This window comes from Methylophilus sp. 3sh_L (assembly GCF_046766015.1).
Taxonomy (GTDB): Bacteria; Pseudomonadota; Gammaproteobacteria; order Burkholderiales; family Methylophilaceae; genus Methylophilus.
Window position 1 is genome coordinate 115,343 of the sequence record NZ_JBKOUF010000003.1, and the last position, 115,343, is coordinate 230,685.

The window sequence follows — 115,343 nt, forward strand, 5'->3', positions numbered from 1 at the left end:
AAACTCGGCCCGAGGATTGTCGTGATTAAACTGCGCAACATGCATTCATGATTTTCATGAGTATGGCCTGATGGCCGCTTTAATCCGCCCGTGGCTTGATCTGGCGCAACAACTTGCTAAGGCCCTTGCGGCCGATGGTGCGTTTAAGTTTAACCTTGAAGTCATAGACGTAAAACGGCCATAAATATTGCCAGCTCAGGCGACGACCGCTCATGCCCAGGTAAATTTGCAAGAACTGCTTGCGGCCCTCCCAATGCAGTTTGTTCAAGGCGCGCGTCAAGTCGGCCAGGCGATGCGACATCGGCGTCGCTCTCGGCGTGGCATGCAAGCGTGCAGTGTCGATCAGCACAAATTGCAGCTGCTCCCCTTCGCGCTGCACCAGGATGTTACCCCCAGAAAAATCACGGAAGTAAATACCGGAATGATGCATGTGCAGGCAAAACCGCGCAAACGACTGGTACACATGCTCTGCAGACAAGCCCTCATATTCTGTTGCACCTTCGCGAAAAGCCAGGAATGCCTTGGAAATCGCAAACTGGTGCGGCACAAAATCACAAATGTAAAAATTGCGGCGCAAGCTGGTGTCATGCGTATGCTCAATATAAGCCACTGGTATGGCCGTGCCCACGCCGCGGCGCAACAGCTCCATCGCCCCGTTCCAGCTACGCTTGGCTTTGCTGGGTTTAAATCTGTCGAGCAAGGTTTTGTGCCAGTACATGCGCACGGGTTTTTTCACGGTGACTTGCTGGCCAGGATTTCTCGGGTCGGGTAAAGACCAGATGGCGTTTCTAGCGTGGCGTAAAGCCTGTTTCTTCGCCGGTGGATTTAAGGTTTCCGGATGCCAGGCTTGCCACAACTGCTTGGCCTCTTCGGCATTTGTTGCCAGGATCATGCCGCGCCAGTCGCCTTCATGCACTGGGAAATATTGCTTGCCAGTGATATGCGCATGAATCACCGTTCCGCTTAAAGCAGGTTGAGCGGTGCGCAACAACATTTGGTCCGGCTCTGGCCACACCAGATACACTGGTGACTCGGTCACTAATTGCAGGTCTGGCACTAACTGGCCATCCCGGTTAAAGAGTTGCGCGAGTTGCAAGCAATGCGGCGAATACACCTGGTCCAGCACGGCGCACTGGCCATTCACGGTCCAGGCAATATGCACGGTTTTCCCATGCTGTTGCAAGGCATGAATTTCAAGGCCATTGCCGGTACTCACAGGCGCAATATACTGTGCGCCATTGAGCCAGTTGCGTATCATTTTAAACGCCGCAAAACTCGGGCTATGCTGATAGTGCTCACGCAGGCCATCTGCGGATTTGTAATAAGCGACACGCTCTAACGCCGGATAATCGGCATCTTTGAGGCCATCATCAATCAAGCCTTCGCGGTGACAGATGAAGGCGCCCCAATTGGCCTGCTGCAATGCGCCGGAGGCGGCGAGCAAAGTGAAATAGCGTGCAACATAATCAGCCTGTTTTTGCGCACCATCCGGCAAGTGGCGCTTAATACGGTAAATGGCCCAAAAAGCCACCGGTGACACCAGCGCAGGCACACCAAAATCTTCGCCCACTTTTTGCAGCAACCTGGCTTTTTTAATCAAGTTGAACTTGAAGAGGCGGGTCCATTTGTATTTAAAAATCCGCTCGTCTGCCAACTCAGGCTCGATCACGCGCTCTACAAACAGGTTATTACTATGCACATCGGGCAAGCGCCGGGTCTGACCCAGGGTTTTAAGCAGGCTGACGTTGTACAGCGGCTCAAAATCCTGCACATTAGGCCCCACCACCAGCACTTGATATTGCCTGGCCAGGTCATAGGCAATCTGCCACGCCTGCATAAACCCCGGCATGTCATAGCCTGCCCATTTTTTGCGGTTAACCGTGTTACCGATTTCCAAGGCAGCGATGCGGCCTGCATAGGCTTGCAATAAGTCGGTCACAAACTGTGCCCACGCCTGTTGAGCGGCGATGTCACGCATGTTTCTGGCTGCGGCAAAGGGCTGCACGACATGCAGGGTCACCGTCAGCCCTGCGTCCAGCAAGCGCCGCAAAAAACGCTCCTGATCAGCCCGGGCATCGTCATCGCTGATATCCAGCCGCACCCTGTTTACACCCAGCGTCTGTAATTGCGCTAACACATAATCATCAGTCGCCGGATCGTGGTTACTGGCCACGCAAACGCCGACAAAGTCGTCTGGAATACGGTGGTTCAGTCGTGGCAAATGACTATTTTTGAGCCAGAAACCGCCTGTGGTCAGATACTTCAAACCATCAAGCATGACTTGGCGGGTCAACATGGAGGGTTGTTTTTTCAAAGCCATCCCTTACTCTGGCAAGCGGTACCGCTGCTCTTGATACAACAAAGCCGGTAACAGGCTGTTTGCCAGCGCGCGCTCCGCTAAAGCTGACGCATCCACGGGTGGCGCAGTATTCTGCAATTGCTTGTTCAGCGGATCATAATGGCCAAAAGCAGGGGCTTTGCCCTCGCGCAACACCACGACTTCATTCTCTGCGGCAGCGGGGCCGGTTTGTTGCATCCAGCCAAAGTTGTAGTTGTATTGCATCATGGCGCGGCCACGATAGTCAGCGCTCACATTGGACAGATCATGCCCAGTCATTGGATGGTTGGCCTCTATGCCCATCAGCGACAACACCGTCACCGGCAGGTCAATCTGGCTGGCAATCGCGTCCACTGTTTTAGGCTGCACCGCCCCACCCAGAATCAGCGCCGGAATATGAAAATGCTCAATTGGCACCAGTGAATCGCCACGTACCCGAATGTCATGATCAGCCACAATCAAAAATACCGTATCGTTCCAGTAGGGGCTGGCCTTAGCCTTTTTAATAAATTCGCCGATGGCATAGTCCGCATATTTCACTGCATTGTTGTCAGTGGCCTTGGGCTGCTCATACAGGTCAATGCGCCCATCCGGGAATTCAAAGGGCGCGTGGTTAGACGAGCTGAACGCAAGCGTAAAAAACGGCTTGCCGCTGGCGTGGTGCGCCAATAGCTGCTCATGGGTTTTATTCAGCAAATCTTCGTCAGAAGCCCCCCAGCTGGCAACAAACACTGGATTTTTAAAATCCGGCTGGTCCGTGATCTGCTGGAAACCATTACCCATGAAGAAGCTGCGCATATTGTCGAAATGCGATTCGCCGCCATAGATAAATTCAGTCAGGTAACCCCGTTTGGATAATAGCGAGGCTAGCGTAAAAAAATTCTTCTGGCTCAAATCCAGCTTAACGGTACTGTCTGACGGCGTTGGCTGAAAACCCGTCACCACGGCTTCAATGCCCCGTACCGAGCGCGTCCCAGTAGCATACAAATGCGTAAACCAGATGCCTTCGGATTTGAGCTTTTCCAAATTCGGAGTCACTGGTTTGCCACCCAGCGACTCGACAAACCCCGCGCCCAGGCTTTCTTGCAGCAAAATCACCAGATTAAATGGTTTGTCCCGTTTGACACTAGGGATCAGCGTGGTCAGGGTCGGGATCTCCGCGTCTTTTGCACCAGTCAAGGCAAAGATTTTTTCGCGTGGCAGCTTACCGTAAATGGCGCTGGATTTTGCCTCATGCTGCAAACTGTAAGCGGCATAAAATACCGAATAGGTGGAATTCAAAATCAGACTGTTGACCATACTATCCTGCGTGATGGCAAACAAGGCCGGGTTGGCTGGCCGGTGACCCAGACTGGAGCGGATCGCAAATACAGTCAACACCAGCACTAAAGGCCAGACGAGCCATACCGCCAGGGGATGCCATTTAGGCTCGGCTTGGCGCCAGGGTTTCAGTAAGCGTGACACCAGCGCAAGCGCCACCACGGTCATGACCAAGCCAAAGAACAACTCGGTTTTGAAGCCTTGCCACAACATGCCAAACACTTCATGCGGATATTTGAGATATTCGACAAAAATGCGGTTAGGCCTGACATCGTACTCAAGAATAAACCCTGGCGTGGCCGCCTCTAAAAACACCAGCAAGACCAGGGACAGCAACACCCACCAAAAAGTGAATCGCCGCCACACCTTGAACAGGCGGCGAGTCGCCAACAGCGGTGACAGTAACACGGGGATCAAGGCCAGCAAGCCAAGCTGTATCACATCAACACGGACACCCTGCAATAAAATCTGCCCAAGCTCCCCTGTCGCCAGCACACGCTCCCACTTCCAGATCACCAATCCCAGCCGTGTCAGCGAAAGCAAAAGAAGACCGCTGATAAACATCACGATCAGCGGAGCATAAGGTCCAAACCCGTGGGCAAATCTCCACAGTTTTGACGTAGGGCGCGGCGTACCGAAATAGATAGGTTGCATAGAAGCTTAATCTGTTTGAATCAAGCTTGGGATTATAACGGGTTATATCGTTTATAGCCCAGCCGACAGGTACCCTTTAAATCCAGTCTCAAAAAGACTTTTTTCGTAAATCGAGGTAGGCGATGGACAGTAAACCCACCGGAATCACAAATCCCACTAGCAAGGGCACCAAATCGACCAGCATATCGACGATGCCGGTCTGACTGGTAAACAGACTCCAACCTTTGGCCAATAACGGGATGACGGTAAATAACAGCGTGGGAATTAAAAACCAGACGGTACTGCTCGCCCCGCGTTTGGCCAAACGCGCACAAAAAAATGTGACCAGCGCCACAATAATGGCCGCCCCGGCACCCCAGATGGCGCCAGCGACGATTGTGATCCAGGTGCCGACTTGATACAGCAATAAACAAATAATGGCCGTCAGGATCAGTTTACGGTTAGTTGTGAGGGACATAAGACGATTCTTTTTATTAGAGAAATATGTGACACCTTTAAAGAAAAAAGGTGCATTTCATCTTAATTTTCAAGAAAAATTTGGATGAAGATTATAGGCAAAAGCGAAGTTCCCAGACTATCCCAGAGGCCATCATTGATTTGTTGTCGTCGGTGGCGCAGACTCATGCTCTGTCGGTTGTACGGGATTGCCTTGCATGGTACCCGCTTTTTCATCCTTATTTCTCAATACCTTGTTTTTGTGTCTCTTGAAGGGCCGGTCTGCCGAACCTTTATCCGTACGTTGGCTTTGGTCTTTGACTTGCGGACTCTCTGCATTACCCAGATTGCTAGCATCATGATTGGCGCTATCCTGGTAACCGCCGATAGGGCCTTTGTCAGTACGGCTTTGCTGCCTATCCACTTGAGGACTTTTAGAAGTCCCTAACGTGGCGGTGTCATCTTTACTTTCAGCCGCATAAGAAGACGCTGTTGAAATGATAGAGACGAGTAATGCAATCAATAATTTGTTCATATTTTGCATCCTTAAATAAACAACGAGTGCATCAAGCGTTATGCCCAATGTAGTGGTTTTATTTAATAATGCTTAAGCGGTTATCGCCTATCGGACTGCGCTTATTTTCTTGTAGGAGGCGGCTTAGCTATAGATTTAACAATTCATCTTCATAAAATAAAAAATCAATAAAACTAGGCACGTTTGATTTAAATCCCCAGTGACGTCAAACGATCTTGAAGCACTTTGAAAGACTTAAACTTTTTATCATCATGCATAGTAATAATTAATTCTTGTGCGCAGGTTTTAATTCTACGCACAACGGTAGCGATATCGGTTTTAGCACCCTCAGAAAAAAGTGGTAAAAAGCGTAGCTCGTCCAAAATCATTCCTGCAAAACAAATAGAGTAAAAAACTGCCTCTAGTCTTAGTTCGTTGGATAGTGGATTAAGTGATCCATTAACATCCAATACAAGAGCTGCACTTGTAAACGATGGATGTGTATATTCAGATAAAAAACTATATACATAATCGAAGAGTTCAACATCTTCTGGATGTGGGCTACTTTCTGCCATTTTATGATACGAAATATGCCCTATATATTCAGCACCATCACTTTTTCTTATTATCCTGCGAGGGTCTACTCGTCCATTTTCAGTTCTAGCAAACTCATGGGTTCCAAGTTTTAAGCCAATTTGGGCATCTACAACGTGTTTAAGCATCTCGGGCTTCGAAATAGCGTAGATAATGTGCAAGTAATTCTCAAGTAAATGCCTAGCTAAGGACAGAGCATCTGCACCAATATCCTCGGCTATGAGTACTTTTATAGCTCGAAGAGTCTTCATGCTTTTGGTAGCACAAATAAGGGCATAGTCATCCGCTCTGAAATATTCACTAGAAGATGAAATCCGAACAGCGTTTGAAATCAATCCTGACTCTAAAACGTAACCAAGACATATAATGCACGAGTCAAGCTCTCTTTCTATAGCTTCCAGCAAGACTGATACAGGATTTGGATGGGGCGGATTTTTTTCAAGCCAGTAATATTCATCGATAGCTTCATTCCACTCTTGAATATCCTTTTCCGTCGCAAACTTTTTGTTCTCTCTGCTGAGCATTAGCCCACCAGTTTTTTGATAAGCGTATATAAGTTGAGGCTGCCAACCTGCTTGCTCCATTAACTCTATAGTTCGTTTCTCCAACTCTTCATCACCAATCAAATACTTATCAATGAAAATAGGATCATTATCGTGAGGTTCTCTTTCAAATATGAGAAAGAATTTTTCAGATACTTCCTCTAAAACTTCATGAATCTGAGGTGAGATAGGAATGCTTTTGTAAATATCGCCTTCTTCGTTAATCATCCATTTAAATCCTTTACGCTTGCAACACCTAGCATAAGTTTTTCCACTTTTACATGGACATTTTGTGTTATCTGGTATGACTCGCATATTTAACTCTGGCAGTCAAAATCTGATACATTTTTGAAAATAGCCATAGCATTAATGCTACGGCTAAAACCACGCTGATTAAAAACAATATGGCAGTGAGAGGCACGAGACCGGGGACTTGGGGTTTAAGTGCTAAGTCATCTTTTAATTGTTCAGGTAGCGGATTAGGCGTGACCGGAATAATTTTCCACTGGCTTCTGTCGGCGGGTGCCTGTTGCAGGTATTGTGCAAAACTGTACACCGGTGCCAGCCCAAACGCCCGGCTGGAAGGGATCTGTGGGATACGCACAAAATAAAGCGCCTCTAATTGCTGTGGCATGGCGCGCATAGTGGCGGAAGCCAATGTGCGATGATCTCCCGAGTAAGCAATATTGAGCAAATCATTGCCTATCGCATCAAACGCCACCGCCGGAAACAGCCGGGTCATTTCAGTATTCAGGTAATCGTAAATCGCCCGTCCCTTTTGCAGGCTGCGCTCTGTGGCAGCAACATACCAGTATGCCGCGCTTGCCTTGAGGACACTTTCCACGCCTCGCTCAGGCACTTGCCAGCCAAGATGACGCAAGGTGTCTATGCTGATCCCGGCGCAGTTTTCCAGCGCGTGGTCATACAGCAGGTCGTTACGGTAAAAATGCTGCATAACACGATTATTCAGCGCCTGTATCTGCTTCGGAATATCCGGCTGGCTGAACACTGCCACCAGCATATAAGAAGGCCGGTAAAATGCCTGCCCGCTGTTGAGGTCAGCCATGTATTTATCAAATGGCGTGACCCCGGCAATGATTCCTTTTTCGCTGTTGGTAGCCAGATTGTAGTAATTATTGACCAGCCAAGTTCCGTACTCACCTTCCTCGCCTACCACGCCGGTAGCCAATGCAAAGTGGCCACCATGCGCTTCATCATCATCGCCCTGGGCGCCATTGAGCAAAATACCTAACGCTGTTTTTCCTGAAGACTGTTGCCCAACACCAGGCGATTTCTCCCATAACAATCTGCTTTGGTAGGGGCTGCGTGCGCCACCATTGGCAAACTGTACTAGGGATTGCAAGCTTTCGCCGCTTTGCAGTGGTTGCACACTGGCCGTTAAATCGAGCTTAAACGTGTGAGGCCACATGGTGCGTGCAACCAGTGTTTGACCTTCTGACTCGCCGCGAATGGAAACCGTAGATTGGCTGAAGTAATGACTGGTATCGGCGTTCCAGTATGAACGGTTACTGGGAATCTTGGGCACCAGTTGAATATCGAAACGCTCATCTTGTGCAGTCTTGACCTCGGTGGCCGCGTCATTGAGTACCGCCCGCGGCCAATACTGGCTTGACCCTGTCCAGATCAATTCAGGCAATGCCTCCAGGTTGAGTGCCTCTATATCTTCAGCACCGCGCTTGCTGGTATCAAAGCGGGAAACCGGCAATCCATTTGTGGGCACGGCATACGTTTCATGGCGAAAATACCACAAGGTTTGTGGTAAGGCCGTGCATTGCGGGCAATCTCCTTGGACCGTCCGAAATTGCGCTTGCGCATACATACCCAAGGTATCTGTAGATGCTTGCCCCTGTGCAAAAGACGACATCAAGCCTAAACCCACGCCAAGCAGTCGTCGCATCATCAATGCCTCAACCCTGTCAGGTAATCACGCACGCTATGCCAGTATTCCGGCTGACGGAAGCACAGATAAATGGCCACCAGCACATTCAGTGAGGCCGTGATGCCAAATAATTGCGGGATACTGACGCCCATGCCAAACAGCATCACCGAAAAGCCTGCTGAGAGCACCATAAACAGGGCATTCATGATGTTGTTAGACGCAATGACACGCGATTGGTAGCCCGGTTGCGCCCGGCTTTGCAACAATACATACAAGGGCACGATATACAAGCCGCCACTGATACCAAGCATGGCCACATCCAGCAACATGCGGAAAACACTCCAGCCAGGCAAGGTATGTAAAGTCAGGCCTGGATGCGCGAATAACTGTTGCTGGATATCGCCCGTCACACTGGCAAAATCCCAGGCAAATACTGACATGCCCGCTGCACCAATCATGACTAGGCCCAGCTCCTGCTTGCCTTTGGAAAGCTTTTCGCACCAGACCGAACCTACCCCCACGCCCACTGAAAAAATCGAGAGCAAACTGATAAAGTCACGCTCACTGCCATGCAATACATGCTTGGCGAGATTGGGAAACTGCGCGAGTATGGTGGCGCCAAAAAACCAGAACCATGAGATGGCGACAATCGCGACCCACAAGGTTTGCTGTGCCCAAAAAGTACGCACATTCTTGATGGTTTCGGTGATGGGATTCCAGTTAATTTGGATTTCTGGGACAGGCGCCGGTGATAGCGGAATGCTACGGCTCAAGTGATAGCCGGAAATGGCGATCAATAGCACGCTCAAACTGGTAAACAAGGCATGTTGCTCCAGACTGCCTAACCACGCCCCCAACACTTGCCCTAATAAAATAGCAACAAAACTACCCATCTCTACCAGACCGTTACCTGCCGTCAACTCGTTGACCTGCAGATGTTGGGGCAAGTAAGAGTATTTGACCGGGCCGAACAAGGTCGAATGCACCCCCATTAAAAATAGGGCCAATGCCAGCATGAAAAGACTGTTGCTTAAAAAGCCTATGCTGGCGAATAGCATAATGCCTATCTCCAGTATTTTCACCCAGCGGATCAGTTGTGATTTTTCATACTTATCCGCCAATTGCCCTGCCGACGCCGAAAACAGGAAAAACGGCAGAATAAACAAGCCAGGCAGCAAGGTCGCCAGCATTTTGCCATCCAGCGTGGTCAAACTGGCCGTGTTAAACGCCACTTGCGTAATCAATGCAGTTTTAAAAACATTGTCATTAAATGCCCCCAACCCCTGCGTCCAGAAAAATGGACCAAAACGTTGCTGGCGTAACAGCTGAAAAGGATTATTCATGTGCGCTCAAAAATATGTCGAGTTTCGAAAACTACCGGCGAGAAGGACTGACCATGGATGACCAACAACCTCTTTAAGGCAAAGTCATATAACAATGGATGATGGTTTTTTAGTGCAATCAAGAAAGATTTATGCGTATCGCTCAACCATCCATTTGCGATCAAGGTATTCAGGTTTGTGAGCGGCATAATGCCAGGCAAGGGATAATCCGAACCATTGAGCAACCTTGGGTGCCAATCCTGTCGTTGAATTAATTCTGGTAAAACCCAGGCATGGTTAATTAAAGTGGTCGCAGAGATGTCACCATACAATCGACCTTCATAATCGGCGCTCTCCATCAAGCGGCTAAACAAATCAAAACTCCGCACTTCGCGTCCGCCTCTATCGAGATCTTTATCTGTGCCATCACTGGCGCAATGCGCAAGAATGACCTTGACGCCGCGATCAAGCGCGCGTCGCATTCTGAGCGGGTTGCCAAAGGCCTGGTCGCCGCCTGGCACGGCACTCTCTTTACCGGTGTGGCTAATAATAGGAATGCCGAGATTAGCCGCTTTGGCATAAAACGCATCACATTTGGCTGAAGCAGGATCGATACCCATCCCAGAAGGTAACCATTTGATGGCCTTCGCCCCATGGGCATGGGCATGTGTCAACGCATCGACGGCATCTTCGCGGTAAGGGTGTATGCTGGCCACCCACTCATAGCGGTCTGGCCGCCGATGAGCAATGCTGGCGGCATAGTGGTTTGAGATGTAAAAAATAGAGTCCTGTTTAGAAACTTTGCCTTGTCCATCATGGTGCCAATCAAAGGCAAATAACATCAACTTCATCCCTGCAGGCAATGATTGAGCTAAGGCGTCCATCCGGCTCACAGAAGTCTCATCAATCCGGGCTGGATCCGCACAGGTAGCGTTGATATAAAACGATTTTTGTATTTTTAGCTGGGGATGCAACCACTCATCCATGGCAGGATTGAACCAGGTCTGCTTGGAACCATCACCCACCCCAACCAAATGCACATGCGCATCCCAAACCTGCTCTGGCCGGATATCCTGCCATAGAAGTTGCCAAGATGGATGTTCACGTAAAGACTCGGGAAATCCAGTATGGCAAGGATGCGTTAAGCCAGTATCCGGTAGATACTTCCATGCCGCCTGCGTTAAGCCTGCGCAGAAAAAGGCACCGCCAGCCAACAAGAACTGCCTGCGATTCATGCCGCTTTTTCCGCCATTTGCTTCAGGGTAACGTAGTCGGTTTTACCGGTGCCTAATACCGGGATTTGTTCCACCACCACCAATTTACGGGCAATGGCAATTTCCGGTGAGCCCAGATTTTTGGCCACAATTTGCAAATCCTCACGTTTAAGTTTGGCGTCGGTGGTGAACAGCACAATATTCTCGCCACGGCTGGCATCGGCGACCGTCGTCGCGGCATGCTGATGCTCAGGGGCAGCAGTATGGGCAATTTTCTCGACCACTTCGAGTGAGACCATTTCACCCGCCACCTTGGCAAAGCGTTTGACTCGGCCTTTGATATGGATAAAGCCTTCAGTATCTACCTCAACCACATCGCCGGTTTCATACCAGCCATCCTTGGGAGAAACCAATACGCCAGGCTGATCGTATAAATAATAGCCCTGCATGATGTTGTCGCCTTTTACATAGAGCAAGCCGCCGTTTTCAATGCCTGGTACCGGCTCCAAGCGATATTCGATGCCCGGAAAAAACTGGCCCACCGTCCCATGGCGGTTCGCCATCGGCGTATTTGCAGCGAGTACTGGCGCACATTCAGTCGTGCCATAGCCTTCGAGGATGCGGATACCAAATTTTTCGTGGTAGATTTTGCGCACTTCTTCATTGAGTTTCTCCGCTCCGGCAAACACCACCCGCAGTTTGTAAAAATCATAGGGGTGCGCAAACTTCGCATAATTGCCCAGAAAGGTGCTGGTAGAGAAAAATACCGTGCAACCCTTGTCATAGATGACTTCGGGGATCAATTTGTATTGCAATGGCGATGGGAACAGCAAGATCGGGATGCCGTTGAGGAAAGGCAGCAAGGCGCCAGTGAAGCCAAAGGCATGAAACAGCGGCAATGCCATCATAAATTTATCAGACGGATTAAAGTCCAGCATGGCCAGAATCTGGTGCGTATTTGCCACAATACTTTTGTGACTATGTACCACACCTTTGGGCTTGCCCTCGGAACCTGAAGTAAACAGGATGACTGCGGTATCGTTTTCGGTCGCAGGTTCCATGGCGGCGCGTGGATAATGCAGTGCATAGCCCATTAGCCAGGCCCGGTCCAGCATGCCAAACTGGGCACGCAAGTCTTCCAGGTACACAATATTTAGATCACGCATCTTGGCGATGGTGTCTTCAAGCTTGGCGGCTTCAATGAATTTGCGCGAGCTGATAATAGTGCGGATATTGGCAGCAATACAGGCGTTACGCATGCCTTCTGCCCCTGCGGTGTAATTGAGCATGGCCGGGATCCGTCTAAAAGCGGTCATGCCCAACACCAAGGCGAGCGTATTGGTGAGGTTTGGCATCAGCACCCCCACGGCCTCATCGCGCTGACTGACTTTGGTGACAATGCGGCCCAGTGCCAGGCTGCGTTTGAGCACTTCCTGGTAAGTTTCTTCCACCTGATTCATGTCTTCGATGATGCGGCTTTTGGCACCATATTTATCCATGGCATCCAGCATGGCCTCAAACAATGTGGTACTGCGCTGTGTCTTGAACAGCATGTGCTGCATGATGTTGCGCATGGCTTCACCGGCAATACGACGGCGCTGCTTGGCCGTGAGTGGCGCGTGATGCCCATGCGGCTCAATTTGAATCTGCGTAGGCGGCAATATGGTCAAAGTGACTTTAGGCAACAGTTTGCGAGGATGTGCATCCGACAAGCGGCCAAAATAAGACTGCGCCGCGCCCTCTACGCGCACTGGCAAAATCTTGACGCCGGTTTTTGCCGCGACAAATCCTGGACCGTCGTACACCTTCATCAAGGCCCCCGTCAACGTGATGCGGCCTTCAGGAAAAATTACCACATTTTCGCCGGCGTTGAGGCGCTGGATCACTTTTTTCATGGCCAATGGGCTGGCGGGGTCCACCGATAAATGCGGCGTCATTTTGAGCCACAACCGGAAAAAGAAGTGCTTCAACACACCGGTATGTACGACAAAGGTTGCTCGCTTGGGCAGAAACAGGCCAAGCAACAAGCCATCCAGAAAAGACTCATGGTTGGCAATAATCAACAACCGGTCTTCAGATGGAATATTCTCCAGGCCTGTCACACGCACCCTGAACAATAAACGACAGACACCCCTTAACAAACTCACTAGCATAACGGTTCCCTACCCTTTTATATTTCGTTTTTTATATAGTCCAGCACATTTTCCAGGGCTTGTAGCATGAATGCTTTATTGACCCAGAAAAACACCTCGCGTCCGACTTTTTCACTCTGCAAAGCACCGCCGCGCTCCAACACCTTGAGATGATGGGTGACGGCCGTGCGGCTTAATTGCGAACTTTCCACAATCTGCAGGATGGTCAAACGCTCGTTTTTTTCAAACGATAGCAAAATACGCTGCCTGTGCGCATCCCCCAGCGCCTCAAAGAGGGCTGAGATCTCTGTCCAGGCTTCTGGAATGTGAGAGACTGTTTTCATATAACTAAATAATTAGTTATTTAGTTTGTTTTGTCAAGTGCTGACCTCAAAATATTAAGCCCCGGCCTAATCCGGGTTTCATTAAATCATCATTCACCGCAAAACAGCGGCCGTTACACTATGTTAAAACATTTAAACATAAATAATTCAGGGAATAAAAATGGGACGATACGCCGCACTTTTTTCATTGATGGCAGCACTACCTGTGGCGGCGCATGCCAATGCAGTGATCAACATTGCCAGCACTAGCTGCAGTGGTGCGTTATCGATTTCATCACTCACGGGCGCCTCGCTCAGCTGTGCAGGCAATCTCACTTTAAATGGCGGCTGGATAAACTCTGACGACAGTATCTTTATTCGCGCAGCCGGGGATTTGCTGCTTGAAAACCTGAATCTGAACGCGCCAGAAATTTCGTTTTCGACGATCCAAGGTGGCATCCAGATCGCGAATACCGTGAATATTAACGCCGTTCAAAACGTTGGCAGCGGTGGTGGGCAAGTGGTGATCAATGCAGGGAACAACAGTCTCTTCCCGACACACCCCATCATTCGTTGGCAAGCTTTTGACCCGTCATTCAATGCCGGCGGCACCGTGCATTTCAATATGCCATCCACACACATTAATGCGCCCTCAGGCGTGATTGCAGTTGGAGGGCAAGTCGTGATCAAACCAGGCGGCGCTATCCAAATCTCATCGAGTCAAATTTCGTCACCCCTGATCAACATCCCGCTCACTGCTTCTGTTTCGGCTGTGCCAGAGGCAAATCGAGCAGCGATGCTATGGCTGGGTTTGGGTTTGCTGGCGTTTAGACGCAGGCTGCTTTGACGACTACGAAAGCTGATGTTGCAATAAACTCAGCATGGCGCTATCCCCGGAAACGCCACTGCAGTAAACCGTCAAACCAGCCGCACTTGCCTGCTCGGCAATACGGGCATGGTTAACAAACACTGGCGTGGCCCGCAGCCAGGCGGCATCATGCGCGAGATCGAGCAAAAAGCGCAAAGCTTCACTGCTTGTCACCACGATACCCTGCAATTTGTCTTCATGATAAGCCTGCGCCAGCACTTGTGCACTGCTTTGCGGATTGACGCGGCGGTAACATTCACCAAACACGACCTCCGCCCCGCGCTGTTTCAAGGTCTCGGCCAGTACTTCGCGTCCGCCCACCCCGCGCACAATCAACACACGTTGCCCTTGCATTGCCTGCAATGGCTCAAGTGCCAATAGAGACTCACTATCAAACCGGTCTTGCGGGGTCAGTACTTGCGTAATCCCAAATGCCTGCAAACTGGCTGCAGTCGTCGGGCCAATCGCGGCAAATTTGAGGCCGGGGGGGATGCCTGCCAGCTGCAGCAAAGGCATGCCATGTTGCACGGCATTGCTACTGATAAAAACAACCCAGTCAAACTGGGTCAAGGGCGTGACGGCTTGATTAAAATGGCTAAGATCGGGCAATGCCTGAATATCCAGCAGCGGGAAAGAGATCACGGCACCGCCTGCGGCCTGGATGGCGGCGGTTAGCTTGGTCGCTTGCTCGGCGGGGCGCGTGACGGCAATCCAGCGTCCGGCCAAAGGCAAGATCATTTCACGCCGTCCAAGCTTGCCAGAATCTTGTCGGCACCACGCGCCACCAGTTGCAAGGCCAGTTGCTGACCGAGTTTTTCAGCGTCTGCCGCGGATCCCGTGACGGTCTCTTTCAGCATTTGCTGACCATCAACACTCGCCACAAAGCCCTGCATGGTAATGGTATCCCCCTGCTTGGTAGCATAAGCGCCCAGCGGCACCGTGCAACTCCCCGCCAACGCCCGGCTAAAGCCACGCTCTGCCAGCACACATTGCTCGGTATCACCGTGATTAAGCGGCGCCAGAATTGTTTTCAAGTCGGTCCGCGCGGCATTGATCTCAATGCCCAATGCGCCCTGGCCCACCGCCGGGATACTTTCTTGTGGAGAAATAAATTGGCGGATGCGATGACCAAGCTCCAAACGGATCAAGCCCGCAGCCGCCAGGATAATCGCTGCATACTGGCCTTCATCCAGCTTGCGCAACCGGGTTTGCAGGTTTCCGCGCAGAGATTCAATCTTGAGTGAGGGAAAGCGCGCCTGCAACTGGCTCTGTCTACGCAAACTCGAGGTCCCCACCACACTGCCCGCCGGCAGGTCTTCAAGCCGGGCATAGTCATTAGAAACGAAAGCATCGCGCGGATCCTCGCGTTCACCAGTCGCCACCAGCACAAACCCTTCCGGCAGGTGCATGGGCACATCTTTCATACTGTGCACCGCCAAATCAGCGCGGCCATCTGCCAACGCATTTTCAAGTTCCTTCACAAACAGGCCTTTACCGCCTATCCTTGATAACGGCGAGTCCAAAATCTGGTCGCCCATGGTCGTCATGCCCAAAATACTGACGTCGCATTGTGGATACAAAGCCTGTAACCTGGCCTGGATATGCTTAGCCTGCCACATGGCAAGGGCGCTTTCGCGGGAAGCAATGACCAACTTGGCGGGAGAGTTCAGTGTGCTCAAAATAAATAACCTGTGATGAAGTTAGCTGGATTAAGCTGCGCATTTTAACACGGCCCAAGCAGATGACTGCGCAAGCGATGTGGATGAACCTTTGACCCACATCAGAGTCGGATTGAGTTATGCTGAGGACTGCTCAGCAATGCCTAAGGGCTGAGCAAGTGGCAATAAAAGTCACGTTTTTCAAGACAAAGAGGAGGACTACTCATGCAGTACCAAATCGAAATTTTCCTTTCTTCTCTCAATCAATTCTGGGTCGAACTGGTGCATTTTGTGCCCAAATTACTGGCTGCAATGGTTATCCTGTTTTTTGGCTGGCTGGTGGCAAAAGCAGTCAGGATAGGCGTTAAACGCATCCTTGAACTAACGCATTTTGATACCTTTGCGCAAAAATCTGGCCTGGAAACGTTTATGCGTAGCGCCAATTATAAAGTCACCCTCAGTGGCATTATCAGCCAGGTGGTTTACTGGCTGGTGATTCTACTGTTCGTCATCACTGGCGCCAATTCATTGGGGCTTTACGAAGTAGCCGCCTTGCTAAAAGAGCTCGCCAGCTATTTGCCTCACATCATTGTGGCTATTTTGGTGGTGATCTTTGGGACGCTGTTTGCCCGCTTTATCAACCGCTTGGTGTTTGCCTGGCTGCACAGCATCAAATTTGACCAGGCGTTGGTGATCAGTACTTCGGCGGAATATTGCATCCAGATCCTGGCCATTTTCATCGCACTGGAACAGCTTGGCATCGGCATGCAGTTGATTCACTCACTCTTTGTGATTGTATTTGGTGCCGTATTTTTAGCGCTGGCGATTGCTTTTGGCCTGGGCGGGCGTGACTGGGCGGCAAAGGTGATAGACCAGGCGCAACAAAAGAAAAAATAGCTACTTTGAATTAAGTGGCTTTAATAAGGTGCTGGTGACGGCGGCTGACCACCAGGGTTTCGGGAATGCCCTTAAGCAAAACCACCCAGGCTGCCTCCCCCGCCTCTTCACCTTCAGCCATACGTTGTTTTTCAAAGCCGCTGATGGCTGCGCGCGCCACCAGGGCATTGCGATGTATACGGACAAACAGATCGGGATAAGCCTGCTCTAGCTGCGTGAGTGAGTCTTCGAGTAAGTAACTTTTTTCACGGGTACGCACGGTCACGTATTTCAGCTCCGCGCGCAAATAAAGCACCTCGGCAATCGGCACCAACAGCACTTTGCCCCGCTCATGAATACTCAAATGGTCACGGGTTTGCTGCAATGGCTGCAATGCTTGCGATTGTGCAGCCTGCAATGGTTGCGCTTTGGCCAATGCCGTGGCCAGGCGCTCGCTGCGGATAGGCTTGAGCAAATAATCGATTGCGTTCAACTCAAAAGCCTGCACGGCATAATGATCGTAAGCGGTCGTAAAAATCAGCTTGGGAGGCGTTGCCAGGCCGCGCAAATGCTGCGCCAGTTCTATACCATCCATCACAGGCATGCGGATATCCACCAGCACAATGTCCACGGCTTGTTGTTGCACCAGCGACAACGCCTCCACGCCATTGGCCGCTTCACCGGCGACTTCATACCCGCCGATATCCCCGACCAGATCGCGCAGGCGCTGCCGGGCTAAGGGTTCGTCGTCCACAATCAACAGTCGCAGGCTAGCCATGCATCACCTCGGACAAAGGCCGTGTCGGGATAACGATTTCAACAATATAGCGCTGATCCGCCTCGTACTGGCGTAATTGCGCCTCGAGGTCATAATGCAAGCGCAAGCGTTCACGAATATTCTTGAGTGCCATTTTATTGCCACTCGCGCGGTTGCTTGGAGGTGGTAGCGGGTTGCTGAGCCGTAACAGCAAGCTTTTACCGCTTGGCTTGATCTCTATATGCACCACCCCACCATGCGGCTGCGGCTCAATGCCGTGATAAATGGCATTCTCCAGCAAGGGCTGCAAAATCAACGGCGGGATCATCATCTCAGGCGGAATGTCAGACAGCTGCCAGTCACATTGCAGCCGTTCATCCAGCCGCAGTTTTTCGATATTGAGGTATTGCTGGCACAAGGCAATTTCTTGCGATAACGGCACCAGGTCGCGGTTGTCTGCCATCAGTACACGGAACAATTCCGCCATATCCTCCAGCGCCGTTTCAGCACGCTGTGGCTGGCTGCGGATCAAAGACAACGCCGCATTGAGGCTATTAAACAAAAAATGCGGGCGGATGCGCGCCTGCAAGGCCTGTAAACGGGCCTCAGCGATGGCCGGGGAGTATGCCCGTTGCAGCAGATCAAGGTAATACAGGCAAATCAACACATCTGCGAGACATAAGGCCAGGACTTGCGCCCACTGCGGCAAACTCAACGGTGTGATCCAGGCATGATACCCATACGTTGCGCAGGCGGTCAGACTCAGCGCCAGCAACAAGATCCCAGCAATCGCCGGACGATACATCCAGCGACTCATCCACGGGTACGCCAGCGTCAGCGCCCCCATCACCAGCAACAACGGTGGTAACCACTGGCTACTCAACTGTGCCAGAGCATTCAACCAAGCCGACACCGTCCACTCTGGCTGGCTATCGTAGACCACCAGCAAGCCAAGCATGCATACATGTAGCAATAGCACACGTAAGTGTATGCCCAGATTGCGGAAATTGGGAATGCGGCTAGTTTTACGCACAGCGTGATGTTCATTTATAATGTGGCTCCAGCATCATAAGTATTCAGCGCCAGTCGCGCAAGCCAGCCTTTTTGGCAGAAAGAATTTTGTTTTGACCGCATCCAAACCGACAACCCAGTCTTCTTTGCATCAAAAGGACCAAGCCTGGTCCGGCCGCTTTAATGAGCCGGTAGCAGAACTGGTCAAGCGCTATACCGCCTCGGTCGATTTTGATAAACGCCTGGCCAAGTTCGATATTCAGGGTTCAATCGCACACGCCACCATGCTAGGCACGCAAGGCATTATCTCGGCGCAGGATGTAGAAGAGATTAAACGCGGCCTCGGTGAAATTTTGGCTGAAATTGAAGCTGGGCAGTTTGAGTGGCTGCTGGATTTGGAAGATGTCCACCTTAATATTGAAAAACGCCTGACCGAGAAAATCGGCGATGCAGGCAAACGCCTACACACCGGCCGTTCACGTAATGACCAGGTGGCCACCGATGTGCGTTTGTGGCTGCGCAGCGTCGTCGATGACACCATTGCGGGTATCCGTGCCTTGCAAACTTCACTGCTGGACTTGGCCGAAAAGAATACCGACACTATCATGCCAGGCTTTACCCATCTGCAAGTCGCCCAGCCAGTGACGTTTGGTCATCATTTAATGGCTTATTTCGAAATGCTTAACCGTGACGCCGAGCGCTTTGCCGATGCGCGTAAACGTATCAACCGCTTGCCTTTGGGCGCAGCCGCCCTGGCCGGCACTAGTTATCCAATTAAACGCGAAATGGTGGCCGAATTGCTCGGCTTTGATAGCGTCTGCCAGAACTCGCTGGATGCCGTCTCTGACCGCGACTTTGCCATTGAATTTAATGCCGCAGCCTCATTGCTCATGATGCATTTGTCGCGCTTCTCTGAAGAGCTGATTTTATGGATGAGCCCTCGCTTTGGCTTTATTGATATTGCCGACCGCTTCTGTACCGGCTCCTCCATCATGCCGCAAAAGAAAAATCCGGACGTACCGGAACTGGTCCGCGGTAAAACCGGCCGTGTGTATGGGCATTTAATCGGCCTGCTGACCCTGATGAAAGGCCAGCCACTGGCTTACAACAAAGATAACCAGGAAGACAAAGAACCACTGTTTGATGTCGCTGACACCATGCTGGTGACCTTGCAGATTTACGCTGACATGCTGCGCGGCATCACCGTCAAAGCCGACAACATGCGTCAGGCTGCGCTGGAAGGTTTTGCCACGGCGACCGACCTCGCCGACTACCTGGTGAAAAAGGGCATGCCGTTCCGTGATGCACACGAAGTGGTTGCCCACGCCGTCAAAGCAGGCGTGGAATCCGGCCGTGACCTGGCCGAATTCAGTTTGGCAGAGCTACAAGCATTTAGCGCAACGATTGCGGAAGATGTATTTGAAGTGCTTACCCTGGAAGGCTCCGTCGCCAGCCGCAACCATACCGGCGGCACCGCACCAGAACAAGTGCGCCGTGCCATCGCACAAGCCAGAGTACAGTTAGGGCAGTGATGATTCCCCGCCATGCTCACCAATGGAATCTCAGATCATCGTTGGTGATGATGGCAGGCCTGATGATCGTCATCGGCGTGATGCTCCGGCTATTTAATCATCCCGTGCAAGCCGCGTTTGGTATCGCTAATCCCAAACAAGAGCAATCCATGCTCTGGCCACTGCTCCCCGGTGAAAGCGTCAACAGCCTTGCCGCCAAACTCTACCCGCAAAGCCCGGTGCTCCAGCAACGCTTTGTACAACAATCACTCACCCTGAGCCGCAGCCGCGGCATCCTGCTCAAAGCAGACCAAACGGCCAAGTCTGCACAATTAATCGCCGTACCCAATGCGCAAACCCTGCATACCATCACCCACCGCATTAAAAAAGCCGATGAAGTCGATCCGCAAACCTTTGTCACACCCGGCCTGGTGATGAGTGTACAACTCACACAAGGGGCCCAGCAAAGCGCGGGGTGGCATTTGCCAAAGCTGTCGCTGCCAAGCGTGCGCCTGCCAGAATTACCTGCATTTAAAGGCTATTCATTCTCGGTGGATCATTTAACGCGCCGTGTCATGGCCGTGAGAACGCATGTGGTGGATACCTATCAAGCTAATGCAAAAGCTATTGCTAACACCCCGCTGAACAAGCTTTATCAAGCACCGCAATTGGCGGTGATTGTGGTGAGTGCGCTATTGTTGCTGGTGTTGAGTTTGGTTTGGGGTGTTTTGGAGGAGCGGCGGCCCGAGCGTTAAGCTTTGTACATTCTTTTTCGCCTCTCGGCGAGTTACTTTCTGTTGCTTGCCCCACAGAAAGTAACCACAACTAACGCAGTGTTTCGGCGTAGGCTAACCTTTAGGTTAAGTCACGCGGTGGCGGCCGTAGCCAAAGAGAAGGGCACCCAGCCATCACGGCCTTCGGCTGCCTTGCGTTGTTGGCTACGGCCGCTACGCTTAAAATTGCTGCGCAAGTTAGCCTCCGCCGTAACAGACTGGTGCGCAGTCTTAGTTATCAACAAAGTGGGCGGTCACGAAACCCGCCCCAGCAGCTTGCACACCCCGCAAGCTGCCGCGGAGCTTAGACAGTCGCTCCCTTCTCCCTTACTTTGTCTCCGCTACTCAGCGTGATGGAATGGGATTTGTCTCGCCAAACTACGAGCGTAGAAGTTTGGGGCCGTTCAAAAAAATAATTCTTTTATTCAATCCGCCAACGGTGGCAGTCGCATGGTGTTCCGGGGCCCCTATCTGACGCGCCGAGTAGCGCAGGCAAAATAAGATCAAGCGAGCGGCTGTTCGAATCCCGCGGTGGCCTGCGTTTTGTGCAGGCCGCTAGGATGAGTTCTGCGAGCGCTTATTTTGACGAGCAACGCAGGATAAAAGCGGAAGCTAGGGTGCACTTTCTTTTGGTTACTTTATCTTTGTGCAAGCAAAGAAAAGTGACTCGCCGAAGGGCGACAGAGAGCGTGACAATCAATCACCGATCACAAGCGTGGGCATATATGCCCACCCTACCACTTTAAAACTCCTGCTTGCGTCAAGTATTACGGTAAAAACATCCCCAATAACTCATTCAAAAACCGCTGCCCTTTCAATGTCGGTGCAATCACTCCACTCTGCTCAGCCAACAACCCCTGTTGCTGCGCCGCCTGCAAGGTTGACTGAATCGTCCTTAATGGCAATCCCGTCCGTTGCTGAAACAACCCAGCCTCAACGCCATCCACTAAGCGCAACGCATTCATCATAAACTCAAACGCCAGGTCCTCACGCCCAATCTGCCATTCACTATCCACCACCTGCCCGGTAGTAACTGCTTCAAGATAACGCTTCGGATGCTTATGCCGGCTCTGGCGAATGATCTTGTCGTGAAAACTCAACTTAGAATGCGCACCCGCGCCTATGCCTAAATAGTCGCCAAAGGTCCAATAGTTGAGGTTGTGCTGACACTGCTGGCCTGGCTGGGCAAACGCTGAGGTTTCGTAGTGCTGGTAACCATTCGCGGCCAAAATTTTCTCGATTTCTTCCTGCATGGTAGCGCTGGTATCGTCATCCGGCAGGCTGGGTGGTGTGCGGTGAAATGGCGTGTTGGGTTCCAGCGTCAGGTGGTAGAACGACAGATGCGCAGGCTTGATCTGGCAGGCGGTTTCAGCATCTTTTAAGGCATCTTCCAGGCTTTGCTCTGGCAAGGCATACATCACATCCAGATTCACCTTATCAAAGGTGTTCAATGCCAACTCTGCCGCCGCGAGCGCCTGTTCACGGTCATGAATACGGCCTAGGGATTTGAGATATTGTGGCTGGAAACTTTGTATGCCCAGCGAAACACGGTTTACGCCTGCGTCGCGATAACCCTTGAAGTTAGCGATATCTACCGTGCCGGGGTTGGCTTCCAAGGTGACTTCCGCGCCATATTCCAGCGGGGTCAGCATGCGCACATGGCTCAGTATCTTATCAATCGATTCGGCAGAGAAAATGCTGGGCGTACCCCCGCCAAAAAACACACTGCGGATTTTGCGTCCCCATACCAGTGGTGTGGCTTGTTCCAGGTCGGCAATCAGCGCATCGACATACGCGGCTTCTGGAATCTCTTGCCGCGCTTCATGCGAATTAAAGTCGCAGTACGGACATTTGCGCACGCACCACGGAATATGGATATAGAGCGACAACGGTGGCGGATTGGTCAGGCCGCTCAGCGTGACATCGCCTTGCAGGGGCGCGTCACTTAAACTGTTGGCAGGGTAAATAGGGATCATGCGCGCATTTTAACTCGGAACACTCACACCTGACTGACCTATATGCTTTGCAACAATGCCCTGGGCGGTTGATTAAACTGGTGTCGCGCCACCAACCAAGCCGCCAATGGCACCAGCACAACCGCCGCGATCACGGCCTCGACAGTGAGCCAGGCATTGAACTGGTAATCCACTTTCAGTACGAGATTCGCCAGGTAATAAGCAGCGATATTAGTAAAAATAATCGCGACCACGCTGGCGAGCAAACCGACACTGACAAACTCCACCAGCATGGCGGAGATCACTTGCCGCCTTGAAGCCCCCAGTACTCGCATCAACGTGCTTTCACGCACCCGTTCCTCACGTGTCGCCATCAGTGCTGCATAAAGTACAGCCAAGCCCGCCAGCAAACTAAAACCAAACACAAACTCAATGGCATAACTCATTTTGCTGATCAGGGTTTGAATCTGCTCCATCAGCGCAGACACATTGATAATGGTCAGGTTGGGAAACTGTTTGACCAGGCGATTAATGGTTTCTTCCTGATCCGCAGGCAGGTGAAAGCTGGTGAGATAACTGGCGGCATAATTATCCAGCACCTTTGGCGGCGTCACGGCGAAGAAATTCACATGCATGCTGCTCCACTCCACCTTACGCAGGTTGGAAATGGTCAGGTTAAGCTTGGTGCCCGCCACGTCATAAGTGAGTTGATCGCCCAATTTCAGTTTGAGCGTCTTCGCCAGTTCCTGCTCTAAAGACAACAGATGTTTACCTGCGTCTTCAGCTTGCCACCACTGCCCGGCCACAGATGTATTATCCGCTTGCATGTCTACCGCCCATGACAGGTTAAACTCACGCTCTGCCATGCGTTTAGCTTTGTCATCGCTGTAATCCGCTGCACTGATGGGTTTGCCATTCACTGATTCCAAGCGTGCGCGCACCATGGGGAAAATATCCGCATGGCTAATACCTTGCTCAGTCAGTAATGCATTGATGCCTGGAATCTGCTCTGCCTGGATATTAATCACAAAGCGGTTAGGCGCATCTGCCGGTAATGAGGTTTGCCAGTTTTTCAGCAGATCATTACGCACAAAGGCCAGCAATAAAATCGCCATTAGGCCCATGCTCAAACCGACCACTTGCGCCACGGTTAAGGCCGGGCGGCGACGGAATCCCATCAAGCCGAGTTGAATCACGCCAAAGCGTTGCGAAGCCCCAACCTCTTGTTTGGATAATGCGCGTATCAGCCGCATACCGGCCAAAGCCAAAACACTGGCCACTACGACCAAAGCCACCAGCGCAGCCAATACAATGCCTGCCAGTTTAAGATCGCCGGAATGCCAGAATACCAAGCCGGCCAATACCAGAAATGCCGGTAAAAATACGAGGCCATTGTTGCGCACATTGCCCTCCAGATCCTGGCGCAAAATGCGTAAGGCAGGCACCGCTTGCAAGCGCATCAACTGCGGCCAGACGACGGTGAGTAAAGTGGCAAACCCTGTGACAAACCCCAAAATCACTGGCATCCAGCCAGGGCTAGGCAACGTCTCCAAAAACAGACGTTCAGCGAATATGGCTAATCCATATTGCGCGGCAAAGCCCAGTACACAACCTATGACGCTGCCAACCAAGGCCAGCAACAATGTCTGGTACAGCAAAATCTGCGTAATCAGTTGTTTGGTCGCGCCAAAGCAACGCATCAGTGCATAGGTATCAAGGCTTTTTTGCACATAGGGTATGCTCGCCAGCAACATGGCGACCATGGCCAGAATCACGCCAACGGTGGAAGCAATACCAAGGAACTGTTGCGCCTTATCTAGCGCATTGCGCATTTCTGGCCGCGCACTACGCACATCTTCTACCCGCTCGCCTCTACCTAATTGTGGTTTCAGCCAGTCAGCATAAGCCTGCATTGCATCTTGTTCATTCGCTTGGCTGGCAACCAGTAACTGGTATTTCACTCGGCTACCAAACTGGATTAAGCCAGTCGCCGCCACATCGGCGCTATTCATAAACACCCTTGGCGCAATACTGAACATATCACCGCCACGCGAAGGCTCCAGCAACAACAAGGCCGACACCTTAAACTGACTATCGCCGACACTGATGTTATCGCCAATATTCAATGCGAGTTTTTTTGCCAGGCTAGGCTCTATCCAGACAGTGCCCTTGGCAGGAACGTCCGTCGCCAGTTGTTGGCGTGATGCAGATTTGCTAATGGTTAAATGACCGCGCAATGGAAAACCGGACTCCACGGCCTTGATTTCGGCGAGCTGGCTGCTCTCGCCATTCAGCACCATGCTTGGAAACTCCATGGTCTGCGTGGTCTGGAATTGCCGCCGTTGCGCTTCTACCAAATAGCTTGCCGGGATGGCATGATCTGACATCACCACCAGATCGCCGCCAAGCAGCACGTTGCCCTGTGTTTGCATGCCGGATTTGATGCGGTCAGTGAAAAAACTGACTGAGGTGGTTGCCGTCACTGCCAGAATCAACGCAAACAGCAAGACACGGATTTCACCTGATGACCACAGGCTACGACACTGGCGCCAGGCAATAGAAAGCGCCAGCATTAATGCGCCCCTGCTTTGTTGTCTGCAATATCAATTTCTTTGAGTTGACCATTCTGCAAATTCAACACGCGCTGGCAACGCCGTGCCAGATTCATATCATGTGTCACTAGCACCAACGTCGTGCCGCTTTTCACATTCAGGTCAAATAGCAACTCAATGATAGATTCACCAGTTGCGGCATCCAGGTTACCAGTCGGCTCATCGGCAAATAAAATCGAAGGCTTGGCCGCAAATGCCCTGGCAATCGCCACTCGTTGCTGTTCACCGCCAGATAACTGTTTTGGATAGTGCGTTGAGCGCGCTGCAAGGCCGACACTTTCGAGCGCAGCCATCGCGATAGACGACGCATCACTGCGACTCGCCAACTGCAAAGGCAACATCACATTTTCAAATGCCGTTAGTGAGCCCAATAATTGGAACGACTGAAAGACAAACCCCATATGCTTGGCACGAATGGCGGCGCGGCCATCTTCATCCAACGGACCAATATCGCTGCCATCAATCAACACCTTGCCACTACTGGCAATATCCAGCCCCGCCAGCAAACCCAGCAAGGTAGATTTACCAGAACCTGAACTCCCGATGATCGCAAGCCTCTCACCCTTGGGTACGGCAAGATTCAAATTAGTCAAAATGGGGATTGTTGTATCATTGGAAACAACCGTTTTACTTAAAGACACTGCTTCAACCGCATAAGGGGCTTGCATTAATGATGTTCCGTTTTCTCAAAATATTAAGCGTATGCACTACTCTGTTTTTTTCCCATGCTGCCCTGGCTGAGACAACATCCAAACCGGTGATTCTGGTATTTGGAGACAGTTTATCCGCCGCCTATGGCATTCCCAAAGAAAAAGGCTGGGTCAATTTATTAGCGCAACGAGTGAAAGACAAGCAATTGCCCTACGAAGTTGCCAACGCCAGTGTCAGTGGTGAAACAACCGCTGGCGGACTCAGCAGATTACCTGCAGCACTCAAGCAGTTTAAACCCCGTATCGTCGTGCTGGAACTAGGCGCCAACGACGGCCTGCGCGGCTTGCCAGTAGACGCGATGAAAAATAACCTGGAGAAAATGATTCAAGCCAGCAAACAGGCGAATGCACAGGTTGTATTACTTGGCATGCTGATCCCGCCTAACTATGGCCCTAAATATACCAATGGTTTTAAAGCGGCGTTTCTTGATTTATCAGAAAAATACAAAACACCCTTTATCCCGTTTTTTCTGGATGGGATTAGCGGACACGCAGATTTAGTGATTGAAGATGGCCTACACCCGAATGTGAATGCACAGTCTAAGTTACTCGAAAATGTTTGGCCGACACTCAAACCCTTACTCAAAAATCTTCGCTAATTCACTTGCGCGTCTATGAACGCGCTGCCAATACACCACCACAAACAAATAAGTTGTGTTTGCCCCATTACGCGCCTATTATATCTATTCAATTATTTATTCAAACATCTATTCAAACCATGGCTGACTACACCCAAGCACTGCGCTTACATTTGGCCAATGGCCCGATAAAAGCAAAGCAACTGGCTGATTTAATTGGAATTAGTCAGCCTACCGTATCACGTGCTTTATCTCAATTAAATCATGAACTGGTGCGCGTGGGTGCTGCCGCCTCTATTCAATATTGCCTGCGTGACCCTTCCCGTGGCTTTGATGACATTCCGGTTTATCGTGTGGATAGCGACGGTAAAATCAGCGAGTTAGGCACGCTGATCCCTGTGAGACCACAAGGATTTGTAATGCAGCAAAGTGATGGTATCACCAGCCACTTTGATAGCTTACCCTGGTGGTTATATGACATGCGCCCGCAAGGCTTTCTTGGTCGCGCCTATGCCGTCCGCCATGCGGCAGCGCTGGGCTTACCAGAGAAACTGAGTGATTGGACTGACACGCACAGCCTACGTGCATTGCTCGCACATGGACAAGACGTGGCAGGCAACCTGCTACTGGGTGAAGTGGCTCGTGCGCACTTTATAAACGCTACGACACTGGCACCCATCGCCCAAACTGATCGCCCACAGCACTTTTTACGTCTTGCCGAAGAAGCCGCTCGCGGCGACACGCCAGGCTCTTCTGCAGGAGGTGAGCAACCCAAATTCACTGCCTATGTGCAAACAGCGCAGGACCCACAACATGTGCTGGTCAAATTCAGTTTGCCCGCACAAAACCCAGTCACCCAACGTTGGGCAGATTTGCTCTTGGCAGAACATCTTGCATTAGAAACGCTACTCCAAGCAGGCATGTCAGCATCAGCCTCAGAGATTATTGACACCGACACACAACGCTTTTTGCAAGTGCAACGCTTTGACCGCATTGGCGAACATGGCCGCCGCGCCTTATTTTCATTAGCTGCGCTTGATGCCGAGTTTGTGGGTAAAGCAAACGCAAGCTGGCCAGTGATTACACAACAACTGGCCGCACAAAAAGTGATCACCGCAGAGGCAGCACATGGTGCGCAACTGCTCTATGCGTTTGGCAAATTGATAGGCAACACCGATATGCACAACGGAAATGTATCGTTTATGAGCGAACACGGCCGACCATACGAACTCGCCCCCGCTTATGACATGCTACCAATGGCATTTGCACCGACGACCGGTGGACAACTCCCACAATCGTTTACCACCGCAGAAATCAGTGGCGAAATTGGCGCACCAACCTGGAAACAAGCACTGAGTCTTGCTCAAGCCTACCTGCAACAGCTTGGCCAACATCACGGCTTCAGTGTGGAGTTTGCGCCTTGTATGGAGACTTTAAGAAATGCGATTTTTGAAGCAGGTTTGAGAATCGGGAAATTAGCTTAGCGATGATGGGCCGATGATTGAACGCGTGGCCAACAAACTAACAATACTTGCATCTAAACTTTAGATTGAATTGTGATCTGAACTAATAATTTTCAGACAATGAAATTATGTTTTTAGTAATCTTTCATACTGCACTGGCAATAGGGAAAACTCCCCCCACGCTGGACGCTCAATGCACAAACCGATCCCATTCCATGTAATTTTCCCCCAGAATAAAACTATTCGCCCAATCGATTTATCATTAATTCCTTTCTCTGCTTGGCTTGAATCAACAGCCTTCAAGTAAAAATCTTTAATCGCTTTGCCCGACTTTAATTCTGTCATTCGAAGATTCGTAGGTTTTGGATTTTGTCCAGCATTGAAAGATTGGATTATTTCTCCCCAATATAATCTTGGTGTATCCTCAGGGCCATCAATGTCCTGAACACTTAATAAACTATCTATTAATCTGGTTGCTGTAAGTTGACCTGGTAAAACATAGTACTTATAAAGATTTTCATCAAATTTTCGACAAATGCCCGTGACAGTTGAAATTCTACTGGGCAACTTAAATACATCTTTTTGATAGCGAGCAATGGGAATTTCTGAAACTGGTCCGTTTATATCCTCAACTGCACTCTGATCATAAGGCTCTCCTGGACCTTTATTAGGCTCAGGTAATGTTTTTATAAACCCATTAACGATTACAAGTTGATCATCGGCGATCGCTTGAAGTGCCAACTCCTCAGTAAGATATTTCATACCTTCTGGCTTCGGCGTTCTTAAATCACACTCTACATCGCTATATGATGGTAAGTGAACGAAGCAAGCTTTACGTTGATTGGAAAAAATTGGTTTGTTTTTAGGCGAACGAGTGAGTCGTGTCTTACATCCTGGACAAAAAATGTGACCAAGCATACTTTCCTGAAACTCATTAGGAGGAATCTTTTGGGCGTTTAAAGTCAAAAAGCTTACGTCGCCCCCTTCATATGACCATCCCTTAAGATATAAAGCATATTTTATTCTGATGTTATCTTGAGCCATAAAATGTTCTGACAAGTTATGAAGTGAAATGAATTAGAACACTTTTTAGATATTCAATCTATTGATACAAATATTACAGAAAAAAATTGGTCAGTCACTATCATAATATTAAAATTAATCACTCAAATCTCTAAACAAGATCACTTAATACTAATAAAAACGCATCCCCGTATTTCTGCAATTTTGCTTGCCCTATCCCGCTAATCTGCCCCATGTCATTCAAGGTCTGCGGTTTGCGATTATGAATTTCGAGCAGAGTACTATCGTGAAAAATCACATACGGTGGTACGCCCTGCTCTCTTGCCAGTTCCAGCCGCTTGGCTTTAAGTGCTTGCCAAAGCGGATCATCATTCGCACCTTCAAAAGCTTCTTTGGCGCGGGCGCTGCGCTCAGCTTTGCTCATGCGTTTTTCGGGTTCGGCATCGCGGCGTAACCAGACTTCCTGCTCGCCTTTTAACACTGGTCGCGCTGCTTCAGTGAGATGCAAACCGCCATAGCCTGATAAATCAGTTTCTAAAAATCCCGCTGCAATCAATTGGCGATACACGCCGCTCCATTGCGCTTGATTTATGGTTTTACCGATGCCAAAGGTGCTGACTTTTTCATGACCAAAACGCTCTACTTGTGGTGTGACTTTGCCGGTGAGTACGTCAATTAAATGCCCGACACCGAATCTTTGCCCGGTGCGGTAGACACAGGAAAGCGCCATTTGCGCGACCTGGGTGGCTTGCCAGGTTTCTACCGGGTGCAGGCAGTTATCGCATTGCTCGCAGGCGCCGGGATGACTTTCGCCAAAGTAGCGCAAAATGGTCTGGTGGCGGCAGGCGGTGGACTCGCAGTAGCCGAGCAAGGCATCCAGCTTCAGGCGTTCCAGCCGTTTGCGTTCTTCGGAGGCTTCGCCGCTATCGAGCATTTGCCGCATGGAGACGACATCGCCCATGCCGTAGACCATCCAGGCATTGGCTTGCAGGCCATCACGCCCGGCACGGCCGGTTTCCTGGTAATAGCCTTCCATGCTTTTTGGCAGGTCTAGATGCGCGACAAATCGCACGTTGGGTTTATCGATGCCCATGCCGAATGCGATGGTTGCCACCATGATGATGCCTTCTTCACGCAGGAAGCGCCGCTGGTGATGTTCGCGTAACTGCGCAGGCAACCCGGCGTGGTATGGCAAGGCAGACCAGCCTTTTTCAACCAGCCAGGCGGCGGTTTCTTCGACTTTTCTGCGGGAGAGGCAATAAATAATGCCAGCGTCGTTAGGATGTTCGCGCTCCAGAAAGGCCTGTAATTGCTGGCGGGCATTATTTTTAATGCCGACGTGGTAGCGGATATTCGGGCGGTCAAAACTGGAGACAAACTGGCGGGCGTTTTCGAGGTTGAGCTGGCTGATAATTTCGGCACGTGTAGGTGCATCTGCCGTAGCCGTGAGCGCAATACGCGGCACATCTGGGAAGCGATTATGCAACACGGTGAGCTGGCGATATTCCGGCCGGAAATCATGTCCCCATTGCGAGACGCAATGCGCCTCATCGATCGCAAACAGAGCGAGGCCAACATGCTGCTGCACTTCATCGAGCAGGCTTAAAAAGCTGCCGACCATGAGCCGCTCGGGCGCCACATACAGTATTTTGATTTCACCACTCACTACCTGGCGGGTGATACGGGAATTATCTTCTGCGCTTAAACTGGAATTTAAAAAAGCGGCATTCACACCTAATTGTTGCAAGGCTTCAACCTGGTCTTGCATCAGGGCAATCAAGGGCGAAACCACAATCGCCAACCCATCGCGGGCCAAGGCGGGAATCTGGTAACAAAGGGATTTTCCGCCGCCGGTTGGCATCAGCACCAGCGCATCGTCGCCTGCAATCACATGCTCAACGATGGCTTGTTGCTGGTGGCGGAACTGGTTGTAACCGAAAACGGTTTGGAGGATGTGTTGGGGTGAGAGGGTTGCCATTTGGCAAGCCTAAGGAAGCACTGAATAATTGACTGCGCGGGCAAATTGCTGCGTTGCGCGGTGCTCGCAGCCGAGCCGTACACCACGTACTGTCTCGGTTCCTGTGCTCCGTGCGCCTTGCACTTTATCCCGCTCGCTCAATTATTCAGCACTTCCCTAAATCTTGTTATAAGGATTGATTAAGGTATCGACAAGCTCGTGCAAGGCTTTGCGCATTTGCGCTTCGCTGACTTCCATCAGCAAGCCATCTTCCAGCGCATCTTGTGCAATCTGTTTCAGTTCATCAAAATTTTCGGCCATGACTTTGACCTTTTCGGTGCAGGAAACCACCGAACCGTCATCGCGTACCCATTTTGGCCATTCATTACTCATTTACTTATTTACTCACCTGATTAATTGCTTAGTGTGTGTAGCTGTTGCAGCAGTTTTGCCATCGCTTGGCCGCGGTGACTCAACTGGCTTTTGATCTCAAGCGGTAATTCTGCCACGGTTTTGCCTGTCTGCGTATCCAGAAACAGTGGATCGTAACCAAAGCCTTCGGTGCCGCGGAACTCACGCAGGATTTCACCGCGCCACATGCCATCAGCAATCAAAGGCTGCGGGTCTTGTGGATGACGCACTAGCACGACCACGCTATAGAAATAGGCACGGCGGTCGGCAATACGTTCCATGGCCGCGAGCAATTTATCGTTGTTGCGCTCGTCTTGCGTGAGCAGGCTTTTGGTCGGTTGTGGCCCGGCGTAGCGAGCTGAGATCACGCCAGGCGCGCCATGCAAGGCATCAACACATAAACCGGAATCATCCGCCAGTGCGGGCAAGCCGGTATGCTGGCTGGCGTGGCGCGCCTTGGCCAGCGCGTTTTCAATAAAAGTGCCATACGGCTCGGGGCACTCTAGTACATGCAACTCGGATTGCGGCACCGCCTCGATATTCAAGGGGGCCAGCAAATGCGCAATTTCACGGATTTTGCCTTTGTTACCGGAGGCAATGACCAGTTTATTGAAGGGCAAGGCCATGCTTAAGCGGCCAGTGCGGTTTTTTGAATCACGGAAATTTCGCTGATGCCTTTAGCGGCCAGGTCTAGCATCTGGTTCATGGTTTCACGCGCAAACGGTTCACCTTCGGCAGTGCCCTGAATTTCTACAAAACCACCTTTGCCGGTCATGACCACGTTCATGTCAGTATCGCAGTCGGAGTCTTCAATATAGTCCAGGTCTAACACTGGCGTACCTTGATAGACACCCACGGAAATAGCAGCCACAGAATCTTTGATCGGGCTTTCAGTCAGCAGGCCTTTTTGCAGCAAAGTGCTCACGGCATCCACCATGGCGACATAGGCGCCGGTAATACTGGCGGTGCGTGTGCCACCATCAGCCTGGATCACGTCACAGTCAAAGTGAATAGTGCGTTCACCGAGTTTTTCGAGGTCAATAATGGCGCGCAAGCTACGGCCGATCAGGCGCTGGATTTCTTGCGTACGGCCAGTTTGTTTACCGCGCGCGGCTTCGCGGTCCATGCGTGAACCTGTTGAACGTGGCAGCATGCCATATTCTGCCGTCACCCAGCCCTGGCCTTTGCCTTTTAAAAAGCCAGGCACTTTTTCTTCTACGCTGGCGGTGCAAATCACTTGCGTATCGCCAAATTTAACCAGCACAGAGCCTTCAGCATGCTTGGTGTAATGGCGGATGATTTCGATGGCACGCAACTGGTCGTTGGCGCGCTGGCTGGGTCTGGTCATGGTTACTTTCTCTTATTTAATCAATTGCCGGGTTCTGCCCAGCGCTTCTTGTATCTCGGCAATCGCCTTTTCAATTTCTTCGTCCGTCAGGTCTAAGGCATAAGGACTGGGCGTGGCCGGACTTTCATTCATCATGGTGGTGGTGACGTCTAGCGGTAAATCCAGCGTTGAGATCGTCAGCGGGGTAACTATGCGTTCGCCCCACTGCAACGCAATGGCGCTCATGTTATCACCAACGGTAAGACTGGCGGCATCAGCATCGTCAAGCAAGCGCGTGACGCCATCATGAATATCCGCCGCCAGCATATGTTGCGCCATGCTGATCTCGGACACCACATTCCAGACGCCATCCGAACACAGCAGCACCACATCGCCCTCGCGCAATGGAATCGGCGCGGTCAGTTCAACCTGTGGCTCGCGATCCCCGCCGACGCAATTATAAATTTTATTGCGGTGCGGATGATGGTTGACCTCGTCGGCGCGGATTTTACCCTCGCGCAACAAGGATTGCACCACGGAATGATCTTCGGTTTGAAACTCGACCAGGCCGTTGCGGTAAAGGTAAGCACGGGAATCGCCGACATGGGCGCAAAACAGTTTGTTGTGTTGGATCAACGCCACAACGATGGTGGTGCGCGGCGACTCTTGCAGGCGTTTTTGCAGGCGGACGCTTTCGATCACCTCATGCGCCTGCGCAATCTGCTCGCGCAAAAATTGGGCTGGTTGCGCAATCATGGGTTGTGACTCGCGCTGAAAGGCATCGATCATGGTTTTGACCGCGATTTCGGCCGCCACATCGCCATGCTGGTGACCGCCCATGCCATCTGCCAACACCATAAAAATGGCATGGCGGTGGTAAGAGTACGCCAGCCGGTCTTGGTTATAAGGTCGCGGCCCCTGGCGACTGCCTTGTGCAATGGTGAATTTCATAGGATGAATTTCATAGTGGCTTATAGTGGCTTGGTCAACACTTTAATAATTTTATCCACCAGCGAGCCACGCGGATCTTCAGCCACATGGATGCCGATCATTTTTTTCTGCAATGAAAATACACTTTGCGGCCTGAGCATGTAGTCGAGCTGCATACACTCATCAATAATCGCCAGCAATTTTTCAGAGTATATCTGTTTGCCAAGCTCGATGGCTGGCACCAAGGAGTCATTCTTGAGCCGCAGATTGGCAGCCACAGGCGAGGCGCGCTGCAAACAGGCATACATGCTGGCGCCTATGCTGTATATGTCGCTCCACGGGCCCAGGTGTTTGCGGTCTATGTATTGCTCCGGGGGCGCATAGCCGGGGGTGTAAGTCGGTGCTAACGACACCTCGGACAACGCCTGGCGCGCCGATCCGAAGTCCAGCAGCACCGGCGAGCCATCCAGGCGGATATAAATATTGGCCGGCTTGATATCCAGATGCAGCAATTTGCGCGAATGGACTTCGCGCAAACCATTGAGCAGCTCGACAAACATGCGGATCAGAAAACTCTCGGGCACAGGCTGCGCTAAGGCCATGATGTAGTCTTGCAGCGATTTGCCGCGCTCATATTTCATCACCATATAGACGGTGCTGTTGGCGCGGAAGAAGTTTTTCACACGCACGATATTTTTGTGCTCAATATTGGCCAGCGCCAGGCCTTCTTCAAAAAAGCACTTCATGCCATGTTTATAGGCGGCTTCATTTTTACCATTCGAGCGGATATGCGTGTCGCCTTCACGCTCGGCCAAGGTCACCGGCATGTATTCTTTGATGGCAACCGTGGTTTTTTGCGCATCTTGCGCCAGATAGACGAAACTAAACCCGCCCAGACTCAACACCTTAGTAATGGTGTAGTCATGCAGCAAGGTGCCTACCGGCAAGGCAAAATCGTATTTATGAGCGAGCTTCACTAGCGCTTTAACGTCACAATCATGGCTTTTATTAAGGGCGGCGCGTCAGTGAAAGCTGTGATTTGCGCAACGTGCCGCCTTGTTTGTAGCATTTTCGCATAACGATACCGCATTTGATACAATCAGCGGGTTTGCCAGGAGCCCAATGATGACGATAAAAAATTCCCCCACTAGCCAACCGATGTTAAGTATGACCGGCTTTGCGGCCACTGAAAGCCGTTTTACAGGTGGGCTGCTGCTGATTGAGCTACGGGCGGTTAACCACCGCTACCTGGAACTGAATGTCAAAATGGATGAGGCGCTACGCCAGTTTGAGGCGCAAGTGCGTGAATTGCTGCAATCGCGCCTGGGACGTGGCAAGGTGGAATGCCGGATCAGCCTCAAGAGCGATGCGGCAGTCGCCAATTTGACACTCAATGCGGAGATGGTGGGGCAAATCGCGCAAACCCTGACTGCACTGCAACAACATTTTCCGCAGGCACAACCCGTCAATCTGGTTGAAGTGCTCAAACTCCCAGGCGTTTGCCAAACCGAAAGCACGGATACCGAAGCCCTGGCGCAGAGCCTGCTGGATGGCTTGTCGCAGGCAATTGATGAATTGATTGCCGCACGCCAACGCGAAGGTGAAAAACTCAAACAAGTATTGCTTGACCGCCTGCAAGGCGTGCGTGAACAAATCAGTATCGTCAAACCGTTGTTACCTGCCCTGATCAATCAATATCAGGAAAAATTGACCGCTAAATTGCGTGAAGCGATGCAGTCAGAAGATGACCGTGTGCGCCAGGAAATCGTGCTGTATGCACAACGCATTGATGTCGATGAAGAACTGGCGCGGCTCAACTCGCATATTGTAGAAATGGACCGCATCCTCACTGCTGGCGGCACCATGGGTAAAAAGCTGGATTTTTTGATGCAGGAAATGAACCGTGAAGCCAACACCCTGGGCTCCAAATCGGTGGCGATTGAAACGACACAAGTCTCTATGCAATTGAAAGTGCTGATTGAGCAGATGCGCGAGCAGATTCAAAATATTGAATAACCCTATTTAAAACCTGGTCTGCACCAAAACCGTGATTCCAAAACGCACCAAAATGGTGCGTTTTGTTTTTTAACTCCCCTCACCAAAACCATAAGCAACTGATTTAAATAGATTTTATAGGCTGGCACACGGCTTGCTCTTGTTTAAATGAATTTTACAAGTAAGGCAAAGGTCCAGCACGATGACGCAAACGGCCAAACAGTTTTTTGATGAAATGCAGGGCTATGGGGGCAATATAAGGGCCATTTACCAGGCTTATAACCGCTGGTTGGCAAATGTGCCTACGCAGCAACTGGCGGCTAAGCGCGCGGAAGCAGAAGTCCTGTTCCGTCGTGTCGGGATTACTTTTAACGTTTATGGTGAAGAAGATGGCGCCGAGCGCCTGATTCCGTTTGATGTGATTCCGCGCATGATTTCGGCCAGTGAATGGGCGCATTTGTCCAAAGGCGCTGTACAGCGCGTACGTGCGCTCAACATGTTTTTGCATGATATCTACCACGATCAGGAAATCATCAAGGCGGGCATCGTCCCGCACAGTATTCTGACCAACGCGCAATACCGCCCGGAAATGGTGGGCGTGAATGTACCGAATCAGGTATATGCACATGTGGCCGGCATTGACCTGGTCCGCACCAGCGAATCCCAGTTTTACGTGCTCGAAGATAACCTGCGTACGCCTTCTGGCGTGTCTTATATGCTGGAAGACCGCAAGATGATGATGCGGCTATTCCCGGACTTGTTTAAAAAATACCCGATTGCACCCGTCGAACACTACCCCAGTGTGCTGTTGAATAATCTACGCTCTGTCGCCCAGACCGGGGTCACTGATCCGACCGTGGTGTTGCTGTCACCGGGCGCTTACAACAGTGCCTACTTTGAACATGCCTTCCTCGCCCAGCAAATGGGCATAGAACTGGTGGAAGGCCAGGATTTGTTTGTCCGTAATAACGCCGTCTATATGCGCACTACGCAAGGCCCGCAAAGGGTGGACGTGATTTACCGCCGCATTGACGACGACTTCCTCGACCCTCTGGTGTTCAAGCCCGATTCCCTGTTGGGCGTGCCAGGTCTGCTCTCCGTTTACCGCAATGGTGGCGTCACATTGGCCAACGCTGTAGGCACCGGCGTGGCCGATGACAAGGCGACGTATATTTACGTGCCGGAGATGATCAAGTTCTATCTGGGTGAGTCCCCCATCCTGCAGAACGTGCCTACGTATCAACTCAGCAAGGAAGATGATCTGGCCTATGTGCTGGATCATCTGCCCGAGCTGGTCGTCAAGGAAGTGCAGGGCTCCGGCGGCTACGGCATGCTGGTCGGCCCCACTGCCAGCAAGCAGGAAATTGAAGAATTCCGTTTACGCATTGTCTCCAAACCCGCCAACTATATTGCCCAACCGACGCTGGCGTTATCTACCTGCCCGACCCTGGTTGACCAGGGGATTGCGCCACGCCATGTGGATTTACGGCCTTTTGTCCTGTCTGGCAAAACGGTCAGCGTGGTGCCAGGCGGTTTGTCACGCGTGGCGCTCAAAGAAGGGTCATTGGTGGTCAACTCCTCGCAAGGGGGCGGCACCAAAGATACCTGGGTGCTGGAGCGGGACGATGTATGTGTAGAAACCGTGCAGTCACAAATGGCTGCCCAACAAGTAACGCAAGAGGCCGTCATATGTTAAGCCGTACCGCAGATCACTTATATTGGATGGCACGTTACATCGAGCGCGCTGAAAACGTCGCCCGTGTGCTGGACGTGACTTATAACATGTCCTTATTGCCTTCAGACAGCAGCAACGAAGCCGAACTATGGGATGCCGTGCTTGAAATTGCCGGCATCCGCGATATTTACGATGGCCTCTATAAAGAGCTGTCGGCCGCCAATGTCATCAAACATCTGGTGATGGATAGCCAGAATCCATCAAGCATTTACAGCTCGTTACGTAGTGCGCGTGAAAACGCCCGTGCCGTGCGCGTTGCCATGACCACCGAAACCTGGGAAAACATGAACACGCTGTGGATCGAGTTTGGGCAGTACATCAAACAGGACCTGACCCAATCCGGTTTAAGCGAGTTTTGCGAATGGGTAAAAAGCCGTTCGCACCTGTTCCGCGGCGTCTGTTTTGGCACCATGCTGCGTGACGAAGCCTTTAGTTTTGTGCGCCTGGGAACCTTCATGGAACGTGCTGACAATACGGCGCGCCTGCTGGATGTGAAATATGAATACCTGATCCCCATGCAGGAAGCCAATGATGGCGCGGTCGACTACTATGAATGGAGCGCAGTATTACGCTCGGTGTCAGCGTTTCAGGCATATCAAAAAGTCTACCGCGATGCGATTGAGCCGACCAAAGTGTCTGAATTACTGATTCTGCGTGAAGACATGCCGCGTTCGCTGCATGCCTGCTATGCAGAGATCATGCCTATCTTGCGCCAGGTTGCTGGTAGCCGCAACACCGAAGCTGAACGGCTGGCTGGGCAGATGCATGCCAGACTGCATTACGGCCGCATGCTGGATATCTTAAAAGATGGCGTCCATCATTTTCTGGATGAATTTATCCTGGCCAACCGCAAACTGGGCGAGGAAATACAACGTAATTTTTTAAGCGCCACTACCTGACGCCGGATACCCGATTGCCATGATCCCCTCATGCGCAGGTTGCTAACAGCACTGCGCTTTTTTATTTGGGAAGCGCCATGCAGTTAACCATCGAACATCAAACCCAATACGTGTATAGCGAAAGTGTGCCATACACCATACAGCAGCTACGGCTGACGCCGCGTAGCGACCCACGCCAGCAAGTCAAACAGTGGGAGATCAAAGTGGCGGGACAGCTGACGCCATTTGAAGATGCATTTGGCAACCAGGCACATACGCTGGTCATCGACCACCCTCACCAGGCGTTATTGATCACGGTCAGCGGTGAGGTCGATACCCGGCAGGCACAAAGCAGCCCCGCCGACGCATTACCGCTAGCGCTTTTTTTGCGTGAGACCCCGCTGACCCAGCCAGATGACGCTATCGCTGGCTTTGTCCAAGCATTTGCGCATGCCCCGGCGCTGGAAATGATGCAGGCCCTGCGCGAACGCATGCAATACAGCAAAGGCGCTACGCAAGTGACCACGCCAGCGGCGCTGGCGTTCCAATTGGGCAAAGGGGTCTGCCAGGACCATGCACATGCTTTTATTGCCTGCTGCCGCAGCCTGGGCTGGCCTGCACGTTATGTGAGCGGCTACCTGTTTACCGAAGATGGCAGCCTGATGCAAACCCATGCCTGGGTGGAGGTCTGGCAGCACGACGCCTGGCTAGGACTGGATGTTTCCAATGGGAAGGTTGTCGACGAAACCCATATCAAACTGGCCGTGGGCCTGGATTACCGCAGTGCCAGCCCAGTGACGGGCTCACGCATGGGGGGCGGCCTGGAAGGCATGGCTAGTGTGGTGAGCGTCAACCGCCAGGCGGCCCTGAGTGAAGCCGAGCGGCACGCCCGTTTGCAGCAATTGCACGCGCAGGCACAAGCTGCCCAGCAATAGCAGCACTCGCATGCTATGATGATTTTTTAACCGGATAAATGACTGACTTGCAATGACTTACTGTGTAGGAATCCTGCTGGAACAAGGCCTGGTCCTGGCCTCTGACACGCGTACCAATGCCGGCGTGGACCAGGTGGCGATTGCGCCCAAAATGCATGTCTTCGAGGTGCCAGGGGAACGCATGATTGTGCTGCTGACCGCTGGCAATCTGGCAATCACGCAATCGGTAGTCAACTTGTGCCGTGAGCAACTCAAATCGGCAGAAAGCCATGCCCACTTGCACAACGTGCACTCGATGTTTGAAGCCGCCAGCGTTGTTGGCGCCGCCATGCGCAGCGTGCATCAGCGCGATGGCAAAGCACTGAAAGAACACGGCATAGACTTTAGTGCCAGCGTGCTGGTCGCCGGGCAAATCAAGGGCGAAAAGCCACGCCTGTTTAATGTGTATGCCGCCGGTAACTTTATCGAAGCCACGCCGGATACACCTTATCTGCAAATCGGTGAAACCAAATATGGCAAACCGATCATTGATCGTGTGATCAAACATCAAACCAACCTGACAGATGCGGTAAAATGCGTGCTGATTTCTTTTGATTCCACCATCCGCAGCAATATTTCTGTGGCTTTACCGATTGATTTGATGATATACCGAACTGACACTTTAAGCGCCGGCTGCCGGCAACGCCTGACCGAAGATGACCCTTGTTACGCCAGCATCCGCAAAGGCTGGGGTGAAGGCCTGAAAGCCGTATTTTCTTCACTGCCTGACCCGGAATGGTGTGCTTCATGAGTCACGGCCATTTGTTTATTATCTCGGCGGCGTCTGGCGCTGGCAAAACCAGCCTGGTGCGAGCCATGCTCGCGCAAGATCCTATCCTGAAACTCTCTGTTTCGCACACCACGCGGGCGCCGCGGCCAGGTGAAGAAGACGGCATCCACTATCACTTTGTATCAGAGCCGGAATTTCTGCAGATCCTAGACAGTGGTGGCTTTCTGGAAAGCGCGCATGTCCATAGCGCCCGCTATGGCACGGCGCAAAGCGAAGTAGAAGGTGCACTGGCGGCCGGGCGCGATGTGATTCTTGAAATCGACTGGCAAGGCGCGCAACAGATCAGAACCTTATTCCCCAATGCCACCTCTATCTTTATTCTGCCGCCTTCTATCGAAGCGCTCGCACACCGCCTGAACAGCCGTGGCCAGGACAGTGAAGCTGTGATTGCACAACGGCTGTCCGCCGCGCGCGCGGAGATGCGTCACGTGCATGAGTTTGATTATGTTACAATTAATGATAATTTTGACGTGGCCTTGCAGGATCTGATGGCGATTGTTCGCGCCCAGCGCTTGCAGTTAAACCGCCAGGTAGCCTGCCACGCGTCATTGATTCAATCACTTACCTAAGCTGGCTCCCGCCAGGCTGATGGTTCAAACAGATAGAGGTTTTTATGGCACGTATTACTGTCGACGATTGCTTGGACAACATCCCTAACCGTTTTCAATTGACCCTGGTGGCTGCTTACCGCGCCAGACAATTGGCCAATGGGTCTGATCCGCTGGTGAATGGTTACTCACAAAAAGACAAAGCGACCGTGATTGCCTTGCGCGAAATCGCCGCTGGCAAAGTTGGCGTTGAGCTGTTAGCGAAAAAGGGCCACGCTTAAGCAGCCATGCCCCAGACATCAGGCGACCACGCCCACCGCAAGTCCAAAGCCCACTTTGAAGAAGCGGACTTGCTCCCGGCTGACCGTGAGGATTCCCCCCTTACCCAGCTCATCCGCAAATATCTCACTGAAGAAGAAGTGCAACTGGTCTGGCAAGCGTATCGCTATGCCGACCAGGCGCATGCGGGCCAAATCCGTAAAACCGGTGAGCCCTATATCACCCACCCGATTTCCGTAGCCTGCATCCTGGCCAAGCTGCACCTGGATTTACCCACCCTACTCGCGGCATTGCTACATGATGTAGTGGAAGACACAGAGGTGGACACTGCCGCCATTGCCGAACGCTTTGGCAAACAGGTGGCGGATCTGGTTGATGGCCTGACTAAGTTGGACAAGGTCGAGCTACAAACGGCCACCCAGGCCCAGGCCGAAAACTTCCGCAAAATGCTACTGGCGATGAGCCAGGATGTGCGCGTGATTCTGGTCAAACTGGCCGACCGCCTGCATAACATGCAAACATTGGACGCGATGCGTCCTGAAAAACAGAAACGCATTGCGCGCGAAACGCTGGATATTTATGCGCCAATTGCCAACCGGCTGGGCCTGAACCCGATCTACCACGAGCTGGAAGACCTGAGCCTTAAGTATCTGTACCCCAACCGCTACCGCGTTATTGATAAAGCGATCCGGCTAGCGCGCGGCAACCGTAAAGAAGTCATCAGCAAAATCCTGGAAGCGATCCAGAATCAGCTGTCGCAATATGGCATTGAATACGACGTACAGGGCCGCGAAAAGCACCTGTTCAGTATTTATAAAAAGATGAGCGAAAAATCGATGAAATTGTCGCAAATTAACGACATTTACGGTTTTCGGGTGATCGTCAAGGACAATGCCGCCTGTTATCTGGCATTAGGTGCCTTGCATGCCTTGTATAAACCCATCCCTGGCCGCTTCAAGGATTACATCGCCATCCCGAAGGCCAATGGTTACCAGTCTTTGCATACCACACTGTTTGGCCCGTTTGGCACGCCAATTGAAGTGCAAATCCGTAGCCAGGAAATGCACAATATTGCCGATGCGGGCGTGGCGGCGCACTGGCTGTATAAAACTACCGATGCCCACCTGACCAAGCTTCAACAACAAACTCACCAGTGGCTGCAACGGTTGGTGGAAATCCAGACCGAGAGTGACGATAGTCATGAATTCCTGGAGAACTTCAAGGTCGACCTGTTCCCGGATGAGGTGTATGTGTTTACGCCCAAAGGCAACATCATGGCTTTGCCGCGCGGCTCGACGGCGGTTGATTTTGCTTATGCCGTGCACTCGGATGTCGGCAACAGTTGCGTTGCGGTCAAAATTAATAACGAACTGGCGCCATTACGCAGTGAAATGCGCAATGGTGACCATGTGGAGATCATTACTGCGCCGCTGGCCAAACCTAACCCGGCCTGGCTCAACTATGTGGTCACCGGCAAGGCGCGCTCACATATCCGCCATTACCTGAAAACCGTTAAGGTTGAAGAATCGGCGCAACTGGGCGAACGTATGTTGAATGTCGCCTTGCGCGCCATGCATATCGAGCCGGCCGAGATTAGCGACAAGCAATGGCAAAAAGTCATGAATGACTACGGCAGCAAAACCCGCCAGGCCATTTTGACCGATATCGGCCTAGGTAAACGTAACAGCCTGATGGTAGCGCACCAGCTGCTGGCGCATCCGACTGAGGCCGAAGAGAAGGCCGGCAAGGTACTTGATACCATTACCATCCGTGGCTCTGAGGGCATGGCTGTTCAATTTGCGCCTTGCTGCCGCCCGATTCCAGGCGACCCCATCCTAGGCTTTATCAACAAAGACAAAGGCTTAGTTATTCACACGCATGATTGCCCGGCCATCCGCAAATTCCGCCTAGATCCTGAAAAATGGCTGGATGTGGAATGGGATGCCGATCCGAAAAAACTGTTTAGCGTCAACCTGCGCATCACGGTGGTGGATGAGCGCGGCATGCTGGCCAAGATTGCGGCCACCATTTCCAATGCAGAAGCCAATATTGACAATGTCAGCGTAGAGACCAGCGATGGCAGCCAATACTCCAACGTCAACTTTACCTTACAGGTCCATAACCGCGTGCATCTGGCAACCTTGATCCGCAACCTGCGCAAGATTCAGCAAATCGTGCGCATTAACCGCGTCAAAGGCAACCAGGTGGAGCAGCGTATCCAGTAAGCCTGGCCAAATTGCATGCGTGCCTTGAGCGAAATCAAAGGTTTGTCGCCTGCCCTACGTAGCCAATTAGACAAGCTAGGCATTGCCTCAGTGGAGGCCTTGCTCCTTCATCTGCCGCTGCGCTATCTGGATGAAACCCGCATTACCGCCATCCGCGATTTACGCTTGGGTGAACAAACACAGGTCGAAGGCGTGGTAGTGCATCAAGAGGTCAGCTACAAACCCCGCAAGGCGCTCAACGTCAGCCTGCAAGATGACACGGGCATCCTGCATTTACGTTTTTTGCATTTTTATCCCAGCCAGGTGGCAGCCATGCAAACAGGCCAGCGCTTGCGCGTCTTCGGAGAAGTCCGCAGCGGCTTATTTGGCTATGAAATGGTGCATCCCACCCAACGCAAAGTCACAGAAGAGACGCCGGTGAACCAGGCGCTGACCCCGGTCTACCCGACCACTGCCGGACTCAGCCAGAATAATCTGCGCAAAGCCGTCAACCTGGTATTACACCCTGAGTTTTTAGCCGAAACACTGCCAGACTGGGTATATTACCCGCTGGCCTTACCTGACTTTGCCAGCAGCATTCACCTGTTGCACCAGCCGTCGCCAGACAGTCCGCTCGCCAGCCTGGAAGACCGCAGCCATCCCGCCTGGCAACGCTTGGCTTATGACGAGTTGCTGGCCCAACAGCTCTCCATGCGCCAGCATTATGCGCGGCGCCAACGCGCCAGCGCTCCCGCCATTGCCGACAGCCATGCACTCGCAGACCAATTACTGGCCATGCTGCCGTTTGCGCTGACCGCGGCTCAGAACAAGGTTGTTGCAGAAATCCGCCGCGACCTGGCCCAACCCTACCCCATGCAGCGCCTGTTGCAAGGCGATGTCGGTAGCGGCAAAACCATTGTCGCCTGCCTAGCGGCGCTGCAACTGCTTGAGCACGGCTGGCAGGTGGCGATGATGGCGCCGACTGAAATCCTGGCCGAACAACACTACAAAAAACTCAGCGGCTGGCTACACCCGTTGGGCATCACCGTGGCGTGGCTGACTGGTAGCCAACCCAAAAAAGAACGTGAGCAATCACTGTCAATGATTGCCAGTGGTGAAGCCATGCTGGCCGTGGGTACGCATGCACTATTTCAGGAGGATGTGCAGTTCAGGCAATTAGGGCTGGCCATCGTCGACGAGCAACACCGCTTTGGGGTCGGCCAGCGGTTGGCGCTCAGGAAAAAAGGCGCGACCAATGGGCCTGCAGCCACCCTCGAACCCCATCAGCTCATGATGTCGGCCACACCGATCCCGCGTACTTTATCCATGAGTTATTATGCCGACCTGGATGTGTCGGTGATTGATGAATTACCGCCAGGCAGAACGCCCATCGTGACCAAGCTGGTCGCCGATGACCGGCGTGAAGAAATCCTGCAGCGCGTCTATGAGGCTTGCACGCAAGGGCACCAAGCCTACTGGGTATGCCCGTTGATTGAAGAGTCTGAGGCTTTGCAATTGCAAACCGCGAATGACACCTTTGCCACCCTGCAGCAGGTATTTCCAACACTCAAGGTCGGGTTGGTGCATGGCCGCATGAAACCGATCGAAAAACAGGCCGTCATGCAGGCGTTTGCTGCCAATGAGATCCAGTTGCTGGTAGCTACCACCGTGATTGAGGTGGGCGTGGATGTGCCGAATGCGAGTTTAATGGTGATTGAACACGCAGAGCGCATGGGCTTAAGCCAGTTACATCAGTTACGCGGACGCGTTGGACGTGGCGCGGCCAAAAGTACTTGTATCCTGCTCTATAGCAAACAGCAATGCTCACAAATTGGCCGTCAGCGGCTAAAAGTGATTTATGAGAGCAATGATGGCTTTGCCATTGCGCAGGCAGACTTGCAAATCCGCGGGCCGGGTGAGCTGTTAGGCACCCGCCAAAGTGGGGTTCCCATGCTTAAAATTGCCGATCTGGAACGGGATGAACACCTGCTGGCCGCCGCCAAACCCGTGGCAGAAAAGTTGTTGCGGACTGAACCCGCAGCGGTGAGCGCACACTTGCAACGCTGGCTAAGCCAGGCTGAGGAATGGATTAAGGTTTAACGCGGGATGATCCTTGAGCGCGGCCTAGGCACCCTGCTGCACTCTGGCCAAAGGTACCGGGATAGCAGGCACCCTTTGCATGAGGATGGACTGCAGGCAATCTTCAAACTCGGCGAGCGGAACCGGCTTGCTAAACAAATACCCCTGAAAGCTGTGGCAACCCATGTTTTGTAGCAAGGTCATCTGCTGCTGAAGCTCTACCCCCTCCGCGATCACCGAATGACTCAGGTTTTTGCCCATATTAATGATGGTTTGCACAATGAACGAATCGTAATTGTTATGCGCAATGTCCTTGATAAAACTGCGGTCTATCTTGAGTTCATCCAGAGGCAAGCGCCTGAGGACTGACAACGAGGACTGACCAATGCCAAAATCATCCAGTGAAAAAGTAATCCCCAGGGCTTTTAGGGCATTGATTTTGCCGATCACTTCATCCACATTTTTTACAATCAGGCTTTCGGTCAACTCCAGGCATAAATGACGCGCATCACAGCCAATGGTGTGCACGATGTCGGTCACCTGCTGCACAAAGTCTGGCTGACTGAACTGCTTGGCACTGACATTGACGGACAACTTGAGTGACGCCGTGTGCGTCGATGCTGCCCAATGTTTGAGTTGCAGGCAAGCTTGCGTCAGCACCCAATGGCCAATTGGCACAATGTCACCGGTTTCTTCCGCAATCGGGATAAATTGGTCCGGCGGGATCATGCCCAGCAAGGGATGCTGCCACCGTAACAAGACTTCCGCACCAATCGGCTGCTGCGCCTCATTCACCTGGATCTGGTAATACAACAATAGTTGATTGCCCTGCAAGGCAAATGCCAGTTCATTTTCCAGCGTTGCGCGTTGCTCAATGGCTGGATGCGCACTCTCGTCATACATCTGGATGCTGTTGAGCTTATCCGACTTTTTGGCCTGATACATGGCAATATCGGCGCGACGCAATACTTCTTCTTCATCGTAGCGATCGCCTTGGAACAGGCAAATGCCAATACTGGGCGATGTCCGGTATAGACACTCTTGCAACTCAAACGGCGCAGAAAACACAGCCATCATATTCTCAGCTGCCCGGTGCGCGGCCACCACCGCTTCAGCCTTTTCTGTAGAAAGCTCATCCAGCACGGCGATAAACTCGTCTCCGCCCATGCGCGCAATGGTATCGCGCTTGCGCAAACTCAAGGATAAACGCGCGGCTACTTGCTGTAATAACTCATCCCCGGCCTGATGGCCCTTGCTGTCATTGAGCCCCTTAAAATTATTCAAATCCAGACTGATGACCGCGCCATAACTTTTATGACGCGCACAACGAGCAAATGACTGGTTGAGCCGATCTGCTAACAAGCGCCGGTTAGGCAGCCCGGTTAAAAAATCATAGTAGGCCAGTTGGTGGACTTTTTTATTATCCAGGTTAGACGCAATCCGCAGCATGATGTTGTCACGCAAGCTGCTTGCCAGGCTACGGCCAGCGACCGTCACATAAAATACATAGACAATAAACAGCACTGCCAACGCTAATGACACCGGTGTGCCATGCAACACAAACCGCGGAATCATGAATAACACAATGCCACCCGTAAACAGATTACTGGTGATGGTATCCACAGAATAAATGACGATGCCGGCCCCAGAGACGCCAACCAAGGCAAAAATCAGGAACGCCTGGTGTTCGGTGTCGGTTTCTGGAAACAGCAGGATGCCAGCAACGCCCCAGGCGATGCCGCAAAACAGCGAAGTGGCCCGAAACCACTGTAACCACTGCCGGGTATGTGCCTCGCGCAATGGGTCTTTAGCATATTGATAGGTTAAAAAGGCGCGTGTGCCATAAGCGAGCACAAACAGCACACTCCAGATCAGCAATATCTCTGGCGCAATCAGCTGTCGCTGAACGAGCAATAGCGCGGCCATGACAATAAACGCCGCCAGTAATGACCTGCGATTATTGGCATAAAGCATGTCCACAATTTCGATGTGTAGCGCTGATGATTCTGCCGTGTGGTTCAAGGCATGCATCCCCCTGCCTATAATTGTTAATATCTTAACAACGGTTAAAGCGGCTGATACTTTAATTGCTTATATTGGCATGATGCGCCGAAAAATTAAAAATGGCAGTGGGGATGCCAGCATTTTTAGCTGAAAAATGGCAAAAATATACTAAGAAATGTCAGCGGTGCAACCACTCGCGGACTAGCCGGGTATAGGGTGGCATCACGACATACACCATAAGTGCAACGACCAGCCCGGTCACACACAAGGTATGCAGCAAGCGGGATTGCGGGAGACCAGCCTGATCCAGCCATGGCATTACCCCTGACACAAACAATGTGTCCACCAGGCTCACCAGTGGAAAAATCGCCGACCAGGTCAGCACAAACTGCTTCCAGCGCACAGGCAGTTTGACAGCTGGTTGTTGCGCCGTCATAAACAAAAAATCCAAGCCGCTACTGACCCAGTAATGATCCGCCTTGACGAGTAACGGGGTGATTTGATCTATCAATGCCTGCCGTTGCGGCGAATCCAGCCATTGTTTGAGATAGTCCTCGTTTTGATAACGGATGATGACTGAGTAGGTTTGGGTGTAGCCCGCAATCGGCCGGATAATATGCCAATCGAGCAAGCCGGCAGAGGCCCTGCAAAGAGGACCTATCTTTGTCAGCCACTGCTCATAGGCGGGCTGGTGCGCGGGGCTAACTTGATGCGTAATGACGACACTGGCACCCTCGGCGGCAGTTTCCATGATTGGCGGCTTTTCCATAGGCATCCTTTGATTTACGAAGACTAGGCAACAAACAGTGGTTTGAGCGCGGTGACAGACAGGTCAATGAATCCACGCAGTTTGGGTGGCATAAAGCGCTGTTTTGGGTAAACCAAATGCACCGCGTCAGCCTGGCCACGCCATTCTGGCAGGATACGTTGCAAGCCCCCCTGCTGCACCGAGGACTGGCAAATAAAGGTAGGCAGCAACGCCACCCCCTGTCCATTCTCGGCCATGGTTTTGACCACGCCGATATTGTTTACCAGCAAGCGCCCTGGCAAGGGCACTCGAATATCGTTCATGCCACGTTGCAAATCCCAATGGTGACGCCCCATGGGGGTGAACTGTACACAGGGGTGCTTTGCCAATTCAACGGGGGAAGTCATCGGCTTGGCCTGCTGTAAATAAGTAGGGCTCGCAAACAATGCCCATTGGATAGTCCCAAGTGATTTGGCAATCAAGCTGGAATCACGCAACTCTCCCATGCGGATCGCCACATCCACCCCCTCTGCAACCAAATCGACATAGCGCTCGGTCAACCACAGCTCCAAAGATAGTGCGGGATAACGCTGTTGTGTTTCCGCCAGCAAATGTCCAAACAGGGCGTCGCCCAAATCTGCCGGCGCCGTCATTTTAAGCGTGCCTTGTGGCTGTTGCCTGGCCTCATCAAGGGCGGCTTCTGCTTCCATTAAATAGCCCAGACCGGTAGAAGCATGTTCAAAATAGAGGCTACCTGCCTCGGTTAAATGCAACCGGCGCGTGGTCCGTTGTAACAGCGTCACGCCCAGCCGCTGCTCCAGCCGCGCTACCCGCGTACTCACAGTGGAGGTCGGCAAACCCAATTGGCGCGCCGCTGCACTAAAACTACCGGCCTGAACCACCCTGACAAACACCGCCGCTTCGTTAAAATCCATGATCCAGCATCCAATTATTCATTTAATTGAAAAGTGATTTCACATTTAACCATCTAGTCGCCTAATTGTCATCTGTCTATAGTGTGAACCATGCAATCACGCACATCTCTGACAAAGGAGCACACGATGAAAAAACTGGCTTTTATCAAACGTAGCAACGGCAATCACTGGGTCGGTGACGGCTTTCCGGTACAGAGCATTTTTTCTTACCGTGATATCGCCAGTGATATTTCACCATTTTTGCTGATGGACTATGCGGGCCCGACTACTTTTGAGCCCACTACACATAGACGAGGCGTAGGCCAACACCCGCACCGTGGCTTTGAAACTGTCACCATCGTTTACGATGGCCAGGTTTCACACCATGACTCCACCAACGCGGGCGGCACCATCGGCCCAGGTGAAGTGCAATGGATGACCGCAGGTTCAGGCATCATTCATGAGGAATATCACGGCGATGATTACGCCCGCAGCGGCGGTCCATTTGAAATGATCCAGTTATGGGTCAACCTGCCAGCCAAGGACAAAATGACCGCACCGGGTTATCAAGGCATTACGCATGCACAGATTCCCGAGGTCAGCTTGCCTGAGAAGGCCGGTAAAGTGCGGGTGATCGCGGGCGAGTACGCCGGAAACACGGGCCCGGCCAAGACCTTCACGCCGATGAATGTATGGGATGTGCGCCTCAATGCCGGGACACGTACCACCTTCACCTTGCCAGAAGGCCACACCACCGCCATTTTTGTATTGCATGGCGCAGTGAAAACCGGCGAAGTGCATACTATCCGTCCAGCCGAGCTGGCGGTAATGCAGCGCGAAGGCAATGAGCTGGTATTGCAGGCCCAGCAAGACACCACGTTGCTATTGCTCAATGGTGAGCCGCTCAATGAGCCGGTGATCGGGCATGGTCCTTTTGTCATGAATAGCTGGGAGGAAATTGACCAGGCAATTAATGACTACAACCAGGGCCGCTTTGCCACCGCTTAAGGGCCAGGCATCTTTATCACATTAAAACAGCAGGCACCGCCGTCAATCAGCAGTACTGGCGGCGGTGACCCAGCCAACCACATCTCGAGAGGATTACATCATGAAAAATACACCCTACACCCGTCTGGACCGTGACAAAGCTGCCGTATTGTTGGTAGACCATCAAGCCGGCCTATTATCACTGGTACGTGATATCGAGCCAGACCGCTTTAAAAACAATGTGCTGGCATTGGCTGATGCCGCCAAATTTTTTAACCTGCCCACCATCCTAACCACCAGCTTTGAAACAGGACCCAACGGCCCGCTCATGCCAGAGCTCAAGACACTGTTTCCCGATGCGCCCTATATCGCCCGCCCCGGCCAGATCAATGCCTGGGACAACCCGGACTTTGTGCAGGCCATCAAGGCGACAGGCAAAAAACAGCTCATTATTGCTGGCGTCGTCACCGAAGTATGTGTCGCTTTTGTCGCACTCTCAGCCATTGAAGCCGGTTATGAAGTATTTGTGGTCGCCGATGCCTCAGGCACTTTTAACGCCCTCACCCGCGATGCCGCCTGGCAACGCATGCAAGCCGCCGGGGTACACATGATGACCTGGTTTGGCGTGGCCTGTGAACTGCAACGCGACTGGCGCCACGATATTGAAGGCCTGGGAGCCCTCTGCGCCAACCATATTCCAGATTACCGCAACCTGATGACGTCTTACCACGCTTTATCTGCCGCCAACGCTTAAGGCTTTGCAAGCGTAAAGAATCCAGGTTTAAGGATTTTTTTAGCCTAAATGCGCTCAAAAGTTTATTAGTGGTAAAAGCATGGCATAAAGCGCTTCCTACAATCACATAAGTCTGAGCCGGATGCCCTAACGCCAGTCACCCGCGTAATCTGCAATTGTCGCGTTTGAAAATGAAGGTTGAATGAATTTTCGACTTCAGTTTCATAACAAGACAACACGGCAGCCTTAACGGCTGCCGTTTGCACTCACGCAAAAGGAGGTGTGATATGCCCAGAGGATCCAGCCCGAAACGGGAACGTGAATATGAAAAACTCAAACATGAGTTTAAAAAGGATCACCGCTATCCTGGCCGCGAAGAAGAAGTCGCGGCACGTATTGTGAATAAACAACGCAAAGAAGCCGGTGAGACCAAAGAGTAATACCAGCGTGGGCGGTCCCCCGCTCGCTAGAAACAAATGTACTTTGCACTGATCCGATAAACCCAATTGCAAAAAGGGGGTTGTGATGCAGCAAACAGATCAATTTGTAGTCTCACCCCTGAGTTACCAGCCCGATTACGAGGTGGTAGCCACCACCGAGCGCACCCGGCAACAGCACCTGCAGCAAACGCTGCGCAAGCTCTCGGAAATCAGCAGCCAGGCCGCTACCCATGCTGCCCGCAGCGTCCACCTGAAAAGCCACGGCCTGCTCACAGCCGAAATCCAAATTTATGATCAACTGCCGCCTGCCTATGCACAAGGCCTGTTTGCACACCCGCAAACCCTGCCACTGATTATGCGCTTTTCCACCGTCCCAGGGGACATCCTGCACGATAAACCCGGTACGCCCCGCAGCCTAGCGCTAAAGGTGGTAGGTGTTGAAGGCGAGCGTTTGCCAGGCAGTGAAGATGCCATCACGCAAAACTTTTTATTTGTAAACGGCGCCAGCTTTTTATCCTCCAGCGTGCAAGTGTTTTTAAACAATCTCAAACACTTAGCGTGTACGCCCAACACCAGTACGGAATTCCGGCACTTCCTAGCACAATTGTTCCGTTCTACCACCCATTTGGTCGAGTCGCTCAAATATGGCCAGCAATCGCAGCTCAACCACCTCTACCAGTCGCAAGAAACTAACTTGCTCGGTGAAACCTACATCAGCCAGGACCCAATCATGTACGGTGACTTCATGGCTAAAATCGCGATTGTCCCCATTGCCCCCGACCTGATTGCCCTCAGCAACAAGCCGATAGACCTGTTTGCCTCCGACGGCCTCAGAAAATCCATCGTCGATTTTTTCATCACCCGCACCGCCGTCTGGGAGCTACGCGTGCAACTCTGCACTGATATTAAAACCATGCCTATCGAAGACGCCACCATCATCTGGCCAGAAGACCACTCCCCTTACATCCCGGTGGCCCGCATCACCGCCAAACCGCAAATTGCCTGGAGCCCTTACCGTTCCAGAGTCGTAGATGAAGGCATGCTGTTCTCCCCCTGGCACGGTCTGGCCGCCCACCGCCCACTAGGCTCAGTCACCCGCCTCAGAAAAATGAGCTACGAAATGGCAAAAAACATGCGTGCATCCAATGACCACGGCCACTCGTGCGAGCCGACACATCTGGATGATGTGTGTTAATGGCACCTCAGCGATCACTGAGGCTTAAAAGGGCAGATTTCAATTCAGACGGTTGTATATCCCTGACCAAGCGTGCGACTTCCACGCCGTCTTTTATAAAAATCAACGTCGGCCATAGTTTCACGTGAAACGACCGACCTAAGCGGCGGCCTTTGCCATCTTCAATTTTAATGTGGCGGATTTGAGGAAACTGCGTGAGTTCAGAGTGAATAGTAGATTGTGCAGCCTGGCAATAGCCGCACCAGCTGGCACCAAACTCTAGCAGCGTAGCACCAGCGAGGGCATTTACTTCTTCGCAACTGGGTTCTTTTGTATTTTCCATAATGATCAAAAGCGCATCTAAATTTGATGCGAGTGTTTTAAACTCGGCAAGACACCTGAAAAGTTGCCTCAATATAACCCAATTTTTGTGATCACTGGTACAGCACAAACACGCCCTTAAACCTGGAAGTAACTTTTGATTCACTAACAATTTGTGCCGTTACGGTGATTCTTGCCCTGCCCTTTTCCTGATAAGCCTTTTTAAAACTTTCCCAATCATCGGCTGATTGAAAGCTCGCTACACATTGAAAATCTGTTTTCACCGGCAATAGATAATCAATCTCCTGTCGCTTGATTACTAGGTGGCCTTTCAGCCCGGCTTGTTCAATTTTAGACTGCATTAATGACCAGGCGGTGGTAATCGAAATAGCGGCAATACTGCCGCCAAAGACGATATCGAGATGATTTTTATTGAGCAAAAAATCACCATGGACCGTGAGCTGATGTTCCTCTATTTTGGCAATGTGTAATCCCAATTTTTTAGTTTGGGGGATGCGTTTAAACAAGGTTTCTTCAAAGGTTTGTTCTAACTGGCTCATTTTGCTTCCTGTTCACGACATGGTTTGAATTAGCTGGTTTTTTGCAGTAGCCGGCACCCTTCAAACAGTTCCGCGACCCATTCAATAAACGCGCGCACCTTTGATGATAAATGCCGGTTTTGCGGATAGAGCGCGTGAATTGGCAGACTCCCCGCCGGGTAATCACCGAGGACTCTTTCGAGTTGATGGTCGGTTAAATACTGTTGCACCATAAAGCTGGGGAGTTGGCAGATGCCCAGGCCCGCCAGTGCAGCGGCGACAATCGCGTCGCCATTGTTGATGGCGAGTTTACGCATGGCGGGGATTTCTTGTTCTGCGCCGGCGTGTGTGAGCAAAAATGGCCGGATTTTGCCGGTTTTGGAGGAAAAAAAGTGTACGCCTTGATGGTGTTGCAACGCCTCAGGATGCTTCGGCCTGCCGTGGCTGTCGAGGTATTGCGGCGCGGCGACCAGTAAAAACTGCATGGTGCCTACGCGTCTGGCCACCAGGCTGGAATCTTGCAGGTTGCCGACGCGGATGACGCAATCGACGCCTTCTTCCAGTAAATCAATTGGCCTGTCGTCGCAGCCGATATCGAGCTGGATTTCGGGATAACGTTTAAAAAAATCTGCCAGGGCCGGAATAATCACTAGCCGCCCGATGGGCGTAGGCACATCTACGCGCAAGCGCCCTTTTGCACTGGCGGTGGATTGGGTCAGTGAAGCTTCGGTTTCTTCTAACTCATTTAACAACCGGATGGCACGCTCGTAATAGGCGGCACCATCGGTAGTCACACTGATGCGTCTGGTAGTCCGGTGCAGCAGTTTGACCCGCAGGCGTTTTTCCAGTGCCAACACCTGGGCAGAGACCGTGGTTTTGGGCAGATTGAGCGAGAGCGCAGCTTTGGTAAAGCTCTCGAGCTCGACCACCCTGGTGAAGGCCAGCATGGTGTCAAAACGGTCCATACATTTCCTGTTTCAACCTTATTGTCCAATAAATTAGCACAGTGATTGCATATTTAGGATGTTTATCTGAAATTTTTATTTATTTATAGTGGGAACCAGTTTTAAACAACTTCATGACTTTTTATTTAGGAGATTTTTATGAGCAAGAAACTGGCAGGTAAAGTCGCCGTCATCACAGGGGCTTCTAAAGGCATAGGCGCAGAAATTGCCAAACGTTTTGCCCGCGAGGGTGCCGCAGTGGTAGTGAATTATTTGTCTAGCAAAGCAGGCGCAGACAAGGTGGTAGCCGAGATCACTCAAGCAGGTGGCAAAGCGGTAGCAGTGAGCGGTAATGTGAGCGAGGTAGCTGACGCGCAGGGGCTCGTAGACGCAGCGATTACTCACTTTGGAAAATTGGATATCTTGGTGAATAACTCTGGAGTATATGAATTTGGCACCATTGAAGAAATCACACCTGAACATTTCCATAAACAATTCAATATCAACGTGCTGGGCTTGTTGCTGACGACGCAAGCAGCGGTGAAACACTTGCCTGAAGGCGGCAGCATTATCAATATAGGCTCGGTGGTGAGCCGTTTAACGCCCCCTGCGAGTGCGGTGTATACCGGTACCAAAGGCGCGGTAGATGCAATCACTGGCGTGCTGGCAAAAGAACTGGGCCCGCGCAAGATTCGCGTCAACGCCCTAAATCCCGGCTTGGTGGAAACTGAGGGTACACATACGGCTGGTGTGATTGGCTCTGAAATGGAGGCCGCTTATGTGGCACAGACACCGCTGGGCCGCAGTGGCCAACCAAATGACATTGCCTCGGTGGCCACGTTTTTGGCTTCTGAAGATGCTTACTGGCTGACAGGCGAGCAATTGCTGGTGGGCGGGGGGTTGCGCTAACGCCTGTGATTGACGAAAGCAGCAACGACCTTATCACCATGCACTACGACATCCACGCAGCTTAGGCACATACACCGGCTCGCGTGGGTGTTTATAGCCGATTGAATATGTGGAGCACTTCTTTTGAATACACTGGCACCCGCCAAACGGTGGGGCTACAGGTGTTTGGCCGCCATTCTGGCAAGCAGCGGCGGCCTGCCCTGCTCTATTTTCATGATGGCCTGTTTAACGAGGGTCAAATTGAACGTGCGTATGCCTTGTCGGCAGCGCTCAGTGCATCGGTCATGGTGGTGTGTGTCGATTATCCGCTGGCGCCATGTATGCAGTTCCCTCACACGATCGAGGTCGCCTACCAGGCGTTGCAATGGCTGAGCCTGCATGCGAAATCATTAGGCGCAGATGCTAAACAGGTATTTGTGGGCGGTGAGCGTGCCGGGGGTAACCTGGCTGCAGTCACTGCCCTACTTTACCGGGACCGGGGTCTGGTTGCGCCGGGCCGGCTCAAAGGGCAAATATTGATCAACCCCATGCTGGATGCTTTGCAGACCTCACGGTCGCTCGCCACACTGACAGAGAGTCCATGTCGAGCAGCCTGGGCAGACTATGCCCCTTGCCCGAACCAGGCGTGGCACCCGTATGTGTCGCCGTTACATTCCTGCCGATTAGCGGGTTTAGTACCGACCATGATGATTAGCTATCAAGGCCATCCGTTAGAGGATGAAGCACAACACTATGCTGAAAAACTGTTAGCTGCTGGCGTACAAGTCCAACAATGGCGGGTAAAAATAGCAGAAAGCAATCAGCAGACATGCGCTGAGCGCCTTGGCCCGTTAATCAGGCAATGGTTGATGCCTGAATACGCCTGACCTGTTTTAAACCGTTTCAGGCGTAAGAAAGCTCATCCCAGTTGGCGGGATCGTTGGCCGACAAGGGCTCATCAAAGCTGTTTTGATGAAAACGTTCCATCTTATGGTTGATGGATAGGGTCAACTCGAATTTACTCACCCCTGGCAGTTTGCGGAACGGACCAGAGGGATCAAATGAACGATATTGCAGGCTGATAAAAATCTCCGGTGAGACTTCAAGATCAAAACGCTGAGCATAGGCAAAGTCGCTGGAGACATCGGTCTGCGTAAAACCAAAGGCAAGCGCATCCCGGCTCACGTTGAACCATTCTTTTTCATGGCAGGCTAGGTCAATCGAAAAACTTAAAACATCAAAAATCTGGTCAGCAAACTCTTTGGGGCTCAGCATACGATAATCACTTATAAGAAAGCATTTTTGAGTGGGTATGCATACTTTAAATCTCTATTTGCCCGTAATATATTGGTGGCAATCTGATAGTGGTGTCAGATTTGTCTGGCAAAGCATTTTCATCCGTGCTTTATTTCAACCTTTGTTTCGTTTAGGGGCATCATGCATTCCACGTCTGATTTTTTGGTGCAAGCAGCCATTTACCTGTCTTTCGCCATTATTCTGGTGCCACTGTTCAAGCGGCTGGGCCTGGGTTCTGTACTCGGTTATCTGATTGCCGGGATTTTGCTGGGGCCATATGCGTTAAAGCTGATTGCGGACCCCGAGCAGGTATTACATTTTGCCGAGTTTGGCGTGGTGTTGATGCTGTTTTTAATCGGGCTGGAGCTCGAGTCACAAAAAGTATGGGAATTGCGTAAGCTGCTATTTGGCCTGGGGGGCTTGCAGGTGACGCTAAGCATCGGCGTGATTGGCATCATCGCTTACTGGCTGCATTTTTCCTGGCAAGAAGCGCTGATCATCGGCATGGGCGTGGCCATGTCTTCTACCGCGATTGGGCTGACGGCACTGATTGAGAAAAAGCAGTTACACACACCAGGAGGGCAAGCAGCCTTTGCCACCCTGCTGTTTCAGGATTTATCAGTGATCCCGCTGTTTATGATCCTGGCCTTGATTGCCCCGCATCATGCCAGCAGCGGGTTTGATGTGATCGCTGTCGGCAAGGCCATGGCTGTGATTGCTGCCATTATCATTGCCAGCCGCACGTTGTTGCGCCCTGTCATGCGTGTGATTGCGCAAACGGGCTTACGCGAGATGTTCGTCGCTTTTTCGTTGCTACTGGTGATCGGGGTCTCGCTGGCGATGCAATCGGTTGGCTTGTCGATGGCACTGGGCACCTTTTTGGCTGGCGTGTTGCTGGCGGGTTCTGAATACCGTTATGAACTCAGGCTAGATATTGAGCCTGTCAAAGGCTTGCTACTTGGGCTATTTTTCATTTCAGTCGGCATGACGGTGGATGTCTCATTGGTCACGCAACAGCCCGGATTGATTTTTGGCTTTGCGCTGCTGATTGTTGCAATCAAAATATTGGTACTGATAGGCTTAGGTCAAGCCTTCAAGTATTCGTTGCGCGATAAACTATTATTGGGTCTGTCCATTTCACAAATTGGCGAGTTTGCCTTTGTCATTTTTGGCGTGGCACTGACACAAGACTCTATCTCACGCGAAACCTATAACAGCCTGAACGCCATTGTTGCAGTGTCTATGCTGATCACCCCGTTGCTACTGTTACTTTATGACCGCTTTTTAACCTTGCAATGCGGTGAGCGGCCTCGCGATGTTATCCCCGAGAATAATAACGTCATCATTGCCGGTTTTGGACGCTTTGGCCAGATTGTTGGCCGCGTGCTATTAGCCAAGGGTATCAGCGCTACCCTGATCGATAACGATCCTAACCAGGTTGATTTAACCCGCCAATTTGGCTGGCGCTGTTATTACGGCGATGCGTCCAGGCTGGATCTGCTCGAAGAAGCTGGGATTGCCTCGGCCAAATTACTCGTCATCGCCGTCAATGACACCCATGCCACGCTTGAAATGGCACGCCTAGTTAAAGAACGCTGGCCTCAGGTCAAAATTGTGGTGCGGGCCAGGAGCCGGACCGATGCGTTTGATTTACGCGAGCTGGATTTACAGCCCATTCGCGAGACTTTTTATTCGTCACTGGAAGCCGCCCGGCAAGCGTTACTAGCGATTGGTGAAACCGCCACAGCGGCTCATCGGATTATTCAGCAGTTTGAAAAACATGATGTGGAGCAACTGGAAACCACACTCAAAATCCGCCATGACAGAAAAGCGTTGTCTACCGTCATGGAACAAGGCAGGGAAGATTTAAAAGCCTTGCTGGCCTCAGAAAGCAGCCTGGCAGATAAAAACGAAACTTAACCGTTAGGCCTAATAACAGAACATAAATGAATATGCTTTTGGCAAAATTAAAAAGGCTCCTGTTGGAGCCTTTTTAATTTACATATGCATTTTATTTAAGCTTAAACATCCAGTGAACTGACGCTCAAAGCATTGCTTTCGATAAAGGCACGGCGTGGTTCAACGTTATCCCCCATTAAGGTGGTAAAAATTTCATCGGCACCGATAGCATCTTCAATCTGCACCTTGAGCAAGCGGCGTACGGTTGGGTCCATGGTTGTTTCCCAAAGTTGCTCCGGGTTCATTTCACCCAAGCCTTTATAGCGCTGGATATTCAGGTTATGTTTAGCTTCACCCAGTAACCAGTCTAAAGCCTGTTTAAACGTGGTGACTTTTTGCTCTTTTTCACCGCGCTTGATCATGGCGCCTTCACCCAACAGGTTGTTAACCATTTGTGAAGTACGGTTGATCTGACGGTAATCGCCACTGCCTAAAAACTCGGCATCAATCACACAGCTTTGCAAGTTACCATGCACGTATTTGTTCACTTCAAGACGATACGCGCTGGTTTCGGTGTCTTGAGCAACAATCACTTCTGAACCGACTGCGCCTAGGATAGGACGCAGTTTTTCGGCCACATGGTTAGCAGCCGCTTCTGTGCTGAGGTCAATATCACCCAAATCCTGAATAGCACGTAATACGCTTTCGTCATACAGGTTGGCGATACGGCGGATGACAGCTTCGGTGAGCACCATTTGTTTGGCGATGCTGGTGAGCGTATCATCCTTAAGAATGTCGCCACCTTCTTTAGTCACGAGTACGGCGTCACGCAGCGCAGAATTGAGCAGGTATTCGTCCAGCTCGTGCTCATCTTTGAGGTAACGCTCATCGCGGCCCTGTTTCACTTTGTACAAAGGTGGCTGGGCAATGTAGATATGGCCATTTTCAACCAGCTCTGGCATCTGGCGGTAGAAGAAGGTCAACAACAAGGTACGGATGTGTGCGCCGTCGACGTCCGCATCGGTCATGATAATGATACGGTGATAACGCAGTTTTTCCAGATTAAAGTCGTCTTTGCCGATGCCGGTACCCATAGCAGTGATTAAGGTCGCAATTTCAGCTGAACCCAACAGTTTGTCGAAACGTGCTTTTTCTACGTTAAGGATTTTACCCTTGAGCGGCAGGATAGCTTGGAACTTACGGTCACGCCCTTGTTTGGCTGAACCGCCCGCAGAGTCACCCTCGACCAGGTAGAGTTCGCTGAGCGCTGGATTTTTTTCCTGGCAATCTGCCAGTTTACCCGGCAAGCCCATGGTATCCATGACGCCTTTACGGCGGGTGATTTCACGCGCTTTACGCGCAGCTTCACGCGCACGGGCGGCTTCTACAATCTTGCCACACACAATTTTCGCATCTATCGGGTTTTCTTCTAAAAACTCCGCCAGTTTCGCCGCCACAATCTCAGAGACTACTGGTTGTACTTCGCTAGAGACCAGTTTGTCTTTAGTTTGTGAGCTAAATTTAGGATCGGGCACTTTGACTGACAGTACACAGGTAATGCCTTCGCGCATATCGTCGCCAGTGGTTTCAACCTTGGCTTTTTTGGCAAACTCGTTTTGCTCGATATACTGATTGAGCGTCCGCGTCATGGCGGTACGTAAGCCGGTCAAATGCGTGCCACCATCGCGTTGCGGAATGTTGTTAGTGAAACATTGCACGGTTTCTGAGTAGCTGTCGTTCCACTGCATGGCGACTTCTACCGTGATATTGTCTTTCTCACCAATCGCGTAAAACACTTTTGGATGCAATACCGTTTTAGTACGGTTCATGTACTCAACAAAGCCTTTGACCCCGCCACTAAAAGCAAAATTTTCAGACTTACCGGTACGCTGGTCTATCAGTTCAATTTTGACACCATTGTTGAGGAATGAGAGCTCACGAATCCGTTTAGCCAGAATCTCAAAGTGGTATTCAACCAGCACAAAAGTATCAACAGATGCCAGGAAGTGAACTTCCGTCCCGGTTTTATCCGTAGTGCCTGTGACAGCTAAAGGCGCTTGCGGCACACCGCGATGAAACTCCATCTGATGCACTTTACCTTTGCGGTAAATCTTGAGTTTTAGCCAGTCAGACAATGCATTCACCACTGACACACCGACACCGTGCAGACCACCAGAGACTTTGTAGGAGTTTTGGTCAAACTTACCACCGGCATGCAACTCGGTCATGACGATTTCAGCAGCAGAACGTTTAGGCTCGTGTTTGTCATCCTCTTTGATATCGGTAGGAATCCCACGGCCGTTATCAGAAATGCTGATAGAGTTATCCGGATGGATAATGACTTTGATATCGTCACAATGCCCGGCAAGGGCTTCGTCAATGGCATTATCCAGCACTTCGAATACCATGTGGTGTAAACCAGAACCATCTGACGTGTCACCGATGTACATGCCCGGACGCTTACGAACCGCGTCCAAACCTTCTAAAATCTTGATACTGTCTGAGTTATATTCTTGTGGCTGTGCCATAACAAAGTTTCTTTAATTAAGCGTTAAAAGACGATCATCCTAGCGTGCACCGTGTTTCACGTGAAACACGGCAGCCCACATTATATGCGCATTGGCATCACTACATATTTATAGTTAGCATCGCTGCTTGCGGTGATGAGGCAACTACTGTTGGCGTCTGCGAACGCAAATTGAATTTGCTCGTCCCCGAGATTATTCAGCACATCAATCAAATAAGTGACGTTAAAACCGATATCCAAAGCAGCGTTGCTATAGTCGATATCTAGTTCTTCTTCCGCTTCTTCTTGCTCGGTGTTAGTGCTGATCAGTTTGAGCTGGTTATTGGTAATCACCATGCGGATACTGCGGTATTTTTCATTCGATAAAATAGAAGCCCGCTGTAAAGCACTGAGGATTTGTGCGCGGTTAACCAGGAAAGTATTTTGATGACCGTTTGGAATGACCCGGTTGTAATCCGGGAACTTACCGTCGATTACTTTGCTAATCAGTTGGATATCACCAAATTCAAAACTTACCTGGCCATTCAATACCTCAATCACTACAGGTGCGTCTGATTGTTCATCCAGTAGCTTGGTCAACTCCAACACGGTTTTACGCGGCAAAATCACTTCGGTTTTATCAAAACTTTGCGCCAGGTTGGTATTGGTATAGCTTAAGCGGTGTCCATCAGTGCCAACCACATGCAGTTGGTTACCGTTCACTTCTAGCAACAAACCATTCAGGTAATAACGGATGTCTTGTTGCGCCATGGCGAACTCTACTTGTTTAAGCAAACGTTTGAATTCGGATTGGGCCAGGCTGAAACTGATATTTTGGCCACTGGCTTTGCTCATCAACGGATAATCTGCAGCAGGCAAGGTTTGCAGGTTAAACCGGCTTTTGCCTGCTTTAAGCGTAATGCGGTTATCCTGGTTATTCATTTCTATCGTCGTGCTGTCAGGCAATGAGCGGCAGATATCCAGCAATTTTTTAGCGGAAATCGTGGTACTCAGTTCTCCCTCAATGCCACCATTCACTTTGAGTGAAATCTGCATTTCAAGGTCGGTAGCCGTCAAATGCATTTCATCCTGTTTGATATTGACCAACAGGTTAGAAAGGATAGGCAATGTATGTCTACGCTCTACGATACCAGTCACACTATTGAGTGGTTTAAGCAAAACCTCACGGTTAATTTTGATTTGCATGGCCTGACCTAATTAATAACTTTATTTCAATATATAAAAGATAAGACTAATAGTAATGTTACGTTTTTTTGTGGGTAAGTCTAAAAAAATAAATAATTCAAAGACTTATCCAAGTATTTCTCTGTGTATAAATTGCGGTTTAAACCTGCATGATTTGTGGCTGATATTGTAAACTGAATTTATTCAGTCTATACGCAATATTTAAACACACGTCATTCTCAACTTATCCACAGCATTGCTTGTTTGTTTTAATCCCTGATCACTTGCGTCAGCAAACCAATATCTCGTGCCAGCGTTTGGTCATTCAAGCGTAATTGTTCAATTTCTTCGCAAGCATGCATGACGGTGGTGTGATGGCGGCCACCAAACGCTTCGCCAATTTCGGGAAAGCTATGATTAGTGAGTTCACGGGCTAAAGACATGGCTACTTGGCGCGGTCTGGCAACATTGCGTGAACGTTTTTTACTAAACATGTCGCTGACTTTGATTTTGTAATAGTCTGCGACTGTTTTTTGAATGTTTTCGATGGTGATTTGGCGGCCGCGGACGGCAATCAGGTCACGTAGCGCGTCTTTAGCCAAATGTACATCAATGGCATGACCGGTAAAGTTGGCCATGGCAATAATCCGGTTTAAGGCGCCTTCTAGCTCTCGCACGCTAGAGCGGATTTGTTTTGCGACAAAAAAAGCCACATCCTCATGCAAGTCTATATTCAGGTTTTCTGCCTTTTTGCGCAGAATGGCGACCCGCATTTCCAATTCCGGTGGCTCCACTGCGACGGTTAAGCCCCAACTAAAGCGGGTGCGCAGCCGTTCATCCATGTCTGCGATTTCTTTAGGATAGGTGTCGCAAGTGATGACGATTTGTTTTTTTTCTTCGATTAACGTGTTAAACGCGTAGAAAAACTCTTCCTGGGTACGTGTTTTTTTGGCAAAGAATTGAATATCGTCAATCAGCAGTAGATCCAATGAGTGGTATTGCTGTTTGAATTCATCAAACGCCTTATTTTCATAAGCTTTAACCACATCTGAAACATAACGTTCTGCGTGCAAATAACGAATATTGGCGTCTGGTTTGATTTTTTTAAGCTCATTACCAATGGCTTGCAACAAATGCGTCTTGCCTAGCCCTACCCCGCCATAAATAAACAGCGGGTTGTAGGCTTGCCCAGGATTGCCTGCCACTTGAATTGCCGCAGCACGTGCTAACTGGTTTGCGCGGCCTGTGACATAGTTATCAAACAGGAAACTGTCATTAAGGCCGGTATTCTTCTCGTTTTTAACTGGTTTGCTGCTTGTACGCTGGCTGGGTGGTCGTGTCGGTTTACTAACTGTTTTTGCCGGGGCTGCAGCGATTGCTGTTTCGACCGGGTGTTCGCTGGTTGGCGTTGATTTTGTCGTGATCGCCGCAGGCGCCTGGTTGAGGCTTTCACTGCTGTCAACGATCAGCTCCAGGCGAGCGCTGGGCGATAATTCGGTGGCGATGGTTTCTATACGCGAATAGAACTTGCTTTTGACCCATTGCATGACAAATTTGTTGGGCGCAACAATTTGCACAGACTCACCATTGATGCGTGCCTTCAACGGTTTGATCCAGGTATTGTATTGTTGTGCTGACAGTTCTTGCTCGAACTTTAACAAACAATAGGCCCAAAAATTTTCCATCGCTCCAGTGCTTTAAAAAAAGTATTTGCAAGCACTGACCTCGCTGACGTGGTCAGTGCTTTGTTTCGTTATCCGTTATAGTTGCCAGGAAAGGGTGGCAGAAGAAGTGGTCTTGTCTAGAATATTGTCTTGACCATCTGCTGAGTATTCTAAACGTTTTGACCTGAGTTATCCACAGCCTGCCGTCATAAAAAAATAAAAATAATCATTGACATAAGCTTTGAATTTGATGTTTAATTAAGGGTTTTTGAAATCGGCAAATATTGAGCGTTAAAATCAACTTTGCCGGATTAGAATTTAATTGCCTTTTAGGGCAGGAGTTTAATAATGAAACGTACCTATCAACCATCAAAAACCCGTCGTGCACGTACCCATGGCTTTCTGGTACGCATGAAAACCAAAGGTGGCCGTGCAGTGATTGCTGCCCGTCGCGCTAAAGGCCGTAAACGTCTGGGTCTGTAATCCTTGACGATGCATTGCAGATACTCAATGCATGACATTGCATAAGCTAAAAAAAACGGATGAATTTTCATCCGTTTTTAGTTTCAGGAAACGGTTTTATGGCGAATGGCTGTTTGCCAATATCAAGCCAAACCAGTTAGCACATCACCGATACGGTCTGGTTGTGTCAAAAAAGGTGTCTAAGCTAGCTGTCCGTCGTAACTACATGAAGCGTGTGTTGAGGGAAGTCTTGCGGCAGCACTCCGAGGCCCCAATAGGCTTTGATGTGGTGGTACAGGTACGCAAGCCTTTTAAACGTGGTGAATTTGCGCTAGTACGTCAAGATGTCCAGACTTTGTTACGCCGTTTAACTAAACAAGCCATTGTTTCCTGATCCTTTTCCCGATGAAAACTGTATTTATTTTTTTGATCAGGTGTTACCAATGGGGGCTGAGTCCTTGGTTGGGTCGCCAGTGCCGTTTTCATCCTACTTGTTCACACTACGCAATTGAAGCCTTGCAACGCTATGGTGCCTGGCGTGGGAGTGTGTTAGCCTTACGCCGCATCGGTCGTTGTCACCCCTGGCATCCAGGCGGTATAGACCCCCTACCCTGACTTTTAAACGAAATCTTATGGATACTCGCCGTCTTATTCTGTTTGTGATTTTTTCTTTCTCCATTATGTTGCTGTGGGATGCCTGGCAGCAGGAGCACGCCCCTCAACCTTCACCAGAACAATCTGTGGCCCAGGCCTTGCCTGCGACTGCTGAGAAACCGCAAGCAGCCGGTTTTAGTTTGAATAAAGGTACCCGTATTCAGGTAACCACAGATCTTTATTCGGCTGTGATTGATACTGCAGGGGGTGACTTGCGTCAGTTAGCCCTGTTGCAGCATAAAGCCGATAATGGTGCTGGCCCTTACGAGTTGATGAGTGATAGTAGTAAAGACAAGCTCTACGTGGCGCAAACAGGTCTGAAAGGTGAAGGTCTACCCACGCATTATGAGAACTTCACTACCACACAAACCAGCTATCAGTTGCAAGAAGGTCAGCAATCCCTGGATGTCCGCTTAACCGCCCCAGAAAAGAATGGCATTTCTGTAGACAAGATTTATCGTTTTCACCGGGATGAATATGTCATTGATGTGCTGTACGAGATTAAAAATAACAGCGATAAAGCCATTTCACCTTCTGTGTACTACCAAATTATTCACGATAATGAATCCAACCAGGGTTCAAAAATGATGCCCACCTTCACTGGTGGTGCTTATTTCACACAAGCTGATAAATACAACAAAGTGAAGTTTGATGAGATGGCTAAAAAAGACGTCTCTATCAACGCCAAGGATGGTTGGATAGGCTTGGTGCAACATTATTTTGTGAGTGCTTGGATTCCACAATCAACAGTTGAGCGCAAGTTTTACACAACTAAACTGAGTGAGCATGATTTCTCGATTGGGACAATTCTGCCTGTAGGGGAAATTGCTGCTGGCGCGACCAAAACCGTAGATGCAAAACTGTTTAGTGGCCCACAAGTTCAACAAGCGCTAGAAGCCACAGCGCCTGGCTTGGAGTACGTGGTTGATTACGGTATTTTGACGGTCATTGCTAAACCGTTAATGTGGTTGTTAAGTCATATTCATGATTTGGTTAAAAACTGGGGTGTTGCGATCATTGTCCTTACCATCCTGATTAAAGCGGCTTTTTTCAAGCTGTCAGCTTCCGGCTACCGCAATATGGCGCATTTGCGTGAAATTGCACCACGCATGCAAGCATTGAAAGATAAGTTTGGTGATGACAAACAAAAATTGCAGCAAGCGATGATGGAAATGTACCGCACTGAAAAAATCAACCCTATGGGAGGCTGCTTGCCAATATTAGTACAAATCCCAGTATTTATTTCCCTGTATTGGGTATTGCTGGGATCCGTCCAGTTGCGTCATGCCCCTTTCTTTGGCTGGATCCAGGATTTATCTGCCACAGATCCTTATTTTGTGCTGCCTATCCTGATGGGTGCCACTATGATTATCCAGACGTTCTTGAATCCGCCGCCGACTGACCCGATTCAAGCTAAAGTGATGAAAATCATGCCTGTGCTCTTCAGTGTATTTTTCTTCTTCTTCCCAGCCGGGTTGGTGTTGTACTGGTTGGTGAACAATATTCTGTCCATCTGGCAACAATGGGCGATTAACCGCATGATCCACGCTGAAGCATTGGCGAAAAAAGGACATGGTAAATAATCTACCAGTTGCGAACGACACCATTGCTGCGATTGCAACCGCTCCAGGTGCAGGCGGCATTGGTGTGGTTAGGGTTTCAGGTGCCCTGTCCTCAAGTATCGCTACTCAAATTCTAGGGCACTGCCCTCCCCCCCGCCATGCGGCTTATCTTTCTTTTCTGCAAGCAGATGGCACGCTGATAGATCGCGGTATTGCGATCTATTTCCCTAATCCGCATTCTTATACTGGTGAAGACGTCTTGGAGCTACAGGCCCATGGTGGAACCGCCTTGATGCAAATCTTGCTGGCACGCTGCATTGAATGTGGTGCACGCCATGCAGTAGCCGGTGAGTTTACGCAGCGCGCCTATCTGAACGATAAACTGGACTTGGCCCAAGCAGAAGCGGTTGCTGATCTGATCAATGCATCAACAGAAGAAGCGGCACGAAGTGCGGTTCGCTCTCTTTCGGGTGAGTTTTCTAATGCGGTACAAGCTCTACTGCATCAATTGATAGATTTGCGCATGTATGTGGAAGCTTGCCTGGATTTCCCTGAGGAAGAGATTGATTTTATTACACAGGGTCGGGTATTTGAAAAGTTACAACAAAATCAAAACGCATTACATAAAATATTTAGCCAGGCCCAACAAGGCGCTTTGCTGCGTGAGGGCATGAATGTCGTGTTAATTGGACAGCCGAATGTCGGCAAGTCCAGTTTATTAAATGCATTATCTGGCGAAGAGGTGGCGATTGTGACACCGATTGCTGGCACCACACGAGATACCATTAAAAGTGTTATTCAAATCCAAGGCGTGCCTTTACATATCATTGATACCGCAGGTCTCAGGGAAACACAAGATACAGTAGAGCAGTTTGGGATTGCGCGTACTTGGAAAGCGATAGAAAGTGCACATGTGGCGTTGTTACTGGTGGATAGCCAACATGGCATTGGTGAATTTGAAAAATCCATTCTTGAGAAATTGCCTTCACAAGTGAAGCGCGTATGGGTGCATAACAAGATTGATGTTTCACGTGAAACATCCCGGATGGATTTGATTCAAAATGAGCAGCACGTGTTTTTATCAGCCAAGACAGGCTTAGGTATTGAGTTGCTACAAAAAACCTTGCTAGATATCATAGGATATCATCCTAGCGGTGAAGGTGTGTTTATGGCCAGATCCCGTCACCTATATGCTTTACGTGTTGTGGGTGAGCACTTAGAGCGCGCCTTGAATCAAATGCACGCAGCTGAGTTAATTGCTGAAGAATTAAGGTGTGCCCAAGAGGTGTTGGGGAGTATCACGGGCGAGTTTACTCCCGATGATTTGTTAGGTGAAATATTTAGTCGATTTTGTATTGGTAAATAAAAAACCCGCTTAGCGGGTTTTTTTTCGAGGAAACGGTGTATTACGTTGATCAAAGCGTTCCTCAATGCTGCATACGCGCTTGCAGCCTGTAATCATCGCCCATATCAAGTTATCACGGTTGATAATGCTTTCAAAAATAACGCCTAACACATGCACGACTACGACGCCTAACCACGTCCAGGTGACATAGTGATGCAAGGTTTTTGCCATTTCATCATCAATAAATCCCCAGCCGCTGTTATAAACGATGCAACCGGAGCCAACAGTGAGTATGCCCAGACCTAACATGGCGTAGATAGCAATCGATCCTGTTGGATTATGGCCAATATAATGTTTGGCAGTTCCGTGCATCAATTTGTAAAGATGCTTGAGTGCCCACACTGGATTCAGTGGAAAGCTATGAAAATTAGCATAGCCGGTGGAAATGACGCCCCAGAAGATCCTGGCAATAATGAGTGTGCCAGCAATATATCCGGCATAAGCATGGTGCAAGCGGTCCCACATGGAGGCATGGGTATAAAAAGCATACCCAAACGCCGCCACAAGAGACCAATGGAAGATCCGTATAAACGGATCCCATACATAGCGTAGCATTCGCTTATTTGCTTGGTTTGGTTTCTGTTAATAGGTAAGCGATAAAATTGGCTTTTTCTGAAGGTGAGCAGTCTGCACCCAAGATATCGTTACAGTGTTTGGTAAACTCGTCTTCAACTTTATCAATATCCGTGAAGCGCTTGGTGTTTACACGTGGCGCCAATGGAGGAATCTCTTTGCCGGTGACAATGTTTTTACCCACGTTAGCTGGGTTATTCGTGTGGCAGGATGCACATGCCGCTTCTTTACCGCTTGGTGTTTTAAATTTGCGATTAAAGAAAATTTTGCCATCAGTGATCGAGGGTGCCTCATACATAGGGTTCGCAGAGTGTGCGATGTTAGTGTATTTGTAGACCAACTTTTCGGCATTGGTGACATCGGCAACAGCGTGTACAGAAAAAAGAACCCCGAATACAGCAATAATTGTTTTGATTTTCATGGTAATAGCTCCTTGGTTGTTTTAGGAAAAATTCTATTCTTGTTATGTTAAGCAAATATGGCCTGCTTGTTATTGATTTGTATTAAACCGTAAATACATTGTATTAAATCATAGTTTAGGTGTAACAATGCAGTGAATTAAATGACCATTTGGTAAGTTTAAGCTAAAATCACAAATCTTTTTAAATCAAACAGTTCAAGACTCTTTATGATGGACTTTCCTGATCGATTCGATGTCATTGTGGTGGGCGGTGGTCATGCCGGCACCGAGGCGGCATTAGCGGCTGCGCGTATGGGTCAAAAAACCCTGTTGTTAAGCCACAACATTGAAACGCTGGGGCAAATGTCCTGTAATCCTTCGATTGGCGGGATTGGTAAGGGTCACCTGGTAAAAGAAGTTGATGCACTTGGTGGCGCGATGGCTGCCGCCACTGATGAAGGTGGTATTCAATTTCGCATCCTGAACTCAAGCAAAGGGCCTGCGGTCCGGGCAACTCGTGCGCAAGCTGACCGCATACTTTACAAGGCTGCTATACGCCGACGTTTGGAAAATCAGGAAAATTTATGGCTGTTCCAGCAAGCGGTAGACGATATTATCCTTGAGGGTGAGCGCGCTGCCGGCGTGGTTACCCAAATTGGTTTACGTTTTTATGCTAAGTCAGTAGTGTTGACTGCCGGGACTTTCTTGGGTGGATTGGTGCATGTAGGTTTGCAAAACTACAGCGCTGGGCGCGCCGGAGATCCGCCAGCAATCTCATTGGCTGCACGCTTGCGTGAAATCGGCCTTCCGGCTGGTAGACTGAAAACTGGGACGCCACCACGTATTGATGGTCGAACGATAGATTATAGTGTGATGACAGAGCAGCCTGGCGATACGCCGGTCCCCGTCTTTTCTTTTTTGGGTAATGTTGCGCAACATCCGCAGCAGCTCCCTTGTTGGATTACCCATACTAACCAGAAAACACATGACATTATCCGTAGTGGTTTAGATCGTTCGCCGATGTATACGGGTGTGATTGAAGGGGTGGGTCCACGTTACTGCCCTTCAGTCGAAGATAAGATTCATCGCTTTGCCGATAAAGAGTCTCATCAGGTGTTCTTGGAGCCTGAAGGGTTAACTACGCATGAAATTTACCCCAATGGCATTTCCACCAGTTTGCCATTTGATGTTCAGTTGGCTTTGGTGCGTTCGATTCGTGGTTTAGAGCAAGCGCATATCTTGCGCCCCGGATACGCTATTGAATACGACTATTATGATCCGCGTGACCTTAAATCGACTCTGGAAACTAAAGCGGTTAAAGGCTTGTTTTTTGCTGGCCAGATTAACGGTACGACTGGGTATGAAGAGGCTGCAGCGCAAGGTTTGTTGGCAGGGGCAAATGCAGCACTTTATTCTCAAGATAAAGAGGGTTGGTGCCCTTCCCGTGAGCAGGCATACCTGGGAGTCCTGGTTGATGATCTGATTACCACCGGCGTAAATGAGCCTTACCGTATGTTTACCAGTCGCGCGGAGTATCGTTTACAGTTGCGTGAAGATAATGCAGATATGCGTTTGACAGAAGTAGGCCGTCAGCTTGGGTTGGTGGATGATGTGCGCTGGGAAGCGTTCTGCAAAAAACAGGAAGCTATTGTGCGTGAGCAAGCGAGATTGAAACGCACGTTTTTACAGCCAGACCAAGGCCAAACCATCAACAATGGACAAAATAAAATTGTTTCACGTGAAACACAAGAGGCTGTTTTTGGCAAAGCCTTGGAGCATGAGTATTCGCTGTTTGAGTTGCTACGACGTCCGGAAGTGAGTTACCAATCTTTGCTTGATCTGGTACCCGCTCCTGAGGCTTTGGCAGAAGATGTGTTGGAGCAAGTAGAAATTGCTGCAAAGTATCAAGGGTATATTGATCGGCAGAATGAGGAAATTGCCCGTCAAAAAAATAGCGAGCATATCAAGCTCGCGGATGCGATCGATTATAATGATGTTCATGGTTTAAGTATTGAAGCGCGCCAAAAATTATTGGCGCAAAAGCCGGAAACCATAGGGCAAGCCAGCCGCATTCAGGGCATTACCCCTGCTACGATTTCGTTGTTGCTGGTTTACCTCAAGCGTAAACAGAAAAAACAAAGCCAGTCTGGCGATATCGCGGCAGCATGATGGGTTTAGCTTCAAGGTTGGCAACCGGTGTAGAGATGCTCGGGTTGCAGGCGGTGGTGACGTCCGAAATGCAGGAAAAGTGCCTTGCCTATATGGCGCTCATGCAAAAATGGAACAAGGTCTATAATCTTACCGCGGTTCGCGATCCTGAAGAGATGCTGGTGCTACATTTGCTGGATAGTTTGAGTGTTCTACCCTATGTTCAGTCTGGCAATGTGTTGGATGTTGGCAGTGGTGGCGGCTTGCCGGGGTTGGTGATTGCGATTACGCGTCCAGAAGTAGAGGTCACCACGATTGATACGGTGCAAAAGAAAGCAATCTTTATGCGGCAAGTTAAAGCTGAGCTGGGGTTGTTAAACGCGCAAGTGGTCCATGGTCGGGTTGAGGCTTATGTGCCCCCTGCCCGCTTTTCCCAGGTTATCTCCAGAGCGTTTTCGGATATTGCTTTGTTTAAACAGTTGACCACTCATTTAATTGCACCCCAAGGTCGGTGGCTAGCCATGAAGGGGTTGGTGCCAAGCGATGAGTTGGAGCAAGCAGAGGTTGTCCCCAAAGAAGTGATCCGTCTTCATGTGCCCTATTTGCAGGCTGAAAGACATTTAATCGTGTTTGAGAATACATAATGAAAATAATTGCCATCACCAATCAAAAGGGGGGCGTCGGTAAAACTACGACTTGCGTTAATTTGGCTGCCAGTTTGGCTGAGCACGGAAAAAAAGTCTTGTTAGTCGACCTGGATCCACAGGGCAATGCCAGTACGGGGAGTGGCGTTGATAAGGCGCACTTAAAGGATAGTATTTATCAGGTCCTGATTGGGAACAAGACCTTGCAAGAGGTGGTGATTCATGCGGAGGCAGCGAAATATGATGTCGCGCCCTCCAATCGCGACCTTGCGGGGGCCGAGGTTGAGTTGGTCAATGAAATGGCGCGTGAAACGCGCTTGAAAAATGCCATTCTCAAGTTGGGTGATGAGGCCTATGATTTTGTCTTACTCGATTGTCCACCCTCCCTCAACCTGGTGACTGTAAACGCCTTAACTGCAGCGCATTCAGTCATGATCCCAATGCAGTGTGAATACTATGCCTTGGAGGGGTTGTCTGATTTGGTCAATACCGTCAAGAAAGTACGCGCTCACTTAAATCCAGTTTTGGAGATAGAAGGTTTGCTGCGGACCATGTTCGACAACCGTAATATGTTGGCGCAACAGGTTTCTGCCCAGTTGGTGAATCACTTTGGTAAAAAAGTCTATCAAACCATTATCCCCCGTAATGTCAGGTTGGCTGAGGCCCCGAGTTACGGGATGCCGGTTTTGCTATACGACCGCTCCTCTAAGGGGGCGCAAGCTTATCTTGAGTTGGCACAAGAAATCGTTCAAAGAAATTAATTTTCATCCTATCCATTTCAAAAATTCATTTATAAGGAAGTTGCAGCATGGTGAAGCCTAAGGGACTCGGTCGCGGATTAGACGCATTGTTATCAGGGGATACGGAAACCATTGCCCAGTCTGACATGTTGCGAACATTGCCTGTTGGCCAGTTGCAGCCAGGCAAATATCAGCCACGTTCCTATATGAATGAAGAAGCCTTGCAAACGCTGGCCGACTCAATCGCGGCGCAAGGCATTATGCAGCCGATTCTGGTGCGTGAGATTGCGCCGGAAAAGTATGAAATTATTGCGGGTGAACGTCGCTGGCGTGCATCACAAAAAGCAGGCTTGACTGAGGTGCCTGTGCTGGTCAGGGAAATTGCCGACGAGGCTGCCTTGGCCATGGCATTGATTGAAAATATTCAGCGTGAGAACTTAAATCCGCTTGAAGAAGCGATGGGTATTAAACGCCTGATCGATGAATTTGAGATGACGCATGAAAAAGCTGCGCAAGCCGTCGGCCGATCCCGGGTGGCTGTTTCAAATTTGTTGCGCCTGCTGACGCTGACCCCCATGGTGCAGGATATGTTGCTTGATAATCAGATTGATATGGGCCATGCGCGTGCCCTGGTAGGCATAGAACCTGCGCAACAAATTTTGCTGGCAAATAAGGTGGTTCAGGATGGCTTGTCTGTACGTGAGGTGGAGCGCATGATCCAGGCAGAACCAGCTGGCGGTAAAAAAGCCAAGCCTGTGCTGCATCCTGATGTGGCCTTGTTACAAAATCAACTCAGTGAGCAATTGGGTGCCGAGGTTAGTATCAGCAGTAAAGCCAATGGCGCGGGTGTCTTAAAGTTAAGCTATTCAAACCTGGATCAACTGGATGATTGGATAGCAAAACTGACCGAGAATCGAATGAAATCGTAAGCAAAATGACGTATGCACCGAGTGGAGTTGGATTTTTCCAGCACATTCAGTCAGTTATGCCAGGTTTGGTGCTTGACTTCGGCAGGTGAATAATTCAAAATCTCGCGTCTTTGTAGTATTTTGTCTTGAATTTTTGCGGGCTAACCCCATGAGTGGTCTCGAAACCCAAGCGGCTGGCATGTCGCTTTACCGTAACATGCTGCGCTGGCAACTCATGGCGACAGCAGCAGTGACCGTAGCAGCCTTTGCGCTGGCAGGGATTAACGCAGCATTATCAGCCTTGATGGGCGGCGTATCCGTGGTCATTGGTGCCTGGTTTGCTGCAAGAATTGCAGCCAAAGGGCGACTAAAAACAGATCCTACGGCGGTATTGCTCAATTTGCTCAAGGCAGAAGCAGTAAAAATATTAATTATCGCGATTATCCTGTTTGTGGTTTTCAAGCTGTTTCATGCATTAGTCCCTTTTGCATTGATTGCAGGCTTGGCAGCCGCAGCACTTTTCTCAGGTGCGGCGCTAGCAAAATCACAAGCAAATGTGTAGACCAGTTAACTTAAAAATAGTTTGAAAATATGAAAACCGAACACGCACAACATGCAGAACTCACCCCTTCTGAATACATCGCGCACCACCTTAGCTTTAATGCGCAAGGGGTGAACGGTAATGCCACCTCTGAAGGTTTTTGGGTGCTGCACTATGACACGCTATTGACCTCTGTTGTTTTGGGTTTGGTGGTGATGGGTTTGATCTGGTGGGTGGCACGTGGCGCCACAGCTGGTGTGCCAACCAAGCGCCAGGCATTCGTTGAATTGCTGTTTGGTTTTGTGGATGATCAGGTCAAAAACATTTTCCACGGTAACCGTCATTCCTTTATTGCCCCTGCTGCATTAACCGTATTCGTGTGGGTGTTGGTCATGAACGCGATGGACTTCCTGCCGGTGGATCATGTGGCAAATGTGGCCTCCGTCATTGGTGGGGAACATACGAAATGGCGCATTGTGCCAACATCCGATATCAACACCACCTTTGCTTTAGCCTTGGCGGTCTGGTTTCTGATGATTTTCTTCTCTATCAAAGCTAAAGGTCTGGGTGGCTGGATTCACGAATTGTTCTGTGCGCCGTTTGGTTCTAATCCTTTGGTATGGCCAGCCAACTTCTTGTTCAACCTGATTGAATACGTTTCAAAACCACTTTCTCACTCATTGCGTCTGTTCGGTAACATGTACGCCGGTGAAATCATCTTCTTGCTATTGGGTATGTGGGCTGCCACAGGCCTGACTGGTACCGTTGCGGGTGCTGTTCTGGGGGCTGGCTGGTCTATCTTCCACATCCTGATTGTGGCCTTGCAAGCATTTATTTTCATGATGTTGACAGTGGTCTACCTGGCCATGGCACATGAATCACACTAGTTTTTAACTTTGTAGTTGTTTTTAATTCTTTATAAGAGAGGGTATTAAATGGAAGCATTAGCATTGATTCAAGCCTACACAGGCGTTGGTATTGGTTTGATCATTGGTTTGGGTGCCGCTGGCGCTTGTATCGGTATTGGTATCATGTGTGCAAGTTTCCTGGAAGGCGCTGCTCGTCAACCAGAAATGATCCCTGCCCTGCAAGGTAAAGTATTCTTGCTGTTGGGTCTGATCGACGCTTCTTTCATTATCGGTGTTGGTTTGGCAATGATGTTTGCTTTCGCAAACCCATTGTTGAGCGTTGTAGCCAAGTAATTTTTACTCGGTTCACTCCGCCCGGTAGGGTTTAAGTAGTGACTTAAACCTTTCAACCAATCAGTATGATGGATCCAACATGAATATTAATTTCACACTCATCGCGCAAGCTATCGCATTTGCAGTGTTGATCTGGTTCACGGTGAAATTCGTTTGGCCGCCGCTGTTAAAAGCGATTGAAACACGCCAAAAGGAAATCGCAGATGGTTTGGCTGCTGCACAGGAAGGCAAAAGTGCCCTCGAAGTCGCTGCCAAGAAATCTGAAACCACACTGAACGAGGCCAAACAAAAGGCAAGTGAGATCATTGGGCAAGCCGAAAAACGCGCCGCTCAAATCATTGATGAAGCCAAGGCGAATGCCAAAGCTGAAGGTGATCGCATTATTGCCGGTGCCAAAGCTGAAATCGATCAGGAAGTAAACCGTGCCAAAGAGGGTCTGCGTGCACAGGTTTCAACGCTGGCTGTGGCTGGTGCAGAAAAAATCCTGCGTAAAGAGATTGATGCTAAAGCACATAGCGAAATGCTGGCTAAACTCGCTGCGGAACTATAAGGTTAAAGGGATAAAACATGGCTGAACTCTCAACCATTGCAAGGCCTTATGCTGTCGCTGCCTATAAGTTGGGCAAAGAGCAGAAGGCATTAGCAACATGGTCTGATATGTTGGCATTGGCAGCCGGTGTGGCTTCTGATGACCAAATGAAAACCCTGATTGATAACCCCAAACTGAATGCAGCAGACATCGAAGCGGCATTCCTCAAGGTCTGTGGCGACAATCTTAACGAGCATGGTCAAAATTTGATCAAGACCTTGGTTGAATATGGCCGTTTATCCTTATTGCCTGCCATTGCTGAAGCCTTTGAGGCTTTAAAAGCGCAAGATGAAGGCACCTTGGACGCACAAATCGTTGCTGCAGCCAAAATTACGGCAACGCAAACCAAAGATTTGGTGAAACGTCTGGAAGCCAAGTTCGGCAAGAAAATTGAAGCAAGCGTTTCGGTAGATCCGGAAATCATCGGCGGCATCAAAATTATTGTTGGCGACACCGTTATCGACGCGTCTGTCCAAGGTCAGTTACAAAATTTAGCCTATACGCTCACAGCATAAGGCATAGGAGAATTAAATGCAGTTATCTACATCAGAGATTAGCGAGCTCATTAAGAGCCGTTTGGAAAACTTCTCTACCGCTGCGGAAGCACGTACCCAAGGTACCGTGATTTCTGTGACAGACGGCATTGTGCGTATTCACGGCCTGTCTAATGTCATGGCGGGGGAGATGATCGAGTTTCCTGGCAACACATTCGGTTTGGCATTGAACCTGGAGCGTGACTCCGTAGGTGCGGTGGTACTGGGTGAGTATGAACATATTACTGAAGGTGACACTTGTAAGTGTACCGGTCGTATTCTGGAAGTGCCTGTCGGTCCTGAACTGATTGGCCGCGTGGTAAACGCATTGGGTCAGCCAATTGATGGCAAAGGTCCAGTCAATACCAAGCTGACAGATAAAATTGAAAAAATTGCACCTGGTGTGATTGCGCGTAAATCCGTATCACAGCCAGTACAAACGGGTTTGAAATCCATTGACTCCATGGTGCCAGTTGGCCGTGGCCAGCGTGAATTGATCATCGGTGACCGTCAGACTGGTAAAACAGCGGTTGCGGTGGATGCCATCATCAACCAAAAAGGTCAGAACATGACCTGTATCTACGTTGCGATTGGTCAGAAAGCTTCTACGATTGCTAACGTGGTACGTAAATTGGAAGAACACGGCGCGATGGCTTATACCATTGTGGTTGCAGCCTCTGCTTCTGACTCTGCAGCGTTGCAGTTCCTGGCACCTTATGCCGGTTGTACCATGGGTGAATACTTCCGTGACCGTGGTCAAGATGCATTGATCGTTTACGATGACTTGTCCAAGCAAGCAGTTGCTTACCGTCAGATCTCCCTGCTGCTGCGTCGCCCACCAGGCCGTGAAGCTTACCCAGGTGACGTGTTCTACATCCACTCACGTTTGTTGGAGCGTGCTGCTCGTGTAAACGAAGAGTATGTTGAAAAATTCACTAACGGTGAAGTTAAAGGTAAAACCGGTTCATTGACTGCATTGCCAGTGATTGAAACCCAGGCTGGTGACGTATCTGCTTTCGTTCCTACCAACGTGATTTCGATTACCGATGGTCAGATCTTCCTGGAAAGTGATCTGTTCAACGCAGGTATCCGTCCTGCGATCAACGCTGGTATTTCTGTGTCACGCGTGGGTGGTGCCGCACAAACCAAAGTCATCAAAAAACTAGGTGGTGGTGTGCGTCTTGCTTTGGCGCAATACCGTGAACTGGCTGCGTTTGCACAGTTTGCATCTGACTTGGATGAAGCAACCCGTAAACAACTGGACCGCGGTCGTATGTTTACAGAGTTGATGAAACAGGCACAATACACCCCACTGAGCGTAGCTAACATGGGTATCAGCTTGTTTGCTGCCAACAAGGGTTACTTTGACGATGTGCCAACAAACAAAGTATTGGCCTTTGAAAGTGCATTGCACGGTTTCCTGAGCTCCAAGTACAAAAATATCGTAGATACCATCGAATCAAGCAAAGATTTGAGCGGTGATAACGAAAAAGCACTGGAAGCAGCTATTCAGGACTTCAAAGCGACTAACGCTTATTAATCTCTGACACTTCGACTTAGGAAACGCATATGGCAGGAAGTAAAGAGATTAGAACCAAGATCAAGAGTGTAGAAAATACACGCAAGATCACCAAGGCGATGGAGATGGTGGCCGCCTCTAAAATGCGCAAAGCGCAGGATAGAATGCGTGCCTCCCGCCCTTATGCGGAAAAAATCCGTAATGTGGCGGCTCACCTCTCTTTTGCACAATCCGAGTATCGTCACCCATTCTTGATCAAGCGTGACGTCGTTAAAAATGTGGGTCTGATCGTGGTTAGCTCAGACAAAGGCTTGTGCGGCGGTTTGAATACCAACGTACTGCGGATGTCGCTGAACCAGATGAAAACCTGGGAAACCGAAGGCAAAGGCATTAGTGTCAGCGCAATCGGCAACAAGGGTTATGGCTTTATGAGCCGCGTAGGTGCGCAGGTCAAATCCCACATCACCGGTTTGGGTGATACGCCGCATCTGGAAAAACTCATCGGCACCATCAAAGTGATGCTGGATGCGTACATCGCAGGCGAGATTGATCAGCTTTACATCTGCTATACCAAGTTCATCAATACCATGAAGCAAGTACCGACCATGCAACAGCTGTTGCCATTGTCAGGCGAGCAACTGGGTAGCCCGAATGGTCATTGGGATTACATCTATGAACCGGAAGCAAAACCGGTCATAGATGAATTGATGATGCGTTACATTGAGTCATTGATTTATAACGCAGTGGCTGAAAACATGGCGTCTGAGCAATCTGCACGTATGGTAGCGATGAAATCAGCGTCAGACAACGCGAAGAGCGTGATTGGCGAGTTGAAACTGGTCTACAACAAGGCCCGTCAGGCAGCGATTACCAAAGAGATCTCTGAGATCGTTGGCGGTGCAGCAGCGGTTTCCTCCTAAACGCATTAGGGCGAAGTGTAAGAATTCAATTGATCTGACTCATACAGTTAGGAAAAGAAAATGGCAAAGGCAAATCAAGCAGTAACAGGTAAAGTAGTGCAGTGTATTGGCGCTGTGGTGGACGTGGAATTTCCACGTGACCAAATGCCTAAAGTATTTGATGCATTGATTATTGATGACAAGGATTCCAAAGCTGAGACTGGCTTGACTTTGGAAGTGCAACAACAATTGGGTGATGGTATCGTACGTACCATTGCTATGGGCTCCTCTGACGGTTTGGCGCGCGGTACTGCGTTCAAAAACACAGGCGCAGCGATCTCTGTACCAGTCGGTGAAGGCACATTGGGCCGTATCATGGACGTATTGGGCCGTCCAATCGACGAAGTCGGTCCTATCGATTCACAAGAGTTCCGTTCTATCCACCAGAAAGCACCAGCTTTTGAAGAGCTGTCCCCTTCTGTTGACTTGCTCGAAACAGGCATCAAGGTGATTGACTTGGTTTGCCCATTCGCTAAAGGCGGTAAAGTGGGTTTGTTCGGCGGTGCGGGTGTAGGTAAAACCGTTAATATGCTGGAACTGATTAACAACATCGCTAAACAGCACTCTGGTTTGTCTGTATTTGCTGGTGTGGGTGAGCGGACCCGTGAAGGTAACGACTTCTACCACGAGATGGCTGAAGCTGGCGTGATCAAGCTGGACAACATGAAAGAGTCCAAAGTAGCGATGGTGTTCGGTCAGATGAACGAACCTCCAGGCAACCGTCTGCGCGTAGCGTTGTCCGGTTTGACCATGGCTGAAAAATTCCGTGATGAAGGCCGTGACGTGTTGTTCTTCGTGGATAACATCTACCGTTACACCCTGGCCGGTACTGAAGTATCTGCGCTGCTGGGCCGTATGCCATCTGCCGTAGGTTACCAACCTACCCTGGCTGACGAAATGGGCCGTCTGCAAGAGCGTATTACTTCAACCAAAGTGGGTTCTATTACTTCTATCCAAGCCGTTTACGTGCCTGCGGATGACTTGACTGACCCATCACCAGCAACCACTTTCCAACACTTGGACTCAACCGTGGTTCTGTCCCGTGACATCGCTTCCCTGGGTATCTACCCAGCGGTTGATCCACTGGATTCAACCTCACGTCAGCTGGATCCACAAATTGTGGGTGAAGAGCACTACTCTGTTGCGCGTTCTGTCCAATCCACACTACAGCGCTACAAAGAACTGCGTGACATTATTGCGATTTTGGGCATGGACGAATTGTCACCAGAAGATAAACTGGTTGTAGGTCGTGCACGTAAAATCCAACGTTTCTTGTCACAGCCTTTCCACGTGGCTGAAGTATTTACCGGCGCGCCTGGCAAATACGTTCCACTGAAAGAAACCATCAAAGGCTTTAAAGCCATTGTGAACGGTGAATACGATCACTTGCCAGAACAAGCGTTCTACATGGTTGGTGGGATTGAAGAAGCTGTTGAAAAGGCTAAAACACTGAACTAATTAATTAAAACAGGCAGATGCAAGTGCATCTGCTTGTTTGATTCAGTGATATAGAAAGAGAACATTATGGCAAATACTGTGCATATTGATGTGGTGAGTGCTGAAGAGTCTATCTTCTCCGGTGAGGCCGAATTTGTTGTGGCTCCCGCAGGTGCTGGTGAAGTGGGTATCTACCCTAACCATGCTCCGATGATTACCACAATTAAGCCAGGTGCATTACGGATCAAGCAGTCTTCTGAAAAGGAAGAAACCCTGATTTTTATTTCTGGCGGCATGCTGGAAGTGCAACCAGGCATGATCACAGTACTGGCAGATACTGCCATTCGTGGTCAGGATCTGGACGAAGCCAAAGCAATCGCAGCCAAAGAAGCGGCTGAAGAGGCATTGAAGAATCGTTCTTCTGAGATCGACTATGCTGCGGCACAAGCTGAATTGGCAGAAGCAGTGGCTCAAATCCAGGCCATCCAGAAACTGCGTAAATCAGTCCACTAATCGCTACATGACGTTTTAACCATAAATTAAATGTAGACGATGACAAATCAGGCGGCTTTCAAGCCGCCTTTTTTGTTTCTGAGATAAAATAATCACATGAGTGAGTTGAATATAGTAATTCTGGCAGCAGGCAAAGGCACGCGTATGCGTTCTGACTTGCCTAAGGTGCTACATAAGGTTGGTGGCACCCCTATACTGCACCATGTGATCACCGCGGCCCGCAAATTAAGTCCACAAAAAATCATAGTAGTGTATGGTTTTGGCGGTGAGCAGGTGCAACAACAAACCCCTGGTGCGGATTTAAGCTGGGTGCTACAGGCTGAACAACTGGGTACTGGTCACGCTGTGCAACAATCGCTCCCCTATTTACCGGAACAAGGCAAGACACTGGTTTTGTTAGGGGATGTGCCTTTGGTCGATGTAGAGGCTTGCCGCGAGATGTTGTCACAAGCAGACCAGCATCTGGTCGTGCAAACCTTTATCAAGCAGGATCCGACCGGCTATGGCCGAATTGTCCGCAATGCTCAAGGCGAGGTTGTTGCCATCGTTGAGCATAAGGATGCCAGCGAAACTGAGCGTAACATTCAGGAAGTGAATACTGGCATTATGGCTATGCCAAATGCACAGCTCAAACATTGGCTGGGTCAGCTACAAAACAACAATGCACAACAAGAATATTACCTGACCGATATTATTGCCATGTCTGTCAACGAGGGACGAACCGTGCTGCCCCATGTGGTGGCAGATGCCTGCTCTGTGACAGGCATCAATTCAAAACAGGATCTACAGCAAATCGAGCGTGAATACCAATACCGGCAGGCTCTACAATTAATGGCACAAGGCGTGACTTTGCTCGATGCACAACGCATTGATATCCGTGGTGAATTGATCTGCGGACGCGATGTAAGTATTGATATCAATTGCGTGTTTGAAGGGAATGTAACGTTAGAAGATGGCGTCTATATTGGCCCCAATTGTGTGATTAAAGATGCCGTGATTGCACGTAACACCACACTGGCCGCATTCACCCATATTGAGCAGGCTAAAGTCGGTCAGGAGAGCAAAATTGGACCTTTTGCCCGTTTGCGTCCAGGAACGCATCTGGCAAACGAGACCCATGTAGGTAATTTTGTTGAAGTCAAAAATGCCAGCATTGGCCAAGGCAGTAAAGTAAACCACTTAAGCTATGTGGGGGATGCCAGCGTAGGCGCGCATGTAAACATAGGCGCGGGTACAATCACTTGTAATTATGATGGTGCCAATAAGCATAAAACAGTCATTGAAGATGACGTTTTTGTCGGTTCTGATACGCAATTAGTCGCCCCGGTAACCATCGGCCAAGGCGCAACGATAGCGGCTGGTTCAACCATTACGAAAGATGTGCCGGCACAGACACTGACGTTATGCCGTGCAAGAGAGCAACGTTCAATTCAGGGATGGAAACGTCCGCAAAAGGTGAAAAAATAAGCATATGTGTGGCATTGTCGGTGCAGTTTCAAACCGTAATATCGTTCCCCTCTTAATCGAAGGCCTGAGCCGCCTGGAGTACCGTGGCTATGACTCAGCAGGCATTGCGGTGCTTAACCAGTCGATTGTGCGCGTACGCGCAGTGGGTCGCGTCGCTGAGCTAGAGCGTAAAGCGCAAGGCTTAAGCAGCCAGATCGGCATTGGCCATACGCGTTGGGCGACGCACGGTGGCGTCACCGAACAAAATGCACACCCGCATGTCTCCCCTAGCCAGGAAAACGCCGAAATTGCAGTGGTACATAATGGCATTATTGAAAATCATGATGAGCAGCGTGACCGCTTGCAAGCCTTGGGTTATCACTTTACTTCACAAACGGATACGGAAGTGATTGCCCATCTCGTGCATTTTTATTACCAGCAGAGTAAAAACCTGCTGGTCGCGGTGAGACAAGCCATCAGTGAATTGACCGGTGCCTATGCGATCAGCGTGATTGCGCTTGATCAGCCACAGACCATGATTGTTGCCCGTTTGGGTTGCCCGCTCTTAATTGGCTACGGAGAAGGTGAAAATTTTGTCGCTTCGGATGTATCTGCGGTGTTGTCAGCCACCAGAAAAGTGGTTTATCTGGAAGATGGTGACGTCGCCACACTACAAACTGATGGTGTGACGATTATCGATAAACAAGGCGAAACCGTGCAGCGCAAAGTGCATATGAGTGATGTCTCTTTGGCCTCACTGGAGTTGGGCCCGTATAGCCATTTCATGCAAAAAGAGATTCATGAGCAACCACGTGCCATCAGCGACACCATAGAAGCGCTGATTGATGATGGTGCTTTCAGGTGCGAATTGTTTGGTGCGACAGCAGCTGACATTTTCAAGCAGATTGATAGCGTTTTGATTTTAGCCGCCGGGACCAGTTATTACGCCGGCATGACCGCCAAATACTGGTTGGAGAGCATCGCCAAAATACCAACCTCGGTCGAAATTGCCAGCGAATACCGTTATCGTGATTCCGTCCCCAACCCTAAACAGCTGATTGTGACCATTTCGCAATCCGGTGAAACGCTGGACACGATGGAAGCGTTGAAGCATGCCCAAAAACTGGGCCATCCATTTAGTCTCGCTATCTGTAACGTGCAAGAGAGCGCAATTCCACGCGCCTCCTCGCTGATCTACTACACGCGCGCGGGTGCCGAAATCGGCGTCGCCAGCACCAAAGCGTTTACCACGCAATTGATTGCATTATTTGTTTTGTCAGTGACTTTGAGCAAGGTACGTGGTTTATTGACGGATGTGCAAGAGCAACAATATCTGGCAGAGCTGCGTCAGTTGACCGGCAGCGTGCAAATTGCGCTTAACCTGGAGCCGCAGATCCGTGAATGGGCACACCGTTTTGGTGATAAGGAACATGCTTTGTTCCTTGGTCGGGGTATTCACTTCCCGATCGCGATGGAAGGGGCGCTTAAGCTTAAAGAGATTTCTTATATTCACGCTGAGGCCTATCCCGCCGGTGAGTTAAAACACGGCCCCTTGGCTTTGGTCGATAGCAATATGCCTGTGGTGGTGATTGCGCCAAATGATGTCTTGCTTGAGAAAGTGAAATCCAACATGCAGGAAGTCCGCGCACGCGGCGGCGAGTTGTTTGTATTTGCGGATGCCGACAGCCACTTTCATGCATCCGAAGGCGTGCAAGTCATCCGCACACCAAGGCATGTCGGCGCACTCTCGCCAGTGTTACATGTGATTCCGGTGCAATTACTGGCCTATCATGCCGCCTTGTTTAAAGGCACGGATGTGGACAAACCGCGCAACCTGGCCAAGAGTGTGACGGTAGAATAAGCATAAACCCTAGAAAAGCCCCGACATTCGGGGCTTTTTTTTCAATACAAAACCATCAAGCCTGACATACACTGCTATTCGGTGCTAATCAGGAATGCAGTCATGACCACGTCACAACACAGTATTATCGGTCGCCAGCCAGTTGTTAATGATCAACAACAAATCATAGGCTACGAATTTTTCTTCCGTAATGAGACGGAGGGAAGTAATACGCCATTTGAAGAAGATATTCAAACCTGCGCGCGTATTCTTAATACCACCATGGATGAAATGCATGAGAACTGGTTGCTTGGTCAGCAACTGGCATTCATTAACGTCGATCACGTCATGCTGAACAGCGTCTTTCTGGAATTGATGCCAGCCGAAAAAACCGTCCTCGAAGTCGTGCATCATCTGCAGGTGACACCAGAAATCCTGGCGCGTTGTCAGGAGCTGAAACAACTGAAATTCCGGATTGCGCTAGATAATCCGCAACACTACCCGCATTTGGAAGCTTTGTTACCCTATGCCGACTTTATCAAGATCGATATGCGGAATGTGGATATTGCACAAGCGACACAATGGCTGAAAAAGTACCAGCAAGGTGAATGTACCCTCATTGCAGAAAAGGTGGAGGAAAATAGCCAGTTTCAGGGTTTGCTGGACGCGGGTTACCAACAGTTTCAAGGCTATTTTTATGCTAAGCCTGAAAATATCAGCAGCAAGGTGATTAATCCAAGCTTTGATGGCGTATTGTATTTGTTAAACCTGGTCAGCCAGGAAGCAGAAAACAAAGACATTGAAAATGGGTTTAAGCGCGATACCACCCTGAGTTATAAACTGCTGCGGTATATCAATTCCGTCGGGTTTGGCTTGTCATGTGAAGTCCAATCGATTGGTCATGCCTTGACTATTCTGGGTCGTAACCAGCTTTATCGCTGGTTGACTTTACTCATGGTGACGGCGGGCAAAAACAGCAGCTCCCCTGCCCTGATGAAAACTTCAATTACACGTGGCCGTTTGACCGAGTTACTCGGCGAGCCATTCTTTGAGAAGCGTGACCGCGACAATTTGTTTGTGGTGGGCGTATTTTCATTGCTGGATGTCATGCTCAAAGTGCCAATGGAAAATATTCTCGAAAAACTGCAATTACCCGAGACCATTGTTGATGCACTGGTTGAGCGCCAGGGGATTTTTGGCCCTTTCCTCAAGCTGACCGAAGCTTGTGAGGATGCCAACAATGAAGAAATTCTGGAAATGGCAGCCATGCTGCAACTCCAGCCGGAAAAAGTAAACCAGTGTCATATGGAGGCCTTGGCCTGGACAGAAGCGCTGGGGATTTAACCCATCACTGACCCTCTTGAAAAAATAAAGCGTACTCCCATTTAAGTGATACAGATGCTTGCAGTTTGAGGTCTGTGAATCAGTTAATCGCTTATTTTGAAAGGATCAACGTATGCGTAGTTATGACTTAAGCCCCTTCTACAGAACCGCTATTGGCTTTGACCGTTTAGCTAAAATGCTCAACGAAAGCCAGCGCAGTGAAAACGAAATCAGCTATCCACCCTACAACATCGAACTGGTCGATGAAAACGCCTATAAAATCGTCATGGCAGTGGCTGGCTTCCAGCGAGATGAGCTGGAAATTGAAACCGAACACCAAGCTTTACGTGTGACCGGCCGTAAAGCTAAAAAAGAACAGGAAAGCACCTATCTGCACCGCGGCATTGCTACCCGGGATTTTGAGCATAAATTCCAGTTGGCGGATCATGTGAAAGTGACCGGTGCACAGCTCGAAAACGGCTTGCTAACGATTGCGTTAGTGCGTGAAATTCCAGAAGCGCTTAAGCCGCGCAAAATTGAAATTGGCGCCGCTGTGCCAAATGCAAGCTCGACCTTGATTGAGCAAAAAGCGGCTTAATCAGACTGAACAAAAAAGGGCCGATAGGCCCTTTTTTATGATCAGTATTAGCAACTGATAAACGCAAAGAAACATCATAAAAATCTTTTTCAAGCGTCAGATAACAATCGTTCAGGTGACAATGTCCTATTCTCGCGAGCGGCCAGCATTGCAGTTCACGCACTACCAAACCGCTAGGGTTGCCTGCCTTCACCAGACTAAAGAATTCCTTGTTTATCCCCGCTCTGCGTTAAAATAGCCGCTCTCAACCATACTCTGGGTGTAATCCAAATGGCGCAATATGTGATGTCTATGCTCCGCGTGAGCAAAATCGTGCCGCCCAAACGGCAAATCATCAAAAACATTTCCCTTTCATTTTTTCCGGGTGCGAAAATCGGTTTGCTCGGTTTAAACGGCTCAGGTAAGTCCACCGTGCTACGTATCATGGCCGGGGCGGATAAAGAGTTTGAAGGCGAGGTGCAATGGCAACCGAATATTTCCATTGGGTATTTGCCGCAAGAGCCTCAACTGGATGCTGAAAAAACGGTACGTCAGGAAGTCGAAGCTGGCTTGGGCGCCATTATGGAAGCCAAGCAAAAGCTGGAAGAGATTTATGCTGCCTATGCTGAGCCGGATGCAGATTTTGACAAATTGGCTGAAGAGCAGGCCAAGTACGAAAATATCCTGGCCGCCAGCGGCAGTGATGTTGAGCAACAATTAGAGATTGCTGCCGATGCACTGCGTTTGCCGCCCTGGGAAGCTAAAATTGGCCCACTCTCAGGCGGTGAAAAACGCCGCGTGGCCTTGTGCAAGTTATTACTATCAAAACCTGACATGCTGTTGCTGGACGAGCCGACCAACCATCTGGATGCAGAGTCTGTCGAGTGGCTGGAACAGTTTCTGGTGCGCTTCCCCGGCACTGTGGTGGCAGTGACCCACGACCGTTACTTCCTCGATAATGCGGCAGAATGGATCCTGGAGCTGGACCGCGGGGAAGGGATTCCATGGAAAGGCAATTACTCCAGTTGGCTGGAGCAAAAAGAAGACCGTTTGGCCCTTGAACAAAAACAGGAAGATGCTCACCGCAAAGCCATGAAGCAAGAGCTGGAATGGGTGCGTCAGGGCGCGAAAGCCCGCCAAAGCAAGAGCAAGGCGCGCTTGGCACGTTACGAAGAAATGTCCAGCGTTGAATACCAGCGCCGCAACGAGACACAGGAAATCTTTATTCCGCCCGGTGACCGCCTTGGCAATCAGGTGATTGAGTTCAGCAATGTCTCCAAAGGCTTTGGTGACCGCTTGTTGATTGATAACCTCTCATTCACCATTCCCCCTGGTGCGATTGTTGGTGTGATCGGCCCCAACGGTGCCGGTAAATCCACACTGTTCCGTATGTTGCAAGGCAAAGAGCAGCCGGATAGCGGTGAAATCATCACCGGGCCTACGGTGAAACTGGCCGCCGTTGACCAGACCCGTGATGGCCTGGATAACGACAAAACGGTGTTCGAGGCCATTTCTGGCGGCTTGGATGTGCTCAGCGTTGGTAAATTTGAAATGCCTAGCCGGGCGTATATTGGCCGCTTCAACTTCAAAGGCGGCGACCAGCAAAAAATCGTTGGTCAACTCTCTGGGGGTGAACGTGGTCGCTTGCATTTGGCCAAGACATTGATTTCTGGAGCGAACGTCTTGCTGTTAGATGAACCTTCGAATGACCTGGATGTGGAGACCCTGCGCGCCCTGGAAGACGCCTTGCTTGAGTTTTCAGGTTGTGTCCTAGTGACCTCGCATGACCGCTGGTTTCTGGACCGGATTGCCACCCATATCCTGGCGGCAGAAGGCGATTCACAATGGACATTTTTCAACGGCAACTATCAAGAATACGAAGCTGACAAGAAAAAACGGTTGGGTGAAGAGGGCGCCAAACCTAAACGTATCCGCTATAAACCGATTACCAGATAAAAGACAGCCCACCCGCAAGGTGGGCTTTTTTATGTGGATCGTGTTAAGGTGGAGCGCCTTTCAGAGCAACTTGATCACAGGATCTTACTCTTATGCAAGCGAACAATTTCAAACTGCACGATTACTTTACCCGTATAGGTTATACGGGACAACCTGAAACCAATATTGAGACCTTGCGCGCACTGATGCGTTGCCAGCTGTTTAGCGTGCCGTTTGAAAATCTGGATGTTCAGGCTGGCAAGGTGGTTTCCATGGTGCCAGAAGAGATTGTCGATAAAATCATTTATCGGCAACGCGGGGGTTATTGCTACGAGGTGAATGGCGTATTTGCCATGGCTTTGCAGGCGCTGGGCTTTAACTATCAGCTAGTGGCGGCGCGACCGATGTTTTATCCGGTGCGCAGACCCAAAACGCATATGGCAATTGTGGTGCATCTCGAGCAACAAGCCTGGTTATGTGATCTGGGATTTGGTAGTTATGGACTCCGTGCACCGATGGCGTTAGATCGGCTAGACGTAGAGACCATGCAGGACAATGATTGCTTCAGGCTAAGCAAACAGGGTGAACACGAGTTTTTGTTACAAGCGCGCGTGGATGCGGTTTGGCAAAACCAGTTTGCGTTTGACCTCAACCCTTGGGAATGGATTGATTTTTATCCGGCAAACTACATGAACTCAACCCATCCTGAAGCAATTTTTGTGCAAAGGCTGCTGGTCGTGTTACACCAGCCCGAGGGCAGGCAAATTTTATTTGGCGAGTCCTTGAAAACCATCCGGCAAGGCGTGGTGGAAAAGCGCATAGTCCCTGGCACTGAGCGTAATGAGACACTCAAGAAACTGTTTGGCTTGTCACTGTAAAATTCCTTACAGGCATCTGTGCAGATGCGTGTCCTCAGCCAGCGGGCGCGGTTTAAAAGACTTACGCTTTGTGAACCAGTTTACGTATTAACCGGTTCGCATTAATGGCAGCCAGCGTGGCACCGAATTCGTAATCGTCAAAACGCGAAGCTTCAATATACGGCAAGGCGACCAGTTTGCCATTGATCAGGCAAATACGGCATTGGTCTTGCCAGACCTCGTGTGCTTGTGGCTGCAGAGGGTGTTGGCGGGGTTGGGTGTTGTCCATACTTCTCTTAAAACAAGGTGGGTTTCTTCGATTATCTCCAACTGAAATATCTACTCAATAGCCTGTTCGGGCTAATCGACTTTTTATGGCGCAAAAATGCTTGCCAGCCCTGTGTCTTTGGCGTGTGGAAAGTCTTAAAAACGATGCCATCCTTCGCAAGCGTAAGGCTATGGCTAGTGGGGATCATTCACTCTTGCTTTATGAGGGGCTTTTTTCATGATCCAGTCCCACAGGCTGGGTGGAATAAACCGGAGTAGTCTTGCAACGAGGCCCATTTGCCAGGGGATCACGGTAAAACGGCGTTGTTTTTCAATGGCACGCAACGCTTTGTGGGCGAAGACATCGGCATCCATAAGAAACGGCATGGGATAGGTATTGATATCGGTCATGGGCGTGCGGATGTAGCCGGGGGCGATGGTCGTGACGGCGATCTCATGTAACTGCATTTCCGCGCGCAGGCTTTCGAGATAGGTGATGGCTGCGGCTTTACTGGCACTGTAAGCCCCTGATCCAGGCAAGCCCCGTATCCCGGCGACACTGGCGATGCCTACTAGCTGTGCCAGCTGCCCTTGTTTTGCTGCTTGCTTCATGGCTGCAATAAAGGGTTGAAATGTATGGACCAAGCCCATGACATTGGTATCAAACACGGCCTGAAAGGCAGGAATATCGTCTGGGTATTCGGTGAGGGTGCCACGGCTGACGCCAGCATTGCCGATGACGATATGCGGGGTACCATAGTGTTTGAGCGCGGCTTGGGCCATCGCTTGCATCTGGTCTGCCTCGCGCACATCGACGGTGTAAGTTGTACTGGCAACCTGATATTGACTGCTCAACTGACTGGCAAGCCCTTGCAGGGCAGCCCTATTGCGGCCGCACAAGCTCAGTTGTAAGTGTTGCCGATAATGTTGGGCATAGGCGGTGGCCATGGCGGTGCCGAGGCCACTGGAGGCACCAGTAATCACTACATGCAAGGGTTGAGGATTGGTTTTCGCCATAAAATACATTGCAGTAAACAAATTTTAATCAGGTAGAATGCCATAAAACACAGGGCGGGGAAACGTACATGAATTTGGAAAAAGTGATTTTTGGCTTTTTTATTATTCTAGCCATGACGCTTAATTTTGGCTTTTTTGTGGGGGATATTGATAACCCACAACACCATTTGCATTATGAGTTGTATGCCGCCATTGTGGTGAATTTGATCGCCACCGTACTTAAATTTGGTGACAGGACGCAGATTGGTGCGATTCACCTGGCTACTAGCCTGGTCGCCGATTTACAGTTGATTGCCGCAGCAATTATCTGGACTGTGGCTGGCAGCAACGGCGCGGATACTGAGGTGATTGTCGGGGTGGTTTCTTTGTCTGGTGGTGCATTTCTCGCCAATATCACGTCGGTCATTTTGCTGATTTATGAAACCGTGACCTTGCGTCGCTAATCTCGTAGTCAGCATGACGCTCAATCAAATTGTGTTTTGGATTTTGCGGCGCATGCGTGCGCCGCTGCTGATGTTGATTGTCAGCTATGCCATTGCGATGATCGGCTTTGTGTTGATCCCCGGGGTGAATGACCGCGGCCAAGCCTATCATCTGAATTTCTTCGATGCCTTTTATATTCTGAGTTATACCGCGACCACTATCGGTTTTGGTGAAATCCCCTACCCGTTTACCACGCCACAACGCCTGTGGATGACTTTTTCGATTTATGTGACGGTGATTTCCTGGTTTTATGCCATCGGGGCGATTATCGGATTGTTTCAAGAGGGCGCACTCAAGCAGGCGTTTAAAACCGCCATTTTCCAGCGCGATGTCAAAAACCTGATGGAGCCGTTTTACCTCATTTGTGGCTATGGTGAAACCGGAAGTGAGCTGGTGAGAGCGTTGGATAGAAACGAGTTGCGGGTGGTGGTGCTTGAGCTGTCGCCTGAACGTGTCAACGAACTCGAGCTGACGAATTACCAGTTTCATATTCCGCACTTATGCGCAGATGCAAAGTTATCCGAGGTGTTGCTCTACGCTGGCATTAAAAATCCCATGTGCCGCGGGGTGGCGGCGCTGACCGATGATGACCATGCCAACCTGGCAATCTCGGTGGCGGTGAAATTGATCAAGCCTGGATTGCCGGTGCTAGCGCGTGTACAGGATGATGTCATCGCCGCCAATATGGCCTCGTTTGGCACAGACCGCATCATTAACCCTTATCATATTTTTGGTGAGCATTTGGCCATGCGGCTCAATGCCCTGGGTACCTACCTGCTCCATGAGTGGCTAACGCGTGCGCCCGGCGATGCGATTGAAACGCCGGCCGCCATCCCGCAAGGCCACTGGATTGCCTGTGGCTTTGGCCGCTTTGGCAAATCCGTCGTCAATAGCCTGCAAAACGAGGCCATGCACGTCACTGTCATAGAAGCTGACCCTGAAGTGACGCAATGTGAAGATTGCATCATTGGCAGCGGGGTCGAAGCGCACATTTTGCAGCAGGCCGGCATCACCCAGGCGGTTGGCATCGTCGCCGGTACAGATAATGATATTAATAACCTGTCTATCGTGATGACGGCGCTGGAGCTGAATCCAGATTTGTTTGTTATCATCCGCAAGAACAAGCGTCATAACGATCCCTTGTTTCAGCACTTTGATGCCGACATTACCATGCAGCCCAGTGATGTGATTGCACACACTTGCTTGTCGTATATGGTTTCGCCCATGCTGGCGGAATTTTTGGCCACTGCGCGGCATCAGGGCAATGCCTGGGCCAATGCGGTGATTGCGCAACTGGTTTCCAAGCTTGGTGAGCAGGTGCCGGACACCTGGGATATTACGATTGCAGATGATATGGCATTGGCTGTCTGTGGCCTGATGCAGCAAGAGATGCGCCCTGCCCTCAAGCATTTGCTGATGAACCCTGCCGGACAGCAGCGGCATGAGATGCCGGTGGTGCCGTTGATGCTGCTGCGCGCAGGGGAAAAAATGCTATTGCCAGACCTGGCAACCCCGTTAGAGATGGGCGATAAAATTCTATTCTGTGGCCTGGATCAGGCCAAATCGACACAGCGCTATATCTTGCATGACCTCAAAACCTTGCATTATCTGGTGACGGGGAATGAGATGCCTGAAACCTGGATTGGGCGTTGGCTTAAGCAATAAAAAACCCTGCCGAGGCAGGGTTTTTTATTGCTAGAAGGATAGGCTTATTTTTTACCCGCAGCGCGGTCTTTGCGCACGTTCTGGATAATGTAGTCTGCGGTTTGTAAGGCGGCTTCGTTGCCACCCGCCATCGAGCTACCGGTGATGTATTTGCCATCAATAATCAAGGCAGGTACGCCAGTGGCCCCGGACGAGCGGAATACTTGCATGGCTTTATTCATTTGCATATTGACCGCAAAAGATTTGAAGGCTTTTTCAACTTTGATCTTGTCCAGGCCGCCTTGTTTGGTTACCCAGTCAATGGCTGCGGCTTCATCTGCAGGGTTCAAGCTTTTTGTTTTGTGAATGGCGTCAAACAGCGGTGTATGCAATTTATCCAGTACGCCCAGTTCTTGCATGGCGAAAAAGGTTTTTGCCATCGGCGCCCAGTTTGCATTAGGTAAAGCGGGCATACGCTTGAAGTAGACGTCCGCCGGCAATTTTTTCACCCAGGCTTCCAAAGGGTGTTCCATGTGGTAGCAGTGCGGGCAGCCGTACCAGAATAACTCCATCACTTCGATTTTGGCAGGTTGATCGGTCGTTATTTGCTGTGCAACCTGATCAAATTGCTCACCCATTTGCGGGTCAGCCCAGGCCGCCGTCGCAGTCAATCCTGCCCAAAACATCAAACTCAACAACAATTTTTTCATGAGATCCGTTTCCTTATCTGTGGAAAGTAATGATTTAACGTGATAGCTGACGATACGATGACAGCATCAATGCGAGGCTGAAGATTCGATATTGACTTTGATCAGATTAGGCTGAAAGCCATTGGTTTCCAGGTCGTGGCTAATTTTTGTAATTTTTGCCAGATCGTTAAGCGGCCCAATGCGCACGCGGTGCATGGTGCCCTTGTTCGGGATTTCGGCCGTTTGTACAAAGGCCTCAAAGCCAACCAGCGCTAATCGGGTTTTGAGGTTGTTGGCGTCATCCTCTTTGGCAAACGCGCCGACCTGAATAAAGTAGCTTTCTTGCTTGATGGTTGGGTTCTTTTTCACTTGCTCTTCACTGATTTTGCTCTCGGTATCCGGCAAGATCGTGTAGAAATCAAACTTATTCGGGTCCTCAATGGCTGCACTGCCTGGTTTGACTTCTTCTTCAGTGACGGTGCTTTTAATGGGCAGCTCTTGCGATCCTGCTTCGTTTTTAAAGGCGCTGGAGAACGGGCTATGGTCACCTTTGATGTAGATAATGAGCGCGACTGTCAGGGCAACGCCCAGAAACAGACCCACCAGCAGGCCGTTAAAAAAGGTGCTGCCGCTGCTCTTGCTTTTTGCTTTGGCTTGTGAGGGTTTATAGTCGCGACTCATAGATCATTTGAACCAATTAATTCAGCACTTTTCAAGGTGCTTACATTTTATCCGGGGCACTGACCCCGAGCAAAGACAAGCCGTTGCGGAGGACAACGCGGGTGGCGGTAATCAGTGACAGTCGTGCCAGTTTGATTTGTGCGTCATCCACCAAAAATTTGGTGTCATTGTAATAACTATGCAGCGCACTGGCTAGCTCCTTCAGGTAGTTGGCAACCATGTGCGGTGCCAATGCCTGGCAGGCGGTGCTGACCACTTCAGGGTATTGCCCCAGCGCTTGCATGAGTGTGGTTTCTGATGCGCTATTGAGCGGTGACAGGTCTGTTGTCGCAAGGCTGCCCACCTCCCCGCCCCATTGGTTCAATACGCTGCAAATCCGGGCATGTGCATACTGGATATAGTAGACCGGATTGTCATTGGTTTGCGCACGTGCCAGATCTATGTCGAACACCAGTTGCGAATCTGGGCTGCGGGCCGCCAAAAAGTAACGCGTGGCATCACAGCCGACTTCTTCAATCAGGTCGCGCAAGGTGACGTAGCTGCCAGCCCGTTTTGACAGCTTTACTTCTTCGCCACCACGCATCACGGTGACCATCTGGTGCAAGACGTACTCAGGCCAGCCTTGCGGAATGCCGACATTCAGGGCCTGTAACCCAGCGCGTACACGGGTAATGGTACTGTGGTGGTCTGCCCCTTGCTCGTTGATCACGCGCTTGAATCCGCGCTGCCACTTTTCACGGTGATAGGCAACATCGGGCACAAAGTAGGTATAGCCGCCCTCTTTTTTACGCATGACACGGTCTTTGTCATCGCCAAAGTTGGTTGTGCGTAGCCACAAGGCGTCATCCTGTTCGTAAGTATGGCCGCTGGCGATCAGCGATTGCACGGTGTTTTCTACCTTGCCTTCGGTGTAGAGCGCGCTTTCGAGCGAGAATACATCAAATTTGATCTGGAATGCCTGCAAGTCTAAATCTTGCTCATGGCGCAGATAAGCTACCGCAAATTTGCGGATAGACTCCGTATCATTGACGTCGCCATTCGCTGTGACTTCCATGTCGTCAGCTGTCACGGTCGCTTGCGCTAAAAAGGCTTCGGCGATTTCGATTATATAGTCACCGCGATAGCCATCTTCAGGAAAACTGGGGTCTTCTGGCTTAAGACCTTGCGCCCGTGCCAGCACCGATTTGGTCAGATTGTCGATTTGTGCGCCAGCATCGTTGTAATAAAATTCGCGGGTGACCGCCCAACCATTAGCATCCAGTAATCGGCACAAACAGTCACCAACCGCGGCACCCCGGCCATGACCGACGTGCAGTGGGCCAGTGGGGTTGGCGGAAACAAATTCCACCTGGACTTGTTCACCCTGACCGGCCTGATTGCGGCCAAATTGCCTATCTTGCGTCAGGATGTCGTGCACGATGGCCTGTTTGCTATCTGCTGACAAAAAGAAATTGATAAAGCCTGCGCCTGCAATTTCAATCTTGCTGATCACCTGGTTTGCAGGTAAGCCGTCGATAATTTGCTGGGCAATCATGCGCGGGTTTTGCTTGAGCGGTTTAGCCAGCTGCATGGCAATATTGGTTGCAAAATCCCCATGTTCGGCAGATTTAGGCCGCTCAAGGATGATATTGAGGCTGGAGGTATCTGCCACCAGCGGCGATACCGCTTGCAGAATCAGTTCTGTGATCGTTTGTTTCAAGGTTAAAATGATGCGTTATCGTCAAACCGCTATTTTAACCTAATTAAGCATTTTCACCCATGTGTTCAACATCCGCAGTTCCTCAAGTCAGCGCGTCCGCCAGCATTGTGCGCGTGGTGCTTGATGTGCCGCTGGACCGTCAGTTTGATTACCTCAATCCTGGCTTAAATATTGCGGTGGGGAATCGTGTGGTCGTGCCTTTTGCGGGTCGGCAACTGGTCGGCATCGTCATGGCGCTGGTCAGCGAGACCGACATCCCCCAGCATAAACTCAAAGCGGTGCTGCAAGTGTTTGATGACGTGCCACTGGATGCCGCCAGCTTCAAACTGTTGCGCTTCTGCGCAGACTATTATCACTATCCGTTTGGGCAAACCGTATTATCCAGCTTGCCATTGCGCTTGCGGCAAATCAAGCCGGCAGTGTCACGCAAAATGTGGTTGTATCATCTGGCACAAGCGGTTCCCGCTGACTTGATTGGCAAGCGGCAGCAGGTGTTATCCAGGTTGGTGGTGTTGCTGCAGCAGCACGCAGAATGCAGTGAAGCCATGCTCTCTGCGGTTTCTGCCTCTTGGCGCAAAGTGTTGCAGCCCTTGTTGGATGCGGGGTATGTGGACAGGCGCGAAGTGGTTGCCACCACACCATCGATGCCCGCAACTGACCATGTTCCGCAACTGAATGATGAGCAAGCACGGGCAGTCGAATCGATTTTGGGCCGCATGAATGGTTTTCAGGCCTGGTTGTTATTCGGCGTGACTGGTTCGGGTAAAACCGAGGTGTACATTCGCGTATTGCAAAAAGTGTTGGCCGATCCTCAGGCGCAAGTACTGATTATGGTGCCAGAAATCAACTTGACGCCGCAGTTGGAAAGCCGCTTTCGTAGCAGGTTGAGCGAGTATGCATTAGTGACGCTGCATAGCCACTTAAGTGAGAGTGAGCGCTTGCAAAACTGGCAAGCCGCGCAATCTGGAGCCGCACGCATTGTCATTGGTACGCGTTTGAGCGTGTTTACGCCCCTGCCTCACCTCAAGCTGATGATACTGGACGAAGAGCATGACAGCTCTTACAAGCAACAAGATGGCATGCGCTACCATGCGCGCGATGTGGCGCTGGTGCGGGCCAAGCAACATGGGATACCCGTGGTGCTAGGGAGTGCCACGCCTTCGCTGGAGAGTTGGTACAACGCGACAGGAGATCAAGGGCACGAGGGCGGCAGAAAGCCGATTTATCGATTACTCACACTCAATCAGCGGGCGGTAGCGCAAGCTACATTGCCGCGCATTTTTTGTATAGATACCGCACATCCGCCGCCGGAAGCCGGGTTGACGCCTTTATTAAAGCAGGCCATAGAACAACGTTTGCAACGCGGCGAACAAAGCCTGTTGTTTATTAATCGCCGCGGCTATGCTCCGGTGCTGCATTGCTCGGCCTGTCAGTGGCTGGCTGATTGCCGCCGCTGTTCGGCCAAGGCCGTGCTGCATTTGCGGCAACGTGTGTTGCGTTGCCATCATTGTGGCGATGAACAGCCTATCCCGGTGCAATGTCCGAGTTGTGGCAACCCGGATTTACGCCCGGTTGGTCAAGCGACGCAACGCATTGAGGAAACGCTGCAGCAGGTGTTTCCGCAAGCGCGGGTAGCGCGCGTGGACAGGGACACCATACAAGCCAAAGACGCTTTAACCACCTTGCTTTCCGAGGTGCACGCCGGACAGATTGATATTCTGGTAGGCACCCAAATGCTGGCCAAAGGCCATGATTTTGCCAACCTTACCTTAGTGGGCGTATTGGATACCGATAGCGCATTGTACAGCCCCGATTATCGTGCAAGTGAGCGCTTGTTTGCGCAATTGATGCAGGTGGCTGGCCGCGCCGGACGCGGTGAAAAGCCTGGCGAGGTGTTGATACAAACCGCTTTCCCGCAGCACCCTTTATTTGCTGCCTTGCGTGAGCAAAATTACGCCGAGTTTGCCAATGCCTTGTTACAGGAGCGCATGGCAATGCAGTTTCCCCCAGCCACGTATATTGCCGTCATGAAGGCGGAAGCGCCGGATTACGCCCTGGTAAACCAGTTTTTGACGGAGTTTAGCGTGGCGGCCAGAGCCTATGTCAGCGAGCATGCTGCAGTATTTGCTGACCAGCCACTGATTTATGATCCGGTCAGACCTGGGCTCGCGCGCCTCAATCGCATGGAGCGTGGTTATGTGATGATGCAGTCTGTACACCGCAGCGCCTTACAGCAGCTGCTTCAGGTAGCGGTTGCCTGGATCCGCGCACATCCCTTGCAGGCTAAAATCCGCTGGGTGCTGGATGTCGATGCTCTAGAATACTAGGCAATTTGTAAAAGCGACCATTAACAACTGGATTCTTGTAAAAAACGGTTAGTATTTGATTGTTTTTTAAGGTAAATTTGAGGGTTGCGATATTATTTAGAGCATATTGATTTTAATAAAAGTTTTGGGGAGTCATCTTGAATACACACACACTAGGCATGCGCCTAATTCCTTGGTTGGTCATGGGATATTGCGCTCAGGCGATGGCGGGGGGCGTTTCGTTTCCTGAGCCCTTGCAACCCAACATTCCTAGGCCGATTATTCCTGAGCCACGGCCGATTATTCAGGTGCCACAAGAAACGCCACAACCAGAAAAAAAGCAAAAGAAATCCAGCTTAAAGATCGTGGTCAAGGCGTTCAAGTTTTCTGGTAACAAACAGTTTTCTGACGAAGTTCTTGCTGCACAGGTCGCTTACCTGACAGGCCATGAAGTCGGCATGCGTGAGTTGAATGAAGCGGTGGGGACCGTGCGGAATTACTACCGCCAACGCGGATACTTGCTGACGCAAGTCTACCTGCCGACACAAGACCTGCAGAAAATCACCGAAGCAGAGGCCGTGGTTGAGTTGGCCATTCTGGAAGGGACCTTGGGTGAGGTAAAAACAGAAGCGGGTGAAGGGTTAGATCAATCTTACTTTCAATCTGTTTCGGAGTACGGCCTGAACAAAGGCGATGTACTCAATGAGCGCAACCTCGTGCGCAATATCATGGTGATGAACGGCTTGCCAGGCATTCAGGTTACCTCCCAACTTAACCCTGGCGAGGTGGTCGGCAGTTCAGATGTGGCCGTGTCTGTGGAGCCTAGGCCGCGCTACAGCGGCTATGTGGCAGCCAACACTTATGGTAACCGTTACACGGGCCGTGAAACATTGGGTTTTGGTGGTGCTGTTAACAATTTGAATGGTCGCGGTGATCAGTTGGCCGTCGTTGGTAAGGTTTCCAGGGATGAAGGCCAGCGCTCTCTGAGCGGGTTGTACCTGACCCCTGTAGGAAGTGCAGGGAATATTCTAAATCTGGCTTACAGCTATGTGGACTATAAGCTCGGCCGGGATTTCAAGCAGTTTGATGCATCTGGTGATGCCCATTATTTTTATGCGTCGTTAGAGCATCCCTGGTTACGTGAAACCAAAAAAAGCATTTCATTCAAGGTGGGCAGTAATTACAAAATTCTTGATGATGAAGTGAAGACCTTTTCTATTAACAACCGCCGGAATATCAGTAGCCTTGAGCTAGGTGTGTTAGGGGATTGGATCAATGAGGCCGGTGACGTTGCTTATCAGTGGAGTTTGGTGCTCACACAAGGGAACGTTTCATTCAAGGATGCTTCGGCAAAGGATACGGATAGGTCTCAACTTGATACCCAGGGCAGTTTTACCAAATGGAACTGGACTTCCAGCCGTACGCAGGTATTCGACAATGGCGTTAACTGGATTGTGCGGGCAGATTACCAAGGTACGAACAGCAACCTCGATATCGCAGAGCGCTTTGGTATTGGGGCCATTAACCGCTGGCGTCAATTCTCTGATATCCCCAGTCAGGCAGACCAAGGCTGGATGGCGGGAACTGATTTACGCCGTACTTTTGCGACCACGGGGGCTGACGTGACTCCCTACATCCAAGCTGTGACGCCATTTGTTTTTTACGATGCTGGTCGTGGCAAGTTAAATCATGACCCAATTGGCAGCACCAACTATGTCCGCTCCCAACATGTGGGTATCGGTACTGATATCCAGATTCCAGGACAGTGGGTATTAACGACCACTTACTCCCAGCAAAAGCGCGATCTGGATGGTTCGGGTAGTAATACTGAATACCAGCTGTGGGGCCAGTTAAGAAAGAGTTTCTAGTATTTCTAGTAGTCAATAAACAGGCTTTGAGCCTGACATAAATCATAAGTAGCCCGGATGAATAGCGTTAGTCATACTGGGCTACATACAAAAAAAAGTTCCTGAATCAAAATTACATCCATATCAGGAATATGAGAGAAGTGATGGTAACCCACTGGTCATGAGGTCAGTGGTGTTTATTATTAACAAGGAGAAGTGTCATGAAAGCAGCATCCTTAAACCACGTCTACAGATTGGTGTGGAGTCATGTACAAAATGCCTGGACTGTAGTTGCAGAGACAGCGCGTAGCAAAGGCAAAAAATCGTTGTCCGTAAGTCGCGGAATACAGAGTCAAAGCCTTACTTTTAGTGCTCGATTAAGTAAGTCAGCTAAGCTTGGATTAAGAGTGAGTTTAGGAGTCGCCGCGCTCACAGCCTCAGGCATTTCTTATGCGCTCCCTTCTGATGCAAAGCTGGACATTGGGCATGCAACTTTTGATGTGAGTAACAATGGCACCACGCTTGATATCAATCAGACAACCTCCGCTCTCAAGGCTTCTTGGCATAGCTTTAATATTGGGTCAAACGAAACAGTTAACTTAAATCAGCATGCTGGCGACCGAGCAATGTTTATGATTACCGGGCCTGATGCTTCGCAAATTGAAGGCAAGTTTAATGTTAGCAATATGCTTTTATTTGTGAATCCCAACGGCATTTATTTTGCCAAAGGTTCTGAAGTTAATGTTGGAAATATTATCCTCTCCACATTAAAAATTACCGATGATGATTTTCTGGCCGGACGTTATAAATTTACAGGCACTGACAATATGGGGTCTATTGTCAATCATGGTGTTATTAAAGCTAAAAATGAAGGTTATATCGTTCTGCTTGGTAAATCAGTAGAAAATACCGGGACGTTGGTAGCAAATAATGGCAGTGTTGTGCTCGGATCGGCACAAGAGGCGACGCTAGATTTCTTCGGTAATGGTCTTGTAAAGGCGAAGCTCTCTGGGGATGCTCTCGAGGCCAATATCAAAAACAGCGGCGCTATCTATGCCGATGGCGGCTTTGTACAAATGGCCACCAATGCCCGCGCGTCTGCAATCAATATCTCCGGGATTGTTGAGGCCAATCAATTGGTCGAGCGTGATGGTGTCATCCGTCTGGAGGGTGGCGAGAATGCCAAGGTCGAAGTGTCTGGTCGCCTGATTGCGAAAGGACTGAACACTACTGGCGGCAGCATTGAGGTCACAGGTGAGCAAGTGGCTTTGATGAACGGCGCTGTGCTGGATGCCTCTGGTGATAAAGGCGGTGGCAAAGTATTGGTCGGTGGTGATTATCAAGGTAAAAATGATGCGGTTTATAACGCTAGAACCACTTATGTAGCCAGCGGTGCAACCATCAAAGCGGATGCCATTGAAGAAGGTAATGGCGGCAAAGTGGTGGTCTGGGCGGATGATTTAACCCGTTACTATGGGGATATTTCTGCACAAGGTGGTGCGTCAAAAGGTAACGGTGGGTTTGTTGAGGTCTCTGGCAAGCAGCACTTGGCTATGCTTGGTGATGTCAATGTTGGTGCAGCCAATGGTATTGGCGGCACGGTTTTATTTGATCCTGAAAACATTGTTTTGAATAACACAGCGGTATCGGCCCCTGCAAACCAACCGAATGGCACACCAGACGATGCATTTGCCAATAATCCAGGCGCAACTACTGAAGTTAATGTCACTCAGGTGAAGGGTTACAGCGAGCTCTATTTGCAAGCTAACAATAACATTACAGTGAACAGTGCGCTTACGATGAATCGTGATGGTAGCGTGCGTCTGGAAGCAAATAATGACATCAATGTAAATGCTGCCATCACAACCACTGGCAAAGGCAGTATCAACCTTAAGGCAGATGCTGACAATAGCGGTACCGGTAATTTAGCAATTGGTGCCAATATTTCAGGGACAGGCGGTGTCACACTTTCAGCTGCCACATTGACGCATACAGCTGGTGATATTAGTGCGCCAGGCGCGGGAAGTAGCACAGGAAAAGCGGGTAATGTAACTATAACGGTGGCAGGATTGGCAGACTTAGGTTCAGCGAATATTTCTGCCAAAGGCCGTGAAAATTCATTCCCCCCTGCTGGGTTTAATGGTGGCAGCGTGACGATTAATGCTGGCAGCTTGAATATGACCGGAAGTATCGACACTTCTGGCTCTTCGGTTGTAGCACCTAACGGGCAAGTTGTTGCATTGCCAGGTGGTAATGGCGGTGCAGTGACAATCTCTACCTCAGGCAATGCGACAGTCGGTAACATCAGCACCGGCGCTGGTGGGGCAGGCGCTGGTAATAATATTGCTGCTAGTAATTCGGGTGCAGTTCAAATCAGCAGTACTAACGGCAATCTGAATATTGGTAATATCAATACTCAAGGCATAAGCAATTCTAATGGGGCTAATGTCACTCTCAACGCTAACAACGGTAGCGTGACCACTGGGAGTATTAACACGAATGCCTCAAATCCTGGCAATAACAACGGTACAAACGCAGGTAATATCGCTGTGAATGCGGGAACAGGAATTAATGTTGGCAGTATCAACGCTTCGGGTGCAACAGGTAAAGGTCAAAGCGGTAATGCCGGGTCGGTTTCACTTGTTTCGACGACTGGTGATGTTGTCACTAAAGAAATTTCACTCAAAGTCGGTTTTGCGTTAGCCAATGGAACAATCGGGCAGGCTCCTGATCTCTTTATTCGTGCGGGCCGAGATGTAATTCAGTCTGGCAATATCATTACTAATGCACAGAGTTTGAATACGACAATTGTCGCAGGCAGAGGGTATAGGAATACCAGCAATTTTGATATTTCTACGGGTGCAAATGGTCGTTGGCTCATTTATTCACAATCACCGGATAATGGGCAGCGCGGTACAAAAATCCTTAATGGCTATGATTTCAAGCAGTACGGCACTACTTATGATGGTGTAAAAAATGGTACACAGCAGATCAATGCTGCAGCCAAAGGGAATGGCTTGATTTACGCTGAAAATATTGTGATTGATCCCAAACTATCTGGGTCTGTAAGTCGTGTTTACGATACGACAACAGATGCTAGTATTGCAGGCTTATCCTTGGTGTCAGAGGGCCGTGATGGTGATGTGATTAATTACAGTAATATAGTTTCTGCAACTTTTGATAACAAAAATGTTGGTGACAATAAGGTCGTGACTACGAATCCTGTTTCGATTCTAAGTGTGACCAACACCACAAGTAGAAATGGTGTTGATGTAGTAAGGCAGGTATATGGCTACACTTTGACAAATAATCAGACTTCTGCAAGTGCCACTGGAGCTATTGGTCAAATTACACCAGCAACTCTTTCAACGGTGGCTGGGATCACAGCGAATGACAAAGTCTTTGATGGTAATACACTCGCTACTCTCAATACTGGTGCCGCAATCTTTAATGGACGGTTGGGGAGTGATCAACTGACAGTGGCGACAGCTGATGGGCAGTTTATTGATAGTGCTGTTGGTACTGGTAAAACGGTTAATATCAGTGCAATTACTTTAGGTGGGGTTGATGCAGATAACTATATATTAGCTGACAATACGGCAACGACCACAGCAAGTATTTTGGCAGTTCCAACCACGCCTACTGCTCCAACCACGCTGTTGAATATTTCGCCCCGTGACAACGCTGGTTTAGGTGGTCTGGTCGGAACTAACCCTGCTTTGAATACGATGACCATCGTTTCACTGAACCCTGCTGCGGGTGATGATGAAGATCCTGATGCGGTGGCTTGTCCTGTGAATGAAGATCACCTGGGTAGTACGCCTATCCTGAGTTCCGGCGTTAAATTGCCGGATGGTGTGAACTCAAATTGTATTTAATGAGTTAAGCGCAAATAAAGCCGGGCAATTGTCCGGCTTTATTTTTATGCTGAATAATGTTTTGTATTCATGCTAACACCAAGTAAAATAGAGCCCGTTCATCTGCGGCTGTAGTTCAATGGTAGAACGCCAGCTTCCCAAGCTTGATACGCGGGTTCGATTCCCGTCAGCCGCTCCAAAGGATTTTTCATGGCAAATACCCCTCCCACCGTTTTAACGTTTGCGGCTAGTGATCCCAGCAGTGGTGCCGGTGTGCAGGCCGATATTCTGGCGCTTTCCAGTATTGGATGTTATCCCTTGTCTGTGATTACCGGCATTACTGCGCAAGATACCGTTGGCGTAGAAAGCGTGATGCCGCTAGACTCAGACTGGATCAACGACCAGGCACGTACCATTTTGGAAGATGTCTCGGTGAGCGCGTTTAAATTAGGCTTGTTGGGAAGCGTTGAGAATGTCGCGGTGATTGCAGAGATTGTGGCCGATTATCCTGATGTGCCATTGATCATCGATCCAATTCTCGCATCTGGCCGCGGCGATGAGCTATCTAACGAAGAAATGCAAGCCGCAATGTGTGAGCTGTTATTTCCGCAAGCGACGCTGATCACCCCAAATAGTCTGGAAGCGCGCCGACTGGCTTATTATGACGAAGGTGACGAGGTCAAGCATAGCTCGCTGCAAGAGTGTGCGTTGCGCCTGCTGGGCATGGGGGCTGAATACGTGATGATTACCGGCACCCATGAGCGCTCAAATGATGTCGTTAACAGTCTGTATGGCTTGCAGAACGGCGCGCCAGGCTTGATTAAAGATTATCACTGGGAACGTTTGCCCGGTAGTTATCATGGCTCTGGCTGTACGCTCACCAGTGCTATCACGGCTTGTCTTGCACATGGCTTGACGATGGAAGAAGCCGTCCACGAGGCACAGGAATTTACCTGGCAAACCTTGCGGCATGCCTTCAGGCCAGGGATGGGACAATTTATTCCGGACCGATTCTTCTGGGCGCGCGAATCAGAGGTGCAGGAAAAAGCCAGTGAGCTTCAGCATTAAAGGTTTATATCTGGTCACACCAGATTGTGATGACACAGCACTGTTGTGCGAACAGGTGAAACAGGCCCTGCAAGGCGGCGTGGCCATCCTGCAATACCGCCATAAAAACGCCACTGAGGCCCTCAGGCTGGAGCAGGCGCAAGCATTGCAAGCACTCTGCCGTGCTGCAAATATTCCTTTTTTAATTAACGACCACGTAGCGTTGGCTGCGGAACTTGATGCCGATGGTGTCCATGTTGGCCAGCATGACCATGCGATTAGCCACGCGCGTGCTTTGCTCGGCAAGCAAAAAATTATTGGCGCCTCTTGCTATAACCAGTTTGCCCTTGCTGAACAAGCGCAAACAGCAGGGGCGGATTATGTGGCTTTTGGTGCGTGTTATCCTTCTTCTACCAAGCCGCATGCACCACGTGCCGAAGCGGCGTTATTTACACAAGCCAAGCAACACTTGGCTCTGCCAGTGGTTGGCATTGGGGGCATTACGCTGGAAAACGCCGGCCCATTGGTCGCGGCTGGAGCGGATGCACTGGCAGTGATTAGCGATATTTTCCAGGCGCACGATATCACTGCCCGCTGCCGGGCATATCAGTCTTTATTTGCGTCAAATTGAATCACATCACTGCCGTTTTGCCAGACGTTGTTTGGTAAAATGCATGCGTTAAACTGTTCTGGTAAATTCTATGCATATTCACATCCTTGGCATTTGTGGCACATTTATGGGCGGCATTGCCGTGCTGGCTAAGGCCGCCGGCCATCGGGTCACAGGGTGTGATGCCAATGTTTACCCGCCAATGAGCACGCAGCTTGAGGCACAAGGCATCGAACTGATCCAAGGCTTTGATCCCTCGCAGACTAGCTTGCAGCCTGATGTGTATGTCATTGGCAATGTGGTGACGCGTGGCAATCCTTTAATGGAAGAAATCCTCAATCAGGGCCTGCCTTATATTTCTGGCCCGCAGTGGTTGGCTGAAAATGTATTGCAAGGTAAATGGGTATTGGCCGTGGCCGGGACACACGGCAAAACCACCACGTCTTCGATGCTGGCCTGGGTGCTGGAGTACGCCGGATTGGCGCCAGGATTTTTGATTGGAGGCGTGCCCGAGAATTTTGGCGTTTCTGCCCGCTTGCCACAGACGCCCAGACAAGACCCTCAGTCGGTTTCCCCATTTTTTGTGATTGAGGCCGATGAATACGACACCGCCTTCTTCGACAAGCGTTCCAAATTCGTGCACTACCGTCCGCGTACGGCCGTGCTGAATAATCTGGAATTTGACCATGCGGATATTTTTGAAGACCTTGCCGCCATTGAAAAACAGTTCCATCACCTGGTGCGGACTGTACCGCAACAAGGCCTGGTGATCGCCAACCAGCAAGACAGCCTGGACCGCGTGCTTGCACGCGGTTGCTGGAGTGCGGTGGAGCGCATAGATACAGCCAATGACTGGCAAGTACAAAATGTTGATACGCAAGGCCGATTTGATGTGTATTTTAACGGCGAACGCCAGGGCAATGTGAGCTGGGAGCTGCTCGGCGAGCATAACCGCAACAACGCCTTAGCCGTGATTGCGGCGGCACGGCATGTTGGCGTTGCACCCTGTATTGCGATTGAGGCATTGAGCGAATTCAAAAATGTGAAGCGCCGCATGGAAGTGAAAGGCGTGGTCAATGACGTGACGGTTTACGACGACTTTGCCCACCATCCTACGGCGATTGCCACTACCGTCGCCGGATTACGGGCCAAAGTGGGCGCCGCGCGGATTCTTGCAGTCCTCGAACCACGCTCTAACACCATGAAACTGGGCGTGATGAAAGAGGCCCTGCCCGACAGCTTGCGGGATGCGGATGCGGTTTTTTGTTACGCCAGCAACCTGGGCTGGGATGCCGCTGCAGCACTGGCACCGATTCAGCACAAAGCTCAAACCTTTGATGACCTCGCCCAACTAGTGGCTGCCGTGCGTGCCATGGCTAAGCCTGGGGATCATGTGCTGGTGATGAGTAATGGTGGGTTTGGTGGCGTGCACCAGAAATTATTACAGGCTTTGCAGGAATAAACAGGCAGACGCCGCATGGGCATAGTGGAGCATCTAAGCAAGCGGTCGGCATTGGTATGGGCCCTGTGGGCTTCGTTGCTGGTGCATGCTGTGCTGCTAACTCTCCACTTTCAGCCTGAACTCAAGGCCTTCAAAGACCAGATTCCTTCTTTACAGGTGATGCTGGTCAACAGCAAAACCCGTAGCGCGCCAGAAAAGGCTGATGCCTTGGCACAAGCCAACCTTGACCGTGGCGGCAATACCGATGAACAGCGGAAGATGAAAAGTCCGCTGCCCAGTGTGCAGCAATTACAAGCCGCTTTGCCAGAGACTGCCCCATCCAATTCACCCTCAGCCAGCCTGGCCGCAGCGCCGCAAGAAACCGAGTTGGTCCGCGAAAAACAACGGGTCGCCAAACTGCAAGAAGAAGCGCAAGCCCTGCTGACGCAACTAAAAGCCAGCACATCAGTCACTAGTCTGCAGGCCCCCTCAACACTGCCGCATCACACGCCCAAAGAGCAGCGCCCTGCGCAGCGACTGCCTGAGCAAGTGCCGACAAATCAGGCTGCCATCCAAGAAATGGCCAAGCTGGAGGCCTTGATCGCCAAGCAACAGGAAGCGTATGAAAACCGGCCCAAGCGGCAGTTTATTGGTGCACGCACGCGTGAATACCGCTTTGCGAATTATGTGGAACAGTGGCGGCAAAAAATTGAACGTGTTGGAAACCTCAATTATCCGCAAGCAGCCCGTACACAAAAGTTATACGGGCAATTGCAAATGACCGTCTCAATTAAGGCGGATGGCACGATAGAAAATATCCATATCCACCGCAGCTCCGGGCACCGGTTGCTCGATGACTCGGCAAGACGGATTGTGCAATTGGCAGCACCGTTTCCGGTATTTACTGAAGACATTCGTCAGGATACCGATGTACTAAGTATTACCCGTACCTGGACGTTTACCAGGGATGACCAACTTTCGACTGAATAATAGTCCTTATTTACTGAGGCGATATAGATGACCCAAAGCCACTTTCAATATCATGTTTTTTTCTGCCTGAACCAGCGCGAAAACGGTGAAGATTGTTGTATGAACAAAGGGGCCGAAGCCGCTTTTGATTACATGAAAAAGCAGGTCAAAACGCAAGGATTAGCGGGTGCAGGCAAGGTGCGCATTAACCGTGCAGGTTGTCTGGACCGTTGCGGGGAGGGTCCGGTGATGGTCATCTATCCCGATGCCGTCTGGTACACCTTTGTCGATGAAAGCGATATCGATGACATCATTGAAAACCATCTGCAGCAAGGCAAAATTGTGGAGCGCCTGGTCGTTTAGGGATTGTCCAAGATGCTCCGTCTTTGGTGCAAACGCCTGCTAATCACGCTGTTGGTAGCGCTTCTGTTGACGGTGACTGCCGTCATGGCCTGGATTTGGCAGCCGTATGACAAAACTGCCTGGCGCGTTAAGCTGCCGATAGGCAGTGGCATTCAGGTCCGTGTGCTGCCCCTGTTCATGTTGGCTACTTCGCCAGCGGGGCGCTGGTGGCTGGATCACAAGGCTTTTAGCCTGCACCATGGCCAGATTCGTCTTTATGATGCAGATGGCTTGCGTGTTCACTGCCAGCAATGTTGGCTGGTCGCCAAGTCGGTCAGTGATAAACCGCTGATGCTGGAGAGCGTGGAGCTATGGCTCAAGCTCAATGGTCAGCAACTGCATGGGCACCTGATTGCACAGTCTTCCCCAGCCACAGGTAATTCCTCCTTCATGCCCCCACCCGCCTTCAAAATCAATTTTGAAGGCAAAGTGACGATGCATGCCCTCAAGCTTAACTGGACGCTACCTGCTACGCCATTAGAAAGCTTACTGGCGCCGCTGGTGAGCCACTCCGAAACGATTGCAAAGGCAAAAGTTGCTGGTTTTTTGACCGCCAGCGGCTCTCTGCGCTGGCCCAAGCAGAGCTGGAGCGCCCAGCCCCAGCTTGAACAGCTGCAAGTCACTGGCCTTGATCTCGACAAGGTCACGACATCGACGGTTCAGTATGATTGCCCCTTGCTTGATGAGCAAAAGCATCCTGAAAAAGTGCACTGGCTCAGTTACGAAAAAATGGGGCATTGGCTGCCTATGGCTGTCATCATCGCTGAGGATGCCGAGTTCAGGCATCATCCAGGCTATGTGCTGACGCAAATGCAGCAATTGCTGGGAAAAGAAAGCACCAATAAAGCGGTAGGCGGCAGTACCATCACCCAGCAAGTCGTCAAATACATGTTTACCAATGGTGAGCGGACCTGGAAACGAAAAATTGAAGAACTGCTCTACGCGGTGCAACTCGAACACACCTTAAATAAAACGCAGATTCTTAATCTGTATTTGAATACCGTGGATTGGGGCCCGGGACTGTGTGGGGCGCATGCGGCGGCCAACTACTATTTTGGCCTGGAGCCTGCCAAGATGAACCCTATCCAGGCTGCCTGGCTGGCCGGAATCATCCGTAACCCCCATCGTGCCTGGAAACAACAGTTTATTGCCAGAAACCCGGTTTTGGCGCGCGCGGAAAGTATTTTGCACTACATGCCAGAAAGCGCCCGCAAGCAACCTGGCAACCTGAATTTTCGACCGCTGCCCGCCAAATAAATTACAATAGCGTCTTATTCATTTTCTATGGTGAGACGACTACCTTGTCTACCCTCAAACTCAATAAACCGCCCGCGCCCTCAGAACAAAAAAGACAAAAACCGGTGCGGCCGCTTTCTGCAGAGCTGCGTGACCGCAGCAAAGCGCCGCCTGTCAAAAAAGAGCGCCCTGCCGTCGAACAGCCAGCGCGCGGTGCGCAAGCGCAGCCAGAACGCAAAGAAAAAACCGTTCGAAATAAGCCTGCAAAATCATTTGATGGTAAATCTGAGCAAAAAGAAAGGCGCTCATCTGCCGCTAACAGCGGGCGTGGCGAATACACGCGCGAACAACAGCATCCGCGCGTTGCAAAAACGGATGACCGCCCTCCTCGCCAGCCTGCTCCTGCCGCCGCTGCCAGCGATCTGCAGCCACGCTTATCGAAAGTCATGGCCGACCGTGGCTTGTGCTCACGTCGCGAAGCCGACGACTGGATCGTGAACGGTTGGGTCAAGGTCAATGGTGAAATCATTGAAACCTTGGGCACCCGCATTGACCCAGAGGCCGAGATTATCATCAGTGCCTATGCCAAAGAGCATCAAGCTGAAACCGTCACCATTTTGCTACACAAACCCGTGGGTTACGTCAGCGGTCAGGCTGAAGATGGCTATGAGCCCGCAGTAGTGCTGGTCAATCCTGAAAATCAATGGTCTGAAGACAGTAGTGATATCCGCTTTAAGCGTGGCCATTTGCGTGGCTTAGCCCCCGCCGGCCGGCTGGATATTGATTCAACCGGCTTGCTCGTACTTACACAAGACGGTCGCGTTGCGCGCAAGCTGATCGGCGATGATTCCAGCGTTGAAAAAGAATACCTGGTGCGGGTTGAAGGTCAACTCAGTGCCAATGGGTTGGCATTGCTGAATCATGGCCTGAGTCTGGATGGCGTCCAGTTAAAACCTGCCAAAGTTTCCTGGCAGAATGAGGACCAGTTACGCTTTGTGTTGCGCGAAGGACGTAAACGTCAGATTCGCCGGATGTGTGAATTAGTCGGGTTGCATGTGGTTGGATTGAAGCGGATTCGGATTGGGAGTATTAACCTGGGTAAGTTGCCGCCAGGGCAATGGCGGTATTTGGGGGCGAGTGAGCGGTTCTGATAGGTTGATTTCTGGGTTAATGGGGAATGGCTTTGTTTGTAATAGGAGTAAAGCGGATCGGTTGCCGCTGAATATCCGTCATTCCGGCATAGGGTGGGCATGTATGCCCACGCGGGTGATGGGTGATGATTTGTCACGTTCTTTTTCGCCTTTCGGCGAGTTACTTTCTGGTGCTTGTCCCCCAGAAAGTAACCAAAGAGGACGACACCCAGCCATCACGGCCTTCGGCTGCCTTGCGTTGCTCGACAAAGTAAGTGGTCACGAAACTCGCCCTAGCAGCTTGCATACCCCGCAAGCTGCCGCGGAGCTCAGACAGTCGCGCCCTTCTCCCTTACTTTGTCTCCGCTACTCAGCGTGATGGGATGGGGTTTATCTCATCAAAATCACAATGTTGAAATTTGGACCGTTCAAAAACTCAAATTCTTTTCTTTTTAGCCCGCAAACGGTGGCACTCATGGGTTTTCGGGCCCCTATCTGACGCGCCGAGTAGCGCAGCCAAAACAAGGAAGAAGGGAGCGACTGTTCGAGTCCCGCAGCAGCTCACGTATTTTGTGAGCTGCCAGGTCGAGTTTCGTGACCGCTTGTTTTGGCGAGCAACGCAGGGAACAAGCGGAAGCTAGGGTGTCTTGTTCTTTGCCTTCTTTCTTATGGACAAGCATAAGAAAGAATGGTCGCCTAAAGGCGAAATAAAATGACTCAGTGCAACTTAGTTAAAACATGCTTACAAAAAAGTAACTCGCCAAGAAGGCGAAAAGAATTTCTAAAGAACCAATGAATTAGGAGCTCTCATAATGGGATTATTCGATAGCGTCGCCGGTGCGATGATGAACAAAGTAATGGGTGACAAAGGCCCTCTGGCAAAACTGGCCATGGAACTTTTTCAACAATACGGTGGTTTACCTGGGATTTTACAAACCCTGAAAAATGGCGGTTTATCTGAGCAGGTAGATTCCTGGGTGAGTAAAGGCGCCAATATGAGCGTCACTGCGCAGCAAATCGGCGCGGCTTTAGGCAGTTCTGTACTGGCAGGGATTGCTACCAAACTGAATATGACTACTGAAGAGTTGAGCAGCAAAATTGCCGAACATTTGCCGGATGTGGTGAATCAGTTAACGCCTAATGGCGTGGTTGAGAATAATCCGGCGCTGATTATGTCCCGCTTGATGGGGATGCTGAAATAAAAAAGCGAGCATCTGCTCGCTTATTTGATAGTAAAAATTGACTTAGCGTACGCAATATTGCACACGGTACGCTTCAATGGCCGGGAAATACTGCGCCAGTTTTTCGTTGCCTTGCAAATAGGCAAACAGGTCAGCCAGTTTGGCAATGCTGACTACCGGCATCTGGTTGTTCTGTTCCACTTCTTGCACGGCTGAAAGCTCTCCTAACCCTTTTTCCTGGCGGTCCAGAGCGATGCTGACCGCGCAAGGGGTGGCTCCGGCATTGCGGATCAGTTCGACTGATTCACGGATAGACGTTCCGGCAGAAATCACATCATCAATAATCAGCACACGGCCTTTGAGTGCTGCACCCACCAAGGTGCCGCCCTCGCCGTGGTCTTTGGCTTCTTTGCGGTTATAGGCATACGGGTAGTTTTTGCCCATGCGCGCAAACGCGATGCTGATGGCTGTGACCAGTGGGATCCCCTTATAAGCCGGGCCAAACAGCATGTCGAATTGCAAACCAGACTGTAGAATGCTGTTTGCATAAAACTCACCCAATTTGAGCATGCTGTCACCATCATCAAACAGGCCAGCATTAAAAAAATACGGGCTTAAGCGGCCGGCTTTGGTTTTAAATTCACCAAAGCGCAATACCTGTTTCTGGATGGAAAACGCAATAAAATCGGCACTGAGTGTGTTGGCAGTCATTTTAAAAAAGCAGAAAGAATTTGAATAATGCGTATTATAACCTTGAACCTCAACGGCATACGGTCAGCCTGTAACAAAGGCTTTTTGCCATGGCTGGCGAATAGTGGTGGCGATATTGTGTGTTTGCAAGAGCTCAAAGCCCAAGTGGGGGACATGCAGCCAGACATGCTGCAACCGCCCGGCTATCACGGCTATTTTCATTATGCCGAGAAAAAAGGCTACAGCGGTGTGGGTATTTACAGCAAGCAGCCTGCAGACAAGGTGATTATTGGTCTAGGCCATGCCGAAATAGACGCTGAAGGGCGCTATCTGGAATGCCAGTACGGCAATCTGAGCGTTGTGTCTTTATATTTGCCGAGCGGCTCTAGCGGTGAAGAACGCCAGCAATTCAAATTTGCCGTGATGGCGAAATTTTTGCCGCATCTGGAGCAATTGATTGCCTGTGGCCGTGAAGTCGTGATTTGCGGCGATTGGAATATTGCCCATCAGGAAATTGACCTCAAAAACTGGAAAGGCAATAAAAAGAATTCAGGCTTTTTGCCAGAAGAGCGCGCCTGGATGACGGATGTACTGGGGCGTGTAGGCTGGGTGGATACTTATCGTGGACTTTATCCGGAGACCACTGATGAATGCTACACCTGGTGGAGTAACCGTGGTCAGGCCTGGGCGAAGAATGTGGGTTGGCGGATTGATTATCAGCTGGCGACGCCAGTGTTGGGTGCAAAGGTGAAGGCGGCGAGTGTGTATAAGGCAGAGCGGTTTAGCGACCATGCGCCGTTGATTGTGGATTATGCGGATTAATTTAGGAAAGTTGTTCTTTTTAGCTTGCTGGGATAGTGCGTTCTGTCATTTTAGATGAGGTGTAGCAAGGGATTGGTAAAGCAAGTTCTTTGCCTGCGCCTCACCGATATTTAGCTGGCTCTGTAGGGCTGTCATTCCGGCGTTGGCCGGAATCCAGGCGAGGTTAACACTTTAACTTGGACACAATTGAAGGGCTGGTAATTAACTTGCCGCGAGTGGATGTGGATGTTTCTTCTGAGATCCACCTTTGTTTTTCGCCCCTCGGCGAGTTACTTTTCTTTGCTTGCCCAAAGATAAAGTAACCAAAAGAAAGTGCACCCTAGCTTCCGCTTGTTTCCTGCGTTGCTCAGTTTAGGACTTTCGTCCGTTGCTTTGCCGGACTTAGGCATAAGCGCTCGCGAAACTCATCCTAGCGGCCTGCACACACCGCAGGCCACCGCGGGATTCGGACAGCCGCTCGCTTCATCTTATTTTGTCTGCGCTACTCGGCGCGGCAGATAGGGGCCCGAAAACCCATGAGCGCCGCCGACTGTTGATTAAAGAAAAGAATTTGAGTTTTTAAACCTCCAATTTTTCACGCTGTGAGTTTGGCGAGATGAATCCCATTCATCACGCTGAGTAGCGGAGACGAAGTGGGGGAAGTCGGCCATCGGCTGTTTGAGTTCCGCAACAAGCCACGAAGTGTGTGGCTTGTCAGGGCGAGTTTCGATGGACGCCCATTTCGTTGAGCAACGCAAGGCAGCCGAAGGCCGTGATGGCTGGGTGTCGTCCTCTTTGGTTACTTTCTGGGGGACAAGCACCAGAAAGTGACTCCCCTAGAGGCGAAAGTAAATGCGGATTAAACGCTGAGCTTCGTTTAGGAAACAGAAGGATTGGCTTAATTTACTCATCGTAAGAAAAAGTCAGGAACTACCTATTTTTGCCGCCAAGGCGCTACCTTAAATAACAGCAACATCCCCGGAATCGCCAGCAACGTACACACATAAAAGAACTGCTGCCATCCCAGTGCCTCGACCATGCCGCCCGTGAGTGCATTGAAAACCGAGCGTGGTACGGCCGAGAGGCTGGTAAATAGTGCAAGTTGCGTGGCGGTGTAGGCAGGGTTGGTTTCACGTGCCATATAGGCGACATAAGCAGCTGTCCCCAGGCCGACGCCAAAAGCTTCAAAACCAATGACTACGGCTAGCATGCTGCGCTCTGACGCACCAATTTCGGTAAAAGGGCCGCTGCTTGCCAGCCAGGCGAAGCCGAGGATGGATAAGGCTTGTATCACGCCGAACACCCACAAGCCACGGTTGATGCCGAGTTTTAGCATCCAGAGGCCGCCTACAAAGGCACCGGCAATTTGCATCACGAGACCGCTGCCTTTGGCAATGGCGCCGATGTCGGTTTTGCTAAAGCCCATATCAATATAAAACGGGGTGGCGAGTGCAGTGGCCATGCTGTCGCCTAGTTTGTAGAGCAAAATAAACACTAGTATCCAAAGTGCGTGTTGCCAGCCGCGGCGGTGGATAAACTCCTTGAATGGCTCAATGACGGAGGCGAGCAAGGTTTTGGGGGCGCTGGCGATGACGGGTTCTTGTGCCCAAAGCGTAAAACCAATGCCTGGGAGCATAAACAAGCCCACGACTAAAAATACCTGTGACCAGGCCAAGTGGTCTGCCAGAATCAGGGCCAGTGAACCAGGCACCAGGCCTGCAATCCGGTAGGCGTTGACATAAAGGCTGTTGCCCAGGCCGAGCTCTTCATCACTGAGCGTTTCGCGGCGGTAGGCATCAATGACAATATCCTGGCTGGCCGAGAACAATGCTACCAGTGTTGCCAGTAGCGCAACCATGCCGATATCCTGTTGCGGTTGGCATGTGCCTAGGCCAACAATGCTGGCCAGGAGTGCCAGCTGTGTGGCAATAATCCAACTACGGCGGCGGCCCAGCGCTTGTAATAAGCTGTAGCGGTCCATCAACGGTGCCCACAAAAACTTCCAGGTGTAGGGCAGTTGCATAAAGGCAAAGGCAGCAATTGTTTTAAGGTTGAGGCCTTCACTACGCAACCAGGCAGGCAATAATTGCAGGAGCAGGTAAAGTGGCAAGCCAGAACTGAAGCCTAGGGCGACACACATGAGCATGCGGCGTGTAAACAGGGTTTGCGAGATCGTCATGCCCGCATTGTAAACGCTTTTAAGGCATGGCTAATTTTGTGGCAAAAAAAAGCCAACCCTTGCGGGTTGGCACACTCGGAGATCAATGGTAAAACTGTTTGGAAACAGGCGTCAGTGGACAAGTGGATCCTCAATATTGCACAGGCCACTGACGCCTTATTTCGCAGGGGAACTACAAACTCAACACCCACTGGACGATGGTTTTGATATCTTCGTCCTTCACTTGAGGGCTGTTAGGGGGCATGGGCATTTCACCCCATACACCGCTGCCGCCTGCTTTCACTTTCTGGATCAGCTTGGCTTCAGCCGTTTTATCACCTTTGTACTTGGCGGCGACTTCTTTATAAGCCGGGCCAACGACTTTTTTGTCGATGCCATGGCAAAGTAAGCAGCCACTTTTTTGTGCCAGGGCTTCGGCGCCATTGCCAGCAATCGCTGAAGCAGTGGCCGCCAGTAAGGCCGTGGCAAGCAAGGTCTGGTTAAATAATTGCATGCGATTTCCTCTCTTATAAGCTGAATACATTCATGGCACCGCCACCAGGCGCCGCGTTGTATTTAGTCAGTTCCTTGTAACCACCGGCAGCGCCCAAGCCATCTGTGTCGTTGGTCAAACCAAGGTTCATCGCTACCGCAGCCCAGCCACCAATGCCTGACAATACGCCAACGTATTGTTTGCCTTTATGGCCATAGGTGATCATGTTGCCAACAACGCCTGAGCCTACCTGGAACTTCCACAACTCTTTACCGGTTTTGGCATCCAGTGCTTTTACCCAACGGTCTAACGTGCCGTAGAACACCAGGTCAGAAGCGGTCACCAGTGCGCCACCCCAAGCAGAGAATTTCTCCTTGTTGTACCACTGTGCTTTGCCTTTGAGGCCATCCCAGGCCATAAAGCCACCCATCACACCGTCTGGACCGGCAAACATGGTCAATGTCGCCCCTACCCAAGGTTGACCAGCCACATATTT

General features: G+C 50.4%; 105 protein-coding genes, 1 tRNA gene and 1 pseudogene (1 of these 107 cut by a window edge). 61 read left to right on the top strand and 46 right to left on the bottom strand.

All coding sequences use genetic code 11. The features are described 5' to 3' along the window. Positions 1 to 79: 79 nt before the first annotated feature. The 11 genes and pseudogenes from ACIDF8_RS08285 to ACIDF8_RS08335 all read right to left on the bottom strand — a co-directional run bounded on the left by ACIDF8_RS08285 (position 80) and on the right by ACIDF8_RS08335 (position 13,309). Positions 80 to 2,320, bottom strand: a complete 2,241-nt coding sequence (locus tag ACIDF8_RS08285) for a lipopolysaccharide kinase InaA family protein (RefSeq protein WP_412010147.1) — start codon at positions 2,318 to 2,320, stop codon at positions 80 to 82. A gap of 3 nt (positions 2,321 to 2,323) precedes the next feature. Continuing rightward, positions 2,324 to 4,312 (bottom strand): LTA synthase family protein, encoded by a 1,989-nt coding sequence (locus tag ACIDF8_RS08290; protein ID WP_412010148.1) that lies wholly within the window; start codon positions 4,310 to 4,312, stop codon positions 2,324 to 2,326. 88 nt (positions 4,313 to 4,400) lie between these two features. After that, positions 4,401 to 4,769 (bottom strand): hypothetical protein, encoded by a 369-nt coding sequence (locus ACIDF8_RS08295; protein ID WP_412010149.1) that lies wholly within the window; start codon positions 4,767 to 4,769, stop codon positions 4,401 to 4,403. A 132-nt stretch (positions 4,770 to 4,901) separates the two neighbouring features. Beyond that, on the bottom strand, positions 4,902 to 5,282 hold the full coding sequence (locus ACIDF8_RS08300; RefSeq protein ID WP_412010150.1) for a hypothetical protein: 381 nt from the start codon (positions 5,280 to 5,282) through the stop codon (positions 4,902 to 4,904). 188 nt (positions 5,283 to 5,470) lie between these two features. Then, positions 5,471 to 6,625 (bottom strand): DUF5677 domain-containing protein, encoded by a 1,155-nt coding sequence (locus ACIDF8_RS08305; RefSeq protein WP_412010368.1) that lies wholly within the window; start codon positions 6,623 to 6,625, stop codon positions 5,471 to 5,473. A gap of 18 nt (positions 6,626 to 6,643) precedes the next feature. Then, positions 6,644 to 6,712 (bottom strand): annotated as a pseudogene (locus ACIDF8_RS08310) (SEC-C metal-binding domain-containing protein); the annotation flags it as partial. Further along, positions 6,693 to 8,318 carry a hypothetical protein gene (locus ACIDF8_RS08315; RefSeq protein WP_412010151.1) on the bottom strand — a complete coding sequence of 542 codons (1,626 nt, stop codon included), beginning with the start codon at positions 8,316 to 8,318 and terminating at the stop codon, positions 6,693 to 6,695. The pseudogene ACIDF8_RS08310 and the gene ACIDF8_RS08315, both read right to left, overlap by 20 nt. Further along, positions 8,318 to 9,640 carry an MFS transporter gene (locus ACIDF8_RS08320; protein ID WP_412010152.1) on the bottom strand — a complete coding sequence of 441 codons (1,323 nt, stop codon included), beginning with the start codon at positions 9,638 to 9,640 and terminating at the stop codon, positions 8,318 to 8,320. The genes ACIDF8_RS08315 and ACIDF8_RS08320 overlap by 1 nt, the downstream gene beginning before the upstream one ends. Further along, positions 9,637 to 10,854, bottom strand: a complete 1,218-nt coding sequence (locus ACIDF8_RS08325) for an amidohydrolase family protein (RefSeq protein ID WP_412010153.1) — start codon at positions 10,852 to 10,854, stop codon at positions 9,637 to 9,639. The genes ACIDF8_RS08320 and ACIDF8_RS08325 overlap by 4 nt, the downstream gene beginning before the upstream one ends. Then, complete coding sequence (aas, locus tag ACIDF8_RS08330; RefSeq protein ID WP_412010154.1) at positions 10,851 to 12,986, bottom strand: bifunctional acyl-ACP--phospholipid O-acyltransferase/long-chain-fatty-acid--ACP ligase; 2,136 nt, start codon at positions 12,984 to 12,986, stop codon at positions 10,851 to 10,853. The genes ACIDF8_RS08325 and aas overlap by 4 nt, the downstream gene beginning before the upstream one ends. A gap of 17 nt (positions 12,987 to 13,003) precedes the next feature. Further along, complete coding sequence (locus ACIDF8_RS08335; RefSeq protein WP_412010155.1) at positions 13,004 to 13,309, bottom strand: ArsR/SmtB family transcription factor; 306 nt, start codon at positions 13,307 to 13,309, stop codon at positions 13,004 to 13,006. A 160-nt stretch (positions 13,310 to 13,469) separates the two neighbouring features. Between ACIDF8_RS08335 and ACIDF8_RS08340 the strand changes: the two genes are divergently transcribed. After that, positions 13,470 to 14,135 carry a hypothetical protein gene (locus ACIDF8_RS08340; protein ID WP_412010156.1) on the top strand — a complete coding sequence of 222 codons (666 nt, stop codon included), beginning with the start codon at positions 13,470 to 13,472 and terminating at the stop codon, positions 14,133 to 14,135. A 3-nt stretch (positions 14,136 to 14,138) separates the two neighbouring features. On the opposite strand, the gene ACIDF8_RS08345 is transcribed toward ACIDF8_RS08340, so the two are convergent. Then, on the bottom strand, positions 14,139 to 14,894 hold the full coding sequence (locus tag ACIDF8_RS08345) for a uroporphyrinogen-III synthase (protein WP_412010157.1): 756 nt from the start codon (positions 14,892 to 14,894) through the stop codon (positions 14,139 to 14,141). Continuing rightward, positions 14,891 to 15,826 carry a hydroxymethylbilane synthase gene (hemC, locus tag ACIDF8_RS08350; RefSeq protein WP_412010369.1) on the bottom strand — a complete coding sequence of 312 codons (936 nt, stop codon included), beginning with the start codon at positions 15,824 to 15,826 and terminating at the stop codon, positions 14,891 to 14,893. Before hemC ends, ACIDF8_RS08345 begins: the two co-directional genes overlap by 4 nt. 213 nt (positions 15,827 to 16,039) lie before the next feature. Between hemC and ACIDF8_RS08355 the strand changes: the two genes are divergently transcribed. Continuing rightward, entirely contained in the window at positions 16,040 to 16,711 is a 672-nt protein-coding gene (locus tag ACIDF8_RS08355; protein WP_412010158.1) for a mechanosensitive ion channel family protein, read from the top strand. 10 nt (positions 16,712 to 16,721) lie between these two features. Here the strand turns inward: ACIDF8_RS08355 and ACIDF8_RS08360 are convergent, their stop codons facing one another. Then, on the bottom strand, positions 16,722 to 17,468 hold the full coding sequence (locus ACIDF8_RS08360) for a LytR/AlgR family response regulator transcription factor (RefSeq protein WP_412010159.1): 747 nt from the start codon (positions 17,466 to 17,468) through the stop codon (positions 16,722 to 16,724). After that, the gene (locus tag ACIDF8_RS08365; protein WP_412010160.1) at positions 17,461 to 18,480 is read right to left on the bottom strand and encodes a sensor histidine kinase; all 1,020 of its coding nucleotides are present in this window, start codon (positions 18,478 to 18,480) and stop codon (positions 17,461 to 17,463) included. Before ACIDF8_RS08365 ends, ACIDF8_RS08360 begins: the two co-directional genes overlap by 8 nt. Before the next feature lie 91 nt (positions 18,481 to 18,571). Between ACIDF8_RS08365 and argH the strand changes: the two genes are divergently transcribed. After that, positions 18,572 to 19,990, top strand: a complete 1,419-nt coding sequence (gene argH / locus ACIDF8_RS08370; RefSeq protein ID WP_412010161.1) for an argininosuccinate lyase — start codon at positions 18,572 to 18,574, stop codon at positions 19,988 to 19,990. A 47-nt stretch (positions 19,991 to 20,037) separates the two neighbouring features. Next, positions 20,038 to 20,724, top strand: a complete 687-nt coding sequence (locus ACIDF8_RS08375) for a hypothetical protein (protein ID WP_412010162.1) — start codon at positions 20,038 to 20,040, stop codon at positions 20,722 to 20,724. Between the two features lie 785 nt (positions 20,725 to 21,509). Here ACIDF8_RS08375 and hemW read toward each other — a convergent pair. The 3 genes from hemW to ACIDF8_RS08390 are packed head-to-tail and all read right to left on the bottom strand — an operon-like array spanning position 21,510 to position 25,977. After that, on the bottom strand, positions 21,510 to 22,718 hold the full coding sequence (gene hemW, locus ACIDF8_RS08380) for a radical SAM family heme chaperone HemW (protein WP_412010163.1): 1,209 nt from the start codon (positions 22,716 to 22,718) through the stop codon (positions 21,510 to 21,512). A gap of 38 nt (positions 22,719 to 22,756) precedes the next feature. After that, positions 22,757 to 25,270 carry an ABC transporter permease gene (locus tag ACIDF8_RS08385; RefSeq protein ID WP_412010164.1) on the bottom strand — a complete coding sequence of 838 codons (2,514 nt, stop codon included), beginning with the start codon at positions 25,268 to 25,270 and terminating at the stop codon, positions 22,757 to 22,759. Beyond that, positions 25,270 to 25,977, bottom strand: coding sequence for an ABC transporter ATP-binding protein (locus ACIDF8_RS08390; protein ID WP_412010165.1), 708 nt, complete (start codon positions 25,975 to 25,977; stop codon positions 25,270 to 25,272). The genes ACIDF8_RS08385 and ACIDF8_RS08390 overlap by 1 nt, the downstream gene beginning before the upstream one ends. A gap of 2 nt (positions 25,978 to 25,979) precedes the next feature. Between ACIDF8_RS08390 and ACIDF8_RS08395 the strand changes: the two genes are divergently transcribed. Next, on the top strand, positions 25,980 to 26,618 hold the full coding sequence (locus tag ACIDF8_RS08395) for an arylesterase (protein ID WP_412010166.1): 639 nt from the start codon (positions 25,980 to 25,982) through the stop codon (positions 26,616 to 26,618). Positions 26,619 to 26,737: 119 nt separating this feature from the next. Then, positions 26,738 to 28,081, top strand: a complete 1,344-nt coding sequence (gene yjjJ, locus ACIDF8_RS08400) for a type II toxin-antitoxin system HipA family toxin YjjJ (protein ID WP_412010167.1) — start codon at positions 26,738 to 26,740, stop codon at positions 28,079 to 28,081. Between the two features lie 105 nt (positions 28,082 to 28,186). Here yjjJ and ACIDF8_RS08405 read toward each other — a convergent pair whose 3' ends face one another. The 7 genes from ACIDF8_RS08405 to ACIDF8_RS08435 all read right to left on the bottom strand — a co-directional run bounded on the left by ACIDF8_RS08405 (position 28,187) and on the right by ACIDF8_RS08435 (position 34,685). Then, on the bottom strand, positions 28,187 to 29,104 hold the full coding sequence (locus tag ACIDF8_RS08405) for a hypothetical protein (RefSeq protein ID WP_412010168.1): 918 nt from the start codon (positions 29,102 to 29,104) through the stop codon (positions 28,187 to 28,189). A 130-nt stretch (positions 29,105 to 29,234) separates the two neighbouring features. Continuing rightward, a complete protein-coding gene (gene recQ / locus ACIDF8_RS08410; protein WP_412010169.1) occupies positions 29,235 to 31,061 on the bottom strand; it encodes a DNA helicase RecQ in 1,827 nt (608 codons plus the stop codon). A gap of 156 nt (positions 31,062 to 31,217) precedes the next feature. Further along, positions 31,218 to 31,433 carry a hypothetical protein gene (locus ACIDF8_RS08415; protein ID WP_412010170.1) on the bottom strand — a complete coding sequence of 72 codons (216 nt, stop codon included), beginning with the start codon at positions 31,431 to 31,433 and terminating at the stop codon, positions 31,218 to 31,220. A 20-nt stretch (positions 31,434 to 31,453) separates the two neighbouring features. Next, entirely contained in the window at positions 31,454 to 32,077 is a 624-nt protein-coding gene (gene rdgB, locus ACIDF8_RS08420; RefSeq protein ID WP_412010171.1) for an RdgB/HAM1 family non-canonical purine NTP pyrophosphatase, read from the bottom strand. Between the two features lie 2 nt (positions 32,078 to 32,079). Then, positions 32,080 to 32,799, bottom strand: a complete 720-nt coding sequence (gene rph / locus ACIDF8_RS08425; RefSeq protein WP_412010172.1) for a ribonuclease PH — start codon at positions 32,797 to 32,799, stop codon at positions 32,080 to 32,082. A 12-nt stretch (positions 32,800 to 32,811) separates the two neighbouring features. Beyond that, on the bottom strand, positions 32,812 to 33,729 hold the full coding sequence (locus ACIDF8_RS08430) for a PP2C family protein-serine/threonine phosphatase (RefSeq protein ID WP_412010173.1): 918 nt from the start codon (positions 33,727 to 33,729) through the stop codon (positions 32,812 to 32,814). 20 nt (positions 33,730 to 33,749) lie between these two features. After that, positions 33,750 to 34,685, bottom strand: a complete 936-nt coding sequence (locus tag ACIDF8_RS08435) for a serine/threonine protein kinase (RefSeq protein WP_412010174.1) — start codon at positions 34,683 to 34,685, stop codon at positions 33,750 to 33,752. A 145-nt stretch (positions 34,686 to 34,830) separates the two neighbouring features. Here ACIDF8_RS08435 and ACIDF8_RS08440 point away from each other — a divergent pair, with 145 nt between their 5' ends. The 9 genes from ACIDF8_RS08440 (at position 34,831) to recG (ending at position 45,211) form a co-directional block, all read left to right on the top strand. Beyond that, a complete protein-coding gene (locus tag ACIDF8_RS08440) occupies positions 34,831 to 35,724 on the top strand; it encodes a YicC/YloC family endoribonuclease (RefSeq protein WP_412010175.1) in 894 nt (297 codons plus the stop codon). Between the two features lie 181 nt (positions 35,725 to 35,905). Beyond that, on the top strand, positions 35,906 to 37,399 hold the full coding sequence (locus tag ACIDF8_RS08445; RefSeq protein WP_412010176.1) for a circularly permuted type 2 ATP-grasp protein: 1,494 nt from the start codon (positions 35,906 to 35,908) through the stop codon (positions 37,397 to 37,399). Next, a complete protein-coding gene (locus ACIDF8_RS08450) occupies positions 37,393 to 38,337 on the top strand; it encodes an alpha-E domain-containing protein (protein WP_412010177.1) in 945 nt (314 codons plus the stop codon). The genes ACIDF8_RS08445 and ACIDF8_RS08450 overlap by 7 nt, the downstream gene beginning before the upstream one ends. 77 nt (positions 38,338 to 38,414) lie before the next feature. After that, on the top strand, positions 38,415 to 39,251 hold the full coding sequence (locus tag ACIDF8_RS08455; RefSeq protein ID WP_412010178.1) for a transglutaminase family protein: 837 nt from the start codon (positions 38,415 to 38,417) through the stop codon (positions 39,249 to 39,251). A 52-nt stretch (positions 39,252 to 39,303) separates the two neighbouring features. Further along, a complete protein-coding gene (locus tag ACIDF8_RS08460) occupies positions 39,304 to 40,041 on the top strand; it encodes a peptidase (RefSeq protein ID WP_412010179.1) in 738 nt (245 codons plus the stop codon). Then, positions 40,038 to 40,649 (top strand): guanylate kinase, encoded by a 612-nt coding sequence (gene gmk, locus ACIDF8_RS08465; protein ID WP_412010180.1) that lies wholly within the window; start codon positions 40,038 to 40,040, stop codon positions 40,647 to 40,649. Before ACIDF8_RS08460 ends, gmk begins: the two co-directional genes overlap by 4 nt. A 44-nt stretch (positions 40,650 to 40,693) precedes the next feature. Continuing rightward, the gene (gene rpoZ / locus ACIDF8_RS08470) at positions 40,694 to 40,909 is read left to right on the top strand and encodes a DNA-directed RNA polymerase subunit omega (protein WP_412010181.1); all 216 of its coding nucleotides are present in this window, start codon (positions 40,694 to 40,696) and stop codon (positions 40,907 to 40,909) included. Between the two features lie 6 nt (positions 40,910 to 40,915). Beyond that, complete coding sequence (locus ACIDF8_RS08475; protein WP_412010182.1) at positions 40,916 to 43,132, top strand: RelA/SpoT family protein; 2,217 nt, start codon at positions 40,916 to 40,918, stop codon at positions 43,130 to 43,132. 15 nt (positions 43,133 to 43,147) lie between these two features. Then, positions 43,148 to 45,211 (top strand): ATP-dependent DNA helicase RecG, encoded by a 2,064-nt coding sequence (gene recG, locus ACIDF8_RS08480; RefSeq protein ID WP_412010183.1) that lies wholly within the window; start codon positions 43,148 to 43,150, stop codon positions 45,209 to 45,211. 24 nt (positions 45,212 to 45,235) lie between these two features. Here the strand turns inward: recG and ACIDF8_RS08485 are convergent, their stop codons facing one another. From ACIDF8_RS08485 to ACIDF8_RS08495, 3 genes are all read right to left on the bottom strand, one after another. Next, positions 45,236 to 47,221 (bottom strand): putative bifunctional diguanylate cyclase/phosphodiesterase, encoded by a 1,986-nt coding sequence (locus ACIDF8_RS08485; protein ID WP_412010184.1) that lies wholly within the window; start codon positions 47,219 to 47,221, stop codon positions 45,236 to 45,238. Positions 47,222 to 47,372: 151 nt separating this feature from the next. Beyond that, positions 47,373 to 47,963: an antibiotic biosynthesis monooxygenase gene (locus ACIDF8_RS08490; RefSeq protein WP_412010185.1), complete on the bottom strand. Its 591-nt coding sequence runs from the start codon at positions 47,961 to 47,963 to the stop codon at positions 47,373 to 47,375. Positions 47,964 to 47,986: 23 nt separating this feature from the next. Further along, positions 47,987 to 48,877, bottom strand: coding sequence for a LysR family transcriptional regulator (locus ACIDF8_RS08495; protein WP_412010186.1), 891 nt, complete (start codon positions 48,875 to 48,877; stop codon positions 47,987 to 47,989). A 126-nt stretch (positions 48,878 to 49,003) separates the two neighbouring features. On the opposite strand from ACIDF8_RS08495, the gene ACIDF8_RS08500 reads away from it, so the two are divergent. From ACIDF8_RS08500 to ACIDF8_RS08515, 4 genes are all read left to right on the top strand, one after another. Beyond that, positions 49,004 to 49,864 carry a pirin family protein gene (locus tag ACIDF8_RS08500; protein WP_412010187.1) on the top strand — a complete coding sequence of 287 codons (861 nt, stop codon included), beginning with the start codon at positions 49,004 to 49,006 and terminating at the stop codon, positions 49,862 to 49,864. 100 nt (positions 49,865 to 49,964) lie between these two features. Beyond that, positions 49,965 to 50,597: an isochorismate family cysteine hydrolase YcaC gene (gene ycaC, locus ACIDF8_RS08505; RefSeq protein ID WP_412010188.1), complete on the top strand. Its 633-nt coding sequence runs from the start codon at positions 49,965 to 49,967 to the stop codon at positions 50,595 to 50,597. 266 nt (positions 50,598 to 50,863) lie between these two features. Continuing rightward, entirely contained in the window at positions 50,864 to 51,016 is a 153-nt protein-coding gene (locus ACIDF8_RS08510; RefSeq protein ID WP_412010189.1) for a hypothetical protein, read from the top strand. An 85-nt stretch (positions 51,017 to 51,101) separates the two neighbouring features. After that, positions 51,102 to 52,211, top strand: coding sequence for a catalase family protein (locus tag ACIDF8_RS08515; RefSeq protein ID WP_412010190.1), 1,110 nt, complete (start codon positions 51,102 to 51,104; stop codon positions 52,209 to 52,211). 7 nt (positions 52,212 to 52,218) lie between these two features. On the opposite strand, the gene ACIDF8_RS08520 is transcribed toward ACIDF8_RS08515, so the two are convergent. The 3 genes from ACIDF8_RS08520 to ACIDF8_RS08530 form a co-directional block, all read right to left on the bottom strand. Continuing rightward, the gene (locus tag ACIDF8_RS08520; RefSeq protein WP_412010191.1) at positions 52,219 to 52,533 is read right to left on the bottom strand and encodes a thioredoxin family protein; all 315 of its coding nucleotides are present in this window, start codon (positions 52,531 to 52,533) and stop codon (positions 52,219 to 52,221) included. Between the two features lie 91 nt (positions 52,534 to 52,624). Beyond that, positions 52,625 to 53,071 (bottom strand): YiiD C-terminal domain-containing protein, encoded by a 447-nt coding sequence (locus ACIDF8_RS08525; RefSeq protein ID WP_412010192.1) that lies wholly within the window; start codon positions 53,069 to 53,071, stop codon positions 52,625 to 52,627. A gap of 29 nt (positions 53,072 to 53,100) precedes the next feature. Further along, entirely contained in the window at positions 53,101 to 54,015 is a 915-nt protein-coding gene (locus ACIDF8_RS08530) for a LysR family transcriptional regulator (RefSeq protein ID WP_412010193.1), read from the bottom strand. Positions 54,016 to 54,153: 138 nt separating this feature from the next. Here ACIDF8_RS08530 and ACIDF8_RS08535 point away from each other — a divergent pair, with 138 nt between their 5' ends. Further along, the gene (locus ACIDF8_RS08535; protein ID WP_412010194.1) at positions 54,154 to 54,903 is read left to right on the top strand and encodes a glucose 1-dehydrogenase; all 750 of its coding nucleotides are present in this window, start codon (positions 54,154 to 54,156) and stop codon (positions 54,901 to 54,903) included. Between the two features lie 107 nt (positions 54,904 to 55,010). Continuing rightward, entirely contained in the window at positions 55,011 to 55,769 is a 759-nt protein-coding gene (locus ACIDF8_RS08540) for an alpha/beta hydrolase fold domain-containing protein (RefSeq protein ID WP_412010195.1), read from the top strand. Between the two features lie 16 nt (positions 55,770 to 55,785). On the opposite strand, the gene ACIDF8_RS08545 is transcribed toward ACIDF8_RS08540, so the two are convergent. Continuing rightward, complete coding sequence (locus ACIDF8_RS08545) at positions 55,786 to 56,157, bottom strand: hypothetical protein (protein ID WP_412010196.1); 372 nt, start codon at positions 56,155 to 56,157, stop codon at positions 55,786 to 55,788. A gap of 162 nt (positions 56,158 to 56,319) precedes the next feature. On the opposite strand from ACIDF8_RS08545, the gene ACIDF8_RS08550 reads away from it, so the two are divergent. Further along, positions 56,320 to 58,098: a monovalent cation:proton antiporter-2 (CPA2) family protein gene (locus ACIDF8_RS08550; protein WP_412010197.1), complete on the top strand. Its 1,779-nt coding sequence runs from the start codon at positions 56,320 to 56,322 to the stop codon at positions 58,096 to 58,098. 101 nt (positions 58,099 to 58,199) lie between these two features. Here ACIDF8_RS08550 and gyrB read toward each other — a convergent pair whose 3' ends face one another. From gyrB to dnaA, 3 genes are all read right to left on the bottom strand, one after another. Further along, a complete protein-coding gene (gyrB, locus tag ACIDF8_RS08555; RefSeq protein WP_412010198.1) occupies positions 58,200 to 60,605 on the bottom strand; it encodes a DNA topoisomerase (ATP-hydrolyzing) subunit B in 2,406 nt (801 codons plus the stop codon). A gap of 80 nt (positions 60,606 to 60,685) precedes the next feature. Then, positions 60,686 to 61,789: a DNA polymerase III subunit beta gene (gene dnaN / locus ACIDF8_RS08560; protein ID WP_412010199.1), complete on the bottom strand. Its 1,104-nt coding sequence runs from the start codon at positions 61,787 to 61,789 to the stop codon at positions 60,686 to 60,688. A gap of 248 nt (positions 61,790 to 62,037) precedes the next feature. Then, positions 62,038 to 63,453, bottom strand: a complete 1,416-nt coding sequence (gene dnaA / locus ACIDF8_RS08565) for a chromosomal replication initiator protein DnaA (RefSeq protein ID WP_412010200.1) — start codon at positions 63,451 to 63,453, stop codon at positions 62,038 to 62,040. Positions 63,454 to 63,780: 327 nt separating this feature from the next. Here dnaA and rpmH point away from each other — a divergent pair, with 327 nt between their 5' ends. Genes rpmH through mnmE form a run of 5 tightly spaced genes read left to right on the top strand, consistent with a single transcriptional unit; the run spans position 63,781 to position 67,476 of the window. Further along, positions 63,781 to 63,915 (top strand): 50S ribosomal protein L34, encoded by a 135-nt coding sequence (gene rpmH / locus ACIDF8_RS08570; protein ID WP_018987191.1) that lies wholly within the window; start codon positions 63,781 to 63,783, stop codon positions 63,913 to 63,915. Between the two features lie 31 nt (positions 63,916 to 63,946). Further along, on the top strand, positions 63,947 to 64,288 hold the full coding sequence (gene rnpA / locus ACIDF8_RS08575) for a ribonuclease P protein component (protein ID WP_412010201.1): 342 nt from the start codon (positions 63,947 to 63,949) through the stop codon (positions 64,286 to 64,288). An 11-nt stretch (positions 64,289 to 64,299) separates the two neighbouring features. Beyond that, positions 64,300 to 64,509, top strand: coding sequence for a membrane protein insertion efficiency factor YidD (yidD, locus tag ACIDF8_RS08580; RefSeq protein ID WP_412010202.1), 210 nt, complete (start codon positions 64,300 to 64,302; stop codon positions 64,507 to 64,509). Positions 64,510 to 64,526: 17 nt separating this feature from the next. Next, positions 64,527 to 66,131, top strand: a complete 1,605-nt coding sequence (yidC, locus tag ACIDF8_RS08585) for a membrane protein insertase YidC (RefSeq protein ID WP_412010203.1) — start codon at positions 64,527 to 64,529, stop codon at positions 66,129 to 66,131. After that, on the top strand, positions 66,121 to 67,476 hold the full coding sequence (mnmE, locus tag ACIDF8_RS08590; protein ID WP_412010204.1) for a tRNA uridine-5-carboxymethylaminomethyl(34) synthesis GTPase MnmE: 1,356 nt from the start codon (positions 66,121 to 66,123) through the stop codon (positions 67,474 to 67,476). The genes yidC and mnmE overlap by 11 nt, the downstream gene beginning before the upstream one ends. Before the next feature lie 9 nt (positions 67,477 to 67,485). On the opposite strand, the gene ACIDF8_RS08595 is transcribed toward mnmE, so the two are convergent. Together ACIDF8_RS08595 and cycA are read right to left on the bottom strand one after the other, a co-directional pair. Continuing rightward, positions 67,486 to 68,070, bottom strand: coding sequence for a cytochrome b/b6 domain-containing protein (locus tag ACIDF8_RS08595; RefSeq protein WP_412010205.1), 585 nt, complete (start codon positions 68,068 to 68,070; stop codon positions 67,486 to 67,488). Between the two features lie 4 nt (positions 68,071 to 68,074). Continuing rightward, on the bottom strand, positions 68,075 to 68,509 hold the full coding sequence (cycA, locus tag ACIDF8_RS08600) for a cytochrome c'' (RefSeq protein ID WP_412010206.1): 435 nt from the start codon (positions 68,507 to 68,509) through the stop codon (positions 68,075 to 68,077). Positions 68,510 to 68,719: 210 nt separating this feature from the next. Between cycA and mnmG the strand changes: the two genes are divergently transcribed. The 19 genes from mnmG to ACIDF8_RS08695 all read left to right on the top strand — a co-directional run bounded on the left by mnmG (position 68,720) and on the right by ACIDF8_RS08695 (position 88,220). Next, positions 68,720 to 70,657 carry a tRNA uridine-5-carboxymethylaminomethyl(34) synthesis enzyme MnmG gene (gene mnmG / locus ACIDF8_RS08605; RefSeq protein ID WP_412010370.1) on the top strand — a complete coding sequence of 646 codons (1,938 nt, stop codon included), beginning with the start codon at positions 68,720 to 68,722 and terminating at the stop codon, positions 70,655 to 70,657. Beyond that, positions 70,657 to 71,280, top strand: a complete 624-nt coding sequence (gene rsmG / locus ACIDF8_RS08610) for a 16S rRNA (guanine(527)-N(7))-methyltransferase RsmG (RefSeq protein WP_412010371.1) — start codon at positions 70,657 to 70,659, stop codon at positions 71,278 to 71,280. Before mnmG ends, rsmG begins: the two co-directional genes overlap by 1 nt. Then, positions 71,280 to 72,041, top strand: coding sequence for a ParA family protein (locus tag ACIDF8_RS08615; RefSeq protein ID WP_412010207.1), 762 nt, complete (start codon positions 71,280 to 71,282; stop codon positions 72,039 to 72,041). Before rsmG ends, ACIDF8_RS08615 begins: the two co-directional genes overlap by 1 nt. Positions 72,042 to 72,088: 47 nt before the next feature. Beyond that, positions 72,089 to 72,949: a ParB/RepB/Spo0J family partition protein gene (locus ACIDF8_RS08620; protein ID WP_412010208.1), complete on the top strand. Its 861-nt coding sequence runs from the start codon at positions 72,089 to 72,091 to the stop codon at positions 72,947 to 72,949. Positions 72,950 to 73,097: 148 nt separating this feature from the next. Beyond that, on the top strand, positions 73,098 to 73,490 hold the full coding sequence (locus ACIDF8_RS08625) for an ATP synthase subunit I (RefSeq protein ID WP_412010209.1): 393 nt from the start codon (positions 73,098 to 73,100) through the stop codon (positions 73,488 to 73,490). Positions 73,491 to 73,519: 29 nt separating this feature from the next. After that, a complete protein-coding gene (gene atpB / locus ACIDF8_RS08630; protein WP_412010210.1) occupies positions 73,520 to 74,356 on the top strand; it encodes a F0F1 ATP synthase subunit A in 837 nt (278 codons plus the stop codon). Positions 74,357 to 74,404: 48 nt separating this feature from the next. Further along, the gene (gene atpE, locus ACIDF8_RS08635; protein WP_018987204.1) at positions 74,405 to 74,671 is read left to right on the top strand and encodes a F0F1 ATP synthase subunit C; all 267 of its coding nucleotides are present in this window, start codon (positions 74,405 to 74,407) and stop codon (positions 74,669 to 74,671) included. Between the two features lie 79 nt (positions 74,672 to 74,750). Next, entirely contained in the window at positions 74,751 to 75,221 is a 471-nt protein-coding gene (locus ACIDF8_RS08640) for a F0F1 ATP synthase subunit B (protein ID WP_018987205.1), read from the top strand. Positions 75,222 to 75,238: 17 nt separating this feature from the next. Then, complete coding sequence (locus tag ACIDF8_RS08645) at positions 75,239 to 75,775, top strand: F0F1 ATP synthase subunit delta (protein WP_412010211.1); 537 nt, start codon at positions 75,239 to 75,241, stop codon at positions 75,773 to 75,775. Positions 75,776 to 75,791: 16 nt separating this feature from the next. After that, positions 75,792 to 77,333 carry a F0F1 ATP synthase subunit alpha gene (gene atpA, locus ACIDF8_RS08650; RefSeq protein WP_412010212.1) on the top strand — a complete coding sequence of 514 codons (1,542 nt, stop codon included), beginning with the start codon at positions 75,792 to 75,794 and terminating at the stop codon, positions 77,331 to 77,333. A 29-nt stretch (positions 77,334 to 77,362) separates the two neighbouring features. Then, positions 77,363 to 78,232, top strand: coding sequence for a F0F1 ATP synthase subunit gamma (gene atpG / locus ACIDF8_RS08655; protein WP_412010213.1), 870 nt, complete (start codon positions 77,363 to 77,365; stop codon positions 78,230 to 78,232). Positions 78,233 to 78,292: 60 nt separating this feature from the next. Then, positions 78,293 to 79,729: a F0F1 ATP synthase subunit beta gene (gene atpD / locus ACIDF8_RS08660; RefSeq protein ID WP_412010214.1), complete on the top strand. Its 1,437-nt coding sequence runs from the start codon at positions 78,293 to 78,295 to the stop codon at positions 79,727 to 79,729. Positions 79,730 to 79,795: 66 nt separating this feature from the next. Further along, positions 79,796 to 80,221 carry a F0F1 ATP synthase subunit epsilon gene (locus ACIDF8_RS08665; RefSeq protein ID WP_412010215.1) on the top strand — a complete coding sequence of 142 codons (426 nt, stop codon included), beginning with the start codon at positions 79,796 to 79,798 and terminating at the stop codon, positions 80,219 to 80,221. Between the two features lie 96 nt (positions 80,222 to 80,317). After that, positions 80,318 to 81,688: a bifunctional UDP-N-acetylglucosamine diphosphorylase/glucosamine-1-phosphate N-acetyltransferase GlmU gene (glmU, locus tag ACIDF8_RS08670; RefSeq protein ID WP_412010216.1), complete on the top strand. Its 1,371-nt coding sequence runs from the start codon at positions 80,318 to 80,320 to the stop codon at positions 81,686 to 81,688. 4 nt (positions 81,689 to 81,692) lie between these two features. Further along, the gene (glmS, locus tag ACIDF8_RS08675) at positions 81,693 to 83,528 is read left to right on the top strand and encodes a glutamine--fructose-6-phosphate transaminase (isomerizing) (RefSeq protein ID WP_412010217.1); all 1,836 of its coding nucleotides are present in this window, start codon (positions 81,693 to 81,695) and stop codon (positions 83,526 to 83,528) included. A gap of 102 nt (positions 83,529 to 83,630) precedes the next feature. Further along, the gene (locus ACIDF8_RS08680) at positions 83,631 to 84,851 is read left to right on the top strand and encodes an EAL and HDOD domain-containing protein (protein WP_412010218.1); all 1,221 of its coding nucleotides are present in this window, start codon (positions 83,631 to 83,633) and stop codon (positions 84,849 to 84,851) included. 112 nt (positions 84,852 to 84,963) lie between these two features. Further along, positions 84,964 to 85,428, top strand: a complete 465-nt coding sequence (locus ACIDF8_RS08685; protein ID WP_412010219.1) for an Hsp20 family protein — start codon at positions 84,964 to 84,966, stop codon at positions 85,426 to 85,428. Between the two features lie 270 nt (positions 85,429 to 85,698). Further along, on the top strand, positions 85,699 to 87,363 hold the full coding sequence (ettA, locus tag ACIDF8_RS08690; RefSeq protein WP_412010220.1) for an energy-dependent translational throttle protein EttA: 1,665 nt from the start codon (positions 85,699 to 85,701) through the stop codon (positions 87,361 to 87,363). A 92-nt stretch (positions 87,364 to 87,455) separates the two neighbouring features. Beyond that, on the top strand, positions 87,456 to 88,220 hold the full coding sequence (locus ACIDF8_RS08695) for an arylamine N-acetyltransferase family protein (RefSeq protein WP_412010221.1): 765 nt from the start codon (positions 87,456 to 87,458) through the stop codon (positions 88,218 to 88,220). Positions 88,221 to 88,281: 61 nt separating this feature from the next. On the opposite strand, the gene ACIDF8_RS08700 is transcribed toward ACIDF8_RS08695, so the two are convergent. Both ACIDF8_RS08700 and ACIDF8_RS08705 read right to left on the bottom strand, forming a co-directional pair. After that, on the bottom strand, positions 88,282 to 88,488 hold the full coding sequence (locus ACIDF8_RS08700) for a hypothetical protein (RefSeq protein WP_412010222.1): 207 nt from the start codon (positions 88,486 to 88,488) through the stop codon (positions 88,282 to 88,284). Between the two features lie 173 nt (positions 88,489 to 88,661). Then, a complete protein-coding gene (locus ACIDF8_RS08705; protein WP_412010372.1) occupies positions 88,662 to 89,492 on the bottom strand; it encodes an SDR family oxidoreductase in 831 nt (276 codons plus the stop codon). A gap of 59 nt (positions 89,493 to 89,551) precedes the next feature. Between ACIDF8_RS08705 and ACIDF8_RS08710 the strand changes: the two genes are divergently transcribed. Together ACIDF8_RS08710 and ACIDF8_RS08715 are read left to right on the top strand one after the other, a co-directional pair. Continuing rightward, positions 89,552 to 89,926: a DUF6394 family protein gene (locus ACIDF8_RS08710; RefSeq protein ID WP_412010223.1), complete on the top strand. Its 375-nt coding sequence runs from the start codon at positions 89,552 to 89,554 to the stop codon at positions 89,924 to 89,926. 13 nt (positions 89,927 to 89,939) lie between these two features. Further along, on the top strand, positions 89,940 to 91,631 hold the full coding sequence (locus tag ACIDF8_RS08715; RefSeq protein ID WP_412010224.1) for a potassium channel family protein: 1,692 nt from the start codon (positions 89,940 to 89,942) through the stop codon (positions 91,629 to 91,631). Between the two features lie 44 nt (positions 91,632 to 91,675). On the opposite strand, the gene ACIDF8_RS08720 is transcribed toward ACIDF8_RS08715, so the two are convergent. The 3 genes from ACIDF8_RS08720 to argS form a co-directional block, all read right to left on the bottom strand. Next, positions 91,676 to 92,320, bottom strand: a complete 645-nt coding sequence (locus ACIDF8_RS08720; protein WP_412010225.1) for a thiol:disulfide interchange protein DsbA/DsbL — start codon at positions 92,318 to 92,320, stop codon at positions 91,676 to 91,678. Positions 92,321 to 92,386: 66 nt separating this feature from the next. After that, a complete protein-coding gene (locus ACIDF8_RS08725; RefSeq protein WP_412010226.1) occupies positions 92,387 to 92,980 on the bottom strand; it encodes an SPOR domain-containing protein in 594 nt (197 codons plus the stop codon). A gap of 40 nt (positions 92,981 to 93,020) precedes the next feature. Next, positions 93,021 to 94,679 (bottom strand): arginine--tRNA ligase, encoded by a 1,659-nt coding sequence (gene argS, locus ACIDF8_RS08730; RefSeq protein ID WP_412010227.1) that lies wholly within the window; start codon positions 94,677 to 94,679, stop codon positions 93,021 to 93,023. Between the two features lie 59 nt (positions 94,680 to 94,738). On the opposite strand from argS, the gene ACIDF8_RS08735 reads away from it, so the two are divergent. The 12 genes from ACIDF8_RS08735 (at position 94,739) to ACIDF8_RS08790 (ending at position 110,726) form a co-directional block, all read left to right on the top strand. Next, positions 94,739 to 97,006 (top strand): primosomal protein N', encoded by a 2,268-nt coding sequence (locus tag ACIDF8_RS08735; protein WP_412010228.1) that lies wholly within the window; start codon positions 94,739 to 94,741, stop codon positions 97,004 to 97,006. Between the two features lie 137 nt (positions 97,007 to 97,143). Further along, complete coding sequence (locus tag ACIDF8_RS08740; protein WP_412010229.1) at positions 97,144 to 98,853, top strand: ShlB/FhaC/HecB family hemolysin secretion/activation protein; 1,710 nt, start codon at positions 97,144 to 97,146, stop codon at positions 98,851 to 98,853. 200 nt (positions 98,854 to 99,053) lie between these two features. Beyond that, a complete protein-coding gene (locus tag ACIDF8_RS08745) occupies positions 99,054 to 102,710 on the top strand; it encodes a beta strand repeat-containing protein (RefSeq protein ID WP_412010230.1) in 3,657 nt (1,218 codons plus the stop codon). Positions 102,711 to 102,814: 104 nt separating this feature from the next. Further along, positions 102,815 to 102,888: transfer RNA gene (locus ACIDF8_RS08750), tRNA-Gly, on the top strand. 11 nt (positions 102,889 to 102,899) lie between these two features. After that, a complete protein-coding gene (gene thiD / locus ACIDF8_RS08755; protein WP_412010231.1) occupies positions 102,900 to 103,757 on the top strand; it encodes a bifunctional hydroxymethylpyrimidine kinase/phosphomethylpyrimidine kinase in 858 nt (285 codons plus the stop codon). Next, entirely contained in the window at positions 103,741 to 104,367 is a 627-nt protein-coding gene (gene thiE / locus ACIDF8_RS08760; protein WP_412010232.1) for a thiamine phosphate synthase, read from the top strand. Before thiD ends, thiE begins: the two co-directional genes overlap by 17 nt. Before the next feature lie 70 nt (positions 104,368 to 104,437). Continuing rightward, positions 104,438 to 105,808, top strand: coding sequence for a UDP-N-acetylmuramate:L-alanyl-gamma-D-glutamyl-meso-diaminopimelate ligase (gene mpl, locus ACIDF8_RS08765; protein WP_412010233.1), 1,371 nt, complete (start codon positions 104,438 to 104,440; stop codon positions 105,806 to 105,808). A 15-nt stretch (positions 105,809 to 105,823) separates the two neighbouring features. After that, positions 105,824 to 106,777: an energy transducer TonB gene (locus tag ACIDF8_RS08770; RefSeq protein WP_412010234.1), complete on the top strand. Its 954-nt coding sequence runs from the start codon at positions 105,824 to 105,826 to the stop codon at positions 106,775 to 106,777. A 27-nt stretch (positions 106,778 to 106,804) separates the two neighbouring features. Next, positions 106,805 to 107,119, top strand: a complete 315-nt coding sequence (locus tag ACIDF8_RS08775) for a (2Fe-2S) ferredoxin domain-containing protein (RefSeq protein WP_412010235.1) — start codon at positions 106,805 to 106,807, stop codon at positions 107,117 to 107,119. Positions 107,120 to 107,131: 12 nt separating this feature from the next. After that, a complete protein-coding gene (locus ACIDF8_RS08780) occupies positions 107,132 to 108,415 on the top strand; it encodes a biosynthetic peptidoglycan transglycosylase (RefSeq protein ID WP_412010236.1) in 1,284 nt (427 codons plus the stop codon). A gap of 44 nt (positions 108,416 to 108,459) precedes the next feature. Further along, entirely contained in the window at positions 108,460 to 109,545 is a 1,086-nt protein-coding gene (locus ACIDF8_RS08785; RefSeq protein ID WP_412010237.1) for a pseudouridine synthase, read from the top strand. Between the two features lie 791 nt (positions 109,546 to 110,336). After that, positions 110,337 to 110,726 (top strand): YidB family protein, encoded by a 390-nt coding sequence (locus ACIDF8_RS08790; RefSeq protein WP_412010238.1) that lies wholly within the window; start codon positions 110,337 to 110,339, stop codon positions 110,724 to 110,726. Between the two features lie 42 nt (positions 110,727 to 110,768). On the opposite strand, the gene pyrE is transcribed toward ACIDF8_RS08790, so the two are convergent. After that, a complete protein-coding gene (gene pyrE, locus ACIDF8_RS08795) occupies positions 110,769 to 111,416 on the bottom strand; it encodes an orotate phosphoribosyltransferase (protein WP_412010239.1) in 648 nt (215 codons plus the stop codon). Between the two features lie 27 nt (positions 111,417 to 111,443). On the opposite strand from pyrE, the gene ACIDF8_RS08800 reads away from it, so the two are divergent. Continuing rightward, positions 111,444 to 112,217 carry an exodeoxyribonuclease III gene (locus ACIDF8_RS08800; protein ID WP_412010240.1) on the top strand — a complete coding sequence of 258 codons (774 nt, stop codon included), beginning with the start codon at positions 111,444 to 111,446 and terminating at the stop codon, positions 112,215 to 112,217. 913 nt (positions 112,218 to 113,130) lie between these two features. On the opposite strand, the gene ACIDF8_RS08805 is transcribed toward ACIDF8_RS08800, so the two are convergent. From ACIDF8_RS08805 to ACIDF8_RS08815, 3 genes are all read right to left on the bottom strand, one after another. Further along, positions 113,131 to 114,375, bottom strand: coding sequence for an AmpG family muropeptide MFS transporter (locus ACIDF8_RS08805; protein WP_412010241.1), 1,245 nt, complete (start codon positions 114,373 to 114,375; stop codon positions 113,131 to 113,133). 172 nt (positions 114,376 to 114,547) lie between these two features. Next, a complete protein-coding gene (locus tag ACIDF8_RS08810; RefSeq protein ID WP_412010242.1) occupies positions 114,548 to 114,868 on the bottom strand; it encodes a c-type cytochrome in 321 nt (106 codons plus the stop codon). Positions 114,869 to 114,881: 13 nt separating this feature from the next. After that, positions 114,882 to 115,343, bottom strand: partial view of a methanol/ethanol family PQQ-dependent dehydrogenase gene (locus ACIDF8_RS08815; RefSeq protein WP_412010243.1) — the 3' end only. 1,407 nt of this gene lie beyond the right edge of the window; only the last 462 of its 1,869 coding nucleotides appear in the window; its start codon lies beyond the right edge, outside the window; the stop codon is at positions 114,882 to 114,884.

Coding starts and splice junctions, on each gene's coding strand:
- ACIDF8_RS08710 (WP_412010223.1), top strand. CDS start 89,552: ATGAATTTGGAAAAAGTGATTTTTGGCTTTTTTATTATTCTAGCCATG.
- ACIDF8_RS08530 (WP_412010193.1), bottom strand. CDS start 54,015: ATGGACCGTTTTGACACCATGCTGGCCTTCACCAGGGTGGTCGAGCTC.
- ACIDF8_RS08615 (WP_412010207.1), top strand. CDS start 71,280: ATGAAAATAATTGCCATCACCAATCAAAAGGGGGGCGTCGGTAAAACT.
- atpD (WP_412010214.1), top strand. CDS start 78,293: ATGGCAAAGGCAAATCAAGCAGTAACAGGTAAAGTAGTGCAGTGTATT.
- ACIDF8_RS08490 (WP_412010185.1), bottom strand. CDS start 47,963: ATGGAAAAGCCGCCAATCATGGAAACTGCCGCCGAGGGTGCCAGTGTC.
- atpA (WP_412010212.1), top strand. CDS start 75,792: ATGCAGTTATCTACATCAGAGATTAGCGAGCTCATTAAGAGCCGTTTG.
- rph (WP_412010172.1), bottom strand. CDS start 32,799: ATGACCAGACCCAGCCAGCGCGCCAACGACCAGTTGCGTGCCATCGAA.
- ACIDF8_RS08320 (WP_412010152.1), bottom strand. CDS start 9,640: ATGAATAATCCTTTTCAGCTGTTACGCCAGCAACGTTTTGGTCCATTT.
- ACIDF8_RS08780 (WP_412010236.1), top strand. CDS start 107,132: ATGCTCCGTCTTTGGTGCAAACGCCTGCTAATCACGCTGTTGGTAGCG.
- ACIDF8_RS08515 (WP_412010190.1), top strand. CDS start 51,102: ATGCAGCAAACAGATCAATTTGTAGTCTCACCCCTGAGTTACCAGCCC.
- ACIDF8_RS08405 (WP_412010168.1), bottom strand. CDS start 29,104: ATGGCTCAAGATAACATCAGAATAAAATATGCTTTATATCTTAAGGGA.
- ACIDF8_RS08315 (WP_412010151.1), bottom strand. CDS start 8,318: ATGATGCGACGACTGCTTGGCGTGGGTTTAGGCTTGATGTCGTCTTTT.
- ACIDF8_RS08805 (WP_412010241.1), bottom strand. CDS start 114,375: ATGACGATCTCGCAAACCCTGTTTACACGCCGCATGCTCATGTGTGTC.
- ACIDF8_RS08705 (WP_412010372.1), bottom strand. CDS start 89,492: ATGTATTTTATGGCGAAAACCAATCCTCAACCCTTGCATGTAGTGATT.
- ACIDF8_RS08340 (WP_412010156.1), top strand. CDS start 13,470: ATGGGACGATACGCCGCACTTTTTTCATTGATGGCAGCACTACCTGTG.
- ACIDF8_RS08625 (WP_412010209.1), top strand. CDS start 73,098: ATGAGTGGTCTCGAAACCCAAGCGGCTGGCATGTCGCTTTACCGTAAC.
- ACIDF8_RS08620 (WP_412010208.1), top strand. CDS start 72,089: ATGGTGAAGCCTAAGGGACTCGGTCGCGGATTAGACGCATTGTTATCA.
- ACIDF8_RS08715 (WP_412010224.1), top strand. CDS start 89,940: ATGACGCTCAATCAAATTGTGTTTTGGATTTTGCGGCGCATGCGTGCG.
- recQ (WP_412010169.1), bottom strand. CDS start 31,061: ATGGCAACCCTCTCACCCCAACACATCCTCCAAACCGTTTTCGGTTAC.
- hemW (WP_412010163.1), bottom strand. CDS start 22,718: ATGATCCCTATTTACCCTGCCAACAGTTTAAGTGACGCGCCCCTGCAA.
- ACIDF8_RS08525 (WP_412010192.1), bottom strand. CDS start 53,071: ATGAGCCAGTTAGAACAAACCTTTGAAGAAACCTTGTTTAAACGCATC.
- ACIDF8_RS08725 (WP_412010226.1), bottom strand. CDS start 92,980: ATGAGTCGCGACTATAAACCCTCACAAGCCAAAGCAAAAAGCAAGAGC.
- rdgB (WP_412010171.1), bottom strand. CDS start 32,077: ATGGCCTTGCCCTTCAATAAACTGGTCATTGCCTCCGGTAACAAAGGC.
- ACIDF8_RS08355 (WP_412010158.1), top strand. CDS start 16,040: ATGCAGTACCAAATCGAAATTTTCCTTTCTTCTCTCAATCAATTCTGG.
- ACIDF8_RS08680 (WP_412010218.1), top strand. CDS start 83,631: ATGACCACGTCACAACACAGTATTATCGGTCGCCAGCCAGTTGTTAAT.
- ACIDF8_RS08415 (WP_412010170.1), bottom strand. CDS start 31,433: ATGAGTAATGAATGGCCAAAATGGGTACGCGATGACGGTTCGGTGGTT.
- ACIDF8_RS08305 (WP_412010368.1), bottom strand. CDS start 6,625: ATGATTAACGAAGAAGGCGATATTTACAAAAGCATTCCTATCTCACCT.
- ACIDF8_RS08540 (WP_412010195.1), top strand. CDS start 55,011: ATGTGGAGCACTTCTTTTGAATACACTGGCACCCGCCAAACGGTGGGG.
- thiD (WP_412010231.1), top strand. CDS start 102,900: ATGGCAAATACCCCTCCCACCGTTTTAACGTTTGCGGCTAGTGATCCC.
- rnpA (WP_412010201.1), top strand. CDS start 63,947: ATGACATTGCATAAGCTAAAAAAAACGGATGAATTTTCATCCGTTTTT.
- aas (WP_412010154.1), bottom strand. CDS start 12,986: ATGCTAGTGAGTTTGTTAAGGGGTGTCTGTCGTTTATTGTTCAGGGTG.
- ACIDF8_RS08395 (WP_412010166.1), top strand. CDS start 25,980: ATGATGTTCCGTTTTCTCAAAATATTAAGCGTATGCACTACTCTGTTT.
- ACIDF8_RS08455 (WP_412010178.1), top strand. CDS start 38,415: ATGCAGTTAACCATCGAACATCAAACCCAATACGTGTATAGCGAAAGT.
- ACIDF8_RS08285 (WP_412010147.1), bottom strand. CDS start 2,320: ATGGCTTTGAAAAAACAACCCTCCATGTTGACCCGCCAAGTCATGCTT.
- ACIDF8_RS08345 (WP_412010157.1), bottom strand. CDS start 14,894: ATGATCTTGCCTTTGGCCGGACGCTGGATTGCCGTCACGCGCCCCGCC.
- ACIDF8_RS08800 (WP_412010240.1), top strand. CDS start 111,444: ATGCGTATTATAACCTTGAACCTCAACGGCATACGGTCAGCCTGTAAC.
- ACIDF8_RS08485 (WP_412010184.1), bottom strand. CDS start 47,221: ATGCATGCCTTGAACCACACGGCAGAATCATCAGCGCTACACATCGAA.
- ACIDF8_RS08545 (WP_412010196.1), bottom strand. CDS start 56,157: ATGCTGAGCCCCAAAGAGTTTGCTGACCAGATTTTTGATGTTTTAAGT.
- ACIDF8_RS08450 (WP_412010177.1), top strand. CDS start 37,393: ATGTTAAGCCGTACCGCAGATCACTTATATTGGATGGCACGTTACATC.
- ACIDF8_RS08700 (WP_412010222.1), bottom strand. CDS start 88,488: ATGGACAACACCCAACCCCGCCAACACCCTCTGCAGCCACAAGCACAC.
- yidD (WP_412010202.1), top strand. CDS start 64,300: ATGAAAACTGTATTTATTTTTTTGATCAGGTGTTACCAATGGGGGCTG.
- ACIDF8_RS08645 (WP_412010211.1), top strand. CDS start 75,239: ATGGCTGAACTCTCAACCATTGCAAGGCCTTATGCTGTCGCTGCCTAT.
- ACIDF8_RS08475 (WP_412010182.1), top strand. CDS start 40,916: ATGCCCCAGACATCAGGCGACCACGCCCACCGCAAGTCCAAAGCCCAC.
- ACIDF8_RS08445 (WP_412010176.1), top strand. CDS start 35,906: ATGACGCAAACGGCCAAACAGTTTTTTGATGAAATGCAGGGCTATGGG.
- ACIDF8_RS08295 (WP_412010149.1), bottom strand. CDS start 4,769: ATGTCCCTCACAACTAACCGTAAACTGATCCTGACGGCCATTATTTGT.
- ACIDF8_RS08520 (WP_412010191.1), bottom strand. CDS start 52,533: ATGGAAAATACAAAAGAACCCAGTTGCGAAGAAGTAAATGCCCTCGCT.
- ACIDF8_RS08695 (WP_412010221.1), top strand. CDS start 87,456: ATGCAAGCGAACAATTTCAAACTGCACGATTACTTTACCCGTATAGGT.
- ACIDF8_RS08745 (WP_412010230.1), top strand. CDS start 99,054: ATGAAAGCAGCATCCTTAAACCACGTCTACAGATTGGTGTGGAGTCAT.
- ACIDF8_RS08535 (WP_412010194.1), top strand. CDS start 54,154: ATGAGCAAGAAACTGGCAGGTAAAGTCGCCGTCATCACAGGGGCTTCT.
- gyrB (WP_412010198.1), bottom strand. CDS start 60,605: ATGGCACAGCCACAAGAATATAACTCAGACAGTATCAAGATTTTAGAA.
- rpmH (WP_018987191.1), top strand. CDS start 63,781: ATGAAACGTACCTATCAACCATCAAAAACCCGTCGTGCACGTACCCAT.
- ACIDF8_RS08500 (WP_412010187.1), top strand. CDS start 49,004: ATGAAAAAACTGGCTTTTATCAAACGTAGCAACGGCAATCACTGGGTC.
- ACIDF8_RS08290 (WP_412010148.1), bottom strand. CDS start 4,312: ATGCAACCTATCTATTTCGGTACGCCGCGCCCTACGTCAAAACTGTGG.
- ACIDF8_RS08735 (WP_412010228.1), top strand. CDS start 94,739: ATGTGTTCAACATCCGCAGTTCCTCAAGTCAGCGCGTCCGCCAGCATT.
- gmk (WP_412010180.1), top strand. CDS start 40,038: ATGAGTCACGGCCATTTGTTTATTATCTCGGCGGCGTCTGGCGCTGGC.
- cycA (WP_412010206.1), bottom strand. CDS start 68,509: ATGAAAATCAAAACAATTATTGCTGTATTCGGGGTTCTTTTTTCTGTA.
- recG (WP_412010183.1), top strand. CDS start 43,148: ATGCGTGCCTTGAGCGAAATCAAAGGTTTGTCGCCTGCCCTACGTAGC.
- dnaA (WP_412010200.1), bottom strand. CDS start 63,453: ATGGAAAATTTTTGGGCCTATTGTTTGTTAAAGTTCGAGCAAGAACTG.
- ACIDF8_RS08790 (WP_412010238.1), top strand. CDS start 110,337: ATGGGATTATTCGATAGCGTCGCCGGTGCGATGATGAACAAAGTAATG.
- atpE (WP_018987204.1), top strand. CDS start 74,405: ATGGAAGCATTAGCATTGATTCAAGCCTACACAGGCGTTGGTATTGGT.
- ACIDF8_RS08810 (WP_412010242.1), bottom strand. CDS start 114,868: ATGCAATTATTTAACCAGACCTTGCTTGCCACGGCCTTACTGGCGGCC.
- ACIDF8_RS08385 (WP_412010164.1), bottom strand. CDS start 25,270: ATGCTGGCGCTTTCTATTGCCTGGCGCCAGTGTCGTAGCCTGTGGTCA.
- pyrE (WP_412010239.1), bottom strand. CDS start 111,416: ATGACTGCCAACACACTCAGTGCCGATTTTATTGCGTTTTCCATCCAG.
- ACIDF8_RS08335 (WP_412010155.1), bottom strand. CDS start 13,309: ATGAAAACAGTCTCTCACATTCCAGAAGCCTGGACAGAGATCTCAGCC.
- glmU (WP_412010216.1), top strand. CDS start 80,318: ATGAGTGAGTTGAATATAGTAATTCTGGCAGCAGGCAAAGGCACGCGT.
- yjjJ (WP_412010167.1), top strand. CDS start 26,738: ATGGCTGACTACACCCAAGCACTGCGCTTACATTTGGCCAATGGCCCG.
- mpl (WP_412010233.1), top strand. CDS start 104,438: ATGCATATTCACATCCTTGGCATTTGTGGCACATTTATGGGCGGCATT.
- ACIDF8_RS08720 (WP_412010225.1), bottom strand. CDS start 92,320: ATGAAAAAATTGTTGTTGAGTTTGATGTTTTGGGCAGGATTGACTGCG.
- ACIDF8_RS08360 (WP_412010159.1), bottom strand. CDS start 17,468: ATGGCTAGCCTGCGACTGTTGATTGTGGACGACGAACCCTTAGCCCGG.
- ACIDF8_RS08550 (WP_412010197.1), top strand. CDS start 56,320: ATGCATTCCACGTCTGATTTTTTGGTGCAAGCAGCCATTTACCTGTCT.
- mnmG (WP_412010370.1), top strand. CDS start 68,720: ATGGACTTTCCTGATCGATTCGATGTCATTGTGGTGGGCGGTGGTCAT.
- ACIDF8_RS08685 (WP_412010219.1), top strand. CDS start 84,964: ATGCGTAGTTATGACTTAAGCCCCTTCTACAGAACCGCTATTGGCTTT.
- rsmG (WP_412010371.1), top strand. CDS start 70,657: ATGGGTTTAGCTTCAAGGTTGGCAACCGGTGTAGAGATGCTCGGGTTG.
- ACIDF8_RS08390 (WP_412010165.1), bottom strand. CDS start 25,977: ATGCAAGCCCCTTATGCGGTTGAAGCAGTGTCTTTAAGTAAAACGGTT.
- ACIDF8_RS08495 (WP_412010186.1), bottom strand. CDS start 48,877: ATGGATTTTAACGAAGCGGCGGTGTTTGTCAGGGTGGTTCAGGCCGGT.
- ACIDF8_RS08770 (WP_412010234.1), top strand. CDS start 105,824: ATGGGCATAGTGGAGCATCTAAGCAAGCGGTCGGCATTGGTATGGGCC.
- ACIDF8_RS08595 (WP_412010205.1), bottom strand. CDS start 68,070: ATGCTACGCTATGTATGGGATCCGTTTATACGGATCTTCCATTGGTCT.
- ycaC (WP_412010188.1), top strand. CDS start 49,965: ATGAAAAATACACCCTACACCCGTCTGGACCGTGACAAAGCTGCCGTA.
- atpG (WP_412010213.1), top strand. CDS start 77,363: ATGGCAGGAAGTAAAGAGATTAGAACCAAGATCAAGAGTGTAGAAAAT.
- ACIDF8_RS08440 (WP_412010175.1), top strand. CDS start 34,831: ATGATGACGATAAAAAATTCCCCCACTAGCCAACCGATGTTAAGTATG.
- ettA (WP_412010220.1), top strand. CDS start 85,699: ATGGCGCAATATGTGATGTCTATGCTCCGCGTGAGCAAAATCGTGCCG.
- ACIDF8_RS08300 (WP_412010150.1), bottom strand. CDS start 5,282: ATGAACAAATTATTGATTGCATTACTCGTCTCTATCATTTCAACAGCG.
- ACIDF8_RS08665 (WP_412010215.1), top strand. CDS start 79,796: ATGGCAAATACTGTGCATATTGATGTGGTGAGTGCTGAAGAGTCTATC.
- ACIDF8_RS08460 (WP_412010179.1), top strand. CDS start 39,304: ATGACTTACTGTGTAGGAATCCTGCTGGAACAAGGCCTGGTCCTGGCC.
- ACIDF8_RS08510 (WP_412010189.1), top strand. CDS start 50,864: ATGCCCAGAGGATCCAGCCCGAAACGGGAACGTGAATATGAAAAACTC.
- mnmE (WP_412010204.1), top strand. CDS start 66,121: ATGGTAAATAATCTACCAGTTGCGAACGACACCATTGCTGCGATTGCA.
- ACIDF8_RS08375 (WP_412010162.1), top strand. CDS start 20,038: ATGATGGCAGGCCTGATGATCGTCATCGGCGTGATGCTCCGGCTATTT.
- yidC (WP_412010203.1), top strand. CDS start 64,527: ATGGATACTCGCCGTCTTATTCTGTTTGTGATTTTTTCTTTCTCCATT.
- atpB (WP_412010210.1), top strand. CDS start 73,520: ATGAAAACCGAACACGCACAACATGCAGAACTCACCCCTTCTGAATAC.
- ACIDF8_RS08430 (WP_412010173.1), bottom strand. CDS start 33,729: ATGAAATTCACCATTGCACAAGGCAGTCGCCAGGGGCCGCGACCTTAT.
- ACIDF8_RS08775 (WP_412010235.1), top strand. CDS start 106,805: ATGACCCAAAGCCACTTTCAATATCATGTTTTTTTCTGCCTGAACCAG.
- ACIDF8_RS08325 (WP_412010153.1), bottom strand. CDS start 10,854: ATGAATCGCAGGCAGTTCTTGTTGGCTGGCGGTGCCTTTTTCTGCGCA.
- ACIDF8_RS08640 (WP_018987205.1), top strand. CDS start 74,751: ATGAATATTAATTTCACACTCATCGCGCAAGCTATCGCATTTGCAGTG.
- dnaN (WP_412010199.1), bottom strand. CDS start 61,789: ATGCAAATCAAAATTAACCGTGAGGTTTTGCTTAAACCACTCAATAGT.
- glmS (WP_412010217.1), top strand. CDS start 81,693: ATGTGTGGCATTGTCGGTGCAGTTTCAAACCGTAATATCGTTCCCCTC.
- rpoZ (WP_412010181.1), top strand. CDS start 40,694: ATGGCACGTATTACTGTCGACGATTGCTTGGACAACATCCCTAACCGT.